112 protein-coding genes and 2 tRNA genes (1 of these 114 only partly in view) are annotated in these 112,177 nt (G+C 65.0%); 51 read left to right on the top strand and 63 right to left on the bottom strand.

From position 1 onward, the window contains the following. Positions 1-45: 45 nt before the first annotated feature. The 5 genes from ACV17W_RS15420 to hemA all read right to left on the bottom strand — a co-directional run bounded on the left by ACV17W_RS15420 (position 46) and on the right by hemA (position 4,257). A complete protein-coding gene (locus ACV17W_RS15420) occupies positions 46-615 on the bottom strand; it encodes a UbiX family flavin prenyltransferase (RefSeq protein WP_462593206.1) in 570 nt (189 codons plus the stop codon). After that, positions 612-941, bottom strand: a complete 330-nt coding sequence (gene grxD, locus ACV17W_RS15415; protein ID WP_462593205.1) for a Grx4 family monothiol glutaredoxin — start codon at positions 939-941, stop codon at positions 612-614. Before grxD ends, ACV17W_RS15420 begins: the two co-directional genes overlap by 4 nt. A 45-nt stretch (positions 942-986) precedes the next feature. Beyond that, complete coding sequence (prmC, locus tag ACV17W_RS15410) at positions 987-1,817, bottom strand: peptide chain release factor N(5)-glutamine methyltransferase (protein ID WP_462593204.1); 831 nt, start codon at positions 1,815-1,817, stop codon at positions 987-989. Next, a complete protein-coding gene (gene prfA, locus ACV17W_RS15405) occupies positions 1,807-2,889 on the bottom strand; it encodes a peptide chain release factor 1 (RefSeq protein WP_462593203.1) in 1,083 nt (360 codons plus the stop codon). Before prfA ends, prmC begins: the two co-directional genes overlap by 11 nt. Positions 2,890-2,982: 93 nt before the next feature. Next, positions 2,983-4,257 carry a glutamyl-tRNA reductase gene (hemA, locus tag ACV17W_RS15400; protein ID WP_462593202.1) on the bottom strand — a complete coding sequence of 425 codons (1,275 nt, stop codon included), beginning with the start codon at positions 4,255-4,257 and terminating at the stop codon, positions 2,983-2,985. Between the two features lie 153 nt (positions 4,258-4,410). Here hemA and ACV17W_RS15395 point away from each other — a divergent pair. Further along, a tRNA-Phe gene (locus ACV17W_RS15395) sits at positions 4,411-4,486 on the top strand. A 457-nt stretch (positions 4,487-4,943) separates the two neighbouring features. Here ACV17W_RS15395 and ACV17W_RS15390 read toward each other — a convergent pair. Beyond that, on the bottom strand, positions 4,944-6,362 hold the full coding sequence (locus ACV17W_RS15390) for an aldehyde dehydrogenase family protein (RefSeq protein ID WP_462593201.1): 1,419 nt from the start codon (positions 6,360-6,362) through the stop codon (positions 4,944-4,946). Between the two features lie 185 nt (positions 6,363-6,547). Further along, a complete protein-coding gene (gene argE, locus ACV17W_RS15385; RefSeq protein ID WP_462593200.1) occupies positions 6,548-7,708 on the bottom strand; it encodes an acetylornithine deacetylase in 1,161 nt (386 codons plus the stop codon). Between the two features lie 229 nt (positions 7,709-7,937). Between argE and ACV17W_RS15380 the strand changes: the two genes are divergently transcribed. After that, on the top strand, positions 7,938-8,612 hold the full coding sequence (locus ACV17W_RS15380) for a helix-turn-helix domain-containing protein (RefSeq protein WP_462593199.1): 675 nt from the start codon (positions 7,938-7,940) through the stop codon (positions 8,610-8,612). 47 nt (positions 8,613-8,659) lie between these two features. Here ACV17W_RS15380 and ACV17W_RS15375 read toward each other — a convergent pair whose 3' ends face one another. The 10 genes from ACV17W_RS15375 to ACV17W_RS15330 all read right to left on the bottom strand — a co-directional run bounded on the left by ACV17W_RS15375 (position 8,660) and on the right by ACV17W_RS15330 (position 18,441). Next, positions 8,660-9,991, bottom strand: coding sequence for an NAD(P)/FAD-dependent oxidoreductase (locus ACV17W_RS15375; protein WP_462593198.1), 1,332 nt, complete (start codon positions 9,989-9,991; stop codon positions 8,660-8,662). A 20-nt stretch (positions 9,992-10,011) separates the two neighbouring features. Continuing rightward, positions 10,012-10,758 carry an amino acid ABC transporter ATP-binding protein gene (locus ACV17W_RS15370; RefSeq protein ID WP_462593197.1) on the bottom strand — a complete coding sequence of 249 codons (747 nt, stop codon included), beginning with the start codon at positions 10,756-10,758 and terminating at the stop codon, positions 10,012-10,014. Positions 10,759-10,771: 13 nt separating this feature from the next. Further along, the gene (gene ehuD / locus ACV17W_RS15365; protein WP_462593196.1) at positions 10,772-11,404 is read right to left on the bottom strand and encodes an ectoine/hydroxyectoine ABC transporter permease subunit EhuD; all 633 of its coding nucleotides are present in this window, start codon (positions 11,402-11,404) and stop codon (positions 10,772-10,774) included. Positions 11,405-11,426: 22 nt separating this feature from the next. Continuing rightward, positions 11,427-12,083, bottom strand: a complete 657-nt coding sequence (locus ACV17W_RS15360) for an amino acid ABC transporter permease (protein ID WP_462593195.1) — start codon at positions 12,081-12,083, stop codon at positions 11,427-11,429. A gap of 121 nt (positions 12,084-12,204) precedes the next feature. Then, entirely contained in the window at positions 12,205-13,086 is an 882-nt protein-coding gene (locus ACV17W_RS15355; protein ID WP_462593194.1) for a transporter substrate-binding domain-containing protein, read from the bottom strand. Between the two features lie 131 nt (positions 13,087-13,217). After that, positions 13,218-14,372 (bottom strand): M24 family metallopeptidase, encoded by a 1,155-nt coding sequence (locus ACV17W_RS15350; protein WP_462593193.1) that lies wholly within the window; start codon positions 14,370-14,372, stop codon positions 13,218-13,220. Between the two features lie 262 nt (positions 14,373-14,634). Further along, complete coding sequence (locus ACV17W_RS15345) at positions 14,635-14,907, bottom strand: hypothetical protein (RefSeq protein WP_462593192.1); 273 nt, start codon at positions 14,905-14,907, stop codon at positions 14,635-14,637. Between the two features lie 136 nt (positions 14,908-15,043). Continuing rightward, on the bottom strand, positions 15,044-16,543 hold the full coding sequence (locus tag ACV17W_RS15340) for a M81 family metallopeptidase (protein ID WP_462593191.1): 1,500 nt from the start codon (positions 16,541-16,543) through the stop codon (positions 15,044-15,046). Next, positions 16,540-17,559 carry a Bug family tripartite tricarboxylate transporter substrate binding protein gene (locus tag ACV17W_RS15335; protein ID WP_462593190.1) on the bottom strand — a complete coding sequence of 340 codons (1,020 nt, stop codon included), beginning with the start codon at positions 17,557-17,559 and terminating at the stop codon, positions 16,540-16,542. Before ACV17W_RS15335 ends, ACV17W_RS15340 begins: the two co-directional genes overlap by 4 nt. 63 nt (positions 17,560-17,622) lie before the next feature. Further along, positions 17,623-18,441 carry a carbon-nitrogen hydrolase family protein gene (locus ACV17W_RS15330; protein ID WP_462593189.1) on the bottom strand — a complete coding sequence of 273 codons (819 nt, stop codon included), beginning with the start codon at positions 18,439-18,441 and terminating at the stop codon, positions 17,623-17,625. 135 nt (positions 18,442-18,576) lie between these two features. Here ACV17W_RS15330 and ACV17W_RS15325 point away from each other — a divergent pair, with 135 nt between their 5' ends. From ACV17W_RS15325 to ACV17W_RS15310, 4 genes are all read left to right on the top strand, one after another. Next, the gene (locus ACV17W_RS15325) at positions 18,577-19,917 is read left to right on the top strand and encodes an aspartate aminotransferase family protein (protein WP_462593188.1); all 1,341 of its coding nucleotides are present in this window, start codon (positions 18,577-18,579) and stop codon (positions 19,915-19,917) included. 27 nt (positions 19,918-19,944) lie between these two features. After that, positions 19,945-20,820 (top strand): MurR/RpiR family transcriptional regulator, encoded by an 876-nt coding sequence (locus ACV17W_RS15320; RefSeq protein ID WP_462593187.1) that lies wholly within the window; start codon positions 19,945-19,947, stop codon positions 20,818-20,820. 263 nt (positions 20,821-21,083) lie between these two features. Beyond that, positions 21,084-22,055: a tripartite tricarboxylate transporter substrate binding protein gene (locus tag ACV17W_RS15315; RefSeq protein WP_462593186.1), complete on the top strand. Its 972-nt coding sequence runs from the start codon at positions 21,084-21,086 to the stop codon at positions 22,053-22,055. A gap of 217 nt (positions 22,056-22,272) precedes the next feature. After that, positions 22,273-23,661, top strand: coding sequence for an amidase (locus ACV17W_RS15310; protein WP_462593185.1), 1,389 nt, complete (start codon positions 22,273-22,275; stop codon positions 23,659-23,661). Here ACV17W_RS15310 and ACV17W_RS15305 read toward each other — a convergent pair. Further along, positions 23,641-24,546, bottom strand: coding sequence for a LysR substrate-binding domain-containing protein (locus ACV17W_RS15305; RefSeq protein WP_462593184.1), 906 nt, complete (start codon positions 24,544-24,546; stop codon positions 23,641-23,643). The two genes, ACV17W_RS15310 and ACV17W_RS15305, sit on opposite strands and share 21 nt — an antisense overlap. 280 nt (positions 24,547-24,826) lie before the next feature. On the opposite strand from ACV17W_RS15305, the gene ACV17W_RS15300 reads away from it, so the two are divergent. Next, positions 24,827-25,738, top strand: a complete 912-nt coding sequence (locus ACV17W_RS15300) for a bifunctional GNAT family N-acetyltransferase/nucleoside diphosphate kinase regulator (protein WP_462593183.1) — start codon at positions 24,827-24,829, stop codon at positions 25,736-25,738. A 314-nt stretch (positions 25,739-26,052) separates the two neighbouring features. On the opposite strand, the gene ACV17W_RS15295 is transcribed toward ACV17W_RS15300, so the two are convergent. The 3 genes from ACV17W_RS15295 to ACV17W_RS15285 form a co-directional block, all read right to left on the bottom strand. Further along, positions 26,053-26,286, bottom strand: a complete 234-nt coding sequence (locus tag ACV17W_RS15295) for a putative hemolysin (RefSeq protein ID WP_462593182.1) — start codon at positions 26,284-26,286, stop codon at positions 26,053-26,055. Positions 26,287-26,366: 80 nt separating this feature from the next. Then, the gene (locus ACV17W_RS15290) at positions 26,367-27,548 is read right to left on the bottom strand and encodes an alpha/beta hydrolase (protein WP_462593181.1); all 1,182 of its coding nucleotides are present in this window, start codon (positions 27,546-27,548) and stop codon (positions 26,367-26,369) included. A 230-nt stretch (positions 27,549-27,778) separates the two neighbouring features. Continuing rightward, positions 27,779-28,291 carry a DoxX family protein gene (locus ACV17W_RS15285; protein ID WP_462593180.1) on the bottom strand — a complete coding sequence of 171 codons (513 nt, stop codon included), beginning with the start codon at positions 28,289-28,291 and terminating at the stop codon, positions 27,779-27,781. Between the two features lie 345 nt (positions 28,292-28,636). On the opposite strand from ACV17W_RS15285, the gene ACV17W_RS15280 reads away from it, so the two are divergent. The 5 genes from ACV17W_RS15280 (at position 28,637) to ACV17W_RS15260 (ending at position 32,919) form a co-directional block, all read left to right on the top strand. Continuing rightward, positions 28,637-29,518, top strand: coding sequence for an amidohydrolase family protein (locus ACV17W_RS15280; RefSeq protein ID WP_462593179.1), 882 nt, complete (start codon positions 28,637-28,639; stop codon positions 29,516-29,518). A gap of 43 nt (positions 29,519-29,561) precedes the next feature. Beyond that, positions 29,562-30,563 (top strand): TRAP transporter substrate-binding protein, encoded by a 1,002-nt coding sequence (locus ACV17W_RS15275; RefSeq protein ID WP_462593178.1) that lies wholly within the window; start codon positions 29,562-29,564, stop codon positions 30,561-30,563. 8 nt (positions 30,564-30,571) lie between these two features. Continuing rightward, complete coding sequence (locus ACV17W_RS15270) at positions 30,572-31,054, top strand: TRAP transporter small permease (protein WP_462593177.1); 483 nt, start codon at positions 30,572-30,574, stop codon at positions 31,052-31,054. After that, the gene (locus ACV17W_RS15265; protein ID WP_462593176.1) at positions 31,051-32,322 is read left to right on the top strand and encodes a TRAP transporter large permease; all 1,272 of its coding nucleotides are present in this window, start codon (positions 31,051-31,053) and stop codon (positions 32,320-32,322) included. Before ACV17W_RS15270 ends, ACV17W_RS15265 begins: the two co-directional genes overlap by 4 nt. Before the next feature lie 135 nt (positions 32,323-32,457). Beyond that, on the top strand, positions 32,458-32,919 hold the full coding sequence (locus ACV17W_RS15260; RefSeq protein WP_462593175.1) for a hemerythrin domain-containing protein: 462 nt from the start codon (positions 32,458-32,460) through the stop codon (positions 32,917-32,919). 11 nt (positions 32,920-32,930) lie between these two features. Here ACV17W_RS15260 and ACV17W_RS15255 read toward each other — a convergent pair whose 3' ends face one another. Then, positions 32,931-34,415 carry a UdgX family uracil-DNA binding protein gene (locus ACV17W_RS15255; RefSeq protein ID WP_462593174.1) on the bottom strand — a complete coding sequence of 495 codons (1,485 nt, stop codon included), beginning with the start codon at positions 34,413-34,415 and terminating at the stop codon, positions 32,931-32,933. Next, a complete protein-coding gene (locus tag ACV17W_RS15250; RefSeq protein ID WP_462593173.1) occupies positions 34,412-35,617 on the bottom strand; it encodes a putative DNA modification/repair radical SAM protein in 1,206 nt (401 codons plus the stop codon). The genes ACV17W_RS15255 and ACV17W_RS15250 overlap by 4 nt, the downstream gene beginning before the upstream one ends. A gap of 117 nt (positions 35,618-35,734) precedes the next feature. Between ACV17W_RS15250 and ACV17W_RS15245 the strand changes: the two genes are divergently transcribed. The 5 genes from ACV17W_RS15245 (at position 35,735) to ACV17W_RS15225 (ending at position 39,246) form a co-directional block, all read left to right on the top strand. Then, the gene (locus ACV17W_RS15245; RefSeq protein WP_462596566.1) at positions 35,735-36,592 is read left to right on the top strand and encodes an isocitrate lyase/PEP mutase family protein; all 858 of its coding nucleotides are present in this window, start codon (positions 35,735-35,737) and stop codon (positions 36,590-36,592) included. Between the two features lie 120 nt (positions 36,593-36,712). Then, the gene (locus tag ACV17W_RS15240; RefSeq protein WP_462593172.1) at positions 36,713-37,210 is read left to right on the top strand and encodes a methylated-DNA--[protein]-cysteine S-methyltransferase; all 498 of its coding nucleotides are present in this window, start codon (positions 36,713-36,715) and stop codon (positions 37,208-37,210) included. After that, entirely contained in the window at positions 37,207-37,809 is a 603-nt protein-coding gene (locus ACV17W_RS15235; RefSeq protein ID WP_462593171.1) for a DNA-3-methyladenine glycosylase I, read from the top strand. The genes ACV17W_RS15240 and ACV17W_RS15235 overlap by 4 nt, the downstream gene beginning before the upstream one ends. Before the next feature lie 93 nt (positions 37,810-37,902). After that, positions 37,903-38,697 carry a DUF4377 domain-containing protein gene (locus ACV17W_RS15230; RefSeq protein WP_462593170.1) on the top strand — a complete coding sequence of 265 codons (795 nt, stop codon included), beginning with the start codon at positions 37,903-37,905 and terminating at the stop codon, positions 38,695-38,697. A gap of 108 nt (positions 38,698-38,805) precedes the next feature. Next, entirely contained in the window at positions 38,806-39,246 is a 441-nt protein-coding gene (locus tag ACV17W_RS15225; RefSeq protein ID WP_462593169.1) for a CopD family copper resistance protein, read from the top strand. Between the two features lie 30 nt (positions 39,247-39,276). Here the strand turns inward: ACV17W_RS15225 and ACV17W_RS15220 are convergent, their stop codons facing one another. The 3 genes from ACV17W_RS15220 to ACV17W_RS15210 are packed head-to-tail and all read right to left on the bottom strand — an operon-like array spanning position 39,277 to position 41,611. Next, the gene (locus ACV17W_RS15220; RefSeq protein ID WP_462593168.1) at positions 39,277-40,095 is read right to left on the bottom strand and encodes an ABC transporter substrate-binding protein; all 819 of its coding nucleotides are present in this window, start codon (positions 40,093-40,095) and stop codon (positions 39,277-39,279) included. Next, positions 40,092-40,871, bottom strand: a complete 780-nt coding sequence (locus tag ACV17W_RS15215) for an ABC transporter ATP-binding protein (protein ID WP_462593167.1) — start codon at positions 40,869-40,871, stop codon at positions 40,092-40,094. Before ACV17W_RS15215 ends, ACV17W_RS15220 begins: the two co-directional genes overlap by 4 nt. Further along, the gene (locus tag ACV17W_RS15210) at positions 40,868-41,611 is read right to left on the bottom strand and encodes an ABC transporter permease (protein ID WP_462593166.1); all 744 of its coding nucleotides are present in this window, start codon (positions 41,609-41,611) and stop codon (positions 40,868-40,870) included. The genes ACV17W_RS15215 and ACV17W_RS15210 overlap by 4 nt, the downstream gene beginning before the upstream one ends. Before the next feature lie 122 nt (positions 41,612-41,733). On the opposite strand from ACV17W_RS15210, the gene ACV17W_RS15205 reads away from it, so the two are divergent. Continuing rightward, positions 41,734-42,858, top strand: coding sequence for a substrate-binding domain-containing protein (locus ACV17W_RS15205; RefSeq protein WP_462593165.1), 1,125 nt, complete (start codon positions 41,734-41,736; stop codon positions 42,856-42,858). Here ACV17W_RS15205 and ACV17W_RS15200 read toward each other — a convergent pair. From ACV17W_RS15200 to apbC, 12 genes are all read right to left on the bottom strand, one after another. Beyond that, entirely contained in the window at positions 42,855-43,721 is an 867-nt protein-coding gene (locus ACV17W_RS15200; protein ID WP_462593164.1) for a formate dehydrogenase accessory sulfurtransferase FdhD, read from the bottom strand. The genes ACV17W_RS15205 and ACV17W_RS15200 overlap by 4 nt on opposite strands. Beyond that, on the bottom strand, positions 43,718-44,098 hold the full coding sequence (locus ACV17W_RS15195) for a hypothetical protein (protein ID WP_462593163.1): 381 nt from the start codon (positions 44,096-44,098) through the stop codon (positions 43,718-43,720). Before ACV17W_RS15195 ends, ACV17W_RS15200 begins: the two co-directional genes overlap by 4 nt. Positions 44,099-44,116: 18 nt before the next feature. Next, positions 44,117-45,277 carry a formate dehydrogenase subunit gamma gene (locus ACV17W_RS15190; protein WP_462593162.1) on the bottom strand — a complete coding sequence of 387 codons (1,161 nt, stop codon included), beginning with the start codon at positions 45,275-45,277 and terminating at the stop codon, positions 44,117-44,119. Positions 45,278-45,289: 12 nt separating this feature from the next. After that, a complete protein-coding gene (locus tag ACV17W_RS15185; RefSeq protein ID WP_462593161.1) occupies positions 45,290-45,517 on the bottom strand; it encodes a hypothetical protein in 228 nt (75 codons plus the stop codon). Further along, positions 45,514-46,143 carry a formate dehydrogenase FDH3 subunit beta gene (gene fdh3B, locus ACV17W_RS15180; protein WP_462593160.1) on the bottom strand — a complete coding sequence of 210 codons (630 nt, stop codon included), beginning with the start codon at positions 46,141-46,143 and terminating at the stop codon, positions 45,514-45,516. The genes ACV17W_RS15185 and fdh3B overlap by 4 nt, the downstream gene beginning before the upstream one ends. An 11-nt stretch (positions 46,144-46,154) precedes the next feature. After that, entirely contained in the window at positions 46,155-49,121 is a 2,967-nt protein-coding gene (locus ACV17W_RS15175) for a formate dehydrogenase subunit alpha (RefSeq protein WP_462593159.1), read from the bottom strand. Between the two features lie 11 nt (positions 49,122-49,132). Further along, positions 49,133-49,336: a twin-arginine translocation signal domain-containing protein gene (locus ACV17W_RS15170; RefSeq protein WP_462593158.1), complete on the bottom strand. Its 204-nt coding sequence runs from the start codon at positions 49,334-49,336 to the stop codon at positions 49,133-49,135. Between the two features lie 112 nt (positions 49,337-49,448). Next, positions 49,449-50,072: a TorD/DmsD family molecular chaperone gene (locus ACV17W_RS15165; RefSeq protein ID WP_462593157.1), complete on the bottom strand. Its 624-nt coding sequence runs from the start codon at positions 50,070-50,072 to the stop codon at positions 49,449-49,451. After that, positions 50,069-52,165: a 4Fe-4S binding protein gene (locus tag ACV17W_RS15160; protein ID WP_462593156.1), complete on the bottom strand. Its 2,097-nt coding sequence runs from the start codon at positions 52,163-52,165 to the stop codon at positions 50,069-50,071. Before ACV17W_RS15160 ends, ACV17W_RS15165 begins: the two co-directional genes overlap by 4 nt. Positions 52,166-52,186: 21 nt before the next feature. Further along, entirely contained in the window at positions 52,187-53,107 is a 921-nt protein-coding gene (locus tag ACV17W_RS15155; RefSeq protein ID WP_462593155.1) for a DUF3306 domain-containing protein, read from the bottom strand. Next, the gene (locus ACV17W_RS15150) at positions 53,104-53,664 is read right to left on the bottom strand and encodes a DUF3305 domain-containing protein (protein WP_462593154.1); all 561 of its coding nucleotides are present in this window, start codon (positions 53,662-53,664) and stop codon (positions 53,104-53,106) included. Before ACV17W_RS15150 ends, ACV17W_RS15155 begins: the two co-directional genes overlap by 4 nt. An 8-nt stretch (positions 53,665-53,672) precedes the next feature. Next, positions 53,673-54,761 carry an iron-sulfur cluster carrier protein ApbC gene (apbC, locus tag ACV17W_RS15145; protein WP_462593153.1) on the bottom strand — a complete coding sequence of 363 codons (1,089 nt, stop codon included), beginning with the start codon at positions 54,759-54,761 and terminating at the stop codon, positions 53,673-53,675. A 179-nt stretch (positions 54,762-54,940) separates the two neighbouring features. Here apbC and mobA point away from each other — a divergent pair, with 179 nt between their 5' ends. The 5 genes from mobA (at position 54,941) to ACV17W_RS15120 (ending at position 60,322) form a co-directional block, all read left to right on the top strand. Then, positions 54,941-55,534 carry a molybdenum cofactor guanylyltransferase MobA gene (mobA, locus tag ACV17W_RS15140; protein WP_462593152.1) on the top strand — a complete coding sequence of 198 codons (594 nt, stop codon included), beginning with the start codon at positions 54,941-54,943 and terminating at the stop codon, positions 55,532-55,534. Then, positions 55,531-56,823, top strand: a complete 1,293-nt coding sequence (gene moeA, locus ACV17W_RS15135; protein ID WP_462593151.1) for a molybdopterin molybdotransferase MoeA — start codon at positions 55,531-55,533, stop codon at positions 56,821-56,823. The genes mobA and moeA overlap by 4 nt, the downstream gene beginning before the upstream one ends. Continuing rightward, the gene (gene mobB, locus ACV17W_RS15130; protein WP_462593150.1) at positions 56,820-57,383 is read left to right on the top strand and encodes a molybdopterin-guanine dinucleotide biosynthesis protein B; all 564 of its coding nucleotides are present in this window, start codon (positions 56,820-56,822) and stop codon (positions 57,381-57,383) included. Before moeA ends, mobB begins: the two co-directional genes overlap by 4 nt. A gap of 238 nt (positions 57,384-57,621) precedes the next feature. Then, the gene (gene nudC / locus ACV17W_RS15125; protein WP_462593149.1) at positions 57,622-58,377 is read left to right on the top strand and encodes an NAD(+) diphosphatase; all 756 of its coding nucleotides are present in this window, start codon (positions 57,622-57,624) and stop codon (positions 58,375-58,377) included. A 55-nt stretch (positions 58,378-58,432) separates the two neighbouring features. Then, positions 58,433-60,322, top strand: coding sequence for an LTA synthase family protein (locus ACV17W_RS15120; RefSeq protein WP_462593148.1), 1,890 nt, complete (start codon positions 58,433-58,435; stop codon positions 60,320-60,322). A gap of 18 nt (positions 60,323-60,340) precedes the next feature. Here ACV17W_RS15120 and ACV17W_RS15115 read toward each other — a convergent pair whose 3' ends face one another. Both ACV17W_RS15115 and ACV17W_RS15110 read right to left on the bottom strand, forming a co-directional pair. Further along, a complete protein-coding gene (locus ACV17W_RS15115; protein WP_462593147.1) occupies positions 60,341-61,111 on the bottom strand; it encodes a class II aldolase/adducin family protein in 771 nt (256 codons plus the stop codon). Between the two features lie 229 nt (positions 61,112-61,340). Then, positions 61,341-62,237, bottom strand: a complete 897-nt coding sequence (locus ACV17W_RS15110; RefSeq protein ID WP_462593146.1) for an IclR family transcriptional regulator — start codon at positions 62,235-62,237, stop codon at positions 61,341-61,343. Positions 62,238-62,429: 192 nt separating this feature from the next. Here ACV17W_RS15110 and ACV17W_RS15105 point away from each other — a divergent pair, with 192 nt between their 5' ends. After that, the gene (locus ACV17W_RS15105; protein WP_462593145.1) at positions 62,430-63,203 is read left to right on the top strand and encodes an SDR family NAD(P)-dependent oxidoreductase; all 774 of its coding nucleotides are present in this window, start codon (positions 62,430-62,432) and stop codon (positions 63,201-63,203) included. On the opposite strand, the gene ACV17W_RS15100 is transcribed toward ACV17W_RS15105, so the two are convergent. From ACV17W_RS15100 to ACV17W_RS15090, 3 genes are all read right to left on the bottom strand, one after another. Then, the gene (locus tag ACV17W_RS15100) at positions 63,200-63,529 is read right to left on the bottom strand and encodes a hypothetical protein (protein ID WP_462593144.1); all 330 of its coding nucleotides are present in this window, start codon (positions 63,527-63,529) and stop codon (positions 63,200-63,202) included. The two genes, ACV17W_RS15105 and ACV17W_RS15100, sit on opposite strands and share 4 nt — an antisense overlap. Positions 63,530-63,725: 196 nt before the next feature. Further along, positions 63,726-65,114, bottom strand: a complete 1,389-nt coding sequence (locus ACV17W_RS15095; RefSeq protein WP_462593143.1) for a type II toxin-antitoxin system HipA family toxin — start codon at positions 65,112-65,114, stop codon at positions 63,726-63,728. Positions 65,115-65,144: 30 nt separating this feature from the next. Next, entirely contained in the window at positions 65,145-65,465 is a 321-nt protein-coding gene (locus ACV17W_RS15090; RefSeq protein ID WP_462593142.1) for a helix-turn-helix domain-containing protein, read from the bottom strand. Between the two features lie 333 nt (positions 65,466-65,798). On the opposite strand from ACV17W_RS15090, the gene ACV17W_RS15085 reads away from it, so the two are divergent. The 6 genes from ACV17W_RS15085 (at position 65,799) to ACV17W_RS15060 (ending at position 71,263) form a co-directional block, all read left to right on the top strand. Beyond that, on the top strand, positions 65,799-66,938 hold the full coding sequence (locus ACV17W_RS15085) for an ABC transporter substrate-binding protein (RefSeq protein ID WP_462593141.1): 1,140 nt from the start codon (positions 65,799-65,801) through the stop codon (positions 66,936-66,938). Between the two features lie 67 nt (positions 66,939-67,005). Beyond that, entirely contained in the window at positions 67,006-67,878 is an 873-nt protein-coding gene (locus ACV17W_RS15080) for a branched-chain amino acid ABC transporter permease (RefSeq protein WP_462593140.1), read from the top strand. Further along, positions 67,875-68,876: a branched-chain amino acid ABC transporter permease gene (locus ACV17W_RS15075; RefSeq protein ID WP_462593139.1), complete on the top strand. Its 1,002-nt coding sequence runs from the start codon at positions 67,875-67,877 to the stop codon at positions 68,874-68,876. The genes ACV17W_RS15080 and ACV17W_RS15075 overlap by 4 nt, the downstream gene beginning before the upstream one ends. Continuing rightward, the gene (locus ACV17W_RS15070) at positions 68,873-69,673 is read left to right on the top strand and encodes an ABC transporter ATP-binding protein (protein ID WP_462593138.1); all 801 of its coding nucleotides are present in this window, start codon (positions 68,873-68,875) and stop codon (positions 69,671-69,673) included. The genes ACV17W_RS15075 and ACV17W_RS15070 overlap by 4 nt, the downstream gene beginning before the upstream one ends. Next, positions 69,666-70,418: an ATP-binding cassette domain-containing protein gene (locus tag ACV17W_RS15065; RefSeq protein WP_462593137.1), complete on the top strand. Its 753-nt coding sequence runs from the start codon at positions 69,666-69,668 to the stop codon at positions 70,416-70,418. Before ACV17W_RS15070 ends, ACV17W_RS15065 begins: the two co-directional genes overlap by 8 nt. Before the next feature lie 17 nt (positions 70,419-70,435). Further along, the gene (locus ACV17W_RS15060) at positions 70,436-71,263 is read left to right on the top strand and encodes a nitrilase-related carbon-nitrogen hydrolase (RefSeq protein WP_462593136.1); all 828 of its coding nucleotides are present in this window, start codon (positions 70,436-70,438) and stop codon (positions 71,261-71,263) included. A gap of 20 nt (positions 71,264-71,283) precedes the next feature. Here the strand turns inward: ACV17W_RS15060 and ACV17W_RS15055 are convergent, their stop codons facing one another. The 8 genes from ACV17W_RS15055 to ACV17W_RS15020 form a co-directional block, all read right to left on the bottom strand. Beyond that, positions 71,284-71,466, bottom strand: a complete 183-nt coding sequence (locus ACV17W_RS15055) for a hypothetical protein (RefSeq protein WP_462593135.1) — start codon at positions 71,464-71,466, stop codon at positions 71,284-71,286. Positions 71,467-71,629: 163 nt separating this feature from the next. Beyond that, positions 71,630-72,271, bottom strand: a complete 642-nt coding sequence (locus tag ACV17W_RS15050; RefSeq protein WP_462593134.1) for a M81 family metallopeptidase — start codon at positions 72,269-72,271, stop codon at positions 71,630-71,632. 4 nt (positions 72,272-72,275) lie between these two features. Continuing rightward, positions 72,276-73,154 carry a Bug family tripartite tricarboxylate transporter substrate binding protein gene (locus ACV17W_RS15045; protein WP_462593133.1) on the bottom strand — a complete coding sequence of 293 codons (879 nt, stop codon included), beginning with the start codon at positions 73,152-73,154 and terminating at the stop codon, positions 72,276-72,278. A gap of 194 nt (positions 73,155-73,348) precedes the next feature. Continuing rightward, a complete protein-coding gene (locus ACV17W_RS15040; RefSeq protein WP_462593132.1) occupies positions 73,349-73,765 on the bottom strand; it encodes a RidA family protein in 417 nt (138 codons plus the stop codon). Next, a complete protein-coding gene (locus ACV17W_RS15035) occupies positions 73,755-74,900 on the bottom strand; it encodes a DSD1 family PLP-dependent enzyme (RefSeq protein WP_462596565.1) in 1,146 nt (381 codons plus the stop codon). The genes ACV17W_RS15040 and ACV17W_RS15035 overlap by 11 nt, the downstream gene beginning before the upstream one ends. A gap of 514 nt (positions 74,901-75,414) precedes the next feature. Beyond that, positions 75,415-75,491: transfer RNA gene (locus tag ACV17W_RS15030), tRNA-Pro, on the bottom strand. A 103-nt stretch (positions 75,492-75,594) separates the two neighbouring features. Next, positions 75,595-76,560 (bottom strand): octaprenyl diphosphate synthase, encoded by a 966-nt coding sequence (gene ispB, locus ACV17W_RS15025; RefSeq protein WP_462593131.1) that lies wholly within the window; start codon positions 76,558-76,560, stop codon positions 75,595-75,597. 129 nt (positions 76,561-76,689) lie between these two features. After that, positions 76,690-77,844 carry a fumarylacetoacetate hydrolase family protein gene (locus ACV17W_RS15020; protein WP_462593130.1) on the bottom strand — a complete coding sequence of 385 codons (1,155 nt, stop codon included), beginning with the start codon at positions 77,842-77,844 and terminating at the stop codon, positions 76,690-76,692. Positions 77,845-77,957: 113 nt separating this feature from the next. Between ACV17W_RS15020 and ACV17W_RS15015 the strand changes: the two genes are divergently transcribed. The 5 genes from ACV17W_RS15015 to proB all read left to right on the top strand — a co-directional run bounded on the left by ACV17W_RS15015 (position 77,958) and on the right by proB (position 82,023). Then, on the top strand, positions 77,958-78,728 hold the full coding sequence (locus tag ACV17W_RS15015; protein WP_462593129.1) for an IclR family transcriptional regulator: 771 nt from the start codon (positions 77,958-77,960) through the stop codon (positions 78,726-78,728). A 278-nt stretch (positions 78,729-79,006) separates the two neighbouring features. Further along, positions 79,007-79,318, top strand: coding sequence for a 50S ribosomal protein L21 (gene rplU / locus ACV17W_RS15010; protein ID WP_462593128.1), 312 nt, complete (start codon positions 79,007-79,009; stop codon positions 79,316-79,318). Between the two features lie 37 nt (positions 79,319-79,355). Further along, positions 79,356-79,616 (top strand): 50S ribosomal protein L27, encoded by a 261-nt coding sequence (gene rpmA / locus ACV17W_RS15005; RefSeq protein WP_462593127.1) that lies wholly within the window; start codon positions 79,356-79,358, stop codon positions 79,614-79,616. Between the two features lie 70 nt (positions 79,617-79,686). Beyond that, a complete protein-coding gene (gene obgE, locus ACV17W_RS15000) occupies positions 79,687-80,811 on the top strand; it encodes a GTPase ObgE (RefSeq protein ID WP_462593126.1) in 1,125 nt (374 codons plus the stop codon). A 75-nt stretch (positions 80,812-80,886) separates the two neighbouring features. After that, entirely contained in the window at positions 80,887-82,023 is a 1,137-nt protein-coding gene (gene proB, locus ACV17W_RS14995; RefSeq protein ID WP_462593125.1) for a glutamate 5-kinase, read from the top strand. A 115-nt stretch (positions 82,024-82,138) separates the two neighbouring features. Here the strand turns inward: proB and ACV17W_RS14990 are convergent, their stop codons facing one another. Continuing rightward, positions 82,139-82,837, bottom strand: a complete 699-nt coding sequence (locus ACV17W_RS14990) for a response regulator transcription factor (RefSeq protein WP_462593124.1) — start codon at positions 82,835-82,837, stop codon at positions 82,139-82,141. A 73-nt stretch (positions 82,838-82,910) separates the two neighbouring features. Between ACV17W_RS14990 and ACV17W_RS14985 the strand changes: the two genes are divergently transcribed. Further along, on the top strand, positions 82,911-83,351 hold the full coding sequence (locus tag ACV17W_RS14985; RefSeq protein WP_462593123.1) for a helix-turn-helix domain-containing protein: 441 nt from the start codon (positions 82,911-82,913) through the stop codon (positions 83,349-83,351). A gap of 209 nt (positions 83,352-83,560) precedes the next feature. Here the strand turns inward: ACV17W_RS14985 and ACV17W_RS14980 are convergent, their stop codons facing one another. Further along, complete coding sequence (locus ACV17W_RS14980; protein ID WP_462593122.1) at positions 83,561-84,160, bottom strand: SecDF P1 head subdomain-containing protein; 600 nt, start codon at positions 84,158-84,160, stop codon at positions 83,561-83,563. Positions 84,161-84,473: 313 nt separating this feature from the next. Here ACV17W_RS14980 and thiC point away from each other — a divergent pair, with 313 nt between their 5' ends. Next, positions 84,474-86,387, top strand: coding sequence for a phosphomethylpyrimidine synthase ThiC (gene thiC / locus ACV17W_RS14975; protein ID WP_462593121.1), 1,914 nt, complete (start codon positions 84,474-84,476; stop codon positions 86,385-86,387). Between the two features lie 56 nt (positions 86,388-86,443). On the opposite strand, the gene ACV17W_RS14970 is transcribed toward thiC, so the two are convergent. The 3 genes from ACV17W_RS14970 to ACV17W_RS14960 all read right to left on the bottom strand — a co-directional run bounded on the left by ACV17W_RS14970 (position 86,444) and on the right by ACV17W_RS14960 (position 90,104). Continuing rightward, positions 86,444-87,874 carry an aldehyde dehydrogenase family protein gene (locus tag ACV17W_RS14970; RefSeq protein ID WP_462593120.1) on the bottom strand — a complete coding sequence of 477 codons (1,431 nt, stop codon included), beginning with the start codon at positions 87,872-87,874 and terminating at the stop codon, positions 86,444-86,446. 95 nt (positions 87,875-87,969) lie between these two features. After that, positions 87,970-89,382, bottom strand: a complete 1,413-nt coding sequence (locus ACV17W_RS14965; RefSeq protein ID WP_462593119.1) for an FAD-binding oxidoreductase — start codon at positions 89,380-89,382, stop codon at positions 87,970-87,972. Next, on the bottom strand, positions 89,379-90,104 hold the full coding sequence (locus ACV17W_RS14960; protein ID WP_462593118.1) for a FadR/GntR family transcriptional regulator: 726 nt from the start codon (positions 90,102-90,104) through the stop codon (positions 89,379-89,381). Before ACV17W_RS14960 ends, ACV17W_RS14965 begins: the two co-directional genes overlap by 4 nt. A 195-nt stretch (positions 90,105-90,299) precedes the next feature. On the opposite strand from ACV17W_RS14960, the gene ACV17W_RS14955 reads away from it, so the two are divergent. The 3 genes from ACV17W_RS14955 (at position 90,300) to ACV17W_RS14945 (ending at position 94,054) form a co-directional block, all read left to right on the top strand. Further along, a complete protein-coding gene (locus ACV17W_RS14955) occupies positions 90,300-90,911 on the top strand; it encodes a glutathione S-transferase family protein (protein WP_462593117.1) in 612 nt (203 codons plus the stop codon). A 60-nt stretch (positions 90,912-90,971) separates the two neighbouring features. Continuing rightward, positions 90,972-93,035, top strand: a complete 2,064-nt coding sequence (locus ACV17W_RS14950; RefSeq protein ID WP_462593116.1) for a 2Fe-2S iron-sulfur cluster-binding protein — start codon at positions 90,972-90,974, stop codon at positions 93,033-93,035. A 140-nt stretch (positions 93,036-93,175) separates the two neighbouring features. Then, positions 93,176-94,054, top strand: coding sequence for a LysR family transcriptional regulator (locus ACV17W_RS14945; protein WP_462593115.1), 879 nt, complete (start codon positions 93,176-93,178; stop codon positions 94,052-94,054). Positions 94,055-94,057: 3 nt separating this feature from the next. Here ACV17W_RS14945 and ACV17W_RS14940 read toward each other — a convergent pair whose 3' ends face one another. The 4 genes from ACV17W_RS14940 to gpmA are packed head-to-tail and all read right to left on the bottom strand — an operon-like array spanning position 94,058 to position 98,651. Continuing rightward, positions 94,058-94,828: a HesA/MoeB/ThiF family protein gene (locus ACV17W_RS14940; RefSeq protein ID WP_462593114.1), complete on the bottom strand. Its 771-nt coding sequence runs from the start codon at positions 94,826-94,828 to the stop codon at positions 94,058-94,060. Next, a complete protein-coding gene (locus ACV17W_RS14935; RefSeq protein ID WP_462593113.1) occupies positions 94,825-96,267 on the bottom strand; it encodes a S41 family peptidase in 1,443 nt (480 codons plus the stop codon). The genes ACV17W_RS14940 and ACV17W_RS14935 overlap by 4 nt, the downstream gene beginning before the upstream one ends. 26 nt (positions 96,268-96,293) lie before the next feature. Beyond that, complete coding sequence (locus tag ACV17W_RS14930; RefSeq protein WP_462593112.1) at positions 96,294-97,895, bottom strand: peptidoglycan DD-metalloendopeptidase family protein; 1,602 nt, start codon at positions 97,893-97,895, stop codon at positions 96,294-96,296. A 3-nt stretch (positions 97,896-97,898) separates the two neighbouring features. Then, complete coding sequence (gene gpmA, locus ACV17W_RS14925; protein ID WP_462593111.1) at positions 97,899-98,651, bottom strand: 2,3-diphosphoglycerate-dependent phosphoglycerate mutase; 753 nt, start codon at positions 98,649-98,651, stop codon at positions 97,899-97,901. 185 nt (positions 98,652-98,836) lie between these two features. Here gpmA and ACV17W_RS14920 point away from each other — a divergent pair, with 185 nt between their 5' ends. From ACV17W_RS14920 to ACV17W_RS14900, 5 genes are all read left to right on the top strand, one after another. Next, the gene (locus ACV17W_RS14920) at positions 98,837-99,259 is read left to right on the top strand and encodes a rhodanese-like domain-containing protein (protein ID WP_462593110.1); all 423 of its coding nucleotides are present in this window, start codon (positions 98,837-98,839) and stop codon (positions 99,257-99,259) included. Between the two features lie 12 nt (positions 99,260-99,271). Continuing rightward, entirely contained in the window at positions 99,272-99,529 is a 258-nt protein-coding gene (grxC, locus tag ACV17W_RS14915) for a glutaredoxin 3 (RefSeq protein WP_462593109.1), read from the top strand. A 49-nt stretch (positions 99,530-99,578) separates the two neighbouring features. Further along, positions 99,579-100,106: a protein-export chaperone SecB gene (gene secB, locus ACV17W_RS14910; protein WP_462593108.1), complete on the top strand. Its 528-nt coding sequence runs from the start codon at positions 99,579-99,581 to the stop codon at positions 100,104-100,106. A gap of 14 nt (positions 100,107-100,120) precedes the next feature. Beyond that, on the top strand, positions 100,121-101,164 hold the full coding sequence (locus ACV17W_RS14905; protein WP_462593107.1) for an NAD(P)H-dependent glycerol-3-phosphate dehydrogenase: 1,044 nt from the start codon (positions 100,121-100,123) through the stop codon (positions 101,162-101,164). Between the two features lie 66 nt (positions 101,165-101,230). Then, positions 101,231-102,229, top strand: coding sequence for a Bug family tripartite tricarboxylate transporter substrate binding protein (locus ACV17W_RS14900; protein ID WP_462593106.1), 999 nt, complete (start codon positions 101,231-101,233; stop codon positions 102,227-102,229). Between the two features lie 75 nt (positions 102,230-102,304). Here ACV17W_RS14900 and ACV17W_RS14895 read toward each other — a convergent pair whose 3' ends face one another. The 3 genes from ACV17W_RS14895 to ACV17W_RS14885 form a co-directional block, all read right to left on the bottom strand. Beyond that, the gene (locus ACV17W_RS14895) at positions 102,305-103,477 is read right to left on the bottom strand and encodes a phytanoyl-CoA dioxygenase family protein (RefSeq protein WP_462593105.1); all 1,173 of its coding nucleotides are present in this window, start codon (positions 103,475-103,477) and stop codon (positions 102,305-102,307) included. Positions 103,478-103,534: 57 nt separating this feature from the next. Continuing rightward, entirely contained in the window at positions 103,535-103,912 is a 378-nt protein-coding gene (locus tag ACV17W_RS14890; protein ID WP_462593104.1) for a cupin domain-containing protein, read from the bottom strand. An 89-nt stretch (positions 103,913-104,001) separates the two neighbouring features. Then, entirely contained in the window at positions 104,002-104,874 is an 873-nt protein-coding gene (locus ACV17W_RS14885) for a TauD/TfdA dioxygenase family protein (protein WP_462593103.1), read from the bottom strand. A gap of 256 nt (positions 104,875-105,130) precedes the next feature. Between ACV17W_RS14885 and ACV17W_RS14880 the strand changes: the two genes are divergently transcribed. From ACV17W_RS14880 to ACV17W_RS14855, 6 genes are all read left to right on the top strand, one after another. Beyond that, the gene (locus ACV17W_RS14880) at positions 105,131-105,712 is read left to right on the top strand and encodes a VOC family protein (protein WP_462593102.1); all 582 of its coding nucleotides are present in this window, start codon (positions 105,131-105,133) and stop codon (positions 105,710-105,712) included. A 67-nt stretch (positions 105,713-105,779) separates the two neighbouring features. Next, positions 105,780-107,999 carry an alpha-ketoacid dehydrogenase subunit alpha/beta gene (locus tag ACV17W_RS14875; protein WP_462593101.1) on the top strand — a complete coding sequence of 740 codons (2,220 nt, stop codon included), beginning with the start codon at positions 105,780-105,782 and terminating at the stop codon, positions 107,997-107,999. A gap of 34 nt (positions 108,000-108,033) precedes the next feature. Next, the gene (locus tag ACV17W_RS14870; RefSeq protein WP_462593100.1) at positions 108,034-109,293 is read left to right on the top strand and encodes a dihydrolipoamide acetyltransferase family protein; all 1,260 of its coding nucleotides are present in this window, start codon (positions 108,034-108,036) and stop codon (positions 109,291-109,293) included. Positions 109,294-109,300: 7 nt separating this feature from the next. Beyond that, positions 109,301-110,692 (top strand): dihydrolipoyl dehydrogenase, encoded by a 1,392-nt coding sequence (gene lpdA / locus ACV17W_RS14865; RefSeq protein ID WP_462593099.1) that lies wholly within the window; start codon positions 109,301-109,303, stop codon positions 110,690-110,692. A gap of 77 nt (positions 110,693-110,769) precedes the next feature. Further along, positions 110,770-111,756 carry a Bug family tripartite tricarboxylate transporter substrate binding protein gene (locus tag ACV17W_RS14860; protein WP_462593098.1) on the top strand — a complete coding sequence of 329 codons (987 nt, stop codon included), beginning with the start codon at positions 110,770-110,772 and terminating at the stop codon, positions 111,754-111,756. A 61-nt stretch (positions 111,757-111,817) separates the two neighbouring features. Then, positions 111,818-112,177, top strand: the 5' portion of a protein-coding gene (locus tag ACV17W_RS14855) for a Bug family tripartite tricarboxylate transporter substrate binding protein (protein ID WP_462593097.1). It continues 603 nt past the right edge of the window; the window shows 360 of its 963 coding nt (coding positions 1-360); the start codon lies at positions 111,818-111,820; its stop codon lies beyond the right edge, outside the window.

Genomic DNA, 112,177 nt, shown 5'->3' with positions numbered 1-112,177 from the left:
CTGTGGCCGGCCTGCGGGCATGCCCGCGGCGAGCGCTGCGTGCCGCTACATGCCTTCCCAGTGCGGGCCAGGCACGACGATATCGAAGAGTTCGAGCACGCGCGCCACGGTGTGGTCGACCATCTGCTCGATGGACGTGGGGCGGTGGTAAAAAGCGGGCAGCGGCGGGAACACGATACCGCCCATTTCGGTGACCGCGGTCATGTTGCGCAGGTGCGCCAGGTTGAAAGGCGTTTCGCGCACCATCATGACGAGTCGCCGGCGCTCTTTCAGGGTGACATCGGCTGCCCGCGTGATCAGGTTGTCTGACAGGCCATGCGCCACGGCCGCCAATGTGCGCATGGAACACGGCACGATGACCATGCCAGCCGTCTGGAAAGCGCCACTGGCGAGGGTGGCCCCTACATCGCGCACGCTGTGCACGTGGTCGGCCAGGGCGTAGACATCGTGCCGGCTGACGTCGAGCTCGTGCTTGATGTTGAGCACCCCCGACGCCGACACGATCAGGTGCGATTCGACGTCGTCGACGCCGCGCAGCGCTTGCAGCAGGCGCACCGCGTACAACGAGCCGGTAGCCCCCGTGATGCCTACGACCAGCCGCCGCGGCGAGCTCATGCAGCAGTGGCGCCGGAAGTATCGAGCATGGCCTTGAGTTCGCCGCTTTCGTTCATTTCGGTCATGATGTCGGACCCGCCGACAAACTCGCCGCTGACGTAAAGCTGCGGAATGGTGGGCCAGTTGGAATACTGCTTGATGCCCTGCCGGACTTCATCGTCTTCGAGCACGTTGACGGTAACCAGTTTCTTCACGCCACAGTCTTTCAGGATCTGGATGGCGCGGCCCGAGAAGCCGCATTGGGGAAACTGGGCCGTGCCTTTCATGAACAGCACGACGGGATGTTGCGTGACGGTGTCGCGGATGAATTCTTGCACGTCGCTCATGGTGGTCTCACAAACAGGTAAAGCCGCGTTGGCGGAATAAGTCCATTATAGGGACCCGCCGGAAATTCGTTCGATGCCGGCGAGATCGCGCCGGCTGGAAACTTGACGGAACCCTGCCCCGTCCAGCATCGCCCGTACCGCTTCGGCCTGGTCCCAGCCATGTTCGAGCCAGATCGCGCCGCCCGGACGCAGGCGCGCCGGGGCGCCGCTGATGATGGCCGACAGGTCGCGCAGGCCGTCCGCGCCGTCTGTCAGGGCGCTGGAGGGTTCGTAGCGCAGGTCGCCGCGCTCGAGGTGCTCGTCGTGGCGGGCGATGTACGGCGGGTTCGACACGATCAGGTCATAGCGGGCTCGCGCCGGCAGCGCGTCGTACCAGCTGCCCTGCGCAAAATCGACGCGCGCGCCCAGCCGGGCCGCGTTGCGAACGGCCACTTGCAGCGCCGCCGCGCTGGCGTCGGTCGCCGTGACCGATGCCTGGGGCGCGTCCAGCGCGATGGACACGGCGATGACGCCGCTGCCCGTGCCGAGGTCCAACACGGCGGCCTCGGGGTGGTCGGCCAGCCAGGCGATGGCGGTTTCCACCAGCAGCTCGGTATCGGGCCGGGGAATCAGCACGTCGGGCGTCACCGCAAAGTCGCGGCCCATGAATTCGCGATGCCCCACCAGATAGGCCATGGGTTCGCCCGCCACGCGCCGGGCGGCCAGCGCCTGGTATTGCTGGGCCTGCCATGACTCGATGGGGTCGGTATCGTGCGCCAGCATCCAGGCGCGCGGCTTCTGCAGCACGTGCTCGAGCAACATGCGCGCTTCCAGCCGTGGCAGGCGCGGATCGAGCAGAAACGATTGCAGAATGGGGCGATCCACTTCAGATGGCATCCCCCAGCGCCGCCAACTGTTCGGCCTGGTGTTCGGCGATAAGCGCGCCGGTAAGTTCTTCAAGATCGCCTTCCATGACTTGCTGCAGCTTGTAGAGCGTCAGGTTGATGCGGTGGTCGGTTACGCGACCTTGCGGGAAGTTGTAGGTGCGGATGCGCTCGGACCGGTCGCCCGTGCCCACCAGACTTTTGCGTTCGGCGGCTTCCTTGCTCTGGCGCTCGCGCATTTCGCGGTCTTTCAGGCGCGCTGCCAGCACCTGCAAGGCCTTGTCTTTGTTGCGATGCTGCGAGCGGTCGTCCTGGCATTCCACCACCAGGCCGGTGGGCAGGTGCGTCACGCGCACGGCCGAATCGGTCTTGTTGATATGCTGCCCGCCCGCCCCGCTGGCGCGGAACGTGTCGATACGCAGGTCAGCGGGGTTGATCACGATGTCAGTCATGGCATCGGCTTCAGGCATCACGGCCACCGTGCACGTGGACGTATGGATGCGCCCCTGGGCTTCGGTAGCGGGCACGCGCTGCACACGGTGCGCTCCGGACTCGAACTTCAGTCGCCCATAGGCGCCATCGCCATCGATGCGCGCGATCACTTCTTTATAGCCACCCAGTTCGGAAGCGCTTTCCGACATCAGTTCGACCCGCCAGCCGCGCTGTTCGGCATACCGCGAATACATGCGCAGCAGGTCGCCGGAAAACAGCGCACTTTCATCGCCCCCGGTGCCCGCCCGGATTTCAAGAAACAGGCTGCGGCCGTCGTTGGGATCACGCGGCAGCAGCAGCAACTGCAATTCTGCTTCCAGCGTTTCGATACGGTCGCGGGCCGCCTTGATTTCGTCTTCGGCCATCGATTTCAGATCGGGGTCGGACAGCATTTCCTGCGCGGCGGCCAGGTCGTCTTCGGTGCGAGTGAACTGCGCAAAGGCCTGCACGACGGGCTCGATCTCGGCGCGTTCCCGGGACAGCTTGCGATAACGGTCCATGTCGGCAGCGATCTCGGGCTCGGCAAGCAAGGCGTCGAGCTCGATCAATCGGTGAGACAGCTGTTCCAGCCGGCTGCGCATGGAAGATTTCATAGGAATGACCAGGAAGGCGTATAGCGGATTAGCGGATGACGGGCGCCCGGAAAGCGAACGCCCGCCGAGGTGGCGGGCATTGCGGCAGCAGCGCTAACGGCGCGTATCGCGACCGGGGAACAGACGCGGCATCCAGGCGAGCAATTGCTTGCGTTCGTCGCCTTCGCTGCGGTTCAACGCCGCCAGCGGGCCGTGCAGGTACTTCTGGGTAAGCCCGTGCGCCAGCTGTTCGAGCACGGCTTCGGGCGATTCGCCACGCGCCAGCAGGCGTCGGGCGCGTTCGAGCTCGGCGGCGCGCACGTCTTCGGCGGCCTGGTGCAGGTCGCGGATGACGGGCACCACTTCGCGCGATTGCATCCAGTGCATGAAGCCCTGGACGCGGGTTTCGATGATGGCTTCGGCCTGCACCACGGCGGCCCGCCGCGCGTCGGTGCCGCTTTGCACCAGGCGGCCGAGGTCGTCGACCGAATACAGGTAAACGTCGTCAAGGCGGCCGACTTCGGGCTCGATGTCGCGCGGCACGGCCAGGTCGATCATGACCATGGGCCGGTGGCGGCGCAGTCGCGTGGCGCGCTCAACCATGCCCAGGCCCAATATGGGCAAGGAACTGGCCGTACAGGACACCACCACATCGAACCCGGCCAGGCGCTCGGGCAAATCGGCCAGTTTCATGGTGCTGGCCGAATAGCGGCCCGCCAGCGCTTCGGCGCGTTCGGCGGTGCGGTTGGCAACCACCATGCTGCGCGGCCGCTGCGCCGCGAAGTGGGTGGCACAGAGCTCGATCATTTCGCCTGCGCCGATGAACAGCGTGTGGGCCTGGTCGAGGTTGCCGAATACCCGTTCGGCCAGGCGGACTGCGGCGGCGGCCATGGACACCGAATGCGCGCCGATGGCGGTCTGCGAGCGGACTTCCTTGGCCACCGAGAATGTGCGCTGGAACAACTGGTGCAGCAGCGTGCCCAGCGAGCCGGCTTCGCCGGCCGCGCGCACCGCGTCTTTCATCTGCCCGAGAATCTGCGGTTCGCCCAGCACCATGGAATCGAGCCCGCTGGCCACGCGGAATGCATGGCGCACGGCTTCGTCCTGGTGGTGACGATACAGGTGCGGCGTGAGCGCCACGGCTTCGATTCGATTGTGATCGGCCAGCCACGCCGGCAATTGCTCGGCCACCCGCGCCTCGGCGGCACAGTAGACCTCGGTGCGATTACAGGTGGACAGGATGGCGGCTTCGCGCACCGTGCCGCCGAAAGCCGACCGCAGCCCTTCCAGGGCCGGCCGAACGAGGTCGACAGGCATGGACACGCGTTCGCGCACCGACACGGGCGCGGACGTGTGATTCAGACCGAAGGCGAAGACAGCTACGGACATGGGGCGCTGGAACAGGCGCCGCCCAGCCGGGGCGGCGCGCTTTGTAACACTGAGTTGGTCAAAATTATACCGCTAAGGGTAATCCCGGGGTAGCGATACTTTAGTGTGCGCCTGCACGGATCAAGAAAATTGTGTATAGTTGCGGACTTCGTTGGCCTGGTAGCTCAGTTGGTAGAGCAGCGGATTGAAAATCCGCGTGTCGGTGGTTCGATTCCGCCCCAGGCCACCACCGGATATGCAAATGGGCCAACCCTTCGGGTTGGCCCATTTGCTTCATTCGGTCATGTTGCAGCCATGCGAGCGGATGCGAAGTGAAACAATACGCGTGCATCGCTGAGTGGATGACGCTACGAAGCAAGCTCTTAGAGCTTTCAAGGTCATCATTAAAGCTGCATCACCAGCAATGACAGCGCTGACCAATGTGCGCGCCGCCGTGAAATCTGGAGCGTCCCTCAGGCTGGTCTGCTAACTTGGACTCTCATGCCGGAACGCCGGCCGAATGACTCTGAAATACCGACCTGTGCCTCGCCCCCGAGCAGCCCGTAGTGTGCTGCCTCGCGCGATGTTGAGGCAGTCGTTCTAGGCGGCAATTTTCTTCGGCTGTTTGCCCGACGCCGAGAGGCCGGTTCGGCCGTGACGATCTCACGAACGCCGACATTGCCAAACCAGGTCAGCGGACGCCTTAGCTATTGGAACACCACCATCCTGGTTTCCGACATCGCTCGCACCGCGTAGGCCGGGCCTTCGCGACCCATGCCGCTTTCCTTAACGCCGCCGTAGGGCTGATGGTCCACCCGGTAGTTAGAGGTGCCATTGACCACCACACCGCCCACCCTGAGCTGGCGCGCACAGTAAAGGCTGTTAGCCAACGACGCCGTAAACACCCCTGCCTGCAGGCCGTAACGCGAATCGTTGACGGCCGCGACGGCGGCGCCCAGGTCGGCAACTTTCTCCACCGTGACGACCGGACCGAATACCTCGTCGCATACGACTCGCATATTGGACTGCACATTGCTGATGACCGTCGGCGCCAGGATCAGGCCTTGCGCCTGTCCGCCCCGGTGTACAACCGCACCTGCGGCCACTGCCTCTTCGATCCAGCCCAGCAGTCGCTTCACCGAGTCTTCGTCGATGACCGGTCCCAGGTCCGTGGCCACGTCGCCTGGATCGCCCACGATCAGACGGTCCACGTCCTGCAGAAAGCGCTCCATGAAAGGGTCGTACACGGCCGCTTCGACGTAGATGCGCTGAACACCGATGCAGCTTTGGCCGGCATGACCGAAAGCGTCCCGGGCGAGCTGCCGGCTAGCATCGTTCAGATCCGCGTCGGCGCACACGATATTGCCCGCGTTGCCGCCGAGCTCCAGAAGCACGCGCTTGAGGCCTGCCAGCTGCACGATGCGGCTGGCAGCGTGCTTTCCCCCGGTAAACGACACCAGGTCGACCCTGGAGTCGGCGACCAGCCGCTCGCCCGCCTCGCCGCCGCCGTGGACCAGATTCACCGCGCCAGGGGGCAGGCCGACCTCGCCGAGCACTTCCATTAATTCCACTGCGCACGATGCAGCACGGGGATCCGGCTTGATCACCACGGCGTTGCCTGCGGCCAGGGCTGGGCCCAGTTTGTGACACAGCAAGTTGAGCGGTGCATTGAAGGGGGTAATTGCCGCCACCACCCCCACCGGCACCTGTAGCGCGAAGCCGAGCTTGCCTTCGCCGCGCGAACTGGCGTCCATGGGCACAAGCTCGCCACCCAGGCGCATGGCTTCCATGGCGCTGGCCCGCAGGGTTTCGACCGCCCTGGTCAATTCCTGCCGGGAGATGGCCAGCGGCTTGCCGCACTCGGCCACGAGCTGCTGCGCGATCGCCTCGGCTCGCGCCTCGAGTCCGCTCGCCGCGGCGTGCAACCATCGAGCGCGCTCGTGACGGGGCGCAGCCTCCACCGATGGCCTGGCATTGGCCGCCGCGTTCAAGGCGTCCTCCAGGTCCTGTGTATCGGCCAGCCATGTCCGGGAAAATGGAGCGCCGGTGCGGCTATTGGCCTGAACGTGGGATTGGCCTTTTTGTTCTCGCCAGGTGCCGGCGATGTACTGGCAGTTGTTGCGCATGAAGTGATGTTCTTCGCGGTTCTTGGTGCTTAGTGTCCCGGCTGTGGCCGGCCCGGCGAGATCGCTGAGAAATGGCTATGCTTTCGCTCGCCGGTCCCAAATGTTATTATATTGAACCATTAATTATTATATTGTCAATGTAGCCGAGCAGCAACGCTAGGCATGCCGCGACGGGACTCCCAACGTCATGCCGCAAGCGTAGCGATCAACCGGTCCAAAAACTCGTCGCAGGCTTGCAACTGGGCCAGTGACACATACTCGTCCGGCCGATGCCCCTGGTCCATGGAACCCGGCCCACATATCACCACCGGAACCCCCAGCGCCTGCCGGTATAGCCCTCCTTCGGTGCCAAACGCCACCTTGAAGCGCCGCGTGCCCGGCGGCAGCAGGGACGTGACGAAATCCGCTGCGCTGCCGTCCGCTCCGCCATCCAGCCCGGGGTAGGCATTAACCGACTCGAGCGCGACACCCGCCTCGGGAAAGCTGCCACGGTACGCGACTGCGATCTGCCGTGCCCGTTCCTCCAGGCTGGCCAGCAACGCCACAGGGTCATCGCCGGCCACGTGCCGAATCTCCAGGTCCAGCACGCAACGATCCGGCACGATGTTCAGTGCGGTGCCGCCGCGCACACAGCCAACGTGGACCGTCGTATACGGAACTTCGTAGTCGGGATCACGCGCCCCGCCCAGCTCCAGATCTGCCTGCAGGCTGCGCAGACCGTAGACGAAATCGCAGGCCAGGTGAATAGCATTCAGCGCTGCAGGCGCCAACGCGGAATGCCCTGCCCTGCCTAAGCAGACGGCGCGGAAGGCCATCTTGCCCTTGTGGCCCAGCGCTACGTCCATGCCGGTGGGCTCGCCGACGATGCACAAGGCGGGCCGAACCGGCGAGGCTGCCAGCACGTCGAGCATGCGCCGCACGCCCACGCAGCCGATTTCCTCGTCGTAAGACAACGCAAGGTGAAGCGGCCGCTTCAGGGGCTTGGCGTTTGCCCGAAGCAGCGCGGCGAGGGCGCTGGCGACGAAGCCCTTCATGTCGGCCGCACCCCTGCCGTAAACCCGGCCATCACGTTGCGTCGCGCCAAAAGGCGGCACGGTCCAGGCCTGACCTTCTGCCGGCACCACATCGGTATGGCCCGACAGCATGACGCCTCCGCCGCGTTCAGGGCCGACCCGGGCGTGCAGGTTCGCCTTGGTGCCAGTATCGTCCCGGATCACTGCGCAGGCAATGCCATGGGCCTCGAGCAGAATGCGCACCCACTCGATCAGTTCCAGATTGGGTGTGCGCGTGACTGTAGCGAAGCCCAGCAAAGCGCCCAGGTATTCGACCGTGCGGGATTCAGCCATGGTGCGTGCTCCGCGAGGCGGATTGTGGTCGCGCCCCTGCCCCGTAGTTAAATAATGCGCGGAGGCGAATAGCTCGCCTAAAAATCAAGATACCCAAAGAATTAATCATCTATTCAATATTTTGTTGGTCTTGTACCATAGCGTCCAGATTCTTCAAGTCTGCCTGGCACAGGTCTGATCCATGGCAGCTCACTGCGGGCACGGCCTACTCGTTGCGATGACAACTACCATGAACACTACCGGCGACACCGACAAGTCTGAGGAGCCAGCCGGCGCAAGTGACGCAGCCTTCGGCGCGAAGCCTGCCGCGCTTGGGCGCCGGGCCCCTCCTATAGGAACCATGCTGCGCTCCGTGCGCAAGGCGCGCGGGCTGTCTATGAAGGAACTATCGACCCTGGCTGGCGTCTCCGGCGGCATGATCAGCCAGATAGAACGGGGCACGGCCAATCCGTCCATCAAAATTCTTGAAAGGCTGCGAACGGCGCTGCACATTCCGCTCAGCGCGCTCATTGAGGCGCCGGGGCCGGATCGCGCCGTCGCTCTGCAGGACCCCAGCAACGTCGAGTTCGTGCGCCGCGCGGCCGACCGACCCCGGTTCAACGTAGGAAGCGCACCGTTGCTCAAGGAACTGCTGTCGCCTTCCGGCATGGAAGGCATGCAGTTCATGATCATCCACCTGCCGCCCTTCGCGCCACCCGAGGACGTTGTGCTCGGGCCGGGACAGAAGGCCGGACTGGTGCTCGACGGCCAACTGCAGTTGGTCGTCGACGGCAGGGACGTCACTCTCTATACCGGCGACAGCTTCCAGTTCGACAGCATGCGTCCCCACAGCATCCGCAACGACACCGACCGCGATGCGAGCGTACTGTGGATCATGGGAGCTTTCCGTCAAACGCATTTTTAACCTTTATTCCGGTGTGCGGGCCCAGCAGGGCACGCCACTCACGAGCGCTACACCCCCAGGCGATCGCGCAGCCGGTAATAGGCGACCATGGCGCTGAGAAACCACGGCGAGCCAGAATAAAGCGGGTGTGAAGGGAATTCGATATCATCGAAGGCCGTCTGGGATTCTTCCATCCGCCCCAGTATGCGCAGCGCGGCCTTGTGGCCCAAATAGGTGCCGAGCGAAGTACCCGAGGTGCCGCAGTAACCCATGGCATAGTGCATGCCGTCGTGCTCGCCGATGTGGGGTAAGTCGTCCAGCGTGAATCCCGTAAATCCCATCCAGGAATGGGTGTAACCGACGTGCCGGATCTGCGGAAAAATGCGGTCCAGCACCGCCTTGAGCCGGGGGCCACTGGCCTGCGGGCTGATATCGCGCGCTGCTACCCTGCCGCCGTAAAGAATACGGTCGCCGTCCGGGGAAACTCGCATGTACGAGGCTGCTTTGCGGGTGTCGATGAGTAGGCGGCAGCCCGGCATTAAGCCGTCGATGACCTCACGCGGCTGGGGTGCCGTGGCAATGAGGTAACTGCCGATTGGCACGATGCGGCGCCGGAAGTACGGAAACGCCTTGCCGGTGTAACCGTTGGTGGCCAGCAGAACGTTGCGCGCGGCCACCGTCCCGCGCGAGGTTCTTACCTCGAAGCCGGCTTGCGTCCGCGCGATTTGCACGACCTCGGTACGCGACGCGAGCCGTCCGCCCGCTTCCTGGACGAGCCGGCCGAGGCTGTCGACGAACTTGCCGGGATGGAATATCGCGGTCGAATTATCCAGCACGCCGCCATGATAGGCGTCCGTGGCAATAATCCGATGCTGGTCTTCGCGCGGCACGGCATGCGACGGGAAGTTCAGCTTCGCCCGCATCAGGTCGGCCGTCTTGCTGAGGTAGCCATAATCGGCTGGCAAGTGCGCGCCATGAAAGCGCGGGGCGGGCGCGAAATCGCAGTCTATCCCTTCCTCACGCACGATCCGCTCGAGGAAGTCGCGAGCCATCAGCCCTTCGCGCGCCAGGGCGATCGCCTTCGCTTCGCCGTACTTGGCAATGAGGGCAGAAAAGCCCGGCCGCAGTTTCGCACCAACGTGGCCGCCGTTGCGCGAACTCGCGCCGGAGCCTATCGCAGCGCGATCGCAAACCAGCACCCCGCGCCCGCCGCGCACTAGCGTCAGAGCCGCGCTCAGGCCCGTGAACCCAGCGCCGACGACCAGCACATCTACTTCGCGCGGCAACGCTTCAGCAGATTCGGCATCTCGCGGCGGCGCGGCATCCCACCAGAAAGGGGCCGCGCCGCGGGCGTCGGAAAGTTGCGGCAGCGCCGCGGCTTGGTCGTGATTGTCAGACATGCATCCAGCTCCGTGTCGGATCAATGCAAAATGGTTTCTAGGAACTTCCGGGTTCTTTCGTTGCGCGCCTGGGAAAAGAAACTATCCGGGGGCGCGGATTCGACGATGCGGCCCTGGTCCATGAATACGACGCGATCCGCCACTTTCCTGGCGAAACCCATCTCGTGGGTCACGCAAACCATAGTCATGCCATCGGCAGCCAGCGAAATCATGGTGTCCAGCACTTCACTGACCATCTCGGGATCCAGCGCCGAAGTCGGCTCGTCGAACAGCATGATGCGCGGTTGCATGCACAGGGCGCGCGCGATAGCCACGCGCTGCTGCTGGCCGCCGGACAGCTGCAGCGGATACTTGTGTGACTGCTCGCTAACCTGCACCCGCTTCAGGAAGTGCATGGCGCGCTCCTCGGCCTGCGCATGGGATAGCCCCCGTACCGAACGAGGCGCGAGCATGCAGTTTTGGAGCACCGTCAGGTGGGGAAATAGATTAAAGCTCTGGAACACCATGCCGACTTCCCGTCGAACCTCTGCGATGCGCCGCGCGTCGTCGGTGAGCACGGTGCCATTGACGACGATGCTGCCGCGCTCGATGGGTTCCAGGCGATTGATGCAGCGGATAAGTGTCGACTTACCCGAACCGGAAGGCCCGCAAATCACGACCTTTTCGCCGGGGCTGACATCCAGGTCGATGCCGTGCAGCACTGGAGAGCTACCGTAACGTTTATGGATGCCGCGCATGGAGATGGCGCAGGCAGCGGACTTGGACATCGGATTCCCTCGGTTAGGGCTTGTAGGCCGCAAAATCAAATCGCCGCTCCAGCCGGCGCGTGGCCCATGCCGCCAGCATACTCATGGCGAGAAACAGCACCCCGACGATGGTTATCGGCTCTAGATAGCGGAAATTGTCCGCGCCGATGCGCGAGGCAGTTTGCAGCACTTCGTGCACGGTCACTGCGGCCAGCACTGGCGTGTCTTTGAACATGTAGATCATCAGGCTGCCACCGGTGGGGATCACCACGGGCAACATCTGCGGCCAGATCACCTTGCGGAATACCTGCACGCGCCACAAGCCCAGGGCCTGTGCCGCCTCCCACTGGCCGTGCGGCACCGCCGCCAGCGCGGATCGATAGGCCTCCGACATATAGCAGCTGTAATGCACGCCCAAGGTGGCAATCCCGGCCTGAACGGGATCAAGTGCAAGCCCGAAGCCGGGCAGTACGTAGTAAACGAAAAACACCTGCAGCAGTAACGGCGTGCTACGAATGAAGTCGACGACCCATATTGTCGGCAAGGAAATCGTGCGCCGCAGACTGGAACGCAGCGCGAGGACGATCAGCCCGCCAACCGAAGCGCACGCGAATGACGTGAGCGTAATGAATATCGTGGTTTGGCTTGCGCGCAACAGTTCGGGCAAGATCGACCAGGCAAAAGACCAATCAAACTGCATGGGCTTTGCTCCGTTGCGCTCTACTGCTGTGTCCGACAATGTGGACCCGACGCTCCAGGCTACGCGTCAGCCACACCACACACTTGGCCATAAGGTAGTACGCAAGGCCCGCATAGGCGAAGACCGCGACACTGGCGCCCATGTTGGCGGTTAACGTATTGGCCGTAAAAGCGAGCTCTGGCACGGTTATCATGGCCGTCACCGAAGTCGCCTTCAGCGCCATGACCATCAAGTTGCCCAAAGGGGGCAGCATGACGGGCAGAGACTGGGGCAGCTCAACTTTGAAGAATGCCTGCATCCGCGAAAGCCCCAGCGCTTGCGCCGCCTGCAGCTGTCCGGGCGGCACGGACGCCAGGGCCACGCGCACGCTTTCGGCGCCATAAGCACCGAAACACAGACCCAATCCCAGGATCGCGGCCCCTTCAGCGGAAAGCGTCACTCCCAGCAGGGGCAAGACGAAGAATAGCCAGAAGAGCTGGACCACCAGCGAGATGCCGCGGAACAGTTCTCCGTATGCGAGGGCAGACCAGCGCAGCCAGCGAAGCGAAGACCGGCGTGCGGCGCCAACGAGGAATGCGAGCACCAATGCCAGCACGGCCGAATAGAGAAATATCCGCGCTGTAGTACCGGTGGCTTCAAGCAGCACCCAGCGAGTGTCCCACAACTGCGTCATAATGATTGGATTCGCAGAAGAGCCTTGCCGACCCGAGCCGGCCAACGCACAAGGCGTACCGGCCCAGTATGCAGCCAGACGCTCGTTGGCATGCTTACCGTTCGCCGCGGCAGACGGCTTCGATGTCGACGTCGGCCGGCGGAATCACGTCGGCCGGGACCTTGTACTCGGCAAGTAGCTCGCGATACGCCGGCGACTGCACGAAAGCCGTCATTCGCTGGTTGAATTCGTCGACGAAGGCATCGTCCTCCTTGTTGAAGGCCAGCCCCGCGTAATAGACGAAAGGCTTGCCATCGACCATCGGCGGGGCGAGTGGGCTGATCAGCTCCAACGCGTCATCGTTGTTGACCGCCGCGGCCGCGCCCAGCGCTGTCAACAGGCCGACGTCGATGCGCCCGGCCTTGACGGCGGCTGCCAGGGCAGTACGGTCGCTGAAATCGGTGATCTGACCCTTATCGCCGCCGGCCACGCCGAACGCCTCGCTCTCGAAGCCGCCGGTAAGCTTGCCGAATTTGAGATCCTTGTGCTTGGCCAGTTCACCCAGGGTGGTCGCCTGGATGTTGGCTCCCTTCTTGGCGTAGGCCCCCACCCCTATCATGAAGCTAGGCTGGCTGAAGCGCACAACCTTGCAACGCTCGGGCCGGATATAAATGCCGCCAGACGCAATCTGGAAGCGCTTGGCCTGGATGCCGGGGATTAGCGATCCGAAGGTCGTTGCCGAGGTCTCGGATTTACCGCCCATTTCGCCCAGCACCTTGGCGACTATCTCGACCTCAATGCCGGTGATCCTTCCGTCCTTTCCAACAAAACCATAGGGCGCATCGTTGGACACGGCATGCATAATGGGCTGCCCAGCCTTGATGCGTTCGGCGATGGCTTGCGCTTGGACGGCGCCTGAGGCCAGCATCGATACCGCCGCCAGGACAGCCAAGCTGGCTTTTGCGAATTTGATAGATAGTTTTTGCGCTGCGCTCATGGGGTTCTCCGTATGCGATATACCGGGCATTGGCGCCGGTCCCAGACGGGCACCGACCGGCGCCCATTCGTTTCATCGCCGCGGTCTGAACGGACCCGCGGCTCTTCGATCACGAGGCTGCCTGCCGCCAGTCAACGAACCACCAGGTCGGCGGGGTACGACGACAGCACCTCGGCATGATCCTTGTGCACGATGACGCAGTCGATCAAGCGCGCGCCTATGCCTTCCTCATGGATGAACACCGGCGGCTCGATGGAGAGGACCATGCCGGCTTCCAGAATGGACTCGCTCTTGTCGAACAGGTTGATGGACTCGCCCCACGAAGGGGGGAAGCCGGGCGCGATGCCGTAGCCGGTAGTGTGCAGGTTGTAGCGCTCCAGACCGGCTTCGCGGATAACCTCCACGGCGGTTTTGTGCACATCTTCGGCGCGCACCCCAGCCTTCATCATGCGAATGCAGGCTTGCGAGGCTGCGTAAGTGACGTCGTGCAGCTGTCTGGCGCGAGCCGAGGGCTCGCCCATGGCATAGTGCCGCGCGACGGTCGAGCAATAGCGGCGATACTGACCGCCGAACTCGATGTGCATGAAATCCCCGGCCTGCAGCGCACGGTCCGACGGCATCCCGTGCGCATAGCAGGTACGTGGGCCGGAGACGAAGTTCATCGGGCTGGGCGGGCTGTCCCCGCCAGCCGCCATCATCGCGCGGTGCGCCTCGGCAGCCACCTCGCGTTCGGTGGCTCCCAGCTTGAGCACCTTCTCTATGGCGATCAATCCCTCGTCCGCGACCGCGGCCGCCTTCCTGACGTAGGCGAGTTCAGCGGGGGACTTGACCAGCTTCAGGTCTTCCACGAGGGACGTTTCGTCCTGGACCGTTGCATCGCGCAATACATCTTTGATCTTCAGATAATTGTGCACACTCAGGTAATAGGCCGGCATTTCCAGGCCTATGCGCGCGCTCAGCATCCCCTTGGCCGCCATGATCTCGGCGAACGCTGCTATCGGGTCTTCGTAGCGACGCCCGCCCCATCCGCGCACGTCATCGGCAAGACTGTGGTCCTTCACCTCGGCGACATCGCTCATGCGCAGCAACAGCGTCAGCGGCTTTTCTTCCTGCGTGAAGAACAGACATTGGAAAACCTGATAGGCCTTGGCTGTCGCGCCAGTCAGATAACTGATGTGTATGGGGGATGTGACCAGCAGGATATCGAGGTTCTTGTGCCGCATGACCTCGCGAACCCGGCGCTGGCGGTCGGCGAATTCAGCCGGTGCAAAGAAATCCTTCGACATCTGCATTCCCCCGTGATGTGTCGGTTCGCCGCGCGGTCGTATGACCCCGCGGCTGGGCCGCCTCTCTGGTCGGACCCACGCCGTGAGGAGATGCTATCTAAGTGGCGTTCTACATGTCAACAATATATTGAACTCTGCCATGTCCGTATTTTCACTATATTGACTTTAACGCGGCACCCGTTGATACAAGAAGGCCAGGACGCGTTTCTTCCCAGGAGGCGAAAGCGTCCACGGCTAACGCCACCGCCCTGCTGCACGATATTCAATAGACTATTTGGCAGTTTTTTATAGTGATCGCACTGGGCCGCAGCATTTCTTTGGAATCTGGACGATGAGCACAATCACCAGCACACTTGTCTTGCTGAGCAGGAGTCAAAGCGATCGCGGCGCTGCTGGATATCGCCACCCCGGCGGTGCCGATGTCGGCACCATCGATCAGCGCATCGAGTACGCACGAAGTACGTTCGTCGGGCACGACGAAAACGCAGTCGACCTGGCCGGCACTGAAGAAGTTGGAGAAGGCGTGCGGCGGCAAGTCCGGGCTTCTCGGTGTCTGGCATCTACGTGCGCGGATAGTCCAGACGTTGATGTCTGACCCCGGGCGGGAATCAGACACCTGCATAGAACGCCGGGGCAGAACCGTACTGATACCGGGTGTCACGCCCCGCGTATCAGTATCCCACAGGGATATGGCGATGCTTGAAAGGCAGCATGGATAAGTCCAGACAGGCCGGCCCGGGCGCATCGCAATCGATGATTTCGGCGCAGCGCTGCGCGAACGCGGCGCGAAAATGGTTCTTTGCCTTGACGCACAGCAGCCGCAGTTCGGCGGGATCGACGCCATGCAATGTATAGAAGGCCGGATCGTCCGCCGCCACCACGCGTTCGGTCACGATGACGCGCAGCGACGGCAGGCCCTGAATGCGCAGCACCGCGGTCTGGCCGCAGCGCCGTTCCACGCCGGTTTGCATGGGGCCTGCATTGACAAACACACCGTCGGTCAGACGTTCCACGACAGCTTGCACCGGAACGCCCGCGCCAAAATGCGGGCCATTGCGGCCACCCAGCGTGGCTTGTACGGGCTGGCCCACTCCGGCGCGGCGTGCGGCCCGCACGGTAACCGGGTCGGCAAAGCTGGCGAACAGCGTGGGCACCTGCGGCTGTGCGTCGATCAAGGCCTGGAACAACCCTGGCGTGTCGCCCCCGCCGCCTGACAGCGGGTTGTCACCGGAATCCGTGACCGCAATCAGGCCAGGTCTGGTGCTGGCAAGCGCCGCGGCAACGGCCTCGGCAGCCGACGGCAGCCGCATGCGAAATGCCTCGGCCAATTCGTGGATGCGGTTCATCACCTGGCGGGCGGCCGCCTGGGCGGCCTGCCCGTCGGGATCGGCCTCGGCATCGCTGACGACGAATACCGATGCGCCGGTGGCCGCGGTATCCGAATAGGGAAAACCACCGAACACCGACACGTCGATCACCGGCCCCACCGTGGCGTCGCGGGCGGCCTGCTCCAGCACGTGCATGGGACCGCCGGGGGCGGTGCGCATATTGATACTGGGCAGTATCACGCCTTCATTGAGCAGCACGCGCCGCGTGCGCAGGCCCCGGGTTGCGCAGCGCACCAGGCCGTCGAGCACGCGGTCGGCGACTTCATCCATATCGATATGCGGGTGCGTGCGATACACGGAGGCGATGTCGAGGACGTCCGCCCAGGCCGGGGGCATGTTGCCGTGCAGGTCGAAGCTGGCCCCCAGCGGCACGCCGGGCAGCAGTTCGCGCACCATGCGGGCGATGTCCAGTTCCGGGGTTTCGCGCTGGCCGGTGATGGCGGCGCCATGCAGCGACAGATAGACCGCGTCCCAGCCGCCATGGGCCATGCCGGCCTGCAGGCTGGCGCGTACCTCTTCCGTGTAGCGCTGCATCACGGCTTCATCAATGGGGCCGGCAGGCAGCGCGGCCGCGCAGCGCAGCACCACGACTTCCCATTCGGGATGCGTATCCGCGAATCGGGCCACGGCGCCCAGCTCGGTGGCGGTGCCGCGCATAGCATCGAGTACGGCGGGGCCGGCATGCCATTCGTATTGTTCGAACTGCGGCATGCCCGCAGGGACCGGCCCGAAGGCATTGCCCTCGAACCACAAGCGTGCGACGGCCAGGCGCCTGCGCGTCATTTGGATGTTCCTTGGATGTTCTTCAGCACGTCGCCGTAGCGCGCCTGCTCGGCCTTCAGGTGCTTGGCCAGGCGCTCGGCGGGACCGCCAATCGGCACGGCGCCCAGTTCGCGGAACTTCTCGATAGTGGCCGCCTCTTTCTCGAAGGCATCGATCACGGCACTGATTTTGTCGACGATGGGTTGCGGCGTACCCGCCGGTGCCACGATGACGAACCATGACGGCAGCAGATAGCCCGGCACCGCTTCGCGTACGGGCCGCACACCTGGCAGCACTTCCAGTTCGTCATTGCTGGCCACTCCCAGGGCCACCAGCTTGCCGGCCCGGATGTTCGCCAGGGCGGTGGGCACGTTGTCGCCCGCCAGTTCGATGTGGCCCGCCATCAGGTCGGCCGACGCCTGCGAGGCGCCCTTGTAGGGTACGTGCGCGATGTCGACGCCCGAAAGCTGCTTGAGCAGTTCCAGCTGGATGTGGCCGGTGCTGCCCACACCGGGTGAACCCCAGTTCAGCTGGCCGGGTTTTTCCTTCGCTCGGGCGAGCAGGTCGGGAATGTTCTTCAGGCCAGTTGCCGGGTTGGCCAGGATGACGTTCGGCACATCAGCCACATACGATACGGCAGTGAAATCCTTGGCCGGATCGAACGGCATCTGCGAATACACATACGGGTTGATGGCCAGCGGTCCGGGCGTGCCCATCAGCAGCGTGTAGCCGTCGGGCGCAGCGCGCGCCACTTCGGCCGCGCCGATGTTGGCGCCCGCGCCGGGCTTGTTCTCGACGATGACGTTCTGCTTCAGGCCCTTGGACATGCCGTCGGCCACCAGGCGGGCCAGGAGGTCGGTGGTGCCCCCGGCGGCAAAAGGCACGACCAGCACGATGGGTTTGGTGGGCCAGTTGTCGGCGGCGTGGGCGGGTTGCGAGCCCAGCGCCAGCGCCATTGCGGCAGCGGCTGGCCAGGCCAAGAGTTTCAGGGCCTGGCGGCGCACGGTGCCGCGGCCAGAACGGATTTGCTTCTTCATGGTGGTAAACCCCTTGTGCATGAATTCGCTGGAATTATGCGTCGTTAGATTTCTGGATGCTTGCTACAGGTTTGCATCTGCCTCGCGCACCAGCGCGCCATAAAGATCAGGCCGCCGGTCGCGCCGCGATGGATAGGCGATGCGGGCTTGCTCGACTTGGGCCGGGTCGATATCGGACACCAGCAATGCTTCTTCGGTGGTGCCGGCGCTTTGCAGCACCGTGCCGTCGGGCGACGTGATCAGACTGCCGCCGCCCATACTCCAATCGCCTTCGCGCCCCACCTTGTTGGCGGCAACCAGGTAGCAGCCGTTTTCGAAGGCACGGGTGCGCAGTACCTCCTGGAACATGTACGTGCGTGAGGTAGCGTACGGGGCGATCAACAGCTCGGCGCCATTGGCCGCCAGGCAACGGGCGGTTTCAGGAAAACCCATGTCATAGCAGATACCGATGCCGACGCGCCAGCCGTCCAGACGGTACGTATCGAAGCGTGAGCCATAGCGGAAGTAGATTTTTTCCAGACTATGCACGGCGGCGGGATGAACCTTGCGGTATTTGAAGATGATCTCGCCGGCGGGGTCGATATGCATGGCCGTATCAAAATACAGCCCGGCCTCGACCTGCTCGTAAAGCGTGGCGACGACCGCGACGCCGTGCCGCTGCGCGGCTTCACGCATGGCGGTAACGCTCGGACCGTCATCGCGTTCAGCCAGCGCGTGATATTTGGAGTCCTGGTACTGGGCGAAAAAGATTGTATTGAAGAATTCCGGCAGTACCACCAGTTCGGCGCCCTGGCCGGCAGCCTGCGCGATATAGGCGCTTGCCTTGGCCAGGTTTTCCTGCAGGTTCTCAGTGCTGCGCATCTGCACGCACGCAATTTTCATGGTCATGCTCCTGTAGTGGATCCGCGCACTGGCCGGGCCCAGCCGGAAGTGATCATATGATCTATTTTCTGATAGTATGAATCATATGATCTACTTTTCGGGCACCCGAGTCAACCGACCCGGCCATCTCTCTCCATGACGCACATCTTTCACCGCAATCCCCGCAAACCGCCCGCCACCGCGCTGCGTGGCGAGGGCAGCTTCCTCGTCGATCCGGCCGGCCGGCGCTATTACGATGGCTCGGGCGGGGCAGCGGTGTCGTGCCTGGGGCATGGCCATCCCGAAGTCATCGAGGCGGTGGTCGAGCAGATCCGCCAGCTGGAATACGCGCACACCAGTTTTTTTACCTCCGAACCCGCCGAGCAGCTCGCCGAGGTGCTGACGCAGCGCTCGCCCGCCGGCCTTGAACATGTCTACTTCCTGTCCAGTGGTTCCGAGGCCGTGGAAACCGCGCTGAAAATGGCGCGGCAGTACCACGTCGAGCGCGGCGAACCGGGCCGGTGCCACAACATCGCCCGCATGCAGAGCTACCACGGCAACACGCTGGGCGCGCTGGCCATCGGCGGCCACCGCGGACGGCGCGCGCTGTACCAGCCCCTGCTGCCCGACAGCCACCATGTCTCGCCCTGCTTCGCCCGTCACTACCGCCACCCCGGCGAGTCCGACGAGGCCTATGGCACTCGGCTGGCCGACGAACTGGAACAGAAGATCCTGGCGCTGGGGCCGCACACTGTCAGCGCGTTCATCGCGGAAACCGTGGTTGGGGCCACGGCCGGCGCCGTATGCGCGGTGCCTGGCTATTTCCGCAAGATCCGCGCCGTGTGCGACCGCTACGGCGTGCTGCTGATCCTCGACGAAGTGATGTCCGGACTGGGCCGCACCGGGGTCTATCATGCATTCGAGCGCGAAGATGTGGTGCCCGACCTGCTATGCCTGGCCAAAGGGCTGGGCGGGGGCTATCAGCCCATCGCGGCCGTGATGGCGCACGACCGGGTGGTCGACGCCATTATCGCGGGGTCGGGCTCCTTCCAGCACGGCCATACCTATGTAGGCCACCCCGTGGCGTGTGCCGCCGCCCTTGCCGTGCAGCGCGTCGTGGCGCGCGATGGGCTGGTGCAGCAGTCGGACCAACTCGGCGCCTATCTGCATGCGCAATTGCGCGCGCGCTTCGCCGACCATCCCCACGTGGGCGACATCCGTGGACGCGGCCTGTTCCAGGCCATCGAACTGGTGGCCCGCCGCGAGCCCGACACGCCGTTCGATGCCGCGCTGCAGCTGCACGCGCGTATCAAGCAAGAGGCGCTGGCGCGAGGGCTGTTGTGCTATCCGGGCGGCGGCACGATAGACGGCGAGCGCGGCGACCACGTGCTGCTGGCCCCGCCCTACCTGACCAGCAGGGCCGAACTGGACGCCGCGGTCGAACTGCTGGGCGTATCGATCGACGCCGCGATCGCCGCCACGGCAACCGTAAAATAGGAGCCCGGCATCAACACAGGAACGTCGATGAACAAGAGCGCGGTCGATAAACTCATCGAAGAGCAGTACGACACGCTGCCACCCACACTGCAACGTGCCGCCCGCTATGTCATCGACAATCCCCAGGCCATCGCGCTTCACTCCATGCGGGCTGTGGCAACCGAAGCCGGCCTGCAATCCAGCGCCATGCACCGCCTGGCGCGGCACCTGGGCTTTGATGGCTATGAGGCGCTGCGTACGGTGTACCGCAACTGGCTGGCCAAAGGGGCCGGTTCGTTCGCGCAGCGCGCGACGGCGCTGCAACAGCGCGGCGCGCGCGACAAAACCGAGAGCCTGGTGCGCGAACTGGTGCACGCCGACGTCGGCAATCTGCAATCGTTGCTGGAGCCGGCGGGACTGGATGCCATCCGGGCTGCGGCCGATATTCTGGCCGCAGCCCGCCACATCTATGTAGCGGGCTTGCGCAGTCTGTTTCCAGCCGCGTTCTACTTCAACTATGCCTGCGGCATGTTCAAGCACAATACGACGCTGTTGTCCGGCATCGCGGGGACGTTCGCCGACGACCTGCGCCGCGCCGGTCCCGACGATGCACTGCTGGTGTTCAGTTGCGAGCCCTATGCGCGCGACGCAGTGTCGGCGGTGCGGTTCGCACGCGGGCGCGGTTTGCGCGTGGTCAGCGTCACCGACAGTGTCGTGTCGCCGATCGCGGCCCGCGCCGCCGCGCTGATTGTGGTGGCCAACGCGACGCCGTCGTTGTTTCCGTCGGTGGCCCCCGCGCTTTCCGTGGCGCAAACGCTCGTGGCCTTGCTGGTTGCTCGAGGCGGGCGCGCCAGTTTGCAGGAAATCGAAGAAAGCGAACTGCAGCTGGGAAAATTCGCCGTGTATTTGAAAGACCAGGCATGAGCGCTCCCGGCCCGCGCCCGCCTATTCTTTCGGCGCCCGGCCGCCAGGCGGCAGCGGTGCCCGGGTTTTCCCCGAACAAGCGTCAAGCGGCATGAAGGCATACATGCCGGGCTATTGATACTTTCAATATCTCCATTATCAAACGGTATTGGTCAATGCCGTTGCACGCTTCGTATAGTTGCTCGCGACGACGCGCCGGCCATACGAACCAGAACCCGGCCCTCATTCTGTTTTCATTCACCTTCAAGAAGGTAAGGGCAACTATGAAGAAGCCTCTGAGTTCCTTGCTGGCCTGTCTGCTTTGCGCCGTTTCCTCCGTCGCCCAGGCAGCATGGCCGGATAAACCCATCTCACTCGTGGTGCCCTTTCCGCCTGGGGGGGCCACCGACTTCGTCGGCCGTCTGATCGGCAAGGAACTGAGCGAGCGCCTGAACGTGAGCGTGGTCATCGAGAATCGGTCCGGGGCCGCCGGCAATGTCGGGTCGCGCTACGTGGCGAGGTCCAAGCCCGACGGCTATACGCTTCTGATCGGCACAACCGCGCAGACCATCGGCGCGGCGCTCTATAAAGATGTCGGCTACGACATCGTGAACGACTTCGAGGCCGTGAGCACGATCAACGAGGGGCCGCTCATCCTGGTCAGTCGGCCGGGCCTGGAGGTATCCACCGTAGAAGACGTGATCCGGGTGGCCAAGAGCCGACCAGAAGGACTGACCTACGGAAGCCCGGGCAACGGGACTTCGTCGCACATGGCCATGGAGGTATTCAGCCTGGCGACGGGTCTGAAGATGGTTCATGTTCCGTTCCAAGGCGCCGGGCCGACGATGAATGCCCTCATCGGCGAGCAGGTCGATATTGCTTTCGATGAAATGTCCAGTGGCCGGCAGCATGTGGAAGCAAACCGCGTCAAGGGCATTGGCATCGCAACCCGCGAACGGTCTTCATTGGCTCCCGAGTGGGTCACGCTGGCCGAGCAAAGTCCGCAAATGCTGTCCGGATTTCATGAAGCCGCCTGGACCGTGCTGTTGGCTCCCAAAGGCGCCCCGCGCGAGATCATCGACAGGTTGAACGCGGAAATGAAGGCCATTCTCGAAAGCGAGCCCATCCGCGCGAGGTTTGCGGGACTCGGCAACCTGACCATATGGCAAAGCGCCAGCGACACCCAGGCTTTCATCGCGCGGGATGTCGAAAAGTGGAAGCGCGTCGTGCAAGAAGCCAACATCGAGCAATTGTGAGGTTCTCCATGTCGGAGGCATCAGTTTCCGCTGACGGCGACATGCAAGCGTTGCTCGAGATACTCGGCCGGAACCGGATCAAGGTTCCCGATGATCGGCTTGAACTGGTACTGGCAGAGTACCGCCTACTGCGAGACCAAATGAACTTGCTGGAAAAGCAGCTTGACCGCAGTGCACCGGCTCAAATCATGACGGTCATCGCGCCGCGGGAGAGGTCATGAGCACCGACACTTCCATCCGCCTGCAAGCCGAGCAGTTGCGCAGCGGCCTGCAGACCTCGGTCGCACTGACCCAGTCGCTGCTGGACCGCATCGCAGCCACCAACGCCCGCACCTGCGCCTTCATACGTGTGGATTCGGCCGGCGCGCTTGAGGCAGCGCGCCAGGCCGATGCCGAGATCGCCAACGGCCATGTCCGCTCGCCGTTGCATGGTATTCCGGTAGCGGTCAAAGACCTGTACGACGTCGCCGGGCAACCCACGACCTGTCATTCCAAATTGCGCCTGGACCATGTGGCCGAAGACGATTCGGGGCCGGTGCAAAAGCTGCGCGACGCCGGTGCCGTTCTGCTCGGAAAGCTCGCCACCCATGAGTTTGCATTGGGGGGGCCGAGTTTCGATCTGCCGTTCCCGCCCGCGCGCAACCCCTGGGACCTGACCCGTATCCCGGGCGGCTCGTCGTCTGGCTCGGGGGCCGCGATCGCGGCCGGCTACACCCGGATTGCACTGGGAACCTGCACTGGGGGCTCGATCGGAGTTCCTGCTGCCTGGTGCGGCGCCGTGGGTTTGAAACCCACGTATGGCCGCGTCTCTAAATACGGCGTCTTTCCACTGTCCTGGACGCTTGACCATTGTGGCCCCCTGGCGCGCAGCGTCGAAGATGCCGCCCTGACGCTGCAAGTGCTGGCGGGGCATGACGCGCGCGACCCCTCGAGCGCTGGCGTGCCGGTAGCCGACTATACGAAGGACCTGGAGCTAGGAGTAAAGACGCTTCGAGTAGGCGTGCCCCGGCATACCTTTCAGAGTTCCCCGCTTGCCTCTGCCGCTTTTCTCGACGCCATGTCCAATACGGAAGCCCAGCTCGAGGAGGCCGGCGCCAATGTGAGCGAGGTCACTCTGCCGGATCCCGCCGTCTTTCTGGCATGTGGGCGTGTGATCAACAGCGCCGAAATATTTTCTGTGCATCGGGACTGGATCCGCGAGCGTCCGGGCGACTACGGTGAACTCACATTGCCCCGCTTCGTGCTTGGCGCCGCGATCGGTTCCGAAGATTACTTGACGGCAATGCGAGTGAGGCGGCAGCTGGCCGCCAACGTCAACCGGGTGCTGGAAGACGTCGACGTACTGCTGACCGCGGTGACGCTCGATGTGGCGCCGCCCTTCGAGCCTACGCCGTACTTTCGGTTCTGGCCCGTACAAACCTATATCTTCAATGTGACGGGCCATCCGACGGTCACCGTGCCAGTCGGATTGTCCGCGCAAGGCTTGCCTTTGGCAGTGCAAGTGGTCGGCCGATACTTCGACGAGGCGACGGTGCTGCGGGTGGCTCGTGCCATCGAGCGCTTGAGTGGCTGGGAGCGGCAGGCCTTACCGGACTTGCAGCGTTGAAGATTTCCAATCCATGGCGGCTGCATGGAACAGCTCGCACGCCGGGCTGGGAGATGTGGCTGGCATGATCACGCCCAGGCTTGTCTTGGGCGCATGGTCGCCTGCCAGTGGCCGCAGCACCAAGGAATCGGGAAGCCGGGAGGCAAGGGAATTCGGAACTATGCCCAAACCCAGCCCCGCGTCCACCAGACCCACGACCGATTGAACCTGCACCGCCTTATGAGTCATGTTGGGCATGAGGCCCTCAGCCTGGAAAAGACCTTCGATGATGTGGGACAGACCGCCATGCACTTCGCCCGTATATTGGATGAAGGGATACCCGGCAACCTCGGCAAGGGTTACATGCTGCCGCGCTGCCAAGGGATGATTGCGGGGCATGACCACCTCCAGCCAGTCGTCCTGCAAGTGGGCAATGCTGAGGTCGGGATGATCGCCGATCGGTAACCGGACGACGCCGATATCGATGTCCCCGCTCTTGACGAGTTCGACGATGGTGGAATTTGTATGTTCCAGCGGTTCAAGTCGGATTTGAGGGTGTCGCAGGCAGAACCATGCCAGTAATCTAGGCAAGATCGTGCTCATTGCCGAGCCGATGAATCCCAATTTGAGCGTGCCCGCTTGGCCGGTTGCAACCAGCCGCGCCTTGTCGCGCGCCTGATAAGCATGCATGAGGGCTCGCCGGGCATCTTCCAGCGCAGCAGAACCCGCCATGGTGAGCCGCATGCCGCGCGGAGTGCGCTCGAACAATTGGCAGCCCCATTCTTCTTCGAGCTTCCGGAGCGACACCGACAGCGCCGGCTGCCCTAAATAGAGTTTCTGAGCGGCCAGGCTGATGTTGAGAGTTTCACTGAGAACAACAAACTGGCGCAGCTGTTTCAGGTCCATCGGGATGGGTGGAAGCACGCGAAGAGCGCCATGCTAGCTTGATTTCATTGGAACGTACAGCTTCAGTCCATACGGTCTTGCTGAGCTGCGCGTCGAGCCGTGAAGCACTGGCTGCGTCTCAGGCCACGGATTTCCGACGCCCAGCGGTTGCGGCCGGCCATGATTTGACGGCAGGGGTGATGCAGCCCGCGCTCGCGACTGTCCTATAATCAGCGCTGCGCAGAAAGAACCGTCATGGCCGTCGCCATGAAGGGCTTTCATTCAACCGATTCTGGTGAAGATGAACAAGCCTTTCATTTCGCTGTGCCCCGAGATCACACGGGCACATGCTCTGACACTGATGGACTGGCTGCAAGACGAGCGGGTGATCTGCTATTTGAGCGATTCGCGCGATGTCTCGCGGTTTATAGAACAGACCATCGACCGGACACAACTTCCGATACTGACCCATCTATTCAACCGTGGCGGCCGTTTCTTCATGGCCTACGATCGTCACGACGTTCCGGTGGGCTTTGTCCGGCTGGTCAAGTCCGGGCCCGACTGCGAAATCGTCCTGGTGATAGGCGACCGCGAGAAGTGGGGCCGCAAGCTTGGCGCCAGCACCATTCGCGAAGCCATGAAGCTGGCATTCTTCGACATGCGGGCCGAAAAGCTGGTGGCCAAAATCCATCCGGACAACGCGCGGTCGCAGAAAGCGTTCCTGCGCTGCGGCTTCGTGCTCGAACGAGAAACGCCGACCCTGAAGTGCTTTACGCTCACGTCAGAGCGATATCTGGGGCTTTTGCGCGAAGGCGTGCTGGATGACGCTTCCGAAATCTATATCACCGAAATGGACAAGGCCCGGCTGACCCACTTGCTGCAGCTTGAACATGGCCCGGCGGTTGTCGAACTCGAGCATGAAATAGAGCGGGCGGTAGTGGTTGCACCTCGGCAGGTGCCGCCAGATGTGGTCACGATGAATTCACGAGCCTTGCTGCAGGTGGACGGCCAGTCCATGGAAGTCGCCCTGGTTTACTCCGACGACGCCGACGCCAATGCAGGCAAAATGTCTGTGTTCTCGGACATAGGCGCTGCCATCCTGGGCTACCAGGAAGGCGACGCCATCGATTGGCGCATCGACGACCAGACCCGCCACATTCAGATTGCCAAGGTTCTTTACCAACCGGAAGCAGCCGGGCATTTCCACCTGTAGGTGCCTCTGCGCCGCGAGTTCTCCTGAATCGGGCTGCAGTGAGCACGCGGCAGCGCCATGCCTGCCCAAGAACGCGGACGGGGCGACAGCGGAATGGCGCGGCGATCCGGCAATGCGAGCCGGGCATCGGGATGAAAAGCACAGCGACTGGCCTGGCCGTCCGGCGCTGCCCGCTACAAGTGCCGGGCCGGCGATGATCGTGCGGCAGGCGAGCCGTCCGGTGCAGCTATCCGGTGCAGCTATCCGGTGCAGCTATCCGGTGCGGCTATCCGGTGCGGCTCGGGTGCTTGGCCGCACGCCAGCGGGACGCGCCGCTACTTCGGCGCAGGATGATCGCGGCGATAAAGCGCCCATTCTTCGATCTCTTCGCCACTGGGCATCACGCAGATACCCACTTGACCGCCAGGCCGGTTCTCCAGGCGCAGCTGGCCGCCCTGCTCCTGGCAATATACGGATGCGGGGTTGGCCAGACCAACCGGGACATCGTGATGCGCTGGCGCGCAACCGGCCAGTACGGCCATCGACGCGATGAGCATGGGTGTTTTCATGAGCCTACTCCGCGGTTAGAGATGCCCGCAGTTTATGCCGCGCCTGCGCATGGCGCAGCAGCGCGCGGCGGGCCGCAACTTTAGCGGGACTGCCCTCCCGGGTCGTCCGTGGCGTCCGACACCCTGTCCGGTGCGGTGGGCCCCGGTTCGGCCAGCACCCCCGCCATGATTTGAGACTGCCAGTCGAAGTACGGGTTGTAAGTCAGCCGTGCATGGATCTTGTCCGCTTCCCGGTATCCCCAGTCCGAAAACCACACCGGCGCCCCCTGCTCGCATTCGACTCGCTGGGCGTCGGTCTGCCCGTTCCAGCAGATGCGCAGGCTGCCCTGGGCGCCATACAGCACATTTTCCGGTGAAAACAGCAGGCCCATGTGCGAAAACTGGCTGATGCGCAGGTCGGGCAGATGGTCCGGCCGAACGACAATGCGCGGATCGCGCGAGAATGCCCCGCCTTCGTTGCCGTACCAGACGAGCCGGCTGGCGGGATGGTTGAAACGAGCGCTGAACAGATTCGCCAGGTAGGCGCCATCGAGTACCGAATCATGTTCGGCCACGACCATCAGCACGGGTTTGGGGTAAGGCGCCCGCTGCAGGGACGCGCGCGCCTGGCGGCTGCTTCGGTAGTACTGCGCAAATCCGTTGGTGGGTACGGTCATGTAGCGCACCGCGCTCTGCATGGGACGCACACCGTCCGGCGGCAACAGCCAGGGACGTATCCAACCTATCCAGGGCGCGAGCCAGTCGTAGGCGCTGTTGGACATGAAGCCCGGCGAGAAGAGCAGCAGCCCGGCAATGTCCGGATGCGCGGACGCGTAGTCCATCACCAGGTTGGCGCCCGTGGAGAAGCCTCCCAGATATACCTGCGACACATCACGGCGCAAGGCCTGGGCTTGTTCGGCAACCACGCGCTGCCAGTCCTCGAGGGTGACGTCCAGCAGGTCGCGCGGGTGCGTACCGTGACCGGGCAGCAGCACCGTGCGCACGAGGAACCCCAACTCGGCCAGCTGCGAGGCGAGGTCGTGGAACGACCAGGGCGAATCGCCCAGGCCGTGAACCAGCAGAATGCCCTTGCTGGCGGGGTGGGCGGGCCGCCATTCGCGAGGCGCATTCCAGGCCAGTTCCGAGGCGCGATCGCCCGTCTGGAAACTACGCCGCTGCAGCAGCAGATGGACCGTTTCCTGTTGGTAGGCCTGGAAGGAAACCTCGCGAGGCGCCGCGTGCCGGCCATCGGGCACCGCGCAAGCGGCCATAAAGAGCAGCATGGCCACGCCACAGAGGCCCGCGGGCCGCGTGAACATGCTCGAGAGGGATTTGCCGCTACGCACGGCAGCTAGCCGGCTGGCCGGGGGCACGGCCTCGTACACGACGCCGCAGTATTGCGGCTTCCGCCATCCGGCAGCGCCTCGGACAGCAGGGCGACGGGGCCACGTCCAGGGATTGAAGCCTGCATGCTTTCGTCCAGGTTCTTGGGCGCGCCTTGCAGCGCGGGTCGTCAGAGATGGCGCTTGAGTCTGCGGTCGGCCGCGAAAATGCCACTCCCACGCACTGCAATATACAAGGCCAGGAACAGCATAAGCACTGGAAACTCGATGCCGCGATCTATCCACGGCCAGGTGGGGCCCAGCACGTAGCAGATACCTGCCATCTGCACCGCAATTGCCAAAGCCACCGCCCGCGTCCAGAGCCCGATGGCCAGCATCACCGCGCCGACGGTTTCCAGCAGCATGACCAGAAACGCCGCCTGTGGCGCAAAGGGCAGGCCCATGACGTTCTGAATCAGGTTGATGGAACCCGCCATGGGATCGGCCATGGACCCGTGCGGGATGCCCAATGCCTTCGGCACGCCATGGGTGAGCATGATGATGCCGAAAACCAGGCGCAGCACCGCGTACAGCAGGGGCTCTGCCCGGGCGTAGACCCGGCCCAGCGCGGGGATCAGCAGGCGATTGCGGCAAGCGGCCTCGGGCTCACTGGCGGCGAAGGCCGCGGGCGGAGAAATGATCATGTCAGGTGTCCTGAAAAATGGAGTTCATCATGGTTCGGGTCATGGGTGCTGCGGGGGCTCGTGACGGCGCAAGCGCTTACCGATTCCATGGTGGCATCGACAGGCCGCTGAATAAATGCGCGGGCTTGGCTTGTCAATTCAAGGCGGTCCAACAATCGACTGCCGGGGGCAGACGCTGGGAGAACGGCGCCGGCCGGCCGCCGCGGGGCCACCCAGGTCGCCCGCGCGCCACTCCGCGCATACAAAGTTCAATAGATGAAATTCCGAAGACGGCGAGCCTTCCATACCGGGGGACGGTGGCGCTATGGTGCCCAGACCTTCACCGTGTGCGGCACTTACCAAAGCATGCAAGCTCTCTCCTCATCCCTTGGGCTGCCACGCGGCACCTGCGACTGCCATACCCACGTATTTCTGGACCCACGGCTTTACCCATGGGCCGAGTCGCGACGGTACACACCGCCTCTGGCCTCGGTAGATGAACTGGTGCAATGGCACGACGTGCTGGGCATTGAACGCGTCGTCATCGTGCAGCCCAGCGTGTACGCGGCGGACAATGCGGCGACCTTGCAGGCTTTACGGCAGCTGGGCCCGCGCCGCGGCCGGGGTGTGGCGGTCATCGACAACAACATGGCCGAGCGCGAGCTGGACGCCATGCATGCGTTGGGCGTGCGAGGCGTGCGCGTCAATCTGGAGATCGATCAGGCCAGCGACGCGGCCGCGGCGACTGCGCAGCTGCGCAGCACCGCCGCGCGCGTGTCGCGCCTGGGCTGGCATGTGCAGGTCTATGCCAATCTGCCGTTGCTGGCGGCATGCGCCGAGGTGCTGGCCGCGCTCCCCGTTCCCGTGGTGCTGGATCACTATGCCGGCGCGTACGCGGCAGGCGGTGTGCACCAGGCGGGACTGCAAGCTGTGCTGGAGCTGGTCGCAGCAGGCAATGCCTACATCAAGCTGTCGGCGCCGTATCGGCTGTCGCAGGCGTCAGGGTACGCCGACATGAAAGCGCTGGCCCGGCTGTTCATCGCTACCGGCCCGGACCGCATGGTATGGGGCAGCGACTGGCCTCATCCGCAGCCCGGGACGCGGCCGGATCCGCACGATGTCAGCCCTGCGTTCGATGTGGACTCGGCCGCCGTGCTGACCGCATTGCGAGCCTGGACGGATGATGAAGCGACCTTTCGCCAGGTACTGGTGGACAACCCCGCAAGACTGTACGACTTCGACGGCTAAGGCTCCGCACTGCGCCGCGATTTCCCTATAAAAGGAGACCCGCATGAACAAGAGACAGCTTATCCGTGCCGCTGCGCTAGCCGTGGCTTGCGCCGCGTTCGGACATACACCGGCTCAGGCTGCTACCGTCATCAAGCTCGGCTGGCCTACGTCTGATAGCGCGACCGATCCCCTGGCCATGAGCGCGCGCGCATTCAAACAGGCGCTTGAAAAGCACTCGAACGGCGCCATGCAGGTCCAGCTGTACCCGAACCGCCAGCTGGGCGACGACAAGCAGCTGGTCGAAGGAGTGCGCTTCGGCACCGTAGACGCGGCCGTCGTCACCAACGCCGTCACGGCCCAGACGGAACCAGCTTTTGGCGTCCTGGACCTGCCCTTCCTGTTCGAGAGCGAAGCCCATGTGCACAAGGTGCTGGACGGCGACGTGGGCGCCGAACTGACTCGGCGCATGGCTTCCAAGGGGGTGGTGGTGCTGGGGTATTTCGAAGGCGGGTTCCGCAGCATGATCAACAACAAGCGTCCGGTGGCGCAGCCGGCAGACCTGCAGGGCGTGAAAGTGCGGGTCATGCAGAACCCCATTTATATCGATCTGGTGAATTCGCTGGGTGGAGCGGCGGTGCCGATGGCGTGGGGCGAGACCATCACCGCCATTCAACAGGGCACTATCGACGGACTAGAGCTGCCCGTGGCCCTGATTGAGCCACTAAAGGTCAGCGAATTCGCCAAATACTTGTCGCTGACCAAGCACACGTTCACGGCTTATGAGCTTTTGATGGGCAAGCGCTTTCTGGACAGACTGCCCGCCCAACAACAAGAATGGGTCCGCGCCGCGGCGAGAGATGCCGTGCAGGATCAACGGCAGGCCATGGCTGGCCAGGCGCCCCGAGCTCTCGCCGATCTCGAAAAGACGCAGATGAAGGTGAACCCGATCGGCAACGTCGCGGACTTCCGATCGGCGGTTGCGCCGGTGTATGACAAGGCGCGCAAGGCCGGGCAAGGCGACTTGATCGACGCCGTGCTGGCGGCGGCACCCGCGCCGAAATGAATGCAGCCATGGAATGGCTGGCGACGGCCACCTGCTATGCGGTGCGCGGCCTGACGGTGGTGATGCTGGGCGCGCTGGCCGTGCAAGTGATCATGCGCTCGGGGTTCAACGCGCCCCCGTCATGGACCGAGGAAGTGGCGCTGCTGGCGTTCAGCTGGACAGTACTGCTGGGTCTGGCCTACGGCGTGCGCCAGGGTATCCACGTACGCATGGACCTGTTGCTCGATGCGCTGCCGCGCCGCTTGCGCCGCTGGGTCGAACGGTGCGTGCTGGCCGCCATGGCCTTTACCGGACTGTACCTGGCCGTGGCGGGATGGCATTACACCGAAAGCGCCGCTGGAATGACCTCTGCCGCGGCCGGGTACCCCATGCCGCTGCTATATGCCAGCTGCGTCGTCAGCGGCGTGCTGGTGGGGCTGTTTGCGCTTGAACGGCTGCTGCAGGGCAAGCCCGCGGGCGACGAGCCGGACCCTCATGAGGCCGCGCCATGACCGAAGTCGCCGCCATTCTCTCATTGGGATTCGCGGGGCTGGTTCTGCTGGGTGTGCCGTTCGCGTTCGCGCTCGCGATCTGCGTCATCGGGTCGATCGCCGTCACCGGCATGGACCCGATGCTGCTGCCCCAGACTCTGATGGCGGGCACACAGAGCTTCAGCCTGCTGGCCATTCCGTTCTTCATGCTGGCAGGGGAAATCATGTCGGCAGGCGGGCTGTCGCGGCGGCTGGTCAATGTGGCGGATGTGTTCGTTCGCCACCTGCCCGGCGGGCTGGGCCTGGTTGCGATTCTGGCCGCAGTTGTGTTTGCGGCCATCAGTGGATCGGCGCCTGCCACCACGGCGGCGATAGGCGCCGTGATAATTCCCGCGATGACTGAACGGGGATACTCCAAGGCGTATGCCACCGCGCTGTGCGTGTCGGCCGGGGTGCTGGCTCCGTTGATCCCGCCGTCGATTGCTTTCGTCATCTGGGGCGTTATCGCCGAACAGTCCATTGTGAAGCTGTTCCTGTCCGGCGTGGTACCGGGCCTGTTGATGGCGGCCGGCATGGCTGCATTGGTGCTGCTGCATGCGAGGCGCAATGGCCTGGCATGCAGCCCGCGCGCCAGCCGAGGCGAGATTGTCAGCGCGCTGCGGGAAGGCGCGTGGGTATTGTTGGCGCCGATGATCGTACTGGGCGGCATCTACCTGGGCGTCTTTACCCCCACCGAGGCCGCCGTGGTGGCGTGCCTGTACGCCTTGCTGGTGACCCTGTTCATCGAACGTACGCTGAAGGTGGCGGACCTGGGTGGCATCATCACGCGGGCCATTTCGACCACGGCGCTGGTGCTGGCCATTGTCGGGTTTTCGCAGGGCTTCGGCGTGCTGGTGGCCCAAGAGCAGCTGGCGCCGGCGCTGACCGCCTGGCTTGCCGACCATGTGCACAGCAAATGGATGATGCTCGCGGTACTGAACATCGGCTTCTTCCTGCTGGCTGCGGTGATGGATGAAGTCGCCATCATGGTGATACTGGGCCCGATGCTGATCGCGATTGCGCGTCAATATGGCGTGGACCCCATCCACTTCGGCAGCATGATCGTCACCAACGTGGCGATCGGCATGGCGGCACCGCCCATCGGCTATTGCCTGTTCATCGGCATGGCGATCAGCAAGCTCAAACTATGGGACGTGGGGCGCGCCATCTTGCCCTTCGTGCTGATGATGGTGGTGGTGCTGTTCCTGGTTACCTATATTCCGGCATTTTCCCTGGCGTTGGCAAAGTGATGCATTGTGCACAGTCAGGCACAATGCCGCTGAATGTTGCGTCCGCCCCGACAGCGGTGGCTTCGGTCTGCATGAAGCCGCCTGATTCGGCATAATGTCCGCGCGCCTGTCGCGTACAACCGGAGGAATGCAACGATGTCGGCTGACCATATCTATGAAGCCCTGCGGGCAAGCCACGAGGTGCAGCGCACGCTGTGCCGCCGTCTGGTGCGCGCGCCCGCGCAAGGCAACGGTCGTCAGGAAATCTTTCGCGCATTGAAAATTGAATTGGCCGCCCATGCGGCGGCGGAAGAGCGCTTTCTTTACGCGCCCATGCTGATGGACGACATGGGCCTGAACTCTTCGCGACACGCGCTGGCCGAGCACCACGAAATCGATGAATGCGTCGAAGAACTGGCCAAGGCCGAGCCGGACGGCGGCAGCTGGCTGGCGCAGGCCCGGAAGCTGTCAGAGCAAGTCCATCACCATCTGCGGGAAGAAGAAAAAAAGTTCTTCCAGATCTCGGGGAAGATCCTGACCGAGTCGCAGAAAGTCCGGCTGGCTCGCCGATACGAAAAAGACTACGAGCGCATGAAGAAGAAACTGGCCCAAAGTTGAGCGCGAAAGGCTCAACGGCCGCTGGCCAGCTGCTGGCCGCGTGCGATGGCATGGGCGATTTGCGAGACGACCCTTTCCCGCGCCGCGGCCTCTTCGACGCGCAGTGCGTATGACGGGTGCCAGGTGGCCAGCAGCCAGGCGTGGCCCATGCGCAGCGGTTCGGCCATATGGGCCTGCAGGCTGGCCTTGCGGCCCAGCACCGCGGTCAGGGCCGTGGCGCCCAGCGTCACGATGACGGCCGGCCGCACTCGCTCGATTTCGTCATTCAGCCAGTGCGCACAGGCCTCGACTTCGCGTTGAGCGGGCGATTTGTGCAGGCGCCGCTTGCCGCGTGCTTCCCATTTGAAATGTTTGACCGCGTTGGTCAGGTAGAGCGTGTCCCGCGCCACGCCGGCGCGATGCAACGCTTCGTCGAGCACCTGCCCGGCCGGTCCGACGAAGACCCGGCCGGCCAGGTCTTCGTGATCACCCGGCTGTTCACCGACCAGCATCAGGCACGCCGTCTCGCTGCCCTGCCCCGGCACAACCTGTGTGGCATTGCGCCAGAGTTCGCACCGGCGACATTGCTCGAGTGTGGTGGCCGTCGGCCGCTGCGGCTGCGCCCGTTCTGCATCGACCACCACCGGCTTGCCTCGCATGATGCGTATGCCGCTGGCCTGGCCCAGCTGGCGGGCACCTTGGCGGGCTTCCGCGATCATCGAAGGGATCAGCGATGCCTCGGGCAGCCCCTTCCAGAAACGCACCGGCATGCGCTGTTCCAGCGCCGTTTCGTTCAGGCGCGCGGGGTTGAAGGTGCTTTTGTAATACAGCTGCCACAGCGCCTGCACGTTGTCGGCGGCGGCGTCGGCCTGCAGATCTTGTGCATCACCGGGCGCGTCGGTCAGGGTCAGAGACTGCCCGTCCCACAGGGCCAGGCCATGGGGCGTGCCGACGCACCAGCTGGCATTGCCCATGCGACGCGCGAAGTGCTCTGCCGCATCGGCCAGGACGTCATGTTCAGGTTCGTACCACGCAAGGTACTGCGGCAAGCCGGCGCGCTCGCTGCGATGGAAGCGCACGTACGCAATCATGTCATGGTGGCATCGCCGTACGGCCTTGGCCATGGCGTGCAACTTTGCGCCGTCTTCGTCGGCGGCGGACGCGACCGCCCGATCGCCGTGCGCCCAGCGCCACAGCGCGCGGTACATCAGCGCCCAGCGACCCGGCCAGCGGTACTGCGCGGCCTTGGCCAACAGTTCGGACATGGCTCTTGATATGCGCAGTGTGGAAGTGGCGGGAAGCGCCGCCCCCGGCTGCGAGGTGAGGCGGGTGTCCGCGGGCGCCGGGTCTGCCGAGTAGCCCAGCTCGATCTGCCCGGCGGCTCGCGCGCCCGGTGCGCCCTCGATCCAGCTGAGCATTTCGGGTGCCCAGTGCGCAGCGAGGGCCCGCAATGCCTGCACGCGCCAACCCGCGTAGCCGTCGCAGACGACCAGGCGGTGCAGTTCGGCGTGGCTCATAACAGGGACAACTGCGCCGGCGCCTGTGTCAGCGCTCGACGCAATTGCTCGGAAGGTGAATCGGCCTGCCGGGGCTTGTAGTCTTGCACCACGACGAACGGCCGGACCTTGTCCATGGGACAGCGCAGCCGAACCAGGTCTTGGTAACGTATCGCTCGCAAGCGGCGCAATTCAACCAGGCGTTTGGCATTGCGCATGCCGATGCCGGGCACGCGCGCGATCAGCCGCTGCGAGGCCCGGTTCAGATCGACGGGGAACGATTCGCGATGCGCCAGCGCCCACGCCAACTTGGGGTCGATATCCAGTGGCAGATCACCCGACACCTGGAACAGCTCTTCGGCCCGGAATCCGTAGCCGCGCAGCAGGAAATCAGCCTGGTACAGGCGATGTTCGCGCAATAGCGGCGGCGCCTGGGCCGGCAGACCCGCGGGGCTGTCGGGTATGGGGCTGAACGCGGAGTAATAGACACGCTTGAGCTTGTACGCACCGTACAGGTTTTGCGCCGTATTCAGTATGGCGCGGTCATCGGCGTCGTCGGCGCCCACGATCATCTGGGTGCTCTGCCCCGCAGGCGCACTGCCGCGCTTTTCTTCCAGCGCTACTTCCTGGGCCAGCCGGATCGATCCCATGGCGCGCTTGATGGTATGCGAGTTTTTTTCGGGCGCCAGGCGATACAGCCCTTGTTCAGTGGGCAGTTCGATGTTCACGCTGAGGCGGTCGGCGTACTGGCCGGCCAGCGTGATCAGGCGCGGGTCGGCATCGGGAATGGTCTTCAGGTGGATGTAGCCGCGAAACTGGTGCGTGTCACGCAATGATCGCGCAACTTCGACCAGCTGTTCCATGGTGTAGTCGGCGCTGCGGATGATGCCCGAACTGAGAAACAGCCCATCGATGTAATTGCGGCGATAGAAGTCGAGCGTGAGATCGACCACTTCACGGGGAAGGAACCGCGCACGCGGCACGTTGCTGGATCGGCGATTGACGCAATACTGGCAGTCGTACTGGCAGAAGTTGGTGAGCAGTATCTTCAGCAACGAAACACAGCGGCCATCGGGCGTGAAGCTATGGCAGATGCCCGCCCCGGTACTGGCGCCCAGACCCTCGCGCCCCTTCGAATCGCGCCGGGGAGCCCCGCTGCTGGCGCACGAGGCGTCGTATTTCGCGGCGTCGGCCAGGATTTCCAGCTTGGTTGAAATTTCCATAACACTGTTTATTTATACAGTATTATATCGGTGATCCGTCGTGCCGCAAGCCCGCCGAAGCTGCCCCTGAATGTCCGGCCTCGCACCACGGTGCGAAAGGCGCCGGGAATGAGTACGATGCACGCACACCCTGAGGAGATCGTCACCATGACCGCCTTGCCCAACGCCGCGTGCGCGGCATTCCGCGCCCTGCATGAGAGTGGCTGTTTCATCTTGCCCAACCCCTGGGACACGGGCAGCGCCCGGTTTCTGCAAAGCCTGGGCTTCGAGGCGCTGGCCACCACCAGCTCGGGCATGGCCTGGACCCAAGGCAGCCCCGACGGCGAAGCCAGCCTGGAATCGGTGCTGGCGCATCTGCGCACCATGGTGGCCGCCACGCCATTGCCCGTGAATGCCGACTTCGAGAACGGCTATGCCCCCGATGCCGAGGGGGTGGCGCGCAATGTGCGCCTGGCCGTCGAAACCGGGGTGGCGGGGCTGTCCATCGAAGACGCCACCGGCGATCCGGCCGATCCACTGTACCCGCTGGATATCGCGGTTGAACGCATGCGCGCCGCGCGTCGCGCCATCGATGATGCCGGCACGGGCGCGATGCTGGTGGGGCGCGCCGAGAATTTCGTCGTGGGCCGCCCCGATCTGGCCGATGCCATCGCCCGCCTGCAGGCCTATGCCGAAGCCGGCGCCGACTGCCTGTATGCGCCGGGCATACGCACACGCGAGCAGATTGCCGCCGTCGTGAGCGCGGTGGCGCCCAAGCCGGTGAATCTGCTGGTGGGCACCACCAGCGAACTCACCGTCGACGAAATCGCCGCATTGGGCGTACGTCGTATCAGCGTAGGCGGAGGCCTGGCCCGCTCGGCATGGGGCGGTTTCATCAACGCTGCACAAGCCCTGGCCCAGGGGCGCCTGGACACGGCGTTCGCTCAGGCCGCCACCAGCGACAGGCTGAACACGCTGTTTGCCGCGCGGTCCTGAACTTCCGGCAAAATGCGGCGCAAGAATGCGAGTGCCGGCAGTCCACGGAATGCCTAGACTGCAATTTCCGTGGCCTGCGCTCACTGTACCGGGCGTGGCACAGCTTTCAAGGAATCGATCATGTCCTACGCATACAAGACCGTCGCCTCGCCTGTGGGGCAGCTGACGCTGGTAGCCCGCGAATCGAAGCTAGTGGCCATTCTGTGGGAAAACGACAGGCCCGGGCGCGTACGCCTGGGCGCGCTGCACGCCGACCCGGGGCATCCGGTGCTGTGCGAGACCGAACGCCAGTTGGGAGAATATTTCGCAGGCCATCGCAGCGCATTCGATCTGCCGCTCGACTTCACCGGCACCGAGTTCCAGAAACAAGTCTGGCAGGCCTTGCTGACCATTCCATACGGCCAGACCCGCAGCTATCGCGAGATCGCCATGCAGATAGGCCGCGACAAGGCAGTGCGCGCCGTCGGCGCCGCCAATGGCCGCAACCCCCTGTCCATCATTGCGCCATGCCATCGGGTGATCGGCGCCACGGGCCAGCTGACGGGATTCGCCGGAGGCTTGCAGGCGAAGGCCGTGCTGCTGGCGCTGGAAAACCGGCAAGCGCCGTTGGCCGCATGACGCCGGCAAGCAGCGTCATCGTCGGCGATGATGGCCTGGCCCGGCCGCCCTGGGCGGCGCACGACCCGTTGTTGCGCCACTATTACGACACCGAATGGGGCATGCCGGTGCGCGACGAGCAGGGCCTGTTCGAGCGCCTCAGTCTCGAGTGCTTTCAGTCGGGGCTTTCCTGGGCGACCATCCTGCGCAAGCGCGAGGCTTTTCGCCTGGCCTTCAGCCATTTCGACCCTGACGCGGTGGCGGCGTATACGGCGGCCGACGTCGAGCGCCTGCTTGCCGACAGCGGCATCGTGCGCAATCGCGCCAAGATCCTGGCCACCATCAACAACGCAGCGGCCACCATCGCGCTGCGCCGCGAAGGCGGGCTGGGCGATTTCATCTGGTCTTTCCGGCCCGGCAGCACGCCGGCGCCGCGCACATTGGCCGAGATTCCCACTGTGTCGGAAGCGTCGACCGCCCTGAGCAAAGCCTTGCGTCAGCGCGGCTTCACCTTCGTGGGCCCCACCACCATGCATGCCCTGATGGAAGCCACCGGCATCATCGACACGCACCTGGTCGACAGCCACCGGCGCGGCAGTTCCGGCGTGTGGCCCGGCTGACCGCCCCCGCCCGGTGCGGCAGGCGTGCGTGTCATGAATCTTCGCGCCATAATCGGATGTCGACCCGCCAGGGCTTTACCAGCGAATAGGAAGATGAACCTGTACCGTCCGATATGCCGCTTTTTCCTGGTCAGCGTCCTGGGCACGCTGACCGCGTGCGCCCACGACCCTGCCGCCGACGTTGCGCCAGTGCAGGCCCCCACACTGCAGGCCTACCACTGGGACCTGGCCGAGGCCCGCGATGGCGACGCGGCCCAGCCGGTGCGCTGGGTTCCCCCGGTCACGCGCCAGGGCCGGCCGCTGCGCCTGAGCTTTGCCGATGGCCGCCTGACGGTATCCGGCTTGTGCAACAGCCTGGGCGCCAGCTACACACTGCAAGGTAGGCAGATTCGCATATCCCCGGTCATGGGCACCATGATGGCGTGCCCGGAACACGAACTCATGCAGTATGAGCAGGCGCTTGGGCAACGGCTGCCGCAAGCGGCCGCGTGGCGGATTGACGACCGCCCGTCGGGCCCGGCGCTGACGCTGGATTTCAGCGACGGCGGTCAGTGGACACTGGCCGGTGTTCCCACCGACGAGACGCGCTTCGGCACGGCCGGCAGCACGATGTTCCTGGAGGTTGCCGCCCAACGCGTGGCCTGCGCGCATCCCCTGATACCGAATATGCAGTGCCTGCGCGTGCGCGAAGTGCAGTTCGATGCACAGGGCCTGAAGGCGGGCCATGGCGAATGGCAGGCATTCTATGAAGACATCGAGGGCTATACGCACGAACCTGGCGTGCGCAACGTGCTGCGCGTCAAGCGCTACGAACGGCTTCAGACGCCCGCCGACGGGTCACGCTATGCATACGTACTCGACATGGTCGTGGAAAGCGCACGCGAATAAGGCAGGCGCGTACCCGGCGGCCGGCCTGCTGGTTGATCCGGATCATGGGCGTGGCGCGCCGTGGCGCGGAACATCGGCTGATTCCTGTTCACCGGCGCTGATTGCTTCATGGCCTATCCCTACTTGCTGATTGTGCACCTGCTCGCCGCCGTGGCATTCGCCGGCACGGTGTTCTTCGAAGTCGTCATGCTGGAAGGCATACGCCGGCGCGTGCCGCACGCAGCCATGCGAGCGGTCGAATCCGCCCTCGGGGCGCGCGCGCGCCGCCTCGTCCCGTGGATACTGCTGGCGCTATACGGCGCGGGGCTAGGCCTGGCATGGCACCATCGCGCCGCCCTGGCCCAACCCCTGGACAGCAGTTTCGGGCTGCTGCTGGGGTTGAAGATCGCACTGGCGGCCAGCGTATTCGGGCACTTCTTGGTGGCCATGCTGCTGCAGCGCCGGGGCCGCCTGAACGGCCGAAATTCCCGCCGCATCCACACCAGCGTGTTCTGTCACGTCGTGCTGATCCTGCTGCTGGCCAAGGCCATGTTCTACGTGCAATGGTAAACGCGCGCCGGCCTGCCCGCCCTCACCGGCCTACTGTCCGGCGTTCGGAAAAAACAGTTGCTGCCCATTGACCTTGTAGCTGGCAATGGCGTCCTGGCCAGGTTTCGAAGTCACCCAATCCACGAATTGCTGGGCCTGCTCGGCCTTCACGTGAGGGAACTTCTCGGGGCTGACCACCATGACGCCATACTGATTGAATAGCCGCTTGTCGCCCTCGACCAGTACTTTCAGGTCGCCCGGGTTCTTGAAGCTGAGCCACGTGCCGCGATCTGACAGAACATAGGCATTCATCGACGAAGCCATGTTCAAGGCCGGCCCCATGCCGCAGCCGCAGGCTTTGTAGCCCTTGCCCTGGTCTTCGACGCCGGCCGCTTTCCAGAACCGCAGTTCGGCCGAATGCGTGCCGCTCTTGTCGCCGCGCGACACGAACGGCGCATCGTCACGAGCCAGTTTGGCCAGCGCCTTGACGATGTCATTGCCCTTGATTCCAGCCGGATCCGACGCCGGGCCGATCAGCACGAAATCGTTGTACATCACCGGATAGCGTTTGGCCGCATAACCCTGGGCCACGAACTTCTCTTCGGCGGGCTGATCGTGCACGAACAGCACATCGGCGTCGCCACGGCGCGCCATGTCCAGCGCTTGCCCCGTGCCCTGCGCCACCACCTTGATGTCGATGCCCTTGGCCTGCCTGAATGCAGGCAGCAAGTGCGAGAACAGCCCCGACTGTTCCGTGGATGTGGTGGAGGCCATGACGATGGTCTCGGCCCCGGCCACGGGGGCCGCCAGCAGCGAAGCGGCCATCAGCGCCAGCGCTAGGCGGCGGCGCAGAATGTTGCTCGGGCTCATGATATGCGTTCTCCTTTGACGAACAAGCGGGCTGCCTCGGGCAGCGGCCCGGTAAAAAATTCGTCCACCGGAAGGTCGGTGACCAGCTCGCCTCGCTCCAGGTAGATGACGCGCCGCGCCAGCCGCTTGACCTGACCCAGGTTGTGGCTGCTGAACACCATGGCAGGCGCCCGTGCCCCGGCGCGTTCGATGAAACCCTGCATCATCTGCTCGACGTCGCGCTTGGCATGGGGGTCGAGACTGGCGGTGGGCTCGTCGAGCAGCAGGACGTCTGGCGCCATTGTCCAGGCGCGCACCATGGCCAGGCGCTGCTGCTGGCCGCCCGACAGCGTCTTGGCATTGCGAGCGGCCAGCTCGGCCATGCCCGCCCGCTCCAGCGCCTGCTGCGCCTGGAGCCGCGCCGCGCGCCATCCCAGCCCGCGCAGCCATAACGCCAGTGTCACGTTATTCAACACCGAGGTGCGCAGCATGTACGGGTGCTGGAACAACATCGCCTGACGCCTGCGCGCGACGCAACGGGCCTGACCGCGCGTGGGCTGGATCAGGCAATGCAGCAGGCGCAGCAGCGTGCTCTTGCCGCTGCCGTTGGCGCCGACCAACGCCACGCATTCACCGGGACGGATCGCCAGCGAAACGTTGCGCAATGCGTGCACCGCGCCGTAGTCGACGTCCACGCCGCGCAGATCGAACAGGGGGGCACCTGCATCGGCCGCCCGCGGGCTGCTTGCGGCGGCTGGGGCCAGGCCGGGCGCCGGCTCGTCGTGGCGACGCTTCATCGCCAGGCCCCCGCGGGGCCGAACAAGCCGGCCAGTCCTGCGTCCCGCCGCTCGCGCCAGCGACGCACCAGCGCCGCCAGTATGTTCAGGACCAGCACCACCGACAGCAGTACCAGACCCAGCGCCAGGGCCAGCGGCAGATCGCCTTTGCTGGTTTCCAGCGCGATGGCGGTCGTCATCACGCGTGTATAGCCTTCAATGTTGCCGCCCACCACCATCACGGCGCCGACCTCGGAAATCGCCCGTCCGAATGCGGTGATCACGATGGTCAGCAGCGTGAAGCGCTCATCCCACACCAGCAAAAGCGCGCGCACCATCGACCTCGCCCGCAACGAGCGCAACTGTTCCCCGTGATGGCGCTCGGCATCTTCGACGGTCTGGCGCACCAGCGCCGTGACGATGGGAAAGACCAGCACGGACTGCGCCAGGACCATGGCCTTGAAAGAGAACAGCCAGCCCAGAAAACCCAGCGGCCCGGAATGCGACAGCAGTAAATACACCAGCAGCCCCACCACGACCGAGGGCAAGGCCAGAGACGTGTTCAGCAGCGTGAGGACGATGCCGCGTCCGCGAAAGCGCGCCACGGCCAGCCACGAGCCGGCCACCATGCCGAAACCGCAGGCCAGCAGGCAGGCACAGGCGCTGACGGCGAGCGAACGCAGCACAATGGACCACAGCATCGGATCAGCCGAGGCGATCAGGTGCATGGCGGTCAGCACGCTGTCGGACAAAGTATTCATGAGTGGCGCGAAGTGGACTGCACAGAGGGTAGCCCAGCAGTATCATGCAGACCATATGAATTGGAATGCATAGGTTGCCGACCGTCACGCTGCAGGCGGGCATTTAGTGCATACTCGCGAACGTGCATCGTATCGACCTCACCTACCAACTGGGCGCAGCCGACTCCGGGTCATCGACCATCGGCAATGCGCTGATGGACCTGCTGTTCGCGGTGCGGCAGCACGGTTCGATCTCGGGGGCCGCCAAGGCCCTGGGCCTGTCTTACCGCCACGTCTGGGGCGAACTGAAGAAATGGGAACAGACCCTCGGCCGCACCTTGATCGTGTGGGACAAGGGGCAGCCTGCGCGCCTGAACGAATTCGGCGAGAAGCTGCTGTGGGCAGAGCGCCAGGCCCAGGCGCGGCTGGCGCCGCAGATCAATGCCCTGCGAGCCGACCTGGAACGCGCGTTCGCCGTCGCGTTCGACGACGCGGCTCACGTCGTACCGCTGTACGCCAGTCATGACGACGCGCTGGGCGCGTTGCACAGCCATGCCGTGGCGAGCGCCAAACTGTATCTGGACATCCGCTATACCGGTAGCGTCGATGCCATTCGCGGGCTCAATGAAGGGCGCTGCGTCATCGCCGGATTCCATACACGCCAGGACCCCGTGCCGGGCTCGCTGACCGAACGCAGCTACAAGCCGCTGCTCAAGCCGGGCCTGCACAAGATCATCGGGTTTGCGCAACGAAGCCAGGGCCTCATCGTTGCGCGTGACAACCCGCTGGGCCTGAAAACGGTACAGGACTTGAGCCGCCCCGGCGTGCGCTATGTAAACCGGGCGCTGGGCACGGGCACGCGCGTATTGTTCGATGAGTTGCTGGAACAGGCCGGCGTCACTTCGGACGCCATTGCCGGTTACGCACGCACCGAACCCTCGCATTCGGCGGTGGCCCACGCCGTCGCGGCCGGCAGCGCCGACGCCGGCCTGGGGGTGGAGTCCGCGGCCCTGCAGCACCATGTGGGCTTCGTGCCGCTCGTGCGCGAAAATTACTTTCTGGTGTGCCTGAAGTCGACGCTGGATCTGCCTTCGACGCAGGCCTTGCTGGATATTCTGCGCGGCGCTGCCTGGCAGGAGGCGCTGGCGGCAATGCCAGGGTATGCGCCCGCTCAGAGCGGGCAGGTGCTGTCGCTGCGCCGCGTACTGCCCTGGTGGAGCTTCCCGGCCAAGAAACCTGGCGGCGCGGGGGCCGGCAGGAAGCGCTAGGCCGCGGTTACGCGCGAGGCCGCCAGTTCGGGCTGCAGCACCAATCGCTCGGGCGCCGTGTAGCAGACAAAATGACGGTTGACGGCGCGGCCGATGGCGCACAGGCCCAAGTCTCGCGCGATTTCATAACCCATCTGGGTCATGCCGCTGCGCGACACCACCACGGGCACGCCCATCTGGGCGGATTTCATGATCATTTCGCTGGTCAGCCTGCCGGTCGTGTAGAACACCTTGTCGGCGCCGCCCTGTTGTTCGGGCGGCTGCAGCCACATCCATCCCGCCAGCGTATCGATGGCATTGTGGCGTCCGACGTCTTCCACGAACATCAGCATGGTCTCGCCGCGGAACAGCGCGCAGCCATGCACCGAGCCGGCCGACTTGTAGGTGGTTTCCTGCACCCGGATGGCATTGAGCAGGCCGTACAGTTGAGCCTGGGTCAGACGCGCATCGGGGTCGAGCTGGATCTGGTCGAGTTCTTCCATGAGCCCGCCGAACACGCTGCCCTGGCCGCAGCCGGTCGTGACCACCCGCTTGGCCGTGCGCGATTCGAGATCGGCGATGCCCGCACGGGTCACGACCGAGGCGGCATTGACTTCCCAGTCGACCATGATGGATTCGACATCACATACATCACGTATCAGCCGCTGGTTGCGCAAGTAGCCCAGCACCAGCAATTCGGGCATTGCACCCAGCGTCATCAGGGTGACCAGTTCACGCCGGTCGACGTAGATGGTCAGCGGCCGTTCGGCGGGAATGGAGATGGCTTCCGTCGCGCCATGCTGGTTGACGACCGTGACCTCGCGCGTGAGCGGAGCCTGCGCCTGTGTCAGGGTCGGCAGGGATCTGCTGGCCTGCTTGCTCACTTCGAGGACTTGTCTTCGTCGGCATCCGTCTGCGATGAGCTGGGCGGCGCAGCCGCCGGTTCGGCGGGCGAGTGCGCCCCCGACCCCTCGCGGGGCTGCACGGAAGTGGGCGTGTAGACGAATGGCCCCGGATCGACGCAGGCGGGGGTGGATATCGGCTGTGCCACCGCCTTGCCCGTGGCACGGGCATGATCGAGGTATTGGGCCGCCACCCGGTCCTGCACTTCGCACAGCTGGTGGGCGGCAACCTTGGCCGACCAGGCAGCGCGCGCCTTGGCTTCGTCTGCCTTGGCCCGCTCCTGGGCAGTGGGTTGCGGCAAAGCCGCCTGGGCCGTTGCGGCCAGCAGGCTCAGCGATAACGCGGCAAGCAGTTTCATGAAGGTGCTCCTTGGGGGTCAGGCACCAGCCGGACGGGCGCCGCGGCGCTTGGCTGTCTTAGGGCGTGTGCGCTGCGCCGGGATCTTGCCCGACTTGATGTCTTCGTACCAGACGTCGTGGTGCTCGCGCGCCCAGGTTTCGTCGACATAGCCGGTTTTCATGGCCTTGTAGGCGCCGTGCATGCCGATGGTGCCCAGGTAGATGTGGCCCATGATCATGCACATCATCAGCATGACCGACACGCCGTGCACCATGTGCGCGATCTGCATATTGCCGCGCGTGTAGATCAGCGCGCCCGGCACGACGCGGTCGAGGAACAGCCCCGAAGCCACCACAATGGCGCCCAGAAGCAGCATGCCGAACCAGAACATCAGCTTCTCGCCAGCATTGAATCGGCCCGCGGGCACGTGCTGCGCCTTCAACAGACCGCCCCCCTTGCGCAGCCAGGTGGTGTCGTACCGCCGCCATACGTTGTCTCGGGCAAAGGTGACCAGCACCACCAGCAGCGACACGGCGAACACCGGCCCGACGAAGTTGTGGATGGTCTTGAGCACCCAGGTCAGCCAGCCGAACAGCGCGCTGCCCATCCAGGGCAGCATGATATGCCGCCCGAAGGCCATGACAATGCCCGATATGGCCAGGATGACGAACGCCGCCGCGTTGACCCAGTGCGCCGCCCGTTCAAAGTAGGTGAAGCGCTCGATCTTGCGGCCGGTTTCGGCCTCTTGCAGCTTGATGGGGCCCTTGGCCGCGTAGAACAGCAGAATGGCCACCAGCGCAATCAGCAACAGGCCGCCGCCATAGGGAATGATCCAGTGGTTGCGTACCTGCCGCCAGGCTTCGCCTGCATTGGTATACAGCGAGCCGGGATACTGAACGAAACGCTGGATCAGCACACCGGCTTCGGGCGCCTGGCTGCGTGGCAGGCTGCTGTATCCGGCTTCACCGGAATTGACCTGGCGCCACATCGGGGCGTTGTTGCCGGGCTGCACCTGGGCGCGCTGCGCGTTGTTCTGTTCGGCATAGCCCGGCAACTGCGCAGCGTCGGGCTTCACTTCGAATATATTGGCGCTCTTGATGCCGCCCAGACCGCCATCGGCCGCCGCGGCGCTCTGCGCCGCCGCCGGCGCTGCCAGCGCCGCGCCGATCAGGATTGCCGCGAAGAATGACCGTAACATGGCGACCTCCGGTCAGTGGACCCTGTTGTACTCGTTCTGCCCGCGCTGCGCGCGCAGGTTGAGTTCATGCATCCAGCTGGCTCTGTCGCCAGGTTTCCAGCCCGACGCCACGAAATTGCTGCCCGTGCCCGCATACAGGGGGTCGCCCGTCTTGGTGCCCGAGCGCAATTCTTGCGAGGGTTCGGAGCACGCCGCCAGCGCCAGCACCAGCAGCATCGCAAAGCCTGTGCGTGCGCTCATGATTTGTCCTTTGCGTCGGCGGCCGGCGGCTGCCCGGCCTGTTGCGACCCATAGGCCGTGCCCCAGCCCCAGACTTCGGCGCCCTTGCCACGGTTGACCACCCGGGTACGGAAGATATCGGCCACGACATCGCCGTCGCCTGCGAGCAGCGCCTTGGTGGAGCACATCTCGGCACAGGCAGGCAGTTTGCCTTCGGCAAGGCGGTTGCGCCCGTATTTTTCGAATTCGGCCTCGCTGCCATGTGCTTCAGGCCCGCCCGCGCAGAACGTGCACTTGTCCATCTTGCCGCGCACACCGAAAGTGCCCTGCGAAGGGAACTGCGGCGCGCCGAACGGACAGGCATACGAGCAGTAGCCGCAGCCGATACAGGTGTCTTTGTTGTGCAGCACCAGGCCTTCTTCGGTGTGGTAGAAGCAGTTCACCGGACACACCGCCATACAGGGCGCGTCGCTGCAGTGCATGCAGGCCACCGAGATGGATTTCTCGCCCGGCACGCCATCGTTGAGCGTGACCACGCGCCGGCGGTTCACGCCCCAGGGGATTTCGTGCTCGTTCTTGCAGGCCGTGACGCAGCTGTTGCATTCGATACAGCGCTCTGCATCGCAAACAAATTTCATTCGTGCCATGACGCGTCTCCTCAGGCCTTGGCTATGTTGCAGATGGTGGTTTTGGTTTCCTGCATCATCGTCACAGAGTCATAGCCATAAGTGGTGGCGGTGTTGACTGCCTCGCCGCGTACGACGGGAGCCGCGCCTTCGGGGTAGCTGGACAGCAGGTCGACGCCCTGCCAATGGCCGGCGAAGTGGAAAGGCATGAAAGCAGTGTCGGGCCCGACCCGTTCGGTAACCAGGGCCTGTACGTTCAGGCGCGCCCCCGTGGGGGTGGACACCCAGACACGGTCGCCGTTGCGGATGCCGCGCTCGGCGGCCGCCTTGGGGTTGATTTCGACAAAGCTTTCCTGCTGCAACTCGGCAAGCCAGGGGTTGGACCGGGTTTCGTCGCCGCCGCCCTCGTACTCGACGAGCCGCCCCGAGGTAAGAATGATGGGGAATTTTTCGTACAGCTTGTCGGCCACGTTCTTCTGCTGCAGCGAGGTGTACAGCGTGGGCAGCCGCCAGAACGCCTTGAGGTCGTTATGCGACGGATACTTGGCGATCATGTCCGGCCGCGTGCCATAGATCGGTTCGCGGTGCTGCGGGATGGGGTCGGGGAAGTTCCAGACCACGGCCCGCGCCTTGGCATTGCCGAACGGGTGGCAACCGTGGTTCTGCATGACCACGCGGATGATGCCGCCCGAGGGGTCGGTTTTCCAGTTCTTGCCTTCCGCTGCCTTTCTCTCGGCGTCGGTCAGCTCGTTCCACCAGCCCAGTTTCTTGAGGAGGATGTGGTCGAACTCGGGGTAGCCCGTGGTGAGGTCGGACCCCAAGGAATGCGAACCGTCTTCGGCGAGCAGGTTTTCGCCATCCCGCTCGACCCCGAAGTTGGCGCGGAAGTTGCCGCCGCCGTGCATGACGTGCAGGCTGGTGTCGTACAGGTTGGCGGTTCCGGGGTGCTTGAGCTCAGGGTTGCCCCAGCACGGCCAGGGCAGACCGAAGTAGTCGCCGCTGAGGTCATAGCCGGTTTCCGGGTCTTTGCCGCCCTTGGCGCGCAGGGTCTTCACATCGAACAGATGCATGTTGCGCATGTGGGCTTTCAGCCGCTCGGGGCTCTGGCCGGTGTAGCCAATGGTCCAGACGCAGCGGTTGATTTCGCGCAGCACGTCTTCCGGAATAGGCTCGTCCAGGCCTTTGACCTTCTGCATCTTGTAGTTCTTGACGAATTCCTTGCCGAAGCCAAGCTTTTCGGCGAACTGATACATGATCATCTGGTCGCTGCGGCTTTCCCACAGGGGTTCGATGACCCGGTCGCGCCACTGCAGCGAACGGTTCGAGGCGGTGCAGGACCCGCTGGTCTCGAACTGAGTGGCCGCCGGCAGCAGGTAGACGGCGCGGTTGGGATTGAGATCTTCGGGCTTGCCGGGCATGGCCGCCATGGCGGCCGTGGCGGAGGGATAGGGATCGACCACGACCAGCAGGTCGAGCTTGTCCATCGCGCGTTTCATTTCCAGGCCGCGCGTCTGGGAGTTGGGCGCGTGCCCCCAGTAAAACACCGCGCGCAGATTGGTGGGCTGGTCGATGAGGTCGGGATTCTCGAGCACGCCATCGATCCAGCGCGAGACCGTGATGCCGGGCTTGGTCATCAGATCGGGCGAGGCGTAGCGGCTCTTGATCCATTCGTAATCGACGCCCCAGGCATTGGCGAAGTGCTTCCAAGAGCCTTCGGTAAGCCCGTAGTAGCCCGGCAGCGAGTCGGGGTTGGGGCCCACGTCGGTAGCGCCCTGCACGTTGTCATGCCCGCGAAAAATGTTGGCGCCACCGCCCGAGCGGCCGACGTTGCCCAGCGCGAGCTGCAGGATACAGGACGCGCGCACCATGGCGTTGCCGATGGAATGCTGCGTCTGGCCCATGCACCATACGATGGTGCCCGGGCGGTTTTCATGCAGGGTCTTGGCCACGTTGAACATGGTGGCTTCGTCGACGCCACAGGCTTCTTCGACTTTGTCAGGCGTCCACTTGGCCAGGACGTCGGCCTTGACCTTGTCCATGCCGTAGACACGCGCGTCGATATAGGCCTGGTCTTCCCAGCCATTATTGAAGATGTGGTACAGCAGGCCGAACAGGAACGGAATGTCGGTGCCGGAGCGGATGCGCACGTAGCGGTCGGCCTTGGCGGCCGTGCGCGTGAAGCGCGGATCCACCACGATCATTTTGCAGCCGGACTCTTTGGCGTGCAGCATGTGCAGCATGGACACGGGGTGGGCTTCGGCGGCGTTCGACCCGATGTACAACGCGACCTTTGCGTTCTGCATGTCGTTGTACGAATTGGTCATGGCGCCGTAGCCCCACGTGTTCGCCACGCCGGCCACGGTGGTCGAGTGGCAGATGCGCGCCTGGTGGTCGCAGTTGTTGCTGCCCCAGTAGCTGACGAACTTGCGCATCAGGTAGGCTTGCTCGTTGCTGTGCTTGGACGAGCCGATCCAGTAAACCGAATCTGGCCCGCTTTCCTTGCGCAGCTGCATGAGGCGTTCGCTGATCTCGTTGAGCGCCGTGTCCCAGCTGATGCGCTGGTACTTGCCGTTGACGAGCTTCATGGGGTAGCGCAAACGGTGTTCGCCATGGCCATGTTCGCGCACGGCGGCGCCCTTGGCGCAATGGGCGCCCAGGTTGATGGGCGAATCGAACACCGGTTCCTGGCGAACCCACACGCCGTTTTCGACCACGGCGTCGATGGCGCATCCGACCGAACAGTGGGTACAGACGGTGCGATGAACGCTGGTCTTGGTATTGCCGATGGGCACCTTGCGGTCTTCGGCGGCACGCGCCTGCTTGACCAGCGCCAGCGGCGCAGCCGCCAGGCCGGCGCCTACGCCGATGCCGGAACGCCGCAGGAACGCCCGGCGGTCCATGGTGGGCAAGGCCTGTGCCATGCCGCGGCGCAGGCTCTGCACGAAACTGGACTCGGCCGCGGTATCCCGCGCGGCGTCGGCTTTCTTGGTGAGCAGCATGCCGGGCTCCGTCAGACGAGCGTGGTTTTGTAGTAGCGCTTGACGTGTTCGCTCAAGCGATAGCCGCCACCGCGCTCGGGCTTGGGCGGTGTGCTGGCGGCGGAGGGGGGGTGCGTGGCCGCCCCGGGCAGCGCAGCTGCACCGGCGGCGGCGCTCACTGTGGCAGCGCCAGCCAGAAACGCCCGACGCGAAAGTCGAGGGGTGGTCTTGGGCATGTGCGTCTCCTGTGGGACAGCTAGATATGAAATGCTTTGCATACTGTACCCTTACCCTGCGCCCGGGGCAATGTCCCTCGGGCGAGCAAGGGTTTGATGATCGTGGGCCGCTTCAGGGCAGCATGTCAAAACCCTGTGCTTCTACATCCATGAAATCACGGGTGAAATCTGCGGCGCGCCCATAAAACCGCGCCGCCGGCTGAGCCGCGATGGCGTCACACAGGTCTGACACCCACGGGCGCAAGTGGGCCGCGAAAAAGGCACTTTGCTGCGTGAGATTCGCCGTGGCGGCGTCAGGGCCGGTGATGAGCCAGTGCATCACGACGCACAGGTAGGCGAAGTGATCTTCAGTTTCGGGCATGGCCGGATCGCGCGCCAAGCCCAGCGCGGCCAGGTCGTCGCGCAGCCGGACCAGCGGCTTTTCGTTCAGGAACCCCGCCAGGTAATGCGAACCGAACAAATAGACTTCGGGCTTGCCCACGCCGCCGAACAAGGCGTCGTATTCCGCCTGCACGGCCGGCGCGTCGAGTTCGCGGGCCGCCTCTGACAGGGCATTCCATGAACCTTCAAGCAAGCTTCCCGGCGGGGCTGGCGGGGCAGCACGCAGTTGCGCCAGCACCTCGTCGCCCGGCGCGGCGTAATACAGATGGGCCAGCAGGCCGTAGATCTCGGCGCGCGCGGAGTCTTCGTCGGGGCCGGGGGAGGCGATGGCAGCGGACGGGACGGAGGCGTTCATAAGTCGGTGATCCGGGCTTCGTCGGGCGAAGAATAAAGGTCGATGACACGGCAATCGCCGCACATTTTCAACCGTTCCAGGGCCGCGCCCTTGAACATGGCGTGGCTTCCAAGTCGCTGCAGCATGGCTCCCACGCCTTTCTGGGTTCCGAAGGGCTTGTTGCAGCGCACACAATGGAAGGGCTGGGTCTCGTTGAGCACCACGGTTTCTTTGCGCTGTTCGGTCAGCAGCAGGCGTGGCACCAGCTGGATGGCGTCTTCCGGACAGGTTTTCATGCACAACCCGCATTGCACGCAGTTTTTCTCGATGAAACGCAATTGCGGCAACTGTGGGTTGTCTTGCAAGGCATTCGCGGGGCAGGCGCTGACGCAGCTCATGCACAGTGTGCAGGCCTGGGTGTCAACCGCCACGGCCCCGAAGGGCGCGCCCGCGCCGGGCGCGCCGGCCGGCAGCGGAATGGACTGCGGCAGCGGTTGCGGCGCATGCGCCATCAGGTGGTCGAGCGCCAGATTCAGCGTGGCGCGCTTCTCGGGAGCCGCGGCAAACCGAGCCGCCTGCGCGGGTACGCGCGGCGGACGGGCCACCAGCTGCTGCAGTTCGGCGTCGAGCGCGTCGGCGGTGCCGGCGCGCAGCAGGTGCAGATGCCGGCCCGCATAGCCCATTCCGTTCAGGATGCCCTGCGCCATATCCATCTGCGCCTGCAAGGCATCAAGATACTGGGGCGCCAGCTCATCGGTAGCCAGCACCGCCACCTGCGCCGCGCCGAGGGCAACGGCTGCCAGCCAGAGGTCGGCCCCCAGGCTGGCGGTGTGCCACAACGCCACGGGAATGACATTGGCGGGAACCCCATGCGCCAGTTTCAACTGGGCGGCCCGTCCCAGGGTTTCCACCAGCTGCTGGCCTTGCTGCTGACTATGCAGCAGCAGCACCGCGTCGCGTCCCCCGGCCTGTGCATAAGTGCTCAGCAGGGTGCGCAGCTTGCGAGCCTGGTCGGGGTTGCGAGGATAGGTGTAGGACATGGCACCGGACGGGCACACGGTGGTACAGGCCCCGCAACCGGCGCACAGGTGCGGATCGACCACGATCTGCTGACGCCGCTTGTCGCTGCGTATGGCCTCGGCCGAACAGACATCGACACAGGCATTGCAGCCCACCGTTTCATTGCGGCTATGCGCGCAAAGTGACTGCTTGTAGTCGAAGAATTTCGGTTTTTCGAATTCGCCGACCATATCGCGCAGCTTGAGCAGGGTGGCAGCGTCCTGGCCGTTCCAGGTGAAGTAGCCCTGGGGCGGTTCATGGCGGCGCAGCTGCGGCGTGGCGCCAAGATCGAGCACCAGGTCGAATTGCTCGGTGTAGTGGCGGGGCGGGCGGTCGAAATCGATGGCGCCCGCCACCGTACAGGCGGCCACGCAGTCTCGATGGCCGGTGCACAGGCTGGCATCGACCTGGTAATCGAAACCGATGGCATTCTCGGGACATGCACCCAGGCAGGCATTGCAGCGGGTACAAAGGTCGAGATCGATGGGGTTGTCCTGCGACCACGCCAGTTCGAATGCGCCCAGCCTGCCCTGCAGGCGTTCGAGCTTGCCGGCCAGCACGGGATAGCGGCGCGCCTGCGTGCCGCCGTCGCGCCCCTGGCCCTGCACAAAGAGCGTTACCTGCAGGACATCATCGAGCAGCGCGGCGGCCTGTTCGGCACGATCGAGCGGGCCGATGACCAACAGGCGCCCCGCGCTTCTATAGGTAACGGTAGCCACCGGGTCGGGGTCGGGCAGATGCGCGGCCGCCAGCAGCGCGGCCAGTTTGGGCATGGCTTGCGCGGCATCGCGGCTCCAGCCGCCGGTCTCGCGGATGTTGACGAAGCGCACGGGCGCCACCGCGCCCTCGGTGGCGCGTCCCAGTTCGCCGAACAGGCGCTGCTCTTGGGTACAGGCCACCACCACGGTGTCGGTGCCGCGTACGGCCTGCTGGAAATCGCCCGCCTGGCTGCGGCACAACAAGGAATGCGGCGCGAGCGTTTCGCCCAGTGCGCGGCCGAGTTCGTCGGTCGCCAGCGGCATGGTGCGGTTGCAATCGCAAATTAGCGTAGTCATGGATACGGCTGCATAAAAAGATCAGGCTGGCCGGCGCGACATGCCGCTGGCAGGAAGATCGCCGGAGGACGGCTCGTGACAGACGCCGGGTGAGGCAGGCGCCCGCGGCGGGAAACCGGGACGCCCGGCCGGCCCTGCTTCTGAGGAGGCGCCTGCGCCAGCCTCGGGCGGCGCGCATACGCCAGGAGTTCGCCCCAAGCCCGCGTCCGGCGCGCTCTCTTGCCGCTCAGCTGGCCGGCACGGCTCGGCGACGGACCGGCTCGGCAAGGCGGCGTCTGACAGGTCTTGCGCGGCGGCAGTCGATTGCGCGGCCCCGGCGCAGGCCTCGTCCGCCGCATCCGCCGAAGGCCGGCTCCGGCCCTGCATGTCTGCGTCGGCCTCTTCGCCTGCCGAGGCGCGGCCGGCCGGCTCATCGGCCGGGCTGGCTTGCGGCGCCTGAGCTGCGGCCGGCGCGGGCGCCGGTGCATCGGCGTCGTCGGCGGGATCGAACATGCGCAGGGCATGCGCGCTGGCCAGGCGGCGCAGCATCGACTGCGGCATGGGTTCCATGGCGGAGTAATCGTCGATATAGATGTCAAGGCCGTCCATGATGTTGAAGTGCGGATCGGCGAACAACTTTTTCAGGGCCGCATTCTTGACTTCAGGGGCGACCTGTCGCGATACGAAGGGCGCGAAATCGGAGTCGGACGTCAAGGCACGCACGTCGTCGAGCGTCAGCGCCGGGGCTTCCCGAGCGTCGTCTGTCTCCGCCGGGGCGTGGTGCACTTCCGGGGGCCGCGGTTCGGCGGCGTGAGGCGCGGGCGAAGCAGCGTCGGGCGCCGGGCCGTCAGGCTGGGCGGGCGCGACGGGCGTGGACGCTTCGTCGGACAGCGCGCCCGTGCGGGCAAGCGACTTGCGGCGCGCCCAACGGTGCAAAAAGCCGTCGTGCACGGGGTCGCTCATGGCTGGCCTTCGCCGCGGAATTTCTTGACCGTGGACACCGACGCCGGATTACCAAAGCGGTCTTGCAACGATTGGAAGCTGGCGGGGCGCTTGCGCCGCTTGGGCTCCGGCTGGTAGTGCAGCGCGATGAACGCGTTGAGCCAATCGACAATCATGGGCGGCGCCGGCACTTGCTCGACGGTTTCCTGGGCGTCGAGCCAACGGCCGGCATCGTGATAGCTGAGCGTGACGATTTCCGGCTTTGCGCGCGGCTCGCTGCCGTCGGCCGATTCGTGCATGCGCCACATCACGAACCAGCAGGGCGCAGGCGCGCTGGCGTTGAGCACGTAGCCCTCGGCGTCGTCCTTGAACAGGCGCACGGTGTAACCGGGGTGCAGCCAGCGCTCGTGCGCATCATCTTTATAAAGCAGCCGCTCGGTCGTGCCGAAAGTGTCTTCCTGGGCCACCACGTCGTCGAGCACCCAGCGCCATTCCTGCCAGCGCCGCATCGGCCCGTTGATGCGCTCTTTGCGCATCACGACCGCGACGTCGAGAGAAATGGGCAGAGTGGCGCTCATGGGAAACCTTACTTGGCGCGGCTGACCGCGATGGCGGAAAGCTTCGAGGAATGGTCTTTCGCCATGGAGGCGACGGACACCGCCACCTGGCGGGCCACCGCCTTGTAGATGCCGGCGATTTCACCGTCGGGGTCGGCCACCACGGTGGGCTGCCCGCTGTCGGCCTGCATGCGGATGCTGATATCGAGCGGCAGCGCCCCCAGGTAGGCCAGGTTGTAGTCGGCCGCCATTTTCTTGCCTCCGCCCGTGCCGAAAACGTGTTCGGCATGGCCGCACTGGCTGCAGATATGCACAGCCATGTTTTCGACCACGCCCAGGATCGGGACCCCGACCTTTTCGAACATTTTGACCCCCTTGCGAGCATCGAGCAAGGCGATGTCCTGCGGGGTGGTGATGATGACCGCGCCGGTGACGGGCACTTTCTGGCTGAGCGACAGGTGGATGTCGCCGGTACCCGGCGGCATGTCGACCACCAGGTAGTCGAGATCTTTCCAATTGGTCTGGCGCAGCAGCTGTTCAAGCGCCTGCACCGCCATCGGCCCGCGCCAGATCATGGCTTCATCGGAATCGACCAGGAAACCGATGGACATGACCTGCACGCCATAGTTTTCCAGGGGTTCCATGGTGTTGCCGTCTTCGCTTTGCGGGCGCGCGTCGATGCCCATCATGAGCGACTGGCTGGGCCCGTAGATGTCGGCATCCAGAATGCCCACGCGCGCGCCTTCGGCGGCCAGCGCCAGGGCCAGGTTCACGGCCGTGGTGCTCTTGCCCACACCGCCCTTGCCCGAGGCGACGGCGATGACGTTCTTGATGTTGGGCAGCAGCGCGACACCGCGCTGCGCGGCATGGGCGACGATGACCGAACGCAGGTTGACCGAGACGTTGCCGACCCCGGGCACCGTGCGAGCGGCGGCGATCAGGGCGCTGCGCAACGCCGGGATCTGGCTCTTGGCCGGATAACCCAGTTCGACATCGAAGGCGACATCGGCGCCTTCGATCTGGAGATTCTTGACCGTCTTGGGGCTGGCCACCGGGCTGCCCGTGTTGGGGTCGATGACGGCCTGCAAGGCCTGCATTAGAGTGTCGGAAGCGACCATGGGGTCTTGTACGCAAAAAAACGGGAAATGGAAGCCGCTGCCGCGGCCGCTCAGGCCATCTTAGCAGAGGGCTTTGCGTCCCCGCATGAGACTGGACAGAGCTGCGCGGCTGCCTCATCGCGCTGGTCTATACTGGCCGCCGTACCGCGATGTTGAACGCGGCTTTTGCATCGAGTGTCATGATCGATAAAACCGACATCACGGGCCTGATACTCGCGGGCGGGCGCGGCAGCCGCATGGGCGGCGTCGACAAGGGCCTGCAGAACTACCAGGGCATGCCCATGGCCGTGCACGCCCTGCTGCGGCTGGGGCCGCAAGTGGGTCAGGCCATGATCAACGCCAACCGCAACCTGTCTGCCTACGAGGCCATGGGTGTGCCGGTGTGGCCCGACAACCTGCCCGACTTCGCCGGCCCGCTGGCGGGGCTGGCCGCCGGCCTGGAACGCTGCGAAACGCCCTATCTGGTCACCGTGCCCTGTGACTGCCCCCGGTTTCCCCTCGACCTGGTCGAGCGGCTGGCCGGCGAGCTGGCAAGCCACGACGCCGACATCGCCATGGCGGCAACCCTGCAGAATGGCCAGCTGCGCACGCAGCCGGTGTTCTGCCTGTTGAAAAGCGATCTGCTGCCCAGCCTGCTCGCGTTCCTGCAAGACGGTCAACGCAAGATCGACGCCTGGACGGCCATGCACCGATGCGTCGAGGTATGTTTCGACGACGCGCAAGCCTTCGCCGGCGCCAACACGCTGGCCGAACTGCATCAGCTTCCCACATGACCCGCCCCCTGCCCCCCAGCCTGGCGACCATCGCCTCCTGTATCAGCGGCTACGACCCGGCAGCTCTTCCGGTTGCCCAGGCCCGCGCCTTCATCGACCAACTGGTGCCGCGCGTGCGCGCCACCGAAATGCTGCCGCTGCGATCCGCGCTGGGGCGCGTATTGGCCCGCGACATCGTCTCGCACCTGAACGTGCCTGCTCACGACAATTCCGCGATGGATGGCTACGCCTTCGCGGGCGATCAGCTGGCCGCCGACGGCGATACCGAACTGCAGGTGGCCGGTAGCGGCATGGCCGGCACGCCGTTCGCCGGGCACGCCGCCCCGGGGCAATGCGTGCGCATCATGACGGGCGCCGTCATGCCCGCGGGGCTCGATACCGTGATTCCCCAGGAATTCGTGCGCCACGAGGGCGACCGCATCATCATTCCGGCCGGCGCGGTACGTACGGGCGACAACCGCCGCCTGGCGGGCGAAGACCTGGCGGTGGGCGATGTGGCGCTGGCGGCGGGCCGTATCCTGCGCCCGGCCGACCTCGGCATGCTGGCCTCGCTGGGGCAGGCCGAGGTGCCGGTGCTGCGGCGCCTGCGCGTGGCATTCTTTTCCACGGGCAACGAACTGCGCTCGATCGGGGAAACGCTGGACGAAGGGTGCGTCTACGACAGCAATCGCTACACGCTGCACGGCATGCTGCAGCGGCTGGGCGTCGACATCATCGACCTGGGCGTGGTGCGCGACGACCCCCAGGCCCTGGCCGAGGCATTCAGTGCGGCGGCCGCCAGCGCCGATGCCGTCATCACCTCGGGCGGCGTCAGCGTGGGCGAAGCCGACCACACCAAGACCGTCATGGCCGAACTGGGCGACGTGCTGTTCTGGCGAATCGCCATGCGGCCTGGCCGTCCGATGGCCATCGGACGCATCCAGGCCGAGCATGGCGACGCGATACTGTTCGGCCTGCCCGGCAACCCCGTGGCGGTCATGGTCACCTTCTACGCGCTCGTGCGCGACGCATTGCTGGCCATGGCCGGCGCCACGCCCCAGACCATGCCGCTGCTGCGCTGCAAGGCGGCGGGGCCGATCCGCAAGAAACCCGGGCGCACCGAGTACCAGCGCGCCGTCGTCACGCCCGACCCCGATGGGGGCTGGCGGGCAGCCATCACGGGCTCGCAAGGTTCGGGCATCCTGCGCAGCATGAGCCAGGCCAACGGCCTGATGGTGCTGCACCACGAACAGGGCAATGTCGCCGCCGGGGATCTCGTCGACGTCCTGCCGTTCGAGGGCCTGATTTGAACGCCCTGCACCAGCCTCGCAGCACAAGGATCATCGGCTTTGCTGGCTGGAGCGGCGCGGGCAAGACCTCGTTGCTCACCAAATTGATCCCCTGCCTGAAAGCGCGCGGCTACAGCGTGTCCACGCTGAAGCATGCCCACCACGCTTTCGACATCGATACGCCGGGCAAGGATTCCTACCGGCATCGCGAATCCGGCGCCACCGAAGTACTGGTGGCCTCGTCGGCGCGCTGGGCGCTGATGCACGAACTGCGCGGCGCCGCCGAACCCGAACTGGGCCAGTTGCTGGGCGCCATGAGTCCCGTGGACTTCATCCTGGTCGAGGGGTTCAAGCGCAATGCGCACATCAAGATCGAAGTGCACCGGCAAGCGAATGGCAAGCCCTGGCTGTACCCGCAAGACCCCAGCATAGGGGCCGTCGCCAGCGATATCCGCCCGCAAGCCTCAGAGCTGCCCTGGGTACCACTGGACGACATCGAGGCTGTAGCCGACCTGGTGACATCCCTGGCCTGGCCCCTCTCGCTGGCCATCGAACGCCTGGCCGAATCGCCACCCGCCTGAGCCCACCGACGCCCCGCATGGCCGCGCGGCCATGCTCGGGTTGCGCGCGGGCGCGGCGGAACAGCGTGCGCGCCGCCTGCGGAAATGGCGTGCGGGGGCGCCGCCGGCCCTCCACAGCCTGCAGCACCTGACACCTGGTAACGCCTGGGTTCGCGCGCGGCGTCCACCTCGCCCGATCTAGCAGTAAAGTACGCCCTGCGATAAGAATTCGGCTGATACAAACCGCGCGAGGAGCATCTTGAACTTCATATTCCGTGGCAACGAACTGCTGGTGCACGAGGGCGGCCTTGACTTGCCCGATGCCGGCGCTTGTACGGCACTGGGCCTGGCTCCCGAGTCTCTGCAGCAGGTCTGGCTGGACAATCCGTCTATCCGCACCATGCACGTCCCCGCCACGGCCGAGCCCCCCCCGGGCTACGCTTTTCGCAAACTCCGGGCCCTGCTGTCCGAACTGGGCGAGCGCGCCGCACTGGCGGGCCGCGCATTCCAGATCTGCGAATGGGCGCGCACCCATCGGTATTGCGGCGTATGCGCCACACCGATGCAGCCCGCCGGCCATGAATTCTGCATGCGCTGCCCTGCGTGCGGCATGTCCGCCTACCCGCGAATCTCGCCGGCCATGATGGTGCTGGTGCGCAAAGGTGACAGTATTTTGCTGGCGCGCCATGCCACGTACGCCACGGCACGGCATACGGCCCTGGCTGGCTTTGTGGAACCCGGAGAAAGCATTGAAGATGCCATTCACCGCGAGGTCATGGAAGAAGTTGGCCTGAAAGTCGACAAGCTGCGCTACTTCGGCAGCCAGTCGTGGCCGTTTCCCCATTCTCTGATGATCGCCTTCACGGCTGAATATGCCGGCGGCGAGATCCGCGTGCAAGCCGACGAAATCGCCGAAGCCAACTGGTACGGCCCCGGCGACCCCTTGCCCGAGATACCCATGCTCGAATCCATCGCTGGCCGCCTGGTGCGCGCCAACCTGCCCTCCGGCTCCTGAACCTGGTTCAAATCACCGCAACCCCCGGGTAACTTCCGGCGGCCGCGCGCCTCTCATGCGACATTCGACTCTACTGTTCATCATCGCGGCCTACGTGCTGCTGGCGTGCAGCCGCCTGGCGCTCGCCGCCTGGCAATGGCGCCGCGTCAAGAAGGCCGGCGGCCTCAAACCCATCTTGCTGGGCGGCCTGCGCATCGACACGCACCAGATCGCCGTGTTGGCGGCATTGCCCGCCGTGCTGTCGCCATGGCTGGGGCACCTGCCCGCCGCCACCGCGGCCACCAGCATCTGGCTGCAAGTGTGCTGGGTGCTGCTGGGCTTCCTGGAAGTCGCCACGCCGGCGTTCATCACCGAGTACGACTCGCGGCCCAACCGCCTGTTCGTCGAATACCTGAAGCATCCGCGCGAAGTCTCGGGCATGCTGTGGCGCGGTTACAAGGGCGAGCTGGCGGCGGCCCTGGTTGCGCTGGTGGTGCTGGTGGCCCTGGGCCATGCCCTGTTCGGCACACCTGTCCCAGACGCACGCCTGCCATGGTGGCAGATGGGTCTGGGCAGCCTGGGCATCCTCGCTGCCGTCATTCTGGCCATACGCGGCACCCTGGGACACCGGCCCATCAATCCTTCCACGGTGGCCTACTGCAACGATGGCATGCTGAACACCCTGCCGCTGAACTCGCTGTACAACGTGTTCTACGCCGTCTACAGCATGAAGAACGAGAAGTCGGCGGCGGCGGTCTACGGACGCATGCCCGGAGACCGCATGCAGGAAGTGGTGCTGTCACGCGCGGGCCTGCCATACCCGCCGGCCATCGCCACACACCCCAGCGTGCATCACCAGCCGGCTTCACGCCAGCGCCAGCGTCCTGCGAACATCGTGATCATCCTGGAAGAAAGCCTGGGCGCGCAGTACTGCGCCGCACTGGGCGGCGCCAATCTCACACCGCAGCTGGACGCCCTCGCACGCGAGGGTTGGGCATTCACCCGGGCCTACGCGACTGGCACGCGCTCGGTGCGGGGTCTGGAAGCCGTGACCGCCGGGTTCCTGCCCACCCCGGCGCAAGCGGTGCTCAAGCTGCCTGCCGCGCAGCGCGGTTTTTTCACGCTGGCCGACGTGCTCGGGCGCCATGGCTACCACTCGCGCTTCATCTATGGCGGCGAGTCCCATTTCGACAACATGAAGGCGTTCTTCCTGGGCAACGGATTCGATGAGATCGTCGACCGACCCGATTTCGAGAAACCCGCCTTCGTGGGCACCTGGGGTGCGTCAGACGAGGATATGTTCACCCAGCTGGATGCGCGCCTGCGCGCCGACGGCGACCGGCCTTCATTCACCCTGGCATTCAGCGTGTCCAACCATTCACCCTGGGAATATCCGGCTGGCCGCATTGCGGTGGACGGCAATCCCGCCACGGTCGAGAACACGGTGCGCTACGCCGACTGGGCGCTGGGGCAGTTTTTCGAGCGCGCCCGCCAGGCGCCCTACTGGAACGACACGGTATTCCTGGTGGTGGCCGACCACGACTCACGCGTGTTCGGCGACACCCTGATCCCGGTGCGCCACTTCCACATCCCGGCGGTCATCCTGGGCGGCGGCATCGAACCGAGGCGCGACGAGGGCATCATCAGCCAGATCGACCTGCCCCCCACGCTGCTGTCCCTGGCCGGGGTGGCATGCACCCATCCGATGCTGGGCCACGACCTGACGTGCAGCCATCCGGGCCGCGCCATCATGCAATACGAAAGCCACTACGGCTATCTGAAACAAGACAAGCTGCTGGTGCTGCTGCCGGGCAAGGCCCCGGTGCAATTCCGCTATGAAATGCCCGACCGCTATACGGCGATGGACACCGACCCGGCGCTGGCGGAAGAGGCCTTGGCGCACGCCCTCTGGCCCAGCTGGGCGTACCGGGAAGAGAAGTACTGCGTGCCTGAAGGCAGTGCGTGACGGGCGTCGGCCCGGGCCTCAAGTCTGGTAGGACGGGTCGCGGCGATCGAGCATGCGCAGCATGGCCGGCCATTCCAGGATGCCATGCGGGCGCCTGACCTCGGGCTTGTACAGATGCTCGGTCTTTGCCACCACATCGGCATCGGGAATGTTCAGCTCGGTATTGCACGCCATGGCGTCGACTTGCGCGCGGCAGGCCATTTCCAGCCAGTAAATGGTGTTGAACGCCTGGGGAATATCGGCGCCCGCCACCAGCAGGCCGTGGTTTCGTAGGATCATTGCATCACGCTGCCCCAGATCGCGCAGCAGACGCTCGCGCTCGCCAAGATCGATCGCGGGGCCCTCGAAATCGTGATAGGCGATGCTGGCGAACCGCATGGCGGTCTGGGTCAACGGCAACAGCCCGCACTTCAGCGCCGATACCGCCATGCCCGCGCGGCTGTGGGTATGAATGACGCACTGCGCATCGTGGCGCGCGCCATGAACCGCGCTGTGGATGACATAGCCGGCCGGGTTCACGCCATACGCTTTATGCGGGTTCAGCAGCACGTTTCCCGCCACGTCGATGGTGATCAGGCTCGAGGCCGTCACCTCTTCGTACAGGTACCCGTAGGGGTTGATCAGCAGGCGGTCGGCTTCGCCGGGAATGCGGGCGGTGATGTGGTTGTAGATCAGGTCGCTCATCCCGTAGAGCGGCATCAGCCGGTATGCCGCGGCAAGCTCGACGCGGGTGGCCCATTCCTGGGCCGATACGGCGGACTTCACGTCCATCGTGAGGTCTTCATTCATGCGATGTCTCCTTCGCGGGGAAAGGCCGGATTCACGCGGCGCGACAGGCGCGCCACCTCTGATGCCAGATGCTAGGGTGGCAAGCAGGCAGCCACAAGGCCGAGTGGCGGGGCGGCGGCCGCTTTATTTCACGGCGCGAAATTATCGAGCGCCTGCGTGGACGGCGCCGGCAGCCGGGGGCCCCCTTCTCCCGCGTGCACGACGGTCGAACCCGGCCGTGCGCATCCCGCTATCGCTTCCCGCATGGCACCGGAGCACGCAGCGACTGGCAGGCATCAGCCGCAATGGCACTGGCCGCCTCCATCATATGGGCGTGGCAGGCGTTGACGACGTCTTCATGCAGGGTGGCGTTGCTGCCGGTCAGCGTCAGCCCGGCGAAGGGCTGCCCCGCCGCGTCGAGTATCGCCACACCCAGGGCGGTGATGCCGGGAGCCAGGTCGCTCACCGTATAGCCGAATCCAGCCTGCGCGCTGCGTTCCCTGATGCGAGCCAGCTCTCTGAGGCGCCGCGTCCCGCGTGAACGGACCTCGCGCTGCGTGTTTTCATCGATGATGCGGTCGCGTTCCTCTGCAGGCAGCAGCTGAAGAATCGCCACGCCCGCGACGGCGGCAATCAGCGGACGCCTGGAGCCCGTGCGGATCAGCATGCCCGCCAGGTCGGCGCTGGCGCGATTCTGCGCGATACAGACGATATCGTTGCCGCTACGCAGGCTCAGGCTGGCAATACAGCCGGTGACTGCGCCTATGTGTTCGAGCCTGGGCGCAGACAGCTCGCGAAAATGTGCATAGCCGGGCAGCGCGAGGCCCATTTCGAAAAGGACCGGCCCGGGGTAGTACTTCACGTCGTGGGGATACCGCTGCGCGTAGCCCTCTTTCACCAGGCAGGCCAGCATGCGATGACAGGTGGCGCGGTCCAGGCCCGCATGTTCGGCCAGGTCGGACAGCCGCCACCCGAACTCGCCGCGCGTGCTCAGCGCCTTGAGCAGCCATAATGTGCGCTCGACGCAGCGCGTGCCCAGCGGCGGCTTGGCCGCTTGCGCCGCGACGCGCTTTCCTGCCGACAGCGGAACCGCATCAATGGCCATGTCCGCATCGGCCATCGCCGTCGGGATGTCACGCCCCCCCATCGTCGTCTCCTCAGCCGCCGTACAGCGGTCACTCTTCTCATCGTGGCCCGGTTCATTCTAGAAGCTGTGGTCTTCCGCGCACGGCGCTCGGCGACAGAATTTCATCATATGAACTTTCCGGACGGCGCAGCGGGTCTGTCCTCGACGGGCTGGTCCATAGTGGCTCCGTCCTGATCAGCCAGCCACCGCGCCATGTCCCTTCCCGAAACTCCACCGTGTTCGTTCGACCTCAGCGGCAAGGTCGCCCTGGTTACCGGATCCAGCAGCGGGATCGGCCTGGAGATTGCCCGCGGCCTGTTGCGGCAGGGGGCCAGCGTGGCCATACACGGGCGGAACCTGGATCGCGCACAAGCGCTCGCGCGAACACTGGGCGCTCGGGCCCTAGGCTGCGCGTTCGACCTGGCAGATCCTGCGCAGCGCACGCTGGGCCTGGCCATGGTGCGGGATTCCGTGGGCGATATCGACATCCTGGTGAACAATGCGGGCGCACGCCACCGTCAACCCCTGTCCAGCCTGTCGCTGGCCGACATCCGCCAAGTGTTCGAAGTGAACCTGTTCGGCGCCATCGAGCTGTGTCGAGCCGTCCTTCCCGCAATGTGCGAATCGGGTTTCGGCCGGATCGTGAATGTGTCGTCACTGAGCGGCCACCTTGCACGCGACGGCGACTTCGCCTATCCGATCAGCAAGCAGGCCCTGGAAGCCATGACTCGCGTGCTGGCGGTGGAATATGGCCGGCATGGCGTCACCTGCAACGCCGTGGCCCCCGCCACGATCGCCACCGAATTCAACCGCGAACTGCTGACTACCGAAGCCAACCTGGCCCGTATCCGGCAGCGCAATCCTCAGCAACGCGCCGGCGAACCCGCTGAAGTGGTGGGCGCCGTGCTGTTCTTCGCCTCGCCCGCGGCATCGTATGTGAACGGGCAGACGCTGCGGGTGGACGGCGGTTACAGCGTGCAGTTCTAGCGGCAGCGATCAGGCCCGCCAGAACGGCCGGGGGCGAGACCTGGCGATGGCACGCCCCGCCGGGCCAGCCGCCACGCAGACAACGCCAGGCAGGACCAGCGCCGCTTACGCCGACGGCGACCGCGGCCCAGCGTCACCTGATCATCGATCTGCTCTTCGAGCGACTTCGTCTGGAGACGCGAGCTGAAAAAGCCCGTTACCAGTCGCAGGTGCATCGGCGCCAGGTCGGCAGGGCGGGCAAAGCCGTTGGACGGCGCGTGGCCGGCGGCCAGGCGGGGCAACTCCTGCTTGCGGATCATGTAGTCGCGCATCGTGACCGAAGCCATCTTGGTCGCATCTGCCCTGTATTGCTTGAGCAAAGTTGCGATCTTGGTCAGTGGCTTGCTGCTTTTTTTGTGCCATGGTGCCCTTAATTAGGCGATCGCAAAAGCAGGGCGAGCGCGAACCGAGTGTCATCAACAGTATGTTGGTTGGGAGAGGCCTGAACCTAGGGCAGCTCGCACAGATCACAAAGCTGCGCCTTCAGCCCCGGGGGCGCGGCCGATCCTCAGTTTGCGTGCCCAGTAGGGGATCCGCCTCACCCGTTTCAACCACATCACGCGCCATGGGCGGGGTGTGCTCGCCCAGCCAGCGCTCCACCTGGCCGATCTCTTCTGCGCTCAGGCCCGCTCGCTCGTAGTAGTGCCGGCGGCGAGCGACGACAGCCTGCACCCGCCTGATGATCTCCTCGGCTGCCTGGGGGCGTAGCCGCCAGTCCGGCGCCCCGGCCCGGGCATTCTCGAGCGTGCCCTCGCGCCCGGCGAGCGGACCGATGTGCAGCATGTGCTTGAGCGTGTTTTCCTGGGTAACCACGTCAAAAAGGGGGGAGAGCCGGTAGAGGTACCCCCGCGGGCCCCGCTCAAGCAGAAAGCCGGTGTTCTTCAGGTGGTCGTCCGTGTTGTGGACGAGGATGTTGAAGATCATCCTGGCGTACAGGTCCATCAGATCCAGCTCCACGTTGCCGGAGATCGCCCTGATGATGGACGCAATTCTCGCGTACGAGAAGATCGAGGCCCCGTAGGGGGTATCCAGATTGCGCTTGTCGAAGGTGGGAGGTGGGCTCACAAGCGACACCGCGCTCAGGTAGTGCTGCCTGCGCATGTGGCCAGGCTCACCCCGGTCGAAGCGGCGGATGAGCAGCGCGCAGTCGCCCCCATCCAGGTCAACCAGCTTGGTTTCGGGTACCCGGATGCCAATGTCTCGGGCCATCTCCAGGTTGGCCCACTCATTGCGCTGCCGGCTGTAGGTGTCGATGCTGCGGGGCAGTTTCACGATCCATTCCGCCCCCTGGTCGTCGCGCACCACGGCCTTGGGCCGGGCGCCTCCCATGTCCCAGGAGCTCATGAGCATGGCTCGCAGCTCTTCGCTCACTTGGGCGCCGGTCTCCACTGCCCGGACGGTCTGGTAGATCTCCTCGATCTGGTCGAGGGTGGGAAGGTCTGATCCGTCTGGACGCTCCACGTGTGAGCCCGCCGGCGCAAAGAGGATGGCGCCCACGCCACTGCCGCGCCCCTTGAGAAGCACCTTGGATTCGGTCAGGGAGACGGGCGACAGGCCTTCATCCTTGGCCATGACCGTGCGCCCCCAGGCGTCGGGAGCGGCGTCAAAGAGCGCCCCCAGCAGGTAGAAGCGGCTTTCGGTCTCAAAGGGCGTGTCGCGCAGGGACAGGTTCAGCGGGTCCAGGCTGTGAGCCTTGCCCTGGCGCGCGAGCTCGAGGTATTGGGGATCGTAGAGGAAGGTCGCGGCAAAGTGTCCGCCGTCCTCTTTCAGGTACAGGCCTCCGGCCTTGACGATCTCCCCGTCGATCTCGATGAGAACGTCGAGCTGGGGTTCGATGCGCTTGGTGGCTCGCAGCCCTCGTCTTGTTGCCATGGTCGCTCTCCTATACCTTGTGTCCGTCGCCTACGTGCGTCCGCGCATCGGCCGGCGGGCAGCGTCTCGCGCCTGACCTTCCAAATCGAGCTCGGGGTCAGCCAGGTCGAAAAGCTGCTCAGCAAAGCCATAGGCCACGAGCGCCTCTACAAGCACGCCCAGGGCCACCTTGGGTGAGCCTTGCTCCAGGCGCCGCCAGGTATGGCGCGAGACGCCCGCGCGCTGGGCAGCCAGCTCTTCGGATTCGCCGCGGCGCAGGCGTGCCGTGCGGATGTTCTGGCCCAACTGCTTTAGCGCCTGCTCCCCGGTGAACGAGGGCAGAGGACCGTGTACGATGGGAGATTTGTCCATTTTAGGAACCACAGTTGGCAAATATGTATCACCTATTATACATAAATAGAGACCAGATGGTTTCCATGTGAGCACTGCGCCGGTACCGGCCAGCACCCCAGAAGAACTCGCCGCCCTGCTTAGGAGCGAACGGGCCATCTGGGGTAAGGTCATTCGGGACGCGAAGATCTCTACTCAATAAGCCGCGCTGGCGCACCCGGGCGCCTCAGCGGCCCACCCGATCATTAGCAAAACTGATCGCTTTCATTGCCTGGGCGCCTTGTTGCGTGCGGGGGATGTTTCCTAGACTGCTTCGCTGCAGGATCGGACCATCTCACAACAAGGGAGACAGATATGAGAACGAATAAACGGCTGGCCCTGGCCATAGCGCTGGCGGCAGCCCTGGTCACGCAGGCATCGGCGGCGCAGCCGATTGTGGTCGGCGTGTCCACGCCTCTGTCGGGCAGCGCGGCGTTCCAGGGGCAACACGACCGTTGGGGCGCCGAGCTGGCTGTAGAGCAGATCAACGCCGCAGGCGGCGTGCTGGGCCGCTCGCTGCAGCTCGACGTGCAGGACAACGCCTGCAACCCCGCCGAAGGCGTCAACAGCGTCGGCCGCATGTTGGAAAACCGCGACCTGGTCGCCATCAGCGGCGCGATGTGCAGTTCGGTCACGCTGGCGCTGATGCCCATCGTCGAGCGCGCCAACGTGCCCTTGCTGGTCAGTTCGTCGTCGGCCAGCAGCATCACCGAAAAGGCCGGTGCCGGCGGCAATATCTGGACCTTCCGGGCCGGCCCCAGCGACGACAGCATGGCCGTGGCGCTGGCCAGCTACCTGAAGGACGAAGCCCGCTTCAAGAAGATCGCCGTGCTGGGCGAGAACACCGACTACGGGCGCGGCGGCGCGGCCGCGATCGCCAAGGCGCTCAAGCCGTTGGGCATCAACATCACGTCTTCGGAATACTACGACAAGGGCACGCAAGACTTCACCACCGTGCTCACCCGCCTGAAGCTGGCGGCCCCCGACGCCATCGCGCTGTATACCGTGGGCGCCGACCAGATCAACTTCATCCGGCAGTATCGCGGATTCGGCATGAACGTGCCGCTGACCGGCCGCATCGAACTGGGCGGGCTGCAGGCCGAAGGCATCAAGAGCGGCGCGATCGACGGGGCGACCAGCGTATTCCAGTACGCCGCCGAACTCGACACGCCGGCAAACCAGGCGTTCGTAAAGGCCTACAAGGCAAAGTACAAGGAAGACCCGCTGCTGCAAAGCGCCATCGCCTACGAGAACGTTCATTTGCTGGCCGATGCCATCAAGCGCGCCGGGTCGGTGGACCGCAAGGCGGTGCGCGACGCCATCCAGACCAGCGACTACGCCTCGATGATGGGCGGGCGCATCGCCTTCGACAAGAACAACCAGGCGCACAACAACGCGGTCATCCTGAAAGTGGAAGGCGGCCACGTGAAGGTCGTCGCCACGCCCGGCACCTGAACGCCCGGCGGCAGCCGCCGCGGCTCGCGGCGGCCCCGTTCGGCATTTTCTTCCTCCGGGGGCATCCATGACCGACTTCATTCTTCAATTGATCGTCAACGGCCTAGCCATCGGCGCCATCTACGCGCTGGTGGCCGTGGGCCTGTCGCTGATCTACGGCGTGCTGGAAATCGTCAACTTCGCGCATGGCGAGCTGGTCATGCTGGGCGGGTTCGCGGCCTTCTTCGCGGTGTCGACGCTGGGCTTCGGGTACTGGCCTAGCATCCTCGCCGCCACCCTGCTGGTGGCCATCGTGGGCGTCGTGCTGTTCGATAGCGTGCTGTTCACGCTGAAGTCCGAGGACTTCCAGAAAGGCATCCTGCTGACGCTGGGCCTGGCCATGATCATCCAGAACGGCGCGCTGTACCTGTTGCGGGCCACGCCGCGCACCATAACCACCGAATACGGCTTCGACGCGGTGCAGCTCGGCAATATCAGCATCAGCGTCCTGCGGCTGATCGCCTTCGGCTTGGCCATTGTCGCCATTGTCCTGTTGCATGCCTTCCTGAAATGGACGCGCAGCGGAAAGTCGATGCGCGCGCTGGCCCAGAACCGCGAAGCCGCGCTGATGGTCGGTATGCGGCCGCGCCGCATCGCCCGCACCGTCTTCGTGCTGGGCGCGGCCTTGTGCGGCCTGGCCGGAGGCGTGCTGGCGCCGCTGTACACGGTGCACCCCCTGATGGGCATGCCGTTCGTCTTCAAGGCATTCGCCATCATCATCATCGGCGGCCTGGGCAACATCTGGGGCGCCATCATCGCCGCGCTGATCGTGGGCATGACGGAAAGCCTGGCCGGCGGCTTTGGCTCGGTCGTGCTGCAGGATGCGCTGGCCTTCATCATCATGATCCTGATCCTGCTGGTCCGTCCGCTGGGCCTGTTCGGCAAGGGGATGCGAGTATGAGACAAGAAACTCTCCAACTGCCGCTGCGCGAGCGCCCGCGGCTGCGTGCGGCGCCGTGGCTGCTGGTGGCGACGCTGCTGATCGCCCTGCCATTCGCGGGCCTGGGCGGCTACACCCTGAAGATCGCCATCATGGCGATTGTGTATGCCGTGCTGGCCACCAGCCTGAACCTGATCTACGGGTTCACCGGCCTGCTGTCGTTCGCCCAGATCGCCTTCTGGGGCATCGGCGGCTATACGGCCGCGCTGCTGGCGGTGGACGCCCAGTGGTCGCCCTGGCTGGGCGTGCTGGCCGGCGGCGCCGTGGCGACTCTGGCATCGCTGGTGATCGGGTACGCGTCGCTGCGTCTGTCGCGCCATTCGTTCGCCATCGTCACCCTCAGTCTGGTGCTGCTGATGCAGCTGGTGGCCAAGGACTGGGTGGACCTGACTCGCGGCCCGCTGGGCATTCCCAACCTGCCGACACTGGAAGTGGCGCTGCCCGGGCTAGGCCGCTTCAGTTCGGCCAACCCGGTGGTGTTCTATTTCATCATGCTGGCCTTCGCAGCCATCGCCCTGGCCGGCGTGCACCGCCTGGTGCGCTCGCGCATCGGCCGCACGCTGCTGGCCATCAAGCAGAACGAACCACTGACGCAGTCGCAGGGCGTAGCCACGTTGCAGTACAAGCTGCTGGCGTTCGCCGTCTCGGCCATGGTGGCTGGCATGACGGGCGGCCTGTTCGTGTTCTACCTGAGCGTGGTTGACCCGTCGATCTTCGACTTCTTCTACACGCAGATGATCCTGATCATGGTGATCATCGGCGGCGCCGGCAGCTTCTGGGGCGTGATCGTGGCCAGCGTGGTCTTCACCGTCATCCCCGAACTGCTGCGCGTCAGCCCGGACCTGCGCCTGGTGCTGCTGGGCTGCGTGCTGGTGGCCGTCATCCTGGTGCTGCCCCAGGGCATCGCCGGCTATTTTCGGGAGCGCCGGATCGAACGCATCAGGAGGACACTGCGATGAGCGCAGATAAGCAAACGACGCCGGCCCTGGCCGTGCAGGGCCTGGCCAAGGCATTCGCGGGCGTGCGCGCCGTCGACGGTCTGACGTTCTCGGTGCCCGCCGGGTCCGTCACCGGGCTGATCGGCCCCAATGGCTGCGGCAAGAGCACGTCGATCGACTGCATCAGCGGATTCCAGTCGCCCGACGCCGGACGGGTCGTGCTTGGGGGCCAGGATATCGGCGGCCTGCCCCCGCACCGCATCGCGCGGCTGGGGCTGACCCGCACTTTCCAGAACATCCGTCTCTACGACGAGCTGACCGTGCGCGAGAACCTGCTGATCGCCGCGCAGGAATACGACGGCCATGGCTGGCTGGATGCGTTCCTGGCACGCCGCGCGCTGCGCGCCAGCGAGGCCGCGGCGAGCGAACGCGCCCGCGAACTGATCACCGAAGTGGGCCTGGCCCGCTACGTCAACCTGCCGGCGGGCATTCTTTCCTATGGCCAGAAGAAGCTGGTGGCGCTTGCCGCGTGCCTGATGTCGCGGCCCAGCGTGGCTATCCTGGACGAACCCCTGGCCGGCGTGAACCCGACCATGATCGTCAATATCGAACGCATCATCGATGCCCTGAACCGGGCGGGCCAGACCTTCCTGATCGTCGAGCACAACATGAATTTCGTGATGCGACGCTGCCACCAGGTGGTGGTGATGGAATCGGGACGCAAGCTGGTCGAGGGCGCGCCCGCCCTGATCCGCAACGACGAACGCGTCATCAACGCCTATCTCGGCCATGCTCAACAGGAGCCCAGCCATGTCTGACCCCATCCCGTGCCTGGAACTCGCCGGCTTCTCGGCCGGCTACACCGACACGCCCATCGTCCGCGACATGTCGCTGGTCATCCCGGCCGGCACGGTCACCACGCTGCTCGGCGGCAACGGCGCGGGCAAGTCCACCCTGCTCAAGGCCATCTTCGGCATGGTGCGCCAGTTCGGCGGCGCGATCCGTTTTGAAGGCCGGCAGATTGACCGGCTGGCGTGCGACGCTAGGCTGCGCGCAGGCATCGGCATCGTGCCGCAGGGGCGCTGCAACTTCCCCCGCATGAGTGTGCGCGAGAACCTGGAAATGGGCGCCTACCTGCTGGGCCGCTCCGACAAGCAGCGCGCCATAGACGAAGTGCTGGCGCTGTTCCCGATGCTGAAACGCAAATACCACAACCTGGCCGGCAACCTCAGCGGCGGCGAACAGCAGATCCTGGAAACCGCGATGGTGCTGGAGATGCATCCGCGGCTGCTGCTGCTGGACGAACCGTCGCTGGGACTGTCGCCCAAGATGCAGCAGGAAGTGTTCGACTCCGTGCAGGAAATCCGCGGCGCCGGGCTGACCGTCATGATGGTCGAGCAGAACGTGCACGGCGCGCTGCTGATCTCGGACAAGGCCGTCGTGCTGGAAACCGGCCGCAAGTTCAAGGAAGGGCCGGCGCGCGACATCATGGACGACCCCGACGTCAAGCGGGCCTACCTGGGCGGCGCCGAAGACGACACGCCGCCGGCCACCCTGCACTGAACATAGGAGGACAAGACGTGACCCAACACGGAAAGATCGCCGCGATCCAGTTCGACGTGCGGCAAGGCGAAAATGCCGCCAACCGCGACAAGAGCTGCGCGCTGGCCCGCCAGGCGGCGGCAGCCGGCGCCACACTGATCGTATTGCCCGAATGCTGCATCGGCGGCCTGATCTTCGCCGACCGCGACGAGATCCGGGCGGTCAGCGAGCCCGTTCCCGGCCCGTCGACTCAGGCCTGGAGCCAGGTTAGCCGCGACACCGGCGCCTGGATCGTGGCCGGGTTGTCCGAGGTGGACGGCGAGAAAATCTACAACACCGCCGTGCTGGTCGGCCCCGATGGCCAGTTTCACCGCCACCGAAAGATGCATGTGCGGGGCCTGGAGCAGCGCCTGTTCGACGTGGGCGATACGCTTACCCACGCCGATACGCCGCTGGGCCGCATCGGGCTGGCCATTTGCTACGACATGTGGTTTCCGGAAGTATGCCGCCGCTACGCGCTGGATGGGGTCGACGTGGTCGCCGCGCCGGCCAACTGGAACAAGAGCGTGCGCACCGCGGAAGCCTTCGATACCTACGGCCTGCCGCAAGGCTATCACCTGATGGCGGCCACCGCCGTCAGTAACGAAATGGTGATAGTGGCGGCCGACCGCATCGGCGCCGAACGCGGCATAGCGTTCCTGGGCTCGAGCTGCATTTTCGGCCCTAGTGGCGAAGAACTGTGCCCCACCGCCAGCCGCGACACTGAGCAGATCCTGCTGGCGGATTGGCCCGACATCGAGGTCATCCGGGCGCAGGGCGGTCGCCACCTGGAACAGCGCCAGCCTGCTGCCTACGCAATCGCCTGAAAAGGCGCGGCGTCCCCGGGCTACCGCAGCCTGTTCTTGCAATAGGGAGAGGCTTCGACCAGGTTGGGGTCGGGCCGCAGATGCACGGGCGCCATGCCTTTCTGGTCGTAGACGGCCATCAGTCGGCCGTCTTGTGCGTTCATCATCATCTCCATCCCGTCGGGGAAGTACAGGCGCCCGTCGGCATTTTTGAGGTTGTTCACGGACTCATGCTTGTGCCAACTCGCGCACGAAAGCGCTCGACCGTCTTCATTCACGTGTCGCCGTTGGCAAAGCCGCCGACGATCGATACATTCACCAGCCTGGGATCGCGCAGGGATTCCGCAGTATGGATCATGTCCGCATACGGTCCGGAGCCGGGCGCCGTCAGCAATTGCGTCGGGGGCGAGCAGATAGGCATGCGCAAGTGCGCGACCGCCGGCCGCATCCCTGCAGCATATCCAGCAGAACGCCGGCAGCTTCTTCGCCACGCGCCGCCATATCGGTATGGGGGTTGCGGCGATACGAGATGAGCACGTCGACGCGGTCTACCATGCAGTCCGACAGGTTGGCGTGCAGGTCAACCGTGGCCACCACGGGCACGTCGGGCCCGACCGCCGCTCGCACCATGTCGAAGACCATGCCGTCCGGGTCTTCGTACTCGGTCGTGATGGCCGCGCCATGTTCGAAGATGTATACCGCGTCCACGGGCATGGCTGCATGGAGAGCCGCCCGCATGGCCTCCAGCGTTTCCATGAAGAAGCCATGGTCGACCGGCCCCCCGGATTCAGCATTGGCGAACAGAATGGGCACCGGCGCCCAATCGCCATGGCCGTCCATGTGGGCGACGAATGCCGGTATTCCGGGGGTCAGGCGCGGTGCCGCTTTGCGAGCATCGTCCAGCAAGCCGCGGCCCGAGAAGTACGCCCGATCCATGAAGTCCTGACGCGTCGAAACGGGGGCATAGCGATTGGACTCGATGGCAAAGCCGAGAATTGCCACCCGGGGCTTGGCGATGGGAGGGTTCATGCTGCTAGATCTGCATCGGAATGTTCGCGGTCTCGATCACACCAGCCCATTTTTTCTGCTCGGCATCGACGAACTCGACGAAATCCTTTCCGACCGCCTTGCCGAGCGATGCATGGGCATTGGCGAGATCCCGGCGCAACTGGTCAGAGGCCAGGATCTCTTTCAATGCGAGGCTGGCCTTCTCGACAATGGCGGGCGGAGTTCCCTTGGGAAACAACAGGCCGCCCCGTGACACGTTTTCATAGCCGTTCAAACCGAGTTCGTTCAATGTGGGCAGGTCCGGATATTCAGGAAAGCGCTCGAGGCTGGTGACGGCCAACGCACGCAACTTGCCGCCCTTCACCAGGGGCAAAGCCATGGCGAGTTTGGTACAGGTGTAGTCCAGCCGGCCCCCTGCCAGATCCGCCAGCAAGGCCGGGTGGCCGTTGTACGGATTGAAGGTCACATCGACGCCGGCCAGCTTCTTGAACAGTTCGCCGGCCATGTGTCCACTGCTGCCTATGCCGGCGCCGGCATGCGACAACTCGCCCGGCGCCTTGCGTGCGGCCGCGATCAACTCATCGACGCTTTTGTAGGGCGAATCCACTGGCACCACCATGGCGTTGTACGTGGAAAAGAGATGCCCCACCGGTTCAAAGCTCTGCCTGACGTCGTAGGGCGGGTCGTTGAAAAGGCTGGGATTCACCGCAGGCGTCGTGATGTTGCCGTAGCCCACCGTATAGCCGTCGGGCTTGGACCGCGCAATCTGGCCCATGCCTATCGTACCCGCCGCGCCCGGCCGGTTGATCACCACGAAGTCGGCGCCGCTGGACTTTGAAAGATGGCTGAGCACGACGCGGGTCAGGACGTCTGCCGATCCGCCCCCAGCAGATGGAACGATCAACGTTACCGCTTGTCCGGCCAGTTCTGATCGGCCGCCGGGGCCGCGGACGCGATGCCGGCCGTGAGGGCCAGGCTGAGCACAACGAACTGCGTACAGCGTTTCATTTGTTCTTCCTCAGGACATGCGGATAACGGATGTCGGGCGGTACTGCGCGCCGATGGAATGCCGCGCGTGGCCGCCCCCGGTGGCTGGCTTCAGCAGATCGCAGCCGTGGCCTCGATCTCGACCTTGAGCCCGAAATGCAGGGGCCCGGTAGGAACAATGGCGCGGGCCGGACGATGGGCTCCGATCCATTCGGCGTACAGGGCATTGAATCGTGCCCAGTATTCAATCGACTCGATGTAGACGCGTACCTGCAACAGGTGTCCGACACTGCTTCCAGCGGCGTTCAGCACGCTGCGCAGGTTCTCCAGCACGCGGGACACCTGCTCGTCGAAGCCGGCATCGGCCATGGGGCGGCCTTTGGCGTCCACGGGCAACAGCCCCGATACATAAACCACGCCGTGTGCAACGGTGGCATAGCTGTAGTGTCCGCCCGGCGGTGGCAAGTCGGCCGGTGCAATCTTCGCGACGGTTGACGGGTGGCCGATCGCGGCTGGATCACCAGCCATATTGACGCTCCCAGATATGAACGCCGCCTTGTGCATCGACGGCCGCATAGGCGGGGTATTGCGCGCCCGTTGCGCACGCATGATTCGGCAGGATGCGTAGTTGCGTACCAATGGGAAACCGCGCAGCGATATCGTGGTCGGGCGCGCCGCTGCGCGCCAGGATGCCATGCTCCTGGTTGGCAGCCGTCATCAGATAGCCCGCCAGCGGCTTGCCCTCGACCGCGGCGACCTGCCCATATCCATAGTCATGCTTCTGGCGCTGTGTGCCGCGGTCGCGGCTCATCGCCATCCACCCGGCATCGACAATGGCCCAGCCTTTCTCAGTCTGGTGGCCGATGACCGTGGTGAGCACGCTGAGCGCGATGTCGTCCTGCGTACACACGCCCACGTTGTGCATGACCAGGTCAAAGAAGACATAGACGCCCGCGCGTACCTCATCCACCCCGTCGAGGTGGCGCGCATGCAGGGCCGTGGGCGTCGACCCCACGCTTACCACGGGACATGGCAGCCCGGCGTTGCGCAGCCGCTCTGCCGCACGCACGCACAATGCGCGCTCTTGCTCGGCAATGCGCTCCAGGTCTTCCGGATTGTCGAAGTCATAACTGGACCCGGCGTGCGTCATCACGCCGCCCAGCACCATACCGCCACGCTGCAGAGCGCTGCCGACATCGAGCAGGGCCTGGCTGTCGGGCTCGATCCCCGAGCGGTGGCCGTCGCTGTCGATTTCGATCCAGACTTCCAGCGGCTCGTCATGCAGGCGGCCGAATTCGGCAATCGCGTGGGCCGACTCCACGCTGTCGGTAATGACTTTCAGATCGCACCCCTGCCGGCGCAATGCCAATACCCGCGGCAATTTGGCGGGGGCGATGCTTACGGCATAGAGAATGTCGGTCACGCCTTGAGCATGGAAATAGGCCGCTTCCTTCAGGGTGGAGACGGTGATGCCCTGGGCGCCCGCATCAAGTTGGGCCTGCACCACCGGCATGCATTTGCTGGTTTTCACATGCGGCCGGAAGCGTACGCCCATTTCATTCATGCGGGACTGCAGGCGCTGAATATTGCGCTGCATGCGCGGCACGTCGATCAGGGCCGCGGGCGTGTCGAGTTCGGAAAAGCTGAGTGTGGTCACGGAGATCCCATAACAATTCAGGAGTCGGGACTAGCCCGCACCAGGAACGTTATGCAATTTCCGTGAGTTCTTGTTTAAAACCAGGTACATCAAATATTAAGTGACGTTGAACGTTGCGCTGCGCGCTCAGGCCTTTTGCCGGTTCGACTTGAGGATTTCGGCATGGCCTGGGCGGAATGGCCGCTGCACCGCGCTCCGCCGCAGTGTGACCTCTACCTGCCTGAAGGCGCCCGGCCCCGGATCGGCGCGGGGCGACGCCAGGCCGGCGGTTCGAACGTGAGGCCGATCACGCACCGCGCGCGCGTGCCTTCTTGCTGCGCGTGCCGGGCGGGGCGGGGCGAGCCGGCGGCCGCGCGCCAAACGGGCACCGGCGGCGATGCGCCGGTTCCGGCCGGACGCGGCCCGACCGAACTTGGCCAGACCAGGCGCAGCCCGACCCGAAGCGCCCCCGGGAAGCCGAGCAATAAAAAAGCCAGATCAGTGCAAGGACTGATCTGGCTTCGGGATGCGACCAAATTAATGGTCGGGGCGAGAGGATTCGAACCTCCGACTCCTGCGTCCCGAACGCAGTACTCTACCAGGCTGAGCTACGCCCCGATTGACACACGGTTCACCACTACAACCTCAATGCATCGCTGCCGCTGCATTGCCGCCGCAGTAACGGCTCGCTGTAATGGCTGACTGAACCGCAGTTTCTTCTTCAGCGGTCTCGATTCACCGCGAAAGCGCAAAATTCTAACAGGGATTCTTGATAAACGGAAATGGGAAGGTCCGCCAGGGCCGCTCGGGCCGCATCGGCTTCGGCCAGGGCCGCCTGCCGGGCGTGTTCCAGGGCGTCGGTCGCCTGGATGGCCCGGGCGACTGCCTCGAAATCGGCGTCGCCGGTCTTGATGGCAGTGCGGATCATGTCGCGCTGCGCCGGCGTACCGGTTTCCATGACGCGTATCAACGGCAAGGTGGGTTTGCCCTCGCGCAGGTCGTCACCCACGTTCTTGCCCAGGGCATGCGCATCGCCGCTGTAATCGAGCACATCGTCGATCAACTGGAATGCCGTGCCGATGTGGCGGCCGTATGCCGCCGCCGCCGCTTCCTGGTCGGGCGTGGCGCCGGCCAGCACCGCCCCCACCTGCGCGGCCGCTTCGAACAACTTTGCGGTTTTATAGCGCACTACCTGCAGGTAGCGTTCCTGCGATACATCAGGGTCGTGCACGTTGAGCAGCTGCAGTACTTCGCCTTCGGCGATGACGGTAGTGGCCTCGGACAGGATCTGCATGATGCGCATGGATCCCGCTTCGACCATCATTTCGAACGAACGCGAATACAGGTAATCGCCCACCAGCACGCTGGCCGCGTTGCCGAACATGGCGTTCGCCGTGTCGCGGCCGCGGCGCAGATCGGATTCGTCGACCACGTCGTCGTGCAGCAGCGTGGCGGTATGGATGAATTCGACCACGGCGGCCAGCAGACGGTGGTGGTCGCCCTGGTAGCCCAGCGCACGCGCCATCATCAAGACCATGGCGGGCCGCATGCGCTTGCCCCCCGCGCCGATGATGTAGTCGGCAATCGTCCGGATGAGTACGACTTCCGAATCCAGGCGGCCGCGGATAACCGCGTCGACGGCCTTCATGTCATCAGAAATGGGGGCGATCAGCTCAGGGAGATTCAAGACGTATCCGGCACATGACAGGGCGAGCCGACCCGTGGCTCTTTGATTCGCCGGCGCGAGCCTGCCGCGCCGGAACCCGGGGTCTGCCGAATTATACGGGGTTGCGTGGCAGCATTCGCCTGCGCAGGGCTACAACCCGCGCTTGCGCAGATTTGCGTAAAGGGCCCGCACGCCGAATGTCCAGGGTTCGATGGCATTGCACAGGCCCACGCGATTGGCCAACGCGCCCAGGCGGGGGGTGGCGATACGCACCAGATCGCCCTGCCGGTGAGTGAAGCCGCTGCCCTGCCCGTCGCGATCCTGCGTGGGCGAGAACATGGTGCCCAGGAACAGCATGAAGCCGTCCGGATACTGATGATATTCACTGGCCTGGCGCACCAGGTCGAGCGGATCGCGGCTGATTTCGCGCATATGGCTCACGCCATCCAGCACGAACCCGTCTTCGCCCTCGATACGAAGCGACACGTCGTCCTGGCGCAGGTCGTCGATGGTGTAGTGCTCGTCGAACAGGCGCACGAAAGGGCCGATTGCGCATGAGCCATTGTTGTCTTTGGCTTTGGTCAACAGCAAGGCGCTGCGGCCTTCAACGTCGCGCAGGTTGACGTCATTGCCCAGCGCCGCTCCCACGGCTTGCGCGCGGCTGTTCACCGCCAGCACCACCTCGGGTTCGGGGTTGTTCCATTCGGATTCGGGCAACAGGCCTACCCAGGCTCCGGTGCCCACCGACGACATGGGTGGCGCCTTGGAGAAAATCTCGGCATCGGGGCCGATGCCGACTTCCAGGTACTGCGACCACTGGCCCCGTGATTGCAGTTCGGCCTTCAGCGCCATGGCCTGTGGCGAACCGGGTTGCAGTTGGGACAGGTCGGAGCCGATCAGCGTGTGAATGCGCGCGCGAACCTGCTCGGCCTGGCTGGCATCGCCGCCGGCCTGCTCTTCGATCAGCCGTTCCAGCAGGCTCACCGCGAACGTGACGCCGGCCGCCTTGACCGGCTGCAGGTCGCAAGGCGCCAGCAGCACCGGCCCCGCGGTATCGCCCGCCAAAGTGCGCGCCAACAGGTCGGCCACGCTGCCCAGGGCCTCGCCCTGCCCGTCGCGGGCGATGGCGACGCAGTCGGGATGATCCAGCAGGTCGGCAAGGGTTGGCGTGAGCGCGGTCAGGTCGACCACCTGCCCCTGGCGCACCACGACCACGCTGGGGCCGTCCACCGGCGCAGGGCGCCACACGCGGCCCACCAGCAGGGCGCGATCCAGGTCAACGGGCAAATCGTTCGTGGAATTCATGGCGAGTCTCCGGTGGTCGGGGACGAACGCCCCGCAGTCGGCAGCAGTCTAGAAAGCCTGCACGGCACTGTCCAATATAATGCCCTGACATCCAACATATTGGACAGCATCGCATGGCTGACTCCGACTATGACGTGCCGGCCATACGCCGCACTCATGAAATCCTGCGCCTGCTGGCGGCGCAGCGGGCTCCGCTGCGCGCGGCCGACCTCGCGCGGGCGACCGCCATGCCGCGCAGTTCGCTCTATTTGCTGCTGGATACGCTGGTGCGGCGGCGCTGGGTCGACCGCGCCGGCGATGGCTACGTCATCGGGCTGGAGCTGATGGCGCTGGGCGCGGCATATCTCCGCCATGACAGCCTGCAGGCGGCTTTCCGGGCGGCCGCCAGTGAATTCGTCGACCGCCACAACGAGGTCATGCAGCTGGCGGTGCTCGACGGCGTCGAGGTGGTCTACCTGGCGCGCGAAGATGCCCGCCGACCGGTGCGGCTGGTGTCCGAACTCGGGTCGCGTCTTCCCGCGCACGCCTGCGCGCTGGGCAAGGCGCTGCTGGCGAGCCTGCCGGATGCCAGACTGGCCGACCTGCTGCCATCCGCGTTGACGCCGCTGAGCGAACGCACGCGCACCGATCGCGCCGAGCTGCTGGCCGAACTGGCCCAGGTCAGGAACGAAGGCCTCGCCCAGGAACACGAAGAAGTGGCGCAGGGGCTGCACTGCTACGCCGCCTATATAGGGGAAACGGCGCTGGGCAAGCGCGTGGCCGTCAGCACCTCGATACCGGGCGACCGCCTGGACGCCTCGCACGCCCAGGCGGTGGCGCAGGGCGTGCAGCGCGCCGCCCGGGCCATTGCGTCACGGGTGGCTCTGGCCCCCGATTCCCGCTAAGCGCCCGGCCCGTAAGCTATTTTTGACTTTTCCACAAGTGCGCGCTAGAATCTTTGGTTCGGTCGATACCGAAATAGGCTTTGCGTCGCGCACTCGTGTGCACGCAACCCTGCAGAGCACGGCGCGTCGCGCCTGATACAGCCCGGCAGCACTGCCGAATTGTATTGCCTGCGGGGCCATGCCGATGCAGTAACCGCCCGGGCGTTGCGCCCGGCGCTGATTCAGGACTCACGTCCAAGCAGTAATACCCATAGCGGTAAAACCTAAGGAACTATCCCATGTACGCGGTCGTAAAAACCGGTGGCAAGCAGTATCGCGTTGCCGCTGGCGAAAAACTCAAGGTAGAACAGATACCTGCTGACATTGGGCAAGAAATCACCCTGGACCAGGTCCTGTCGGTGGGCGAAGGCGACCAACTGAAAGTTGGCACTCCTCTCGTCGCTGGCGCCGTGGTCAAGGCAACGGTTCTTGCGCATGGCCGGCACGACAAGATCAAGATCTTCAAGATGCGTCGGCGCAAGCACTACCAGAAGCATCAGGGCCACCGTCAGAACTACACCGAGATCCGCATCGAAGCCATTACGGCTTGATGACCTGATCCGGTATTGATTAGCAGGAGCTATCAACATGGCACAGAAAAAGGGCGGCGGCTCTACGCGTAACGGTCGCGACTCAGAATCGAAGCGACTGGGCGTCAAGGTTTTTGGCGGCCAACAAATCCCGGCTGGCTCGATCATCGTGCGCCAGCGCGGCACCCGTTTCCACCCCGGCACCAACGTCGGCATCGGCAAGGATCACACCTTGTTCGCGCTGGTCGACGGCAAGGTTCAATTCGGCTTCAAGGGCGCATTGAACAAGCACGTCGTGTCGGTGGTTGCCGCCGAGTAACGGTTTACCGTTAACCGTACGGCAAAAGCCCTGTCGCATGCGGCAGGGCTTTTTTGCTTCAGGATCACATATGAAATTCGTAGACGAAGCCACCATCGAAGTCATCGCCGGTAAAGGCGGGAATGGCGTGGCGAGCTTTCGCCGCGAAAAATTCATCCCGAAGGGCGGTCCCGACGGCGGCGATGGCGGACGCGGCGGCAGCATTTTTGCCGTGGCCGATCGCAACATCAACACGCTGATCGACTTCCGCTACGCGCGCCTGCATCGGGCCAAGAACGGCGAAAACGGCCGCGGCTCCGACCAGTACGGTGCCGCCGCGCCCGACATCACGCTGCGCGTGCCCGTGGGCACCATGGTTCACGATGCCGATACTGGCGAACTGCTGTTCGACCTGAGCCGCCATGGCCAGAAGGTGACCCTGGCCGCCGGCGGCCAGGGCGGCATGGGCAACCTGCACTTCAAGTCCAGCGTCAACCGCGCCCCGCGCCAGTGGACCCCCGGCAAGGAAGGCGAACAGCGGCGGTTGCGGTTTGAACTGAAGGTGCTGGCCGACGTGGGCCTGCTGGGCATGCCCAATGCCGGCAAGTCCACCCTCATCAGCCGCATATCGAACGCGCGCCCCAAGGTGGCCGATTACCCGTTCACCACGCTGCATCCCAATCTGGGCGTGGTGCGCACCTCGCCTTCGCGCAGCTTCGTAGTGGCGGACATTCCCGGCCTGATCGAAGGCGCCTCTGAAGGCGCCGGGCTGGGGCATCTGTTCCTGCGGCACCTGGCGCGCACCCGCGTGCTGCTGCACATGGTCGACGTCTCATCGGCAGACCCCGACACCGATCCCGTCGAACAGGCGGTTGCCGATGCTCGCGCCATCGTCGAAGAACTGCGGCGCTACGACCCCGAGCTCGCCGCCAAGCCGCGCTGGCTGGTGCTGAACAAGCTCGACATGGTGCCGGACGCCGACGACGCGCGGCAGCGCTTCATTGAACTGTTCGACTGGCAAGGCCCCGCGTTCGGCATATCGGGGTTGAACGGCGAAGGCACGCAGGAACTGATCTGGGCCCTGCAGGACTACCTGGATGCCGAGCAGCGCAAAGAACATCTGGCGCAAGATGTGGCCGACGGCACCCACGTGGCCGAAGACCCGCGCTTCGATGATACGCGCAGCGATGCGGCACCGCGTGGCGGCGACGAATAAGCCATAATCGCACTCTCGTCTGCCGCCGCTTGCCAGTCTGGCGGCCCCCGATCACCGCAACACCCGGTCATTGCCATGACTGCCCACTCTACCGCTGTTTCTGTCGTCGCCTCTGCCACCCGACTGGTGGCGAAGGTCGGCTCGTCTCTGGTTACCAACGAAGGGCGCGGCCTGGATCGCGCCGCCGTGGCCCACTGGGCGGCCCAGATCGCCGCGCTGCGCCAACAAGGCAAGCAGGTGGTGCTGGTGTCCAGCGGCGCCATCGCCGAAGGCATGGCGCGCCTGGGCTGGCACAAGCGCCCGTCGGTCATGCACGAACTTCAGGCGGCCGCGGCGGTGGGCCAGATGGGGCTGTGTCAGGCCTATGAGGCCGCGTTCGCCGAGCACGGCCTGCGCACGGCGCAGATTCTGCTGACACACGAAGACCTTGCCGACCGCCACCGCTACCTGAACGCCCGCAGCACGATCTTCGCGCTGCTGCGGCTGGGCGTGGTGCCTATCGTCAATGAAAACGACACCGTGGTCACCGACGAGATTCGCCTGGGCGACAACGATACCCTCGGCGCCCTGGTGACCAACCTGATAGAGGCCGACGCCCTGGTCATCCTGACCGACCAGCGCGGCCTGTACGATTCCGACCCACGCAAGAACCCCGCGGCCGTGTTCGTGGCGCACGCCCAGGCAGGCGACCCGGCGCTGGAAGCCATGGCGGGCGGCGCGGGCACGGGCATCGGCACAGGCGGCATGCTGACCAAGATCCTGGCGGCCAAACGGGCCGCGCACAGCGGCGCGCATACGGTCATTGCATCGGGCCGCGAACGCAACGTATTGACGCGCCTGGCCCAGGGCGAATGCATCGGCACGGAACTGCAGGCAGTGCTGCCCGTATGGTCTGCTCGCAAGCAATGGCTGGCCGACCACCTTCGCCTGCGCGGCCGGGTGGTGCTCGACGACGGGGCTGTGCGTGCCCTGCTGCATGAAGGCAAGAGCCTGCTGCCCATAGGCGTCGTGGACGTCCAGGGCGAGTTCGGGCGCGGCGATGTCGTGGCCTGCGTCGACGCGCAGGGCAATGAATGCGCGCGCGGCCTGATCAATTACTCGGCCGCCGATACGCGGCGCATCCTGCGCCAACCCTCGTCGCAAATCGCACACATACTGGGCAGCATGACCGACCCCGAACTGATGCACCGCGACAATCTGGTCGTGGTGTAGGCTCGCCCGGGCCTACGCAGCCGGGCGCCGATCCGGGCTGGCGTGCCGGCACGTGCGGCACCACTGGGCCAGGAACTGCGAGCAGATGGCCGGCGTCCGTGGCAGCCGCCGCTGGTCAGGCGTCGGAGGGGGCGCCATCGATCAGCAGGATGTAGCCCCACTGCCTTACTGCCAACAGGGGCAGTTGCACACCCTGGCGCTGCGCCTTGGCGCGCAGGCGCGACACCAGGACATCCACGCTGCGGGCCGATTGCCGGGCGCCGGCAAGCGCGGCCGGAACCAGTTGTTCGCGCGACAGCCGATGGCCCGGCGCCTGCAGCAGACGCAGAAAGAAGGCACTTTCAGAAAAGGTGAGAGGCAGGCGTTCGCCCTGCGGCCCGGCCAGCACCCGGCCGCCGTCCACCAGTTGCCAGGCCGGCTGGGCCTGCCCCGACGACATGGGGGGGCATTGCCGCATGCGCGCCAGCGACCGTCCCAGGCCCGCCAGTTCGCGCACGTCGATGTGCAGGGGGCAGGTGGCGTCGGCACCGGCGTCCAGCGCCCGGATGCGCGATTCGAGTTCGACGTCGGCGGCCAGGACGATCAGGGCGGCGCCAGCCGCAGCCTTGCGGGCGGCACGTGTCAGCGTCGAGAGGGCGTCGGCCGGGCCTTCGAGCACCAGCACGTCGGGCGCGCGCGCCGCAGCCAATTCGCCGAGCTGCCCGGGCGAACAGTCGCGCACCAGCCAGCCTTTGCCTGCCAGAGCGCGGGAAAGCTGTGGACGTCGGGCGGTGCTTCCGCCTTGAATGACGATGGCTTCGATCGTGTCTTGCATGGCGCGCCTCAAATATCACCAAAGTGATAATGGTGATCGCCAAAGTGATGCACGCCCACGGTTCAATCGGCCGGTGAAGACATTTTCGGACCGACTGAAGCACGCCCGAACGCTGCGCCAGCATACCCAGGAAACGCTGGCGCGGGCCTGCGGCCTGTCTCAAAGCACTATTGCCAGTTATGAGAGCGGCGAACGCCGTTCCAGCCGATCGTTTCGCAAGATAGCCAGTGTGCTGCGCGTCGAGCTCGATTGGCTGGAGACGGGCAAAGGGCCGATGGACAGGCGCGACGTTTATGACGTACCGGACACGCGAGGCGCCAGCACGCTGATGGAAGGCGAGGCGCGCGCAGACCGGCGCCCTCCCGCGTCCTGGCCATTTCCCAGCGTGACGCCATCGCAGATCCATGCCCTGCCCGCCAACGATCGCCGGGAACTCGACAAGTGGCTGCGCATGATGGTGGACAGCTACCTGCGTACTTACACCGACGGCAAGTCGCGCAAGCGCCGCGGCTGACAGGTCGCCGGGCCGCCGGCGCGCGCTCTCGCAAGCGGACGGCACGGCCGGCCTGCGTGCTCGGTGTAGCGACGCTCGCGTTTTGGCGCCGGGCCGGGGCGCTGCCCGGGCGCAGCCGGCGCGATGGCGCGGGCGGTCTGGTCGGGCCGGATTGGGCCCACGAGGCGTGCGGTGCCAGGCTCCTGTGCCGGAGCCTGGGGTGCCTGCCCTTAAGGGGCCCGGGAGGCCGGGGCGGCCGGCGACGCCGGGGAAGGAGGAACCGCGCCCGCGCCGTTGGCCGGAGCAGGTTGATCGCCACGGATCTTGGCAGCGATTTCAGAAGCGACCTGGGCCGACGACACGCTGAAAGCCAGCACGCCGCGGTTCAGGGGTTCGGCGATGCGAGGGGCGGCCACCAGCTCGCGGTCGATGACCAGGGCGAGCATGTTGCCGATATTCTGGCCGCTGACGTCGTTGAGTTTGCGCGCGCCTTCTTCCGTGAAACGCAGTCCCACGAAGTTCTGGCCTTCGCGGTCGACCAGGGCGGCTGCCTCGGTGAGGTCGCCACGGGTAAGCACCGGCTGCCGCTGCATGAACAGCGAACCATCGGGAACCTTCACTTCCATCAGGCCGGGCCCGGTCTGGGCCTGCGCCACGTAGAACTCAATCACCGACGCCGTGGCCTGCTGCCCGGCCTGCGGCTGTTGCTGCTGTTGCTGCTGCTGGGCCGCGGCAGCGCTGGAGTCTTTCTGCTGCGCGGTTTGGCAACCCGCGAGCACGAGCGTCATGACTGCAAGAGCCGGAGCCAGTTTACGTACGGAGGTTTGCATAGGAATTCCTTCTTCAATGACTGGGGGCTGGCGTGCCAGGCGTCGTGCTTCCCGGCGTTACAAAAAAGTGTACAGGTCTGCGGCGCTATCCGGTAGCCCCAAGCGTGTACAGATGTAAAGCGGTAATACGGCCTATACTCCGGGTTCACGCAGGGGTACTCGCGGGCCCTCCGGGCCAGCGTGTTGAGAGAGTCCCTTCGTACCAGTACGGATAATGCCGATGCTGGGAGCGTATTCCGTGTCTGTAGCGCCTCGGCCGACCAGGCCCGGAATCCATCCCGATTCGGCTCCAAACTCATCATTGGAGCTTTCCATGAACGCCAATCCGAAGTTCCTGGCAGCCACGGCCGAAGTCGATGCCGCCGCCGTCGCGCCGCTGCCCAAGTCCCGCAAAGTGTATGAAACCGGCTCCCGGCCGGATCTGCGCGTGCCATTTCGCGAAATTTCGCAGGACGACACGCCCACCATGTTCGGCGGCGAGAAGAATCCGCCCCTGACCGTGTACGACACGAGCGGCCCCTACACCGACCCGGACGTGCGCATCGACATACGGCGTGGGCTGCCCGCGCTGCGCAAGGCCTGGATCGAAGAACGCGGCGACACCGAAGTACTGGACGGCCCGACCAGCGAATACGGCCGCTCGCGCCTGACCGACCCGAAACTGACGGCCATGCGCTTTGACCTCCAACGGCCGCCGCGCCGCGCGAAGGCGGGCGCCAACGTCTCGCAGATGCACTACGCGCGCCGCGGCATCGTCACGCCGGAAATGGAATTCGTGGCCATACGCGAGAACCTGCGCCGCGAACATTACATAGAAACCCTGCGCGCAAGCGGACCCGACGGCGAGAAGCTGGCCCGGCGCCTGCTGCGCCAGCATCCCGGACAATCTTTTGGAGCCGCCATACCCGCCGTCATCACGCCCGAATTCGTGCGTGACGAAGTGGCCCGCGGACGCGCCATCATTCCGGCCAACATCAATCACCCCGAAGTGGAACCGATGGCCATAGGCCGCAACTTCCTGGTGAAGATCAACGCCAACATCGGCAACTCGGCGGTCAGCTCGGGCATCGGCGAAGAGGTCGAGAAAATGACCTGGGCCATACGCTGGGGCGGAGACACAGTCATGGACCTGTCTACCGGCAAGCACATCCATGAGACCCGTGAATGGATCGTGCGCAATTCCCCGGTGCCTATCGGCACGGTGCCGATCTACCAGGCGCTGGAAAAAGTCGACGGCAAGGCGGAAGAACTGACCTGGGAGATATTCCGCGACACGCTGATCGAGCAAGCCGAGCAGGGCGTGGACTACTTCACCATTCACGCGGGCGTGCGGCTGCCCTTCATTCCCATGACCGCCGACCGCATGACCGGCATTGTGTCGCGCGGCGGTTCTATCATGGCCAAATGGTGCCTGGCGCACCACAAAGAGAGCTTCCTGTACGAGCGCTTCGAAGAAATCTGCGAGATCATGAAGGCATACGACGTGAGCTTCTCGCTGGGCGACGGCTTGCGTCCGGGGTCGGGATACGACGCCAACGACGAAGCGCAGTTCGCCGAGCTGAAGACGCTGGGCGAGCTCACGCAGGTGGCCTGGAAGCACGACGTGCAGGTCATGATCGAAGGCCCGGGCCACGTGCCCATGCACATGATCAAAGAAAACATGGACCTGCAGCTGGAACACTGCCACGAGGCGCCGTTCTACACGCTGGGCCCGCTGACCACGGATATCGCACCCGGCTACGACCACATCACGTCGGGTATCGGCGCTGCGCTGATCGGCTGGTACGGCACCGCCATGCTCTGTTATGTGACCCCCAAAGAGCACCTGGGGCTGCCTAACAAGAAAGACGTGAAAGACGGCATCATCACGTACAAGATCGCTGCGCACGCCGCCGACCTGGCGAAGGGCCACCCTGGCGCGGCCATACGCGACAACGCGCTGTCGAAGGCGCGCTTCGAGTTCCGTTGGGATGACCAGTTCAACCTCGGGCTGGACCCGGACACCGCCAAGGAGTTCCACGACGAGACGCTGCCCAAGGACTCGATGAAGGTGGCGCACTTCTGCTCGATGTGCGGCCCGCACTTCTGCAGCATGAAGATCACGCAGGACGTGCGCGACTACGCCGCCGCGCAAGGCGTGGCCGAACAGGAAGCCTTGCAGAAGGGCATGCAGGAGAAGGCCGTGGAATTCGTGAAGAAGGGCGCGGAGATCTACCACCAGACCTGAACGGCGAGGCGCCAGCAGCGCCGGATCGGGGCGGCCACGCCGGCCGCCCCGCCCCCTTACGCCGCGGTGTAGGCCGTCTTGACCGTGGTGTAGAACTCAGCCGCGTAACGACCCTGTTCGCGCGGCCCGTAGCTGGACCCTTTGCGGCCGCCGAACGGCACGTGGTAGTCGACACCCGCCGTGGGGCAGTTGACCATCACCATGCCCGCCTGCGAATCACGCTTGAACTGCGTGGCGAATTTCAATGAGGTGGTGCAGATGCCCGCCGACAGGCCGAACTCGGTATCGTTGGCGAGTTCCAGCGCATGCTCGAACGAGTCGGCCGGAATGACGGCGGCCACCGGTCCGAAGATCTCTTCGCGGCTGATGCGCAGGTCATTGCTGCAGTCGACAAACAAGGCCGGCGTCATGTAGAAGCCATCGGTGGCGCGCTTGACGCGTTCGCCGCCGTACGCGAGCTTTGCGCCTTCATCACGGCCGATCTGCACGTACTCCTGGTTCTGCGCCAGCTGGCTTTCATCGACGACGGGTCCGATGTCGGTGCCGGGCAGCAGCGCGTCGTCGATCTTCAGGCCCTGCAGGCGCTCTTGTACGGCCGCGACAAAGCGCGGGTAGATGCCTTTCTGCACGATCAGGCGGCTGGACGCCGTGCAACGCTGTCCGGTGGAAAAGAACGCGCCGTTCACGCAGCTTTCGACCGCCACTTTCAGATCGGCGTCGTCAAGCACCACCATGGGATTCTTGCCGCCCATTTCCAGCTGCACTTTGGCCATGCGGGTGATGGCGGCCTGGGCAACGCGACGGCCGGTCGCCACAGATCCGGTGAAGCTGATCGCGTCGACGCGCTTGTCTTCGAGAATGGCCTGGCCCACCACGCCGCCGCGCCCCATGACCAGATTGAACACACCCGGCGGCAGGCCTGCGCGGCTGAGGATCTCGGCCAGGGCCCAGGCACTGCCGGGCACCAGGTCGGCGGGCTTGAACACGACGGTGTTGCCGTATGCCAGGGCCGGCGCGATCTTCCAGGCGGGAATAGCGATGGGGAAGTTCCACGGCGCAATGATGCCGACCACCCCGACGGGTTCGCGGGTGACATCGGCCTCGATGCCCGGACGTGTCATGGGCAGCTTTTCGCCCTGGATGCGCAGGGCCTCGCCCGCGAAGAACTTGAAAATGTAGCCGGCGCGGGAGGCCTCGCCGATGCCTTCCGGCAAGGTCTTGCCTTCTTCGCGCGACAGCAAGCGGCCCAGCTCTTCCTTGCGGGCCAGGATCTCGTTGCCCACGGCGTCGAGAATGTCGGCGCGGCGCTGGCCGGTGGTGCGGGCCCAGTCGTAGGCGGCGGCATGCGCCGCAGCGATGGCCTGTGCCGTCTGCGCGGCGTCAGCCTGCGCATATTCGCCCACCACGTCGGCCAGGTTGGACGGGTTGATATTGTTGCGGATGCCGACGCCTTCTACCCAGGCGCCGTTGATGAAGTTCGCATGCATAGTCTTTTCCTTGAGGTCAATGAATGGGATCGTCCGCACACTGCCGCCGCGTCCCTCGCCAAGGCAGGGGCTGGCCGCGGCCGGCCGGCGTGCGCCTACAGCAACTTGCCCGGGTTGAGAATGCCCGCCGGGTCGAGCACGCGCTTGATTTCGCGCATCAGGCGCAGTTCGAGCGGATTCTTGCTATGCAGGAAATGATCGCGCTTGAGCTGCCCGATGCCATGCTCGGCGCTGATACTGCCGCCATAGCGATTGACTTCATCCAGCACGATATCGGTGATGGCCTCGCCATTCTGCGCGGCCCATTCACGCGGCGCGCCGGCCGGACGCGACAGGTTGTAGTGCAGGTTGCCGTCACCGAAATGGCCGAAGATAAAAGGCCGGACGTCGCCATGCGACACGCGCAGGCGCGCTTCGGCGGTTTCCATGAATTCGGGAATGCGCTCGATAGGCAGGGAAATATCGTGCTTCAGGTGAGGGCCGTCGGCCCGCTGCGCCTCGGAAATTTCTTCGCGCAGTTTCCACATCGCCTGCAGCTGCGCCAGTGAAGCCGACACGGCGGCATCGAGGCAGAGTTCGCGCTCGAGCGCGTCACCCACCACATTTTCGAGCAGCGCGTTCAGCGCGGCTTCGTCGGCCGTATCGGCCAATTCCATCAGGACATAGCCGGGGTAGCGCTGGGAGAACGGCTCCTGCACCCCCTGGGCATGTGCCAGCACCAGATCCAGGCACTGGCCGGTGAAGAATTCGTAGGCCTGCAGCCGCGGCCCGCACTGCTCGTAAACCAGCTGGAACAACTGCAGCGCCTGTGCCGGCGACTGCACCGCGGCCAGCACGACCGAGCGCACGCCTGTACGCGGAAACAGCCGCAATGCCACGGCCGTGATCACCCCCAGCGTGCCTTCGGCACCGATCAGCAGCTGCTTCAGGTCATAGCCGGTGTTGTCTTTGCGCAGCGTGCGCAGGCCATTGAAGATCTCGCCGTTGGGCAATACGGCTTCGATGCCCAGCACCAGTTCGCGCGTCATGCCATACCGCACGACATTGACGCCCCCGGCGTTGGTGGATACGTTGCCGCCGATCTGGCACGAGTCTTCGGCCGCGAGGCTGAGGGGCAGCAGCCGCCCCGCCTCGTCGGCCGCGCGCCGAAGGTTGCCCAGGATGCATCCCGCTTCGGCGACCATGGTGTTGGCAATGGTGTCGACTGAGCGCACCACGTTCATGCGGTCCAGCGACAGCACCACGTTCGCGGGCGTCTGATCGGGCGTGGCGCCGCCGCACATGCCCGTATTGCCGCCACGCGGCACCACGGGTACGCCGGCTTTCTGGCACAGGGCCAGGCATTGCGCGACTTCTTCGGTCGTGCGAGGGCGCACCACCGCCTGTGCACGCCCCTGGTACAGGCCCCGCCAGTCGGTCAGCCAGGGCGCGATGTCGTCGGGGGCGGTAAGCACAGTATCGGTGCCCAGCGCCTGCACCAGGCGCTGCGGGAAATCAATGGAAGTCATGGCATGGACCGGGAATGGATTGAGGAAAAATCAAGCCGCATGCGCGCCGCGGCGCGCCGTAAATGCAGCACGGCGGCCGCGCGCGCCCGTTCGGCGTCGCGCGCGGCAATGGCTTCGTAGACCGCGACGTGCTCCTGGTGCACGGCATCGACCATGTCCGCCTGATGCTGCTGCGTGTGCTCCCGCGCGATGCGCACGGCTGCGCGCAACTGCAGGTTCAGGTATTGCAGCAACTGTTGGTAGTAACTGTTGTGAGTGGCCACGGCCACGGCGGCATGAAAGCCTATGTCGGACTCGACGCCTTGTTCGTCGGCGTGGCTGGCGGGGTTTGCCAGGGTGGCAAGGCATGCGGCCATCTTGGCCAGGTCGGCGTCGCTGCGCCTCACGGCGGCCAGGGACGCCGCCCCGCCTTCGAGCTCCATGCGCAGTTCATAGACGCTGGCCAGCTGCACGCGATCGAGCGCCGTGCAGCCAGGCACCTGAAAGCCCCCGCTGGCAGTGCGCGAGACCACGGTGCAGCCCGCACCCTGCCGGCTTTCCACCAAGCCCTGGGCGCGCAGGCGTTCGGTGACTTCACGGATGACCGCCGCGCTCACCCCGTAAAGCTGCGCCAGCGCCCGGCCGGCGGGCAGCTTGGTGCCTACCGGATAAACACCGGCGGCAATGTCGGACGCCAGCTTGCCGGCGACCTGTTCGGTGAGCGTGTATGACTTGGTCAGCATCAGACGATTGTAAGTGTTTTCAGGTTATCTGAACACTTTTCAGCCAGGGCGCCGAGGGGCCGGAGCTAAAGCGGCCCATTATTTCAACTTCTGCAATGATGAAGTGCAGAATCACGGGATTCTCGACTGGTCGGTACTTACCTAAGCTTCATCCATGGACGGCAACCGGCCGCCCGCCCCACCAGGAGATTACCGATGAAGCTCTATCACCATCCGCTATCCGGCCATGCCCACCGCGCCCGCCTGTTATTGGGGCTGCTGGAATTACCGCACGAACTCGTCGAAGTCGACGTGGCGGCCGGCGCACACCGCGCCCCCGAGTTCCTGGCGCTGAACCCGTTCGGACAAATACCGGTGCTGGACGACGACGGCGTGATCGTGGCCGACTCCACTGCCATTCTCGTTTACCTGGCGAAAAAGGCGGGCCGCACCGACTGGCTGCCGGACGACGCCGCCGGAGCGGCCGCGGTGCAGCGCTGGCTGTCGGTGGCGGCCGGGGAAGTCGCCTACGGCCCGGCAGCCGCGCGCATGGTGACGCTGTTCGGCGCCCAATACAACCTGGAAGAAGTCATTGCACGCGCGCACGTCATCCTGGCGCGGCTGCAGGACCATCTGTCGGCGCGCGACTGGCTGGCCGGCCCGCGCCCGACGATTGCCGATGTGGCGATCTACAGCTACGTGGCGCGAGCGCCCGAAGGCAATGTCGACCTGACGGACTACCCCGCCGTCAACGATTTCCTGCGCAGGGTCGAGGCACTGCCCGGCTTTGTGCCCTTTGCCCGCAGCCCCGTCGGCCTGGCCGCCTGAGCGTCCTGGCGCGCCAGCCCGCTCGCTGGCGCTTCGCACCGCCCCGACATGGATATACACATGGACCAGACGCTTCCGAAACTGCCCACCTGGCACGAAGGAGAAATTCTCATCCAGGAGAAGGTGGGCGTCGTTGAACACATGCGTGAACTGGGCCAGCGGGTGGTGCGCGACTACATGCCCGACCAGCACCGCGATTTCTATGCCCAGTTGCCGTTTGTCGTGGCGGGCTCGGTAGATTCGGATGGCGATGCGTGGGCAACGCTGCTGGCCGGCCGGCCCGGTTTCATGACCTCGCCCACGCCGACTCTCCTGGACATCGCGGCCAGCGTCGATCCGGGGGACCCCGCGGGCGCCGGCCTGCACGACGGCGCGCCGGTCGGGCTGCTCGGCATTGAGATGCACACGCGGCGCCGCAACCGCATGAACGGCGTGCTGTCGCGGCAGGGGAACGCGTTGCGCGTGATGGTGGATCAGAGCTTCGGCAACTGCCCGCGCTATATCCAGCTGCGCGACGCCGAGTTCGTGCGCGACCCCGCCGAACCGTGGACGGCGCCGCAACATCAGCTGGAAGGCGTCGATGCATCGGCACGCGCCATGATTGAATCGGCCGATGCATTCTTTGTTGCCTCGTATGCCGACCGCGAGGAACATCGCCAGGTCGACGTGTCGCACCGGGGCGGCAAGGCCGGCTTCGTGCGTGTCGGCGCCGACGGCTTGCTCACCATTCCCGACTTTGACGGCAACCTGTTCTTCAACACCTTGGGCAATATTCTGCTGAACGGCAGGGCCGGCCTGATATTCGTGGACTACGCAAGCGGCGACGTGCTGCAGATGACGGGCGATGCCCAGGTCATCCTGGATTCGCCCGAGATCGGCGCATTCGAGGGCGCGCAACGCCTGTGGACATTTCGCGCGAGGCGCGTGCTGCGGCGCACCGGCGCCCTGCCCCTGCGCTGGACGTTCAGGGACGACGGATGGTCGCCCCATGCATTGATGACAGGCGATTGGAGCCAGGCCGCTGACCGCCTGGGAGCGAGCCGGCTCGCCACTCAGTGGCGTCCCTATACCGTCACGCGGATCGACGATGAAAGCGCGACGATAAGGTCGTTCTACCTGATGCCGGCCGATGGCGGCCGCCCTCCGGCGCATCAGGCCGGCCAGCACCTGCCCATACGGCTGACGCTGCCCGGGGCGGACAAGCCCGCCGTGCGGACCTACACCTTGTCCACCGCTCCGTCCGACGGGATCTATCGCATCAGCGTCAAGCGCCAGGGCGCGATGTCGCGGCACCTGCACGATCACGTCCGGGTTGGCGACACGATCGAAGCCCGCGCACCGGCCGGCCTGTTCACGATAGATGCCGCGCAGCCCGGTCCAGCGGTATTGCTGGCGGGCGGCGTGGGCATCACCCCACTGCTGGCGATGCTCAGGCACCTGGTGGACGAAGGCATGCGCACGCAGCGCATGCGGCCCGCCATTCTGTTCCAGGCGTCCCGCACTCTGGCAGACCGCGCGTTCGACGGCGAGCTGGCTGAACTGGTCGCCCGAGCCCGGGGCGCCGTGCGCTGGGTGCGTGTACTGGGCGACGCGACCGGCGCGCAGGCAGGCCGCGACTATGACGTCGCGGGCCGCATCGACATGGCGGTGCTCAAGCAGGAGCTGGCGTTCGATGACTACGACTTCTATCTTTGCGGGCCCGCGCCATTCGCCCAGGGCCTTTATGACGGGCTCAGGAGCTATGGGATCGCCGATACCCGCATCCATGCCGAGGCCTTCGGTCCCGCCTCGCTCTCGCGCGACTCGCGGGCCGATGCCGCGCCTGCCGCGCCCGTCCCGTCACCCGTACCCGTGCCCGTGATCTTCGCGAACTCGGGCAAGGAGGCCCGCTGGACGCCGGGCGGCGGCTCATTGCTTGAACTGGCGGAATCCCGCGGCCTGGAGCCGGAGTTCAGCTGCAGGGCGGGCTCCTGCGGCACCTGCCGGACGCGCCTTTTGAAGGGGTCGGTCACGTATGCGCAGACGCCCACCGCCGCCGTGGCCGACGACGAAGTGCTGATCTGCTGCGCCGTACCCGCCCAGCAGGCCGGCGATGGCCAGGGCAGCGTCCAGCTCGCTCTCTGACGGGGCGGACAGCGGCGGCCCGGCCCCTTGCCCAGGCCGCCGCCGCACACGCGGTGATGCGCGGCTGACGGTCTTCATTAATATAGGCGCCTGCACCAGTGGATAAAGCAAGCTCAACTACCCCGCGGGAGAAACCCGGCATGGATCGCTGGCAGGCGATGCGCATCTTCGTGAAAGTGGCCGAAACCGAGAGCTTCGCCGGGGCCGCGCGCCAGCTTCATCTGAGCGCGGCCGGCGTCACGCGGGCCATCGCTGCGCTCGAGCAGGCCATCGGCGCCCGGCTGTTCGTGCGCACCACCCGCTCGGTAAAGCTGACCGAACCCGGGCGCCGCTATCGCGACGACTGCAAGCGCATACTGGCCAGCATCGACGAGGCCGAAGCCGCGGCGGCGGGTTTTCACGCGGCGCCATCGGGCACATTGTCGGTCACGGCACCGGTTCTGTTCGGGCGCATGTTTGTGCTGCCCATCCTGCACGACTATCTGCAGCGCTATCCCGATGTGAACGGCCGGGTGCTGTTCGTGGACCGCCCCGTGAACCTGGTAGAAGAAGGCATCGATGTGGCGATACGCATCGGCCGGCTGCAAGATTCGGGCTTTTCCGCGATCCAGGTGGGCACCGTGCGCCGCGTGGTGTGCGGCGCCCCGGCTTACTTCGAAGCGCATGGCGTGCCGCGCACGCCCGCCGACCTGAAGCACCATCGCGTAGCAGTCTCTACGGGGGCATGGGTCTCGCCGGAGTGGCGCTTCGCCGGCGATCAGAAAGTCACCATACACAGCTGGCTGCAGTCCAATACGCTTGATGCGGCCATCGACACGGCGGTCGCCGGCCTGGCGCTGACGCGCCCGCTGCATTACCAGATCGAACCGGCGCTGCGCGACGGGCGACTGCAGATTGTGCTGGAAGACTACGAGGATCCGCCGCTGCCCATTCATGTGCTGTACACCGAGGGGCGGCAGGCGCCAGCGAAGGTCAGGGCCTTTGTGGATATGGCCGTGGCGGCACTGCGGGGAGACTAAGCGCTACGCGGCGACGGATACCTGCCCGCGATGCGCACACACCGCGCATTCGGGGTCGCGCTGCACATTCACGCTGCGCCATTGCATGGTGCGCACGTCCAGCCACAGCAGGCGGCCCGACAGGCTTTCGCCGATGCCCGCCAGCAGCTTCAGGGCTTCGGCGGCCTGCGTGGCGCCGATGATGCCCACCACCGGGGCGAAGACGCCCATCGTGGCGCAGTTGGCCTCTTCGACTTCGTCGGCTTCGGGAAACAGGCAGTGATAGCAAGGAGCATCGTCACGGCGCAAGTCGTAGACGCTGACCTGCCCGTCAAAGCGTATGGCCGCGCCCGACACCAGGGGCTTGCGGTGATGCACGCAAGCGCGGTTGATGGCATGCCGCGTGGTGAAGTTGTCGGTGCAATCGAGCACCACGTCAGCGGCAGCCACTGCGTCGCTGAGAGACTGGCCGTCAAGCCGTTCCACGCGTGGCGTGACGCGGGTTTCAGGGTTATAGGCAGCCAGCGTGTCACGGCCGGACTCGGCCTTGGGGCGGCCTACGCTGGCGTTCACGTGCAGGATCTGGCGCTGCAGATTGCTGAGCTCGACGGTGTCGTCGTCGGCCAGGGTGATATCACCCACCCCCGCGGTGGCAAGATACAGCGCGGCGGGCGAGCCCAGCCCCCCCGCACCAACGATCAGGACCTTGCCGGCCAGGAATTTTTCCTGGCCCTCGATGCCCAGCTCATTGAGCAGAATGTGCCGGGCATAGCGCAGTAACTGCTGATCGTTCATTTGATCTTGGCGGGCTCGACTCCGGACGGCGTGATGGTCAGGCGTTCGGGCGTGCCCGCACCAGGCTTGGCCGCGGCCTTGGCCTGGGCCCGGGCGCTGCCCTTCTGCACAGGCTTGCCCGCCAGCAGGTTCAGGGCCTGCTGCAGCTGGAAGTCATCTTTGCCGCCGAATTCGAACATCTTGGTGGGCACAGGCGTGGCTTCGCCATCGAGAGTGGATTTCACCTCGTCGCTCTGGTTGTTGGCCAGGTGGCGTTGCAGGTCGGCCTCGCGCGGCAGGCGGAAGAGATCGCCTTCGGCGGTGTCGGCCACGACGTAATCCGGCTCGATGCCCGTGGCCTGGATGGAACGGCCGCTGGGCGTGAAGTAGCGCGAGGTGGTGAGCTTGACGCCGGTGTCCTGGCTGAGCGGCAGGATGATCTGCACCGAGCCCTTGCCGAATGTGCGATTGCCCAGCACCTTGGCGCGCTTGTGGTCTTGCAGGGCGCCCGCCACGATTTCAGAGGCCGAGGCCGAACCGATGTTGACCAGCACCACCATGGGCACGGTTTTCACCCAGGCGGGCAGGCCCGAAAGATAATTGCCTTCGCCACGGGCGTATTCGGCAGGGGTGGCCAGGTACTTGTGCCGCGAGTCGGGCGTACGGCCGTCGGTGGACACCACCAGCGCGTCCGGGGGCAGGAAAGCCGCCGACACACCGATTGCGCTGGTGAGCAGTCCGCCCGGATCGTTGCGAAGGTCGAGCACCAGGCCCTTCGGCGCACCCTTGGCGCCCAGTTCCTTCAACTGGCGGGCCAGGTCGGAACCGGTTTTTTCCTGGAACTGTGCAATGCGCACATAGGCCACATTGTTGTCGAGCATCTTGCTGCGCACGCTGCGCACCTTGATGATGTCGCGCACGATGCGCACGACCACGGGTTGCGCGTTGTCGGCGCGCATGATGGTCAGCGTGATCGGCGTCTTGGGGGCGCCACGCATGAGCTTGACCGCCTCGCTGAGCGACATGCCCTTGGTGGGGGTATCGTCGATCTTGATGATGAGGTCACCGGCCAGCACGCCAGCGCGCGCGGCGGGCGTATCTTCGATGGGCGAGATGACCTTGACGAAGCCGTCCTCGGCGCCGACTTCAATGCCCAGGCCGCCAAATTCACCCTGGGTGGTGCTTTGCATTTCGCGGAAAGCCTCGGCATCGAGGTAGGCCGAATGCGGGTCGAGATTCGACACCATGCCCGAGATGGCATTGTTGATGAGCGTCTTGTCGTCGACCGCCTCGACGTAGTTGTTCTTGATGGCGGCGAACACATTGCTGAGCTGCCGGAGCTCATCGAGCGGCAGGGGGCTGCCGCGCTGCGCCAGCGCCGTGACGCCCAGACTGAGCAGAATGCCCGCCACCGCGCCGATGGCAATCAAACCGAAACCGCGAAACTTGCGAGTGCCCATGCACACTTCCTGATTTTGATACCGGGTTATAGGGCCAGCCATTGGGCCGGATCCACCGGAGCGCCACGATAGCGAATTTCAAAGTATAGGCCCGATTCCACCTGCCCGCCGGTGGCGCCCACCGTGGCGATGGTGTCGCCGGCGCCGACTGCGTCCCCGACCTGCTTGAGCAGGCTTTGGTTGTAGGCGTAAACCGTCAGGTACTGCTTGCCATGATCGACGATGATCAGGTTGCCGAACCCCCGCAGCCAGTCGGCGTAGACGACGGTACCCGGGGCCACCGCCTTGACGGGCGTGCCGGCCGCGGTACGAAGCACGATACCGCGCCAGACGCCGCCGTCGGGCCGATCTACCCCGAAACGACCCTGTACCGTACCACGCACGGGAGCGGGCAGCCCCTGGCGCAGGCCGGCGCCCCCGGCGGCCACCGGCGCGGCGCGGCGGGGGGCCTCGGCCTGGCGGCTTTCCGCGGCGGGTGGCGCGGCGGGTGGCGCGGCGGGGGCGTCTGCGCCGGAAGCAGGCTCGGCCGGCGGCCGACTGGGAGCCGGCGCCCCGCCGGAAGCGGGCGGCGGGGTCTGCGCAATGACGCGGCGCTCGCCCGGCCAGGCCGGCTTGAGCCCGGCCGCATCGGGGTCGGCCAGGGCCACCGGGCCGCTCGGGCGGCTGGATTCGCGCTCGCGGGCGGCCGCCGCCTCGACCTGTTCCCGAGCCTGCGCGGCGTCGCGGGCTTCGGCGCTGCGGCGCGCCTGCTCGACTTGCCGCGCGGCTTCCGCCCGGCGGTCGGCCTCGGCCTTCTGGCGAGCCTCTTCGGCAAGGCGCGCTTCCTGGGCGAGGCGCACGGCTTCGGCGCGCAGGCGGGCCTCTTCGGCTCGACGCGCCGCCTCGGCCTGCTCGGCAATGGCCTTTTCAAGGTCGCCGATCAGGTTAGACAGCCGGGCGTCGTCGCGGCCCAGTTGCCGGGCCTCGGCACGCTGCGCCGCAATCTGTCCTTCCAGCCGGGCGAGCAGGGTGGCCCGCTCCTTCTGCTGGGCCACCAGTTCGTCTTTCTGCTGGGCGGCTTCGGTGGCCAAGGCCTGGATTTCGCCGCGCCGGGCGTCGGCCTGCCCTTGAAGCTCGGCCAGTCGGTCGATGTCCTGCCTCAGGCTCTGCACCGTCTGGGTGCGTGCGCGCGACACATACCCCAGGTAGCCCAGGTTGCGGCCCAGCTGCTGCGGGTCGCCGCCCGACAGCAGCGCCGCCCAGGGCGACAGGCCGCTGGTGTACTGCGTTCGCAGCTGCTCGGCCAGTTCGGCCCGGCGTTGCTGCAGCGCCTGCTGCTGGGCGCCGATTTCCTGTTCAAGCCGGGAATGCTGTGCTTCGGCGCGGCGGTTGTCTTCTGCCAGATCGCGCAGGCGCCGATTGATGCGGGAGATGGCGGATTCGGACGCTTTGAGGGCGTCGGCCGCCTCCTGGCGGGCGGCCTCGCGGTCATCGATGTCTTTCTGCAGGCTTTCGATGCGGTCGCGCAGCGCGGCCTGCTGCTGCGCGGCCTGGGTCTGCCGCTCGGACAGGTCCGCAGACGCCGCGACCGACGCCAGGGGCGTCGCCGCCACTGCAGCCACCCACAGCAAACCCGCCACAAACCGCATGAATCAGTCCTTTTTTGCCTTGCCCTGGGCCGCAACTGCCGCCATGGCGGCTTCGATCTCGGCGGCGTCCCCCAGATAATAATGGCGGATCGGGCGCAACGCCTCGTCCAGTTCATAGACCAGCGGCTGGCCGGTGGGAATATTCAGGCCGACGATATCATCGTCAGAGATATTGTCCAGATGCTTGATCAGCGCGCGCAGGCTGTTGCCGTGCGCGGCGACCAGCACCTTGCGGCCCGCGCGGATGGCCGGCGCGATCGAGTCATTCCAGAACGGCAGCACGCGCGCCACGGTGTCCTGCAGGCATTCGGTGGCAGGCAGCTGCTCGGCCGGGATCTTGGCGTAGCGTCCGTCAAAGCGCGGATGGCGCTCATCATCGAGCGACAGCGGCTCGGGCGCGATGGCATAGGCGCGGCGCCAGATCAGCACCTGTTCATCGCCGTATTTGGCCGCCGTCTCGGCCTTGTTCAGGCCCTGCAGGTTGCCGTAGTGGCGCTCGTTCAGGCGCCAGCTGATACCCACGGGCGTGTACATGGCGTCCATGGCGTCCAGGGCGATCCACAGGGTGCGGATGGCGCGCTTGAGCACCGAGGTATAGGCCAGGTCGAACTCGTAACCCTCCTTCTTGAGCAATTCGCCGGCCTTGCGCGCCTGTTCGCGGCCCGTGTCGGTAAGATCGACGTCCGTCCAGCCGGTGAAGCGGTTTTCAAGGTTCCACTGGCTTTCGCCGTGACGCATCAGTACGAGTTTATGCATGGTTTTCAGCCGCTCGCAGGCGGGTTTGGAGTTGACGAATGCGCTCATTTTATAATTGAGCGATTTTGCCCCTGGTTTTCACCCGGCAAGCGGCCATTGCCGCCCGCCTGGTCCGGCCGGGCCGCCGTTTACCGGCGGGTCGCGCGCATTCATGCCGGCCCACCGATTTCAGTTCAGGAACCTCCGTGGATCTTCTGCAATTCTTGGTAGATAAAAACAACATCTTCATCGTGGCGGTCGCCCTGGTGTCGGGCATCATGCTGGCCGTGCCGGCATTGCGCAAGGGCCGTTCCGGCGGCGGCATCAGCACGTCCGAGGCCATCCAGATGGTCAACCAGCGCCACGCCGTCTGGGTCGACGTGCGGCCGACCGAGGCCTTCCGGGCCGGGCACATCCCCCAGGCACGCAATATGCCTGCAGCAGAACTCGAGCAAAAGGCGGGCTCGCTGCCCAAGAACAAGCCGCTGGTGCTGGTGTGCGAAACTGGCCGGGATGCCGGCCGGGTCGCCAGCCGACTGCGTTCCCAGGGGTTCGCGGAAGTGGCGGTCATGGAAGGCGGCATGCGCGGCTGGTCGTCTGCCGGCCTGCCCGTCACCCAGAAACCCTGACCCGGAGCCGGTATGAACAAAGTTGTCATGTATTCGAAGGATTACTGCCCCTATTGCGCCAGGGCTCAGTCCCTGCTGCAGCAACGAGGCGTCACCGATCTGGAAATCATCCGCATCGACCAGGACCCGTCCCAGCGCGATGTCATGATCGAGCGCACCGGCCGGCGTACCGTGCCGCAGATCTTCATCGGCGACAAACACGTCGGCGGCTGCGACGATCTCATGGCGCTCGACCGCGCGGGCGGCCTTGCCCCCCTGCTCGGCAGCTGAGGGCGAATGCCCCGCCGTATTTTTTTGCCCACCCTTACCGGAAATATTCATGGCTGATCAGGACCAAAACACCCAGCAAGCAGGCGGCGACGCGCCTTCGTTCAATCTGCAGCGCGTCTACCTGAAAGACCTGTCGCTGGAAATGCCCAATGCGCCTCACGTGTTCCTGGAACAAGAGCAGCCGCAAGTCGAAGTCAGCATCAACGTGGGCGGCCAGCGCCTGGCGGAAACGGTGTTCGAATCCACGGTCACCGCCACCGTCACGACCCGCATCAACGACAAGGTGCTGTACCTGGTCGAAGGCACGCAGGCCGGCATTTTCGAGCTGGCCAATATTCCGGCCGAGCAAATGGACGCGCTGCTGGGCATCGTGTGCCCCACCATGCTGTACCCGTACCTGCGCGCCAACGTCGCCGACGCCATCACCCGCACGTCGTTGCCGGCGCTGCACCTGGCCGAAGTGAATTTCCAGGCCCTGTATGAACAGCGCCTGGCCGAGTTGGCCCAGCAGCAGCAAGGCGCCAACAACGGCTCGGACTCCGGCATCATTCTGCCGCCGGGCTCGACGCGCCAGTAAGCGTCAGCCGCTACATGAAAGAAGCGCCCGCCCCCTTGAGCGTGGCCGTTCTGGGCGCGGGCAGCTGGGGCACTGCCCTGGCCGCCGTGGCCAGTCGCCGGCATCGCACCGTGCTGTGGGCGCGCGATGCCGCGCGAGCTGCCCTGATCGCCCAGGAGCGCGCCAACGAGCGCTATCTGCCCGGCATCCGGCTGCCCGAGGCGCTGACCACCACCAGCGACCTGGCCGCCGCGCTCGCGCCGCTGGCCGCCGCACCGCATCGCGCCCTGATCATTCTGGGAGTACCGGTGGCCGGCCTGCACGCCACCTGCCGGGAATTGGCCGCGCGCCTCCCGGCGCTGGGTCTGTCGCAGGTTCCCATCGTCTGGACCTGCAAAGGGTTCGAAGTCGATACGGCCCGCCTTCCCCATGAGATCGTGGCCGACGCCCTGGGCGGCATGCCCGACGTGCGCGGTGGCGTATTGTCCGGCCCTTCGTTCGCGCGTGAAGTCGCGCAAGGCCTGCCGGTGGCGCTGACCATCGCCAGCGAGCACGAGCCGGTACGCAGCGCCACCACCAACGCCTTGCACGGCGGGCCGGTGCGCGTATATGCCAGCACCGATGTGGCCGGTGTGGAAGTCGGCGGCGCTCTGAAGAATGTCATTGCCGTGGCCTGCGGCATAGCCGATGGCCTGGCCCTGGGCACCAATGCGCGGGCTGCGCTCATCACGCGCGGCCTGGCGGAAATGAGCCGTTTCGGCGTCGCGCTTGGCGCGCAGGCCGAAACCTTTGCTGGCCTGACCGGCCTGGGCGACCTGGTACTGACCGCCACCGGCGAACTGTCGCGCAACCGCCGCGTCGGGCTCGAGATCGGCGCCGGACGCAAGCTCGACGACATACTGGCCAGCGGCATCACCGCGGAAGGCGTGCGCTGCGCGCGCGCGGCGCTGCAGCGCGCCCGCGACCTGGGCGTCGAACTGCCCATTACCGAAGCCGTGTGCGCGGTGCTGTTCGACGGCGTCGCCCCCATGACGGCGGTGTCCGCCTTGCTGGCCCGCGAGGCTCGCCTCGAAATCTGAGTCCCTCGGCCAGCTGACAATACGTACCCTATCGGCTTTATCGCCCTTATCCAAGGAGCTTGCGTCATGTTCTCTGTCCGTCCCTCCCGGGCCCGCGCCGCGCTGCGCCACCTCACCCTGGCACTGAGCACCATCGCCCTGTTGCCCGCGGCCGCCCAGGCCGAATGGCCCGAACGCCCGATCCACATGGTGGTGCCGTTCCCGCCCGGGTCGTCGCCCGACCTGCTGGCGCGCACGATTTCCGAGCCGCTGGCCCAGGCCCTGGGGCAGCCCGTCATCATCGACAACAAGCCGGGCGCCGGGGGCAATATCGGCACGCGCGCCGTCGCGCGCGGCACGCCGGACGGGTACACCCTGCTCTACACCATCAACGGTCCATTGGTGACCGCGCCGACGCTCTACAAGAAGACGCTGGGCTACGACCCATTGAAAGACCTGGCTCCCATCACGCTGGTGGCCACCAGCCCCAATGTGCTGACCGTGCCCGGCGACCTGGCGGTGTCGAATGTGGCCGATTTCGTCAAGCTGGCGCGCGAACGCAAGGGCGAGCTGAACTACGGCTCGGTCGGGCCGGGCAGTTCGGCGCACCTGGCCATGGAAATGTTCATGAGCGATGCCAAGATCGATCTCACCCACATTCCGTATTCCGGGTTCCCGCAGGTCATCACCGCCATCATTGCGGGCGACGTGCAGGCCGGTTTCATGGTGCCTGCCATCGCCATGCCGCACGTCGGCAGCGGGAAAGTCAAGGCACTTGCCATCACCAGCCTCGAACCCAGCGAGTCGCTGGCGGGCATTCCCACCATGGACCAGCAGGGCTATCCGGGCTTCGAAGCGATCTCCTGGAACGCGATCCTGGCGCCCGCCGGCACGCCAGCGCCGATTGTCGATCGACTGAACCGCGAACTGGCCGGCATCATCAACAGCGAACCCGTGCGCAAACTGCTCGCGCAACAGTACTTCACCCCTGCGCCGTCCACCCCGCAAGGGCTGACCGACCGCATCAATAAAGACACGGCCCGATGGAACGAAGTCATCGAACGCCTGGGGCTGTCGCTGGACTGATCGGCGAGACGGCATGGCCGGAGCATCACGCGCCCGATCCCGCGGCGCGTGAAGGCGTCATGCCTGCCGCTCGATCTAGATCGCCAGGTCGTAGACGTTATAGTTCCTGATGACCCGCTCGAAGTTTTCCGGGGTATGGCGGAAATCGCGCTCGCGACCCGCAAACGGGGCATACCTGAACGGCTGTTCGTGCGGAAAGTGCTGGCTGCGGGCGTCGATCGCCACTTGCAGTACGGCAGACCGGCGGTCGATGCGCGCCGCGTCCATGATCTCGCCGCCAGCCAGCGACAGCGCGGGAGCCTGGCCCAACACGGCACTGCGGCGATGAAAGCCGAACGTGATCGACATCCGCATATCCGGTGACGAATTGGCGAACGAGCCGTGCAGTATCTGCCGGTTGGCCACCGTGACATCCCCTGCCTCGCATACCAGGGGAATGGCTCCCGGAATAAGGTCGCTACCCCCGTTTTCCTCGACCAGCCGGCGAATATCGATCTTTCCCAGCTTATGGGAACCGGGCACGATCCAGAGAGCATTGGCTGCCGTCGTGGGATAGAGCTGCACCTGGAAGTTGAATCCGTGAATGCCGTCATCCCAGTCAGGGCTGCCCCAATGCGTTACCCCGTCCTGATGCCACGCCACGGCTGCGCCCAGCCGCGGTTGCTTGACGAAGATGGCGTCGGTATACGGCACGAAATCGTCGCCGTTGATCGCGGCCGCGACGGCCAGGAGCTGCGGGTGGCCGTACACCCGAAGCGCCGCCGGCATGATCTGGCACATACCGTAAATCTGCAGCACGACCTCTGCAGGCGCATCGGCTGCCGCGGGCAATTCCGTCATTTTCACAGGGTGTCGTCCGCCCAGGTTGGAAGTCCCGCCGTGCGGATCGGACAAGGGCTTGGCCATGTAGAACGACGGCCGGGCGAATTCGGTGCCGATTGCGGCACGGCCCCTGGCGTCGACCTTCGCGCCCTTTGCCACGGGCGCGCGCTCGAGTACATGGGTGGCCGCCGCGATAAGCTCGCGGACTTCCTGGGGGTCGATGACGCCTTCGAAAATATAGAACCCGTGGGTCCGGTACGCATCCACTATCGCCGCGTCGAGCTTGCCATTGCGATCCAGGCGTAGCGGGCCCCGGTTGCCGAGGGTCGCTGCCCGCCGCAGGCCCGCATCCTGATAGGCAGCCATCTGCCGGGCATAGCTATCGGCCCCGCCCGGGGCCGATCGAGATTGAGAAGGATGATCCATACTGTGCTTACGCCTCCGGAACGACTGCGCCCCTGTCAGTAAACAGATGGCTGGGTTTCAAGAAACGAACTGCTGGTGCTCGCACAGGAACAGATAATCCTCGCGTGCAGGCGCAAACACATCGATATTCAGGGCACGCTCATCGCCCAGCGTTTCGGCGCAGTGGGGCACGCCGCCCGGGATATAGATCGCGCCTGGCGATTGCAGCTCGATTATTTCGTCTCCCACCCAAAAACGCATAGCCCCCGACAGGACATACGAAATCTGGTCGAAAGGGTGCGAATGAGGGCCCTTGGTCTTGTAGCCCGGTTCGAACCAGGCAATGGTGTGCAGGGACTGCTCGGTGCGGATCGCCGTCCTGCTGAAGTTTTCTATGCGCTCTACCATCGGCATGGTGTCGAGCTTGAACACGCGGGGCAAGTTCTTCAATTCCATTGACCTTCCTTTTGAATCCGAAAAATTAAGCAGCGGCGTCCGGTACGGCGGGGCAGTACAGGGGCAGACCGCGCAACGCGAGATGGCCCTCAGGACGCACGGGCAAGCGCCGCGTCCGGGTGCTTCCGGGCGTAAGGCGACATGCCTTTCACACTGATCCGATACATTTCACGCAGCATGTCGCGCTGCTGGGTGGGGTCGGCATGCGGCGTCGCGGCGTGCAGCGTCGAAAGCGTGTCCCACGCCGCAAAATCGTGCTTCTGGTAGACGACCTCGAGCCGGTATTTTTGCTGGGTCGCGTGCTGCGTCAGCTCTTGCAGCAACGCCGAACCTTCATCGGCGGGCATGCCCTCGACGCCAAAGGCCGAACCGGTAATGGAGTAAAGGGCTTTGCGCCCCGTCACAGGGTGCTTCAATACCAGTGGATGCGCGTAGATGCCCAATTCAGCCAGGCGCGCTGCGCCCACTGGCGGTTCGGCCAGGTCTTTCCTGTTCTTCGCCCAGGTATTGAGCGTCTTCAGCCCTTCAATCTGCTTGCGCAGCGTCGCCGGCAGGTCGTCGTAAGCAGAATACATATCCGCCACCAAGGTGCCACCGCCCTGGGCGGGAACCGTGTGCGCCCAGAGCATCGTCGCCGACGCCGGCTCAGCCTCATAGGTGTTGTCCGTATGCCAGTAGGCCGAGGTATTGCGCCGGATCTCGGCTTCGTTGGTCAGCAGCGATATGTATTCAAACCCCGGCACCTGCCCAATTTCAACAATGTGCGGATGCGGCCTGCCGAACCATTTTCCAATTCGGGCGTAGTGCTCCAAAGTGATGTCCTGCCTCGGAATCTTGATGACCTGATGGGCATGGAAAATTTCTATGAGGCGTGAAATATCGCCTTCGGACACGGGCCTGGACAAATCCAGACCCTCGATCTCGACACCGAATGGACCGTCTAGCGGTTGTATGGAAAACATGAGCTGATTGCTCCGATCAAGAGGAACGGCTCCCTGGACCCAGGGACGTTTGCGCAAGATAGAGGCAACCCGGTTGCGCGGGAAGGGTATGAACCGTTGAGGTGTTCAGGGTTTGTCAACCCTTCCCCATGAGCAAGTGCGGCGACTGTTTACTTTTGCTGATCCAGTTGATGTTTCGTCATCTTGGAACGGCCGATGCAAAGTGCCTAGTATCCGCCTTATCGCCAGTCCCGACCATTAACCACGCGATGCCAGGATGGCACGCTTTTCCGAATGGACGTCGTTCATGTATTCCCCCCCCGACGCTGAAGCTGGGCATCTTGGTTTGCCCGGGCTGAGAGGCACAGACCATATCGGCTTCACCGTACCCGACCTGGAAGAGGCGACGCGCTTCTTCGTCGAGATCCTGGGGTGCCAGCAGTTCTACGACATCGGCCCCATCGCTGCCGAGGACGACTGGATGCAGGAGCATCTGAATGTGCATCCGCGGGCAATAGTCCGCAAGCTGCGCTTCTTTCGCTGCCGCAACGGCAGCAACTACGAAGTGTTCGAGTACGAATCCCCCGACCAGCGCACGGAACTGCCCAGGAACAGCGACGTCGGCGGACATCACCTGGCCCTGTACGTGGACGATATCGAGGCGGCAATCACGTACCTGAAATCGCATGGGATACGGGTACTGGGAACGCCGACCGTACGGGTGAACGGGCCCAGCTCCGGCCAGCAGTGGGTTTACTTTCTCGCGCCATGGGGCATGCAATTCGAACTCGTGAGTTTCAACCGGGGCAAAGGCTACGAACGCCACACCCAGGCGCGCCTGTGGGATACGCGCGACTAGACCCTGCGTGGCCTGCACGTCCAATGCGACGGCCGCCGTGCGAACCGACACCCGGAGACTGACTTCCATGCCTGACATCATCGAGCTGTCTTCGTCCTCGCGCTGGATTGAACTGCGAGCGACGAACGAAGACAGAAAGAGCGCCGACCCGAAGACCCTGGGTACACTGCTTTCGCACATGCACTTCATCCGCGCTTTCGAGGAAACCGTGCTCGAACTGGCGACCGCCGGCCTGGTGCATGGCCCCGCCCATTCGAGCATCGGGCAGGAAGGAGGGGCAGCCGGATCCATCATCGGCCTGCGGCCCACGGACGACATCAATGGCTCGCATCGCGGCCACCATCAGTTCCTGAGCAAGTCGCTCGCCTACCTGGCGCCCCAGGGGATAGATCCCAAGGACGAGGTGACGCCCGAGATGGATCGATTGCTGCAGCGCACCCTGGCCGAAATACTGGGTCTGGCCGACGGATTCTGCAAGGGGCGCGGCGGGTCGATGCACCTGCGCTGGGCCGAGGCCGGCGTACTGGGCACGAATGCGATCGTAGGCGGCGGCGTGCCGCTGGCGGCTGGCGCCGCCTGGGCCAAGAAACACGCCGGCAGCGATGCCGTCACGGTGACGTTCTTCGGCGACGGCGCGGTCAACATTGGGTCGGTTCTCGAGACCATGAACCTCGCCGCGGCATGGCGCCTGCCGCTGTGCTTCTTCATCGAGAACAATCAGTACGCGGTGTCCACCCATATTGACGAAGCCACCGCCGAACCTCGCCTGTCCGCGCGCGGCATGGCCTTCAACATACCGGGCTGGCGGGTGGACGGAATGGACCCCCTCGCCGTGAACATGGCGATGGCACAGGCGCTGGAACACATGCGCGCTGGACGCGGCCCCACCATCATCGAGGCGAACGTCTACCGGTACTTCCACCAGAATGGCAGCTTTCCCGGCAGCGCATTCGGATATCGAACCAAGGAAGAAGAGCAGGCCTGGCGCGCACGGGACCCGCTGGACAACCTTGGATCGCAGATGGTCGCGCGAGGCCTGCTCGTCGCCGAGGACATCAGGAGGCTGCGCGAACGCGCGCAGGCCTCGATGAGCCGTGCGGTCGAATCGCTGACAGAGACGGACGCGACCGGCAAACGTACCGCCCGCCGGATCAGGACGGCGCTTTGGCCGGATCCGGCCTTCTGCGACGTCGGTGTGCGCAGTGACCTGTCGGAGCTTGCAGGCGCCCGGTGCGAAGAAGAAGCCACCTTCAGCGGCGATCTGCAGGAACGAAAGTTCATCGACATGGTGGCCGAAGTGATGGCGCGCCGGATGGAGACCGACCCCGGCATCGTGGTGCTGGGCGAAGACGTGCACCGCCTGAAGGGGGGCACCAACGGCGCCACGCGCGGCCTGAAGAGCAGCTATCCGGACCGTGTGATGGGCACCCCCATCAGCGAGAACGCATTCACCGGACTGGGCGGCGGCATAGCAATGGATGGGAGATTCAAACCCGTCATCGAATTCATGTACCCCGACTTCATGTGGGTCGCGGCAGACCAGGTATTCAATCAGATCGGCAAGGCGCGTCATATGTTCGGCGGCGACATCGATGTCCCGCTGGTGCTGCGCAGCAAGGTGGCTATCGGCACGGGCTACGGATCGCAGCACTCGATGGACCCAGCCGGCATATTCGCGACCAACCCCGGCTGGCGCATCGTGGCTCCGGCCACCCCTTTCGATTACGTGGGCCTGATGAATGCGGCCCTCGCGATGAAGGATCCGGTGCTGGTCATCGAACATGTCGATCTGTATGCGTCCACCGGGCTGGCGCCGGTTGATGACCTCGACTACCAGATTCCGTTCGGCAAGGCGGCGGTTCGCCGTACGGGCAATCGGCTCACATTGCTGACCTACCTTTCCATGGTGAGCGAGAGCCTGGCCGCGGTGGAACAGACGGGTGCCGATGTCGAAGTCATAGACTTGCGCTGGCTGGACCGCGCCAGCATCGATTGGGACACCATCGGCCGCAGCATCCGCAAAACCAACAACGTCCTCATCGCGGAGCAAGGTGCCCGAGGCACCTCGTATGGAGCATGGCTTTCCGACGAGATCCAGCGCCGTTACTTCGATTGGCTCGACCAGCCCGTGCAGCGCGTCACCGGCAGCGAAAGCTCGCCCAGCATCTCCAAGGTGCTCGAGCGAGCGGCGAGCGCGCGCCGGGAAGAGGTGGCGCAAGGCATAGCGAGCGCCCTGCAGGCCCAGGGCGCCGCAACGCCGGACCGTCGCAACGACGGCTGGCGCTGAAGGCGGCCACCATCGCATCAAGGAAGAAATACAAATGGCGACTTTGGTACGTATGCCCGGTGTGGCAGCGAACGCAGACTCCGCATCGATCGTGGCCTGGCTGAAGCAGACGGGCGATGTGGTGCTGCAGGGTGAGTGCCTTGCAGAGATCGAGACCGACAAGGCGATTGTCGAACTGCAGGCCGAGCAATCGGGTGTTCTGGGCGAGATACTTGCACCCGCAGGATGCAGTGTGCCAGTAGGCGATCCTGTTGCCGTGCTGCTGCAAGACGGGGAAGAGCCCAGACCGCTCTCGGAGATCGTCGCGGACGGGCCGGTGCGATCGCCCGGCCCCCCCTTGCACGCGCAAGTCCCGCCCCCCGCGCTGCCGGAAGATGCCGTCGCCCCGCCGACGGCAAGTGGGACCACTCACGAGGCGCGGCGGCTTTTCGCCAGCCCGGTGGCCAGGCGGCTGGCGGTCGAGGCCGGCCTCGACCTGGCCTCCCTTGCCGGCAGCGGTCCGAACGGGCGCATCGTGAAGAACGATGTGCTCGCTGCCCAGGCGTTCACACCTGCGGCGTGCGCGTCTGCGCAGACCCCCGCGCCCGGCATGGACCGCGCGAGCCCCACGTCAGCCGCCTATCTGGAGGTGCCGCACAGCAATATGCGCCGCACCATTGCCCGGCGCCTGACCGAAAGCAAGCAATCCATTCCGCACTTCTACCTACGCGCCGACTGCCGATTGAACGAGCTGCTGGAGTTGCGCACCCGGATCAACCAGACCGCGCCTCGCAAGGTGACGGTCAACGACTTCATCGTCAAAGCCGCAGGCGCCGCGCTGCGCGACGTTCCGGAGCTGAACGTCAGCTGGACGGAATCGGCGCTGCGTCAACATCGATCGGTAGATGTCGCCATCGCCGTGTCGGTGCCGCAAGGCATCCTGACGCCCGTGATCATCGGCGTGGACACGCAACCATTGCTGGCGTTGAGCAGCACGATCGCCAGCCTGGTCGACAAGGCGCGCGCGGGCGCGCTCGCCCCCAGCGACTACCAGGGAGGCGGCTTTTCCGTCAGCAATCTCGGACCTCATGGCGTCAGAGAATTCTCTGCCATCATCAACCCCCCGCAAAGCGCGATTCTTGCCGTGGGCGCCGCTGAAGACCGGCCCGTGGTCGAACACGGCCAGCTGAGCATCGCCACGATGATGACGGTCGTCCTGTCGGTCGACCACCGTGCGGTCGATGGCGCCGTGGCCGCGAAATGGCTCGCGCGCTTCAAGGCGATGGTGGAGAACCCCCTTGCCGCCCTCATCTGAAACGCCTATGGCACCTGAACGATTCGATGTCCTGGTGGTGGGAGCCGGGCCCGGCGGATATGTCGCGGCCATCCGGGCGGCCCAGCTCGGCATGCGTACCGCGATCGTCGAAATGTCCGAACTGGGCGGGGTCTGCCTGAACTGGGGCTGCATACCCACCAAAGCGCTGCTGCGATCGATCGACGTGTTGCGCCTGGTGCGCGCGGCAGACGCCTTCGGCATCAAGAGCGCCTCTCCCGAACCGGATCTGGCCGCCATGGTGCAGCGTTCACGCAACGTCGCGTCGGAATTGCAACGCGGCGTCGACCACCTGCTGAAAAAGAACGAGGTGACGCTGTTGCGCGGCCGCGCCCGACTCTGCGGCGCCGCCAGAGTGAGGATCGATTCCAGCCAGGCAACCACGACCGTGTCCGCGCGCCACATCGTACTGGCCACCGGCGCACGCGCCAGGCCCTTGCCTGGACTTCCGTCCGCGGACGACAAGGTGTGGTTTTACCGGGAAGCGCTGACGCCCGCCAGCCTGCCCAGCAGCATGCTGATCGTGGGCGCAGGCGCCATAGGAATTGAGTTCGCCTGCTTCTACCGAGCATTGGGCGTGGATGTGCATGTGGTCGAATCGGCGGACAGAGTGCTTCCGACTGAAGACGAAGAGGTATCGGACCATCTGGCCCGAGCCCTGCGTGCGGACGGAATTGCATTGCACACGGGCAGCCGGATCGGCCGTATTGAACGGACGACGGCCGGTTGGGAAATCGCGCTGCTCGGCGCTGACGGCTCAACAATTCACGCGTCCGTCGTGCTCGTCGCCGCCGGCATCACCGGCAATTGCGAAGACCTGGGATTGGAGAATACGGCGGTCAACGTCAAGGACGGACACATCGTCACAGACCGGTTCGGCGCAACCGACGAGCCCGGCGTCTACGCCATCGGCGACGTTGCCGCGGCCCCCTGGCTGGCCCACAAGGCTAGCCACGAGGCGATCGCCTGCATTGAAAAAATTGCGGGCATGCCGGTATGCGGCATCGATCCAAGCCGTATCCCTGCCTGCATTTTCAGCCATCCCCAAGTGGCTCGGGTTGGACTGACCGAGCGGCAGGCGGCCGACCGCGGACAACCCATACGGGTAGGCCGTTTTCCATTCAGCGCCAACGGCAAGGCAATCGCGCTCGGTGAGACCAAGGGGTTCGTCAAGGTCATTTTCGACGTGGCCAGCGGCGAGCTGCTGGGTGCGCATATGGTAGGCAACGATGTCACCGAGATGATCCACACGTACGGGGTAGCCATGGGACTGGAAACCACGGAGGCAGAGCTGATGCAAACCGTTTTTGCGCATCCTACCCAGTCCGAGGCAATGCATGAGGCGGTACTGCAAGCTTTCGGAAACGCGCTGCACTTGTGAAGCGCCGCGCGGACGACCGCCACAGGCGTCATGGCCGGCGACGACAACTAAATGCTTTACAACACGGAGGAGACAACATGACAAAGAGAGCATTTTTTCCCACCGGGGCGCGGCTGCTCGCCGCCATGGTGCTGGGAATATGGGCGGTGGCCGCGACGCCATCACAGGCCGCGAGCTACCCGGACAGGCCGGTACGGCTGGTAGTGCCCTACCCGCCCGGCGGCGTCACCGATACGCAGGCCCGGCTGCTTGCACAGAAACTGGGAGAGCGATGGGGCCAGACGGTCATCGTCGACAACAAACCCGGCGGCAATACCGTCATTGCGACGCAGCAGGTGACGTCTGCCGCGCCCGACGGCTACACCCTGCTGCTCACGGCCATGCCCGTGGCGCTGAACCCGCTGTTTCTGAAGCTGCCCTACGACACCGAAAAGGATCTGGCGCCGGTGACGCTGCTGACATCGGCACCCAATGTGTTCATCGTTCCGCCCAGCCTGGGCGTCAAGACCGTGGCCGAATTCGTCGACAAGTTCAAGGCCGACGGACAGAAACCCGTGCTGTTCGGGTCCGGGGGCACGCTTTCATTTACGCACCTGGGAGGGGTGCTGTTCTTCAGCCGCTCGGGCATCAAGTACCAGCATGTTCCGTACCGCGGCAGCGCGCCCGCGCTGCAGGACCTGATCGCCGGGCGAGTGGATGCGCTGTTCGACAACGGCGCGCTGCAGCACATCAAGGCGGGCAACGCCATTCCGTTGGGCGTGACCTCGTCCAAAAGACTGCCCTGGCTGCCTGATGTGCCCACCATTGCGGAGCAAGGCTTCCCGGGCTTCGACGCGGCCGCATGGTTCGGGATTTTCACGCGAGCAGGCACGCCGCCGCAGGTAATCAATCAACTGGCAGAGGATATTACCTGGGCCATCCGTTCGCCTGATGTTGCGGAAAAGCTCGCGCTGGCGGGCGCGATTCCGGGCGGCGGAACGCCAGCGGAATTCCGGGCATTTCTGGATGGCGAGGTGGCGCGCTGGACCAAGATCATCAAAGAAGAAAACATCACCATCGAGTAGCTGCTCGCTTATCCTGCCATCCAAAACATCCATAAGCTGATAAAACAATCGGAGCAATAAGATGAAAATCAGTATCGCCAGTGTGGCCATGATGCTGCTGGTCGCGGCAAGCAACACCTTCGCACAGCCTTGGCCTAACCGAACCGTGAGCTTTGTGACCTCTTCCGGCCCGGGGGGCCAGAGCGACTCGGTACTGCGCCAGTTGGCCAGTGAACTCGAGAAGCGGCTGGGCCAATCGTTCGTCGTGCAAAACAAGCCGGGGGCCAACACGACGATATCAGTTCAGTATGGCGTGCGTGCGCGGCCAGATGGCTACACCTTTCTGTTCGCCGGCATGGGTGGCCATGCGCCCGTCTTCACCAAACATAATTCGGCACTGCTCAACGAAGAAATGACCCCGGTGGTACAGGTCTACTCGACG

The organism is Bordetella sp. MIP270_01_BMS (assembly GCF_054958705.1).
This window is presented reverse-complemented; position numbering and strand designations above follow the sequence as displayed.

Coding starts and splice junctions, on each gene's coding strand:
- ACV17W_RS15420 (WP_462593206.1), bottom strand. CDS start 615: ATGAGCTCGCCGCGGCGGCTGGTCGTAGGCATCACGGGGGCTACCGGC.
- grxD (WP_462593205.1), bottom strand. CDS start 941: ATGAGCGACGTGCAAGAATTCATCCGCGACACCGTCACGCAACATCCC.
- prmC (WP_462593204.1), bottom strand. CDS start 1,817: ATGCCATCTGAAGTGGATCGCCCCATTCTGCAATCGTTTCTGCTCGAT.
- prfA (WP_462593203.1), bottom strand. CDS start 2,889: ATGAAATCTTCCATGCGCAGCCGGCTGGAACAGCTGTCTCACCGATTG.
- hemA (WP_462593202.1), bottom strand. CDS start 4,257: ATGTCCGTAGCTGTCTTCGCCTTCGGTCTGAATCACACGTCCGCGCCC.
- ACV17W_RS15390 (WP_462593201.1), bottom strand. CDS start 6,362: ATGCGCAACAACTGCCAGTACATCGCCGGCACCTGGCGAGAACAAAAA.
- argE (WP_462593200.1), bottom strand. CDS start 7,708: ATGGCTGAATCCCGCACGGTCGAATACCTGGGCGCTTTGCTGGGCTTC.
- ACV17W_RS15380 (WP_462593199.1), top strand. CDS start 7,938: ATGAACACTACCGGCGACACCGACAAGTCTGAGGAGCCAGCCGGCGCA.
- ACV17W_RS15375 (WP_462593198.1), bottom strand. CDS start 9,991: ATGTCTGACAATCACGACCAAGCCGCGGCGCTGCCGCAACTTTCCGAC.
- ACV17W_RS15370 (WP_462593197.1), bottom strand. CDS start 10,758: ATGTCCAAGTCCGCTGCCTGCGCCATCTCCATGCGCGGCATCCATAAA.
- ACV17W_RS15355 (WP_462593194.1), bottom strand. CDS start 13,086: ATGAGCGCAGCGCAAAAACTATCTATCAAATTCGCAAAAGCCAGCTTG.
- ACV17W_RS15350 (WP_462593193.1), bottom strand. CDS start 14,372: ATGTCGAAGGATTTCTTTGCACCGGCTGAATTCGCCGACCGCCAGCGC.
- ACV17W_RS15340 (WP_462593191.1), bottom strand. CDS start 16,543: ATGACGCGCAGGCGCCTGGCCGTCGCACGCTTGTGGTTCGAGGGCAAT.
- ACV17W_RS15335 (WP_462593190.1), bottom strand. CDS start 17,559: ATGAAGAAGCAAATCCGTTCTGGCCGCGGCACCGTGCGCCGCCAGGCC.
- ACV17W_RS15330 (WP_462593189.1), bottom strand. CDS start 18,441: ATGAAAATTGCGTGCGTGCAGATGCGCAGCACTGAGAACCTGCAGGAA.
- ACV17W_RS15325 (WP_462593188.1), top strand. CDS start 18,577: ATGACGCACATCTTTCACCGCAATCCCCGCAAACCGCCCGCCACCGCG.
- ACV17W_RS15320 (WP_462593187.1), top strand. CDS start 19,945: ATGAACAAGAGCGCGGTCGATAAACTCATCGAAGAGCAGTACGACACG.
- ACV17W_RS15315 (WP_462593186.1), top strand. CDS start 21,084: ATGAAGAAGCCTCTGAGTTCCTTGCTGGCCTGTCTGCTTTGCGCCGTT.
- ACV17W_RS15310 (WP_462593185.1), top strand. CDS start 22,273: ATGAGCACCGACACTTCCATCCGCCTGCAAGCCGAGCAGTTGCGCAGC.
- ACV17W_RS15305 (WP_462593184.1), bottom strand. CDS start 24,546: ATGGACCTGAAACAGCTGCGCCAGTTTGTTGTTCTCAGTGAAACTCTC.
- ACV17W_RS15300 (WP_462593183.1), top strand. CDS start 24,827: ATGAACAAGCCTTTCATTTCGCTGTGCCCCGAGATCACACGGGCACAT.
- ACV17W_RS15295 (WP_462593182.1), bottom strand. CDS start 26,286: ATGAAAACACCCATGCTCATCGCGTCGATGGCCGTACTGGCCGGTTGC.
- ACV17W_RS15290 (WP_462593181.1), bottom strand. CDS start 27,548: ATGCTGCTCTTTATGGCCGCTTGCGCGGTGCCCGATGGCCGGCACGCG.
- ACV17W_RS15285 (WP_462593180.1), bottom strand. CDS start 28,291: ATGATCATTTCTCCGCCCGCGGCCTTCGCCGCCAGTGAGCCCGAGGCC.
- ACV17W_RS15280 (WP_462593179.1), top strand. CDS start 28,637: ATGCAAGCTCTCTCCTCATCCCTTGGGCTGCCACGCGGCACCTGCGAC.
- ACV17W_RS15275 (WP_462593178.1), top strand. CDS start 29,562: ATGAACAAGAGACAGCTTATCCGTGCCGCTGCGCTAGCCGTGGCTTGC.
- ACV17W_RS15270 (WP_462593177.1), top strand. CDS start 30,572: ATGGAATGGCTGGCGACGGCCACCTGCTATGCGGTGCGCGGCCTGACG.
- ACV17W_RS15265 (WP_462593176.1), top strand. CDS start 31,051: ATGACCGAAGTCGCCGCCATTCTCTCATTGGGATTCGCGGGGCTGGTT.
- ACV17W_RS15260 (WP_462593175.1), top strand. CDS start 32,458: ATGTCGGCTGACCATATCTATGAAGCCCTGCGGGCAAGCCACGAGGTG.
- ACV17W_RS15255 (WP_462593174.1), bottom strand. CDS start 34,415: ATGAGCCACGCCGAACTGCACCGCCTGGTCGTCTGCGACGGCTACGCG.
- ACV17W_RS15250 (WP_462593173.1), bottom strand. CDS start 35,617: ATGGAAATTTCAACCAAGCTGGAAATCCTGGCCGACGCCGCGAAATAC.
- ACV17W_RS15245 (WP_462596566.1), top strand. CDS start 35,735: ATGCACGCACACCCTGAGGAGATCGTCACCATGACCGCCTTGCCCAAC.
- ACV17W_RS15240 (WP_462593172.1), top strand. CDS start 36,713: ATGTCCTACGCATACAAGACCGTCGCCTCGCCTGTGGGGCAGCTGACG.
- ACV17W_RS15235 (WP_462593171.1), top strand. CDS start 37,207: ATGACGCCGGCAAGCAGCGTCATCGTCGGCGATGATGGCCTGGCCCGG.
- ACV17W_RS15230 (WP_462593170.1), top strand. CDS start 37,903: ATGAACCTGTACCGTCCGATATGCCGCTTTTTCCTGGTCAGCGTCCTG.
- ACV17W_RS15225 (WP_462593169.1), top strand. CDS start 38,806: ATGGCCTATCCCTACTTGCTGATTGTGCACCTGCTCGCCGCCGTGGCA.
- ACV17W_RS15220 (WP_462593168.1), bottom strand. CDS start 40,095: ATGAGCCCGAGCAACATTCTGCGCCGCCGCCTAGCGCTGGCGCTGATG.
- ACV17W_RS15215 (WP_462593167.1), bottom strand. CDS start 40,871: ATGAAGCGTCGCCACGACGAGCCGGCGCCCGGCCTGGCCCCAGCCGCC.
- ACV17W_RS15210 (WP_462593166.1), bottom strand. CDS start 41,611: ATGAATACTTTGTCCGACAGCGTGCTGACCGCCATGCACCTGATCGCC.
- ACV17W_RS15195 (WP_462593163.1), bottom strand. CDS start 44,098: ATGAAACTGCTTGCCGCGTTATCGCTGAGCCTGCTGGCCGCAACGGCC.
- ACV17W_RS15190 (WP_462593162.1), bottom strand. CDS start 45,277: ATGTTACGGTCATTCTTCGCGGCAATCCTGATCGGCGCGGCGCTGGCA.
- ACV17W_RS15185 (WP_462593161.1), bottom strand. CDS start 45,517: ATGAGCGCACGCACAGGCTTTGCGATGCTGCTGGTGCTGGCGCTGGCG.
- fdh3B (WP_462593160.1), bottom strand. CDS start 46,143: ATGGCACGAATGAAATTTGTTTGCGATGCAGAGCGCTGTATCGAATGC.
- ACV17W_RS15175 (WP_462593159.1), bottom strand. CDS start 49,121: ATGCTGCTCACCAAGAAAGCCGACGCCGCGCGGGATACCGCGGCCGAG.
- ACV17W_RS15170 (WP_462593158.1), bottom strand. CDS start 49,336: ATGCCCAAGACCACCCCTCGACTTTCGCGTCGGGCGTTTCTGGCTGGC.
- ACV17W_RS15165 (WP_462593157.1), bottom strand. CDS start 50,072: ATGAACGCCTCCGTCCCGTCCGCTGCCATCGCCTCCCCCGGCCCCGAC.
- ACV17W_RS15160 (WP_462593156.1), bottom strand. CDS start 52,165: ATGACTACGCTAATTTGCGATTGCAACCGCACCATGCCGCTGGCGACC.
- ACV17W_RS15155 (WP_462593155.1), bottom strand. CDS start 53,107: ATGAGCGACCCCGTGCACGACGGCTTTTTGCACCGTTGGGCGCGCCGC.
- ACV17W_RS15150 (WP_462593154.1), bottom strand. CDS start 53,664: ATGAGCGCCACTCTGCCCATTTCTCTCGACGTCGCGGTCGTGATGCGC.
- apbC (WP_462593153.1), bottom strand. CDS start 54,761: ATGGTCGCTTCCGACACTCTAATGCAGGCCTTGCAGGCCGTCATCGAC.
- mobA (WP_462593152.1), top strand. CDS start 54,941: ATGATCGATAAAACCGACATCACGGGCCTGATACTCGCGGGCGGGCGC.
- moeA (WP_462593151.1), top strand. CDS start 55,531: ATGACCCGCCCCCTGCCCCCCAGCCTGGCGACCATCGCCTCCTGTATC.
- ACV17W_RS15120 (WP_462593148.1), top strand. CDS start 58,433: ATGCGACATTCGACTCTACTGTTCATCATCGCGGCCTACGTGCTGCTG.
- ACV17W_RS15115 (WP_462593147.1), bottom strand. CDS start 61,111: ATGAATGAAGACCTCACGATGGACGTGAAGTCCGCCGTATCGGCCCAG.
- ACV17W_RS15110 (WP_462593146.1), bottom strand. CDS start 62,237: ATGGGGGGGCGTGACATCCCGACGGCGATGGCCGATGCGGACATGGCC.
- ACV17W_RS15105 (WP_462593145.1), top strand. CDS start 62,430: ATGTCCCTTCCCGAAACTCCACCGTGTTCGTTCGACCTCAGCGGCAAG.
- ACV17W_RS15100 (WP_462593144.1), bottom strand. CDS start 63,529: ATGGCTTCGGTCACGATGCGCGACTACATGATCCGCAAGCAGGAGTTG.
- ACV17W_RS15095 (WP_462593143.1), bottom strand. CDS start 65,114: ATGGCAACAAGACGAGGGCTGCGAGCCACCAAGCGCATCGAACCCCAG.
- ACV17W_RS15090 (WP_462593142.1), bottom strand. CDS start 65,465: ATGGACAAATCTCCCATCGTACACGGTCCTCTGCCCTCGTTCACCGGG.
- ACV17W_RS15085 (WP_462593141.1), top strand. CDS start 65,799: ATGAGAACGAATAAACGGCTGGCCCTGGCCATAGCGCTGGCGGCAGCC.
- ACV17W_RS15080 (WP_462593140.1), top strand. CDS start 67,006: ATGACCGACTTCATTCTTCAATTGATCGTCAACGGCCTAGCCATCGGC.
- ACV17W_RS15075 (WP_462593139.1), top strand. CDS start 67,875: ATGAGACAAGAAACTCTCCAACTGCCGCTGCGCGAGCGCCCGCGGCTG.
- ACV17W_RS15070 (WP_462593138.1), top strand. CDS start 68,873: ATGAGCGCAGATAAGCAAACGACGCCGGCCCTGGCCGTGCAGGGCCTG.
- ACV17W_RS15065 (WP_462593137.1), top strand. CDS start 69,666: ATGTCTGACCCCATCCCGTGCCTGGAACTCGCCGGCTTCTCGGCCGGC.
- ACV17W_RS15050 (WP_462593134.1), bottom strand. CDS start 72,271: ATGAACCCTCCCATCGCCAAGCCCCGGGTGGCAATTCTCGGCTTTGCC.
- ACV17W_RS15040 (WP_462593132.1), bottom strand. CDS start 73,765: ATGGCTGGTGATCCAGCCGCGATCGGCCACCCGTCAACCGTCGCGAAG.
- ACV17W_RS15020 (WP_462593130.1), bottom strand. CDS start 77,844: ATGAATTCCACGAACGATTTGCCCGTTGACCTGGATCGCGCCCTGCTG.
- ACV17W_RS15015 (WP_462593129.1), top strand. CDS start 77,958: ATGGCTGACTCCGACTATGACGTGCCGGCCATACGCCGCACTCATGAA.
- rplU (WP_462593128.1), top strand. CDS start 79,007: ATGTACGCGGTCGTAAAAACCGGTGGCAAGCAGTATCGCGTTGCCGCT.
- rpmA (WP_462593127.1), top strand. CDS start 79,356: ATGGCACAGAAAAAGGGCGGCGGCTCTACGCGTAACGGTCGCGACTCA.
- obgE (WP_462593126.1), top strand. CDS start 79,687: ATGAAATTCGTAGACGAAGCCACCATCGAAGTCATCGCCGGTAAAGGC.
- proB (WP_462593125.1), top strand. CDS start 80,887: ATGACTGCCCACTCTACCGCTGTTTCTGTCGTCGCCTCTGCCACCCGA.
- ACV17W_RS14990 (WP_462593124.1), bottom strand. CDS start 82,837: ATGCAAGACACGATCGAAGCCATCGTCATTCAAGGCGGAAGCACCGCC.
- ACV17W_RS14980 (WP_462593122.1), bottom strand. CDS start 84,160: ATGCAAACCTCCGTACGTAAACTGGCTCCGGCTCTTGCAGTCATGACG.
- thiC (WP_462593121.1), top strand. CDS start 84,474: ATGAACGCCAATCCGAAGTTCCTGGCAGCCACGGCCGAAGTCGATGCC.
- ACV17W_RS14970 (WP_462593120.1), bottom strand. CDS start 87,874: ATGCATGCGAACTTCATCAACGGCGCCTGGGTAGAAGGCGTCGGCATC.
- ACV17W_RS14965 (WP_462593119.1), bottom strand. CDS start 89,382: ATGACTTCCATTGATTTCCCGCAGCGCCTGGTGCAGGCGCTGGGCACC.
- ACV17W_RS14960 (WP_462593118.1), bottom strand. CDS start 90,104: ATGCTGACCAAGTCATACACGCTCACCGAACAGGTCGCCGGCAAGCTG.
- ACV17W_RS14955 (WP_462593117.1), top strand. CDS start 90,300: ATGAAGCTCTATCACCATCCGCTATCCGGCCATGCCCACCGCGCCCGC.
- ACV17W_RS14950 (WP_462593116.1), top strand. CDS start 90,972: ATGGACCAGACGCTTCCGAAACTGCCCACCTGGCACGAAGGAGAAATT.
- ACV17W_RS14945 (WP_462593115.1), top strand. CDS start 93,176: ATGGATCGCTGGCAGGCGATGCGCATCTTCGTGAAAGTGGCCGAAACC.
- ACV17W_RS14940 (WP_462593114.1), bottom strand. CDS start 94,828: ATGAACGATCAGCAGTTACTGCGCTATGCCCGGCACATTCTGCTCAAT.
- ACV17W_RS14935 (WP_462593113.1), bottom strand. CDS start 96,267: ATGGGCACTCGCAAGTTTCGCGGTTTCGGTTTGATTGCCATCGGCGCG.
- ACV17W_RS14930 (WP_462593112.1), bottom strand. CDS start 97,895: ATGCGGTTTGTGGCGGGTTTGCTGTGGGTGGCTGCAGTGGCGGCGACG.
- gpmA (WP_462593111.1), bottom strand. CDS start 98,651: ATGCATAAACTCGTACTGATGCGTCACGGCGAAAGCCAGTGGAACCTT.
- grxC (WP_462593109.1), top strand. CDS start 99,272: ATGAACAAAGTTGTCATGTATTCGAAGGATTACTGCCCCTATTGCGCC.
- secB (WP_462593108.1), top strand. CDS start 99,579: ATGGCTGATCAGGACCAAAACACCCAGCAAGCAGGCGGCGACGCGCCT.
- ACV17W_RS14905 (WP_462593107.1), top strand. CDS start 100,121: ATGAAAGAAGCGCCCGCCCCCTTGAGCGTGGCCGTTCTGGGCGCGGGC.
- ACV17W_RS14900 (WP_462593106.1), top strand. CDS start 101,231: ATGTTCTCTGTCCGTCCCTCCCGGGCCCGCGCCGCGCTGCGCCACCTC.
- ACV17W_RS14895 (WP_462593105.1), bottom strand. CDS start 103,477: ATGGATCATCCTTCTCAATCTCGATCGGCCCCGGGCGGGGCCGATAGC.
- ACV17W_RS14890 (WP_462593104.1), bottom strand. CDS start 103,912: ATGGAATTGAAGAACTTGCCCCGCGTGTTCAAGCTCGACACCATGCCG.
- ACV17W_RS14885 (WP_462593103.1), bottom strand. CDS start 104,874: ATGTTTTCCATACAACCGCTAGACGGTCCATTCGGTGTCGAGATCGAG.
- ACV17W_RS14880 (WP_462593102.1), top strand. CDS start 105,131: ATGGCACGCTTTTCCGAATGGACGTCGTTCATGTATTCCCCCCCCGAC.
- ACV17W_RS14875 (WP_462593101.1), top strand. CDS start 105,780: ATGCCTGACATCATCGAGCTGTCTTCGTCCTCGCGCTGGATTGAACTG.
- ACV17W_RS14870 (WP_462593100.1), top strand. CDS start 108,034: ATGGCGACTTTGGTACGTATGCCCGGTGTGGCAGCGAACGCAGACTCC.
- lpdA (WP_462593099.1), top strand. CDS start 109,301: ATGGCACCTGAACGATTCGATGTCCTGGTGGTGGGAGCCGGGCCCGGC.
- ACV17W_RS14860 (WP_462593098.1), top strand. CDS start 110,770: ATGACAAAGAGAGCATTTTTTCCCACCGGGGCGCGGCTGCTCGCCGCC.